This window comes from Allorhizobium pseudoryzae, from assembly GCF_011046245.1.
GTDB classification, from domain to species: Bacteria; Pseudomonadota; Alphaproteobacteria; order Rhizobiales; family Rhizobiaceae; genus Neorhizobium; species Neorhizobium pseudoryzae.
In genome coordinates, this window is sequence record NZ_CP049241.1 from 1,917,047 (window position 1) to 2,031,441 (window position 114,395).

Here is a 114,395-nt window from a genome sequence, read left to right on the forward strand (position 1 = left end):
GGCCGCTGTTCTTGACGCTGTGCGCGCTTTGTTTGCGCCGAACACCTTTACCATTGCCCACGAAACGCCGGCCGATGTGGTCGCGCGTGAGGCACTGCTCGATCGCGCCATGGGCCGCGATCGCCGCAAGAAGTCATCCGAAAAGATCCGCCGCGGCCGTGTGCCGGCGGAAGGGCTGGCGCTGGTTGCGCGCGATCCGGCCGGCCACGTGATCGGCACGGTCCGTCTGTGGAACGTCGAAGCCGGCGTCTCCGCTTCCGGCGTGCCGGTGGATGCGCTGCTGCTCGGACCGCTGGCGGTCGATTCAGCCTATGAAGGCAAGGGAATCGGCTCGGCGCTGATGCGGGCGGCGATTGCCGAAGCGCACCAGCGTGGCCACGGCGCCATCCTGCTCGTCGGTGACGCGCCCTATTACGAGCGCTTCGGCTTCTTCGCCGAAAAGGCGCAGCACCTGGTGATGCCGGGTCCGTTTGCCCGTGACCGCTTCCTCGGCCTCGAACTGAAGCCCGGCTGGCTCTCCGGCGCTGCCGGCATGCTGGTGGCAAGCGGGCGCAAGCTCTCACGCCCGACGCTTCGCCGGGCCGCCTGATACGCTTTCATCGACCTCTCCAGTCGTCGCCCTCCTTCCGCATCCACGCGGGGGAGGGTTTTTATTAAGTCATTGCTGAAGTGTGGCTTTTCTGCACTCTGCCGACGCAAATTGCACGCGGAGCTTGCCCGGGCTGACCAACGTCAAACGGGTTTGATCGAGATCAACTGCCTCTGCCGCCTCGATGGTACTCCTTCGGACATCAATTGCTGACGATGTTTCAAGGAGAGTGACATGATCAAGAACGGGCCAGCTTTCGCCGCCATCCTGGGTGCGGCTTCGGTCCTTCTTTCGGGGGCTGTTCAGGCTGCCGATCTGACGCCGGTTGCACCGGCTCCAGCTGCCGAAGAAGCGGTGGCCGCGGCCAAGAGCCCGTGGCAGATCCGCGTGCGTGCGCTGGGCGTGATCCCGAACGATGAGGGTTCGGTCAACGGCGTTGCGGGTTCCGACCTGCAGTATTCGAACTCCGTGACCCCGGAACTCGATATCTCCTATTACTTCACCGACAACATCGCTGCCGAACTCATCCTCGGCACGACCAGTTCGAAGATTTCCGGCGCCGGCTCTCTGGCAGGCGTCGAGGTGGGCAAGACCTGGATCCTGCCGCCGACGCTGACGCTGCAGTATCACTTCACCGATTTCGGCGCCTTCAAGCCCTATGTCGGCGCGGGCATCAACTACACCTTCTTCTACAACGAATCGGAGAAGGCCGGCTTCAGCAACCTGAAGGTCGACCACCATGTGGGTGCGGCTCTGCAGGTGGGCTTCGATTACATGATCGACCAGCACTGGGGCTTCAACTTCGACGTCAAGAAGCTCTTCCTGGAAACCGACTGGAGCGCCACCCATTCGACGCTCGGCCCGCTCTCCGGCAAGGCCAAGCTTGATCCTTGGCTGGTCGGCGCCGGTGTGACCTACCGCTTCTAAGAGGCTTGCACATACCTCTTCGAGGAATCGTCCGGATGGGGGCATCCGGCACCGTGGCAGGTTTCTTCGAATGAGGAGAAGAGACGGGGATCAGCGCCTCGACCGCGCTGGTCCCCGTTTCCTATTGGCGGCACCATCTGTCACAAGGGCGTGACCTTGCGCTCGAAGGTGTGGTGTCGCGCACAGACGACTCTATCTTGCAGGCATGCTGACACGCCGGACCTTTGCCCTTTGCCTGCCGATCACCCTTGCCGCGCTTTCCGTGCGGGCTCAAGGCGCTGCCGATGCGGCATCACCGAGCGCAGAGGCCGGCGCTCTTCCACCGTCCGGTTCCGCGCCGTCCCTTCCGGAGATCCTGGAGCGCGGCGAACGCCTGCCGCCGCTCAAAGCCGTCATCGTTTCGCAAGACGGCGCGCAACTCGCCGAGCGCGGTTATCATGGCTACGCAGCGACGGACTCCACCAACATCAAGTCGGCGTCGAAATCGATCGTCTCGGCCATGGTCGGGATTGCGATCGACAAGGGGCTGCTCGATGGCGTGGATCAGCCGATCGCACCGCTGTTGATATCCGACCTGCCGGAAAACCCCGATCCGCGGCTCGCCCGCATCACCATTGGCCAGTTGTTGTCGATGCAATCCGGCCTCGGGCCGAGCTACGCGCGGATGATCGCCAGCCGCAACTGGGTGCGCTTCACGCTGGCCGATGATTTCGTCGAGGACCCGGGTGGCGACATGGTCTATTCCACCGCCTCGACCCATCTTCTCTCCGCCATCCTCGCGAAAGTCGGCGGAAAACCGACGCTGGAACTGGCGCAAGACTGGTTCGATCCGCTCGATGGATTTCGCATCGGCTCCTGGTCACGCGACCGGCAGGGCATCCATATCGGCGGCAACCAGATGGCCATGACCACGCGTTCCCTGCATGCCTTCGGAGAACTGTACCGGCGCGGCGGCCGCACGGAAGATGGCGTGCAGGTGGTGCCGGAGGCGTGGGTCAAGACCTCCTGGGAACAGCGGACCACCTCCCGCTATTCCGGCGATGGCTACGGTTACTGCTGGTTCCTGAAAGAGATCGGCGGCGAGGACGTGCGCTTCGCCTGGGGGTATGGCGGACAGATGCTCTACATCGTGCCGCGCCTGGCACTCACCGTCACCATGACCTCCGAATCCGATTCGCCCTCGGCCGCCAACGGCTACCGCGACCGGCTGCACGCGCTGCTGGCGGATATTGTTGGGGCTGTGCGAACGACCTAACGAGAGTGGACAGAACGATGCGCGATCCTATCTCTTTCGACATGAAACATGCGATCATTACAGGCGGTGCCGGCCTCATCGGCACGGGGATCTGCCGGGCCTTGCTGGACGCCGGCTGGCGGGTGGCGTCCTTCGACATGAAGGATACGGATGAGGATCTGCAGGCCGCCGGCGTGCGGCACATCTTCTGCGATGTCGGCGACGAAGCCTCGGTTGCCGGAGCGTTTGCCGAACTCGGCTGGGACAGCCTCGATCTGCTGGTCAACAATGCCGGCGTGGCGGGGCCGGTCAATGGCCCGATCCAGGATCTCTCGCTCGAGGACTGGCGGCGTGTGACCGACAGCCATCTGACCGCCGCCTTCCTGATGACGCGGTCCGCTGTGCCGCTGATGGGGGAGGGGACAAACATCATCAACATGGCCTCCACGCGCGCCTTTATGTCGGAGCCGCAGACGGAGGCCTATGCGGCGTCCAAGGGCGGGCTTGTGGCGCTGACGCATGCGCTGGCCGTCAGCCTTGGGCCGAAGATCCGCGTCAATGCCATTGCGCCCGGCTGGATATCCGGTGACGCGGAGCTTCGGACAGAGGATCACGCGCAGCATCCCGTGGGTCGGGTCGGGCACCCGCAGGATGTTGCCGAGGCGGTGCTGTATCTGACCGGCGCCGGCTTCATGACCGGACAGGTTCTAATGCTGGATGGTGGCATGACAAGGAAGATGATCTACGCGGAATAGGTGCGTCTGAGGGGCTTTGCCCCTCTGGGCGCCGCCATCTCCCCCACAGAGGGGCAGAATGGCAGGACCTTCGCCCGGTCAGCAGTGTTTGGCCCGCAAAAATTTGGATGGTATTCCGTCTTCACCGCCCTGATGGCAACTGTGGCTGCCGCTGTCGAGATGGGGCAGGAAGCAAGCTCCATCGGTCTCCCCCCTTGTGGGGGAGATGGCGGCAGTCAGAGGGGGACGCTCCACCCGCGAAGGCAGCCGGATGGGACTTCCGCCCGTCGGCCGAAATCTGTTACGCCGAAATGTCGATGACGCCGCAATCGCCGGCTTCGGAGCCGAAGGCGACCAGCTTGCCGTTGCCACTCCAGCTCATCGCGGTAATCGCGCCCTTGCCGGGTCGGCGCAGCAGCGCTTCCTTGCCGTCGGCAACGCGCACGCCAAGGATCATGCCGTCGATGAAGCCGATGGCGAGCACCTCTTCCATTGGATGGAAGGCAACGCAGGTGACCATGATATTGGCACGGGTCCCGAGTTCCAGCGGCGCCTTGCCCATCGGGCCATCCTTGGCCGAGAAGGGCCAGACAATGGCGGCGGGTGCACCGGAGGTGGCAAGCCATTTGCCCTTCGGCGACCATGAATAGGACTTCACCTTGGCCGGGTAACCGGTCATGCGCATGTGGCGGGCATCACCCGCCTTGCCATCCAGTTTCCAGCCGTGCAGGGCGTTTTCCTGCATCGTTGTGACCAGAAAGCGTCCATCCGGCGAAAAGGTGACGCCGTTATGCGCGCCCTTCCAGTCCAGATCGGCGACCGGCGAACTGGTATTCACCCAATGCAGGGACACGCCATTATAACGCGCGGCGGCGATCCGGAGACCCTTCGGCGCGAAGGCCAGCGCCTCGACCGTGCGTTCCTCAGTGAATTCCTTCACCGTGCCATCGGCCAGCACCACGAAACTGGTCTTGCCATGCGCATAGGCGACCGCGCCCTGCGGACCGCCGGCGACGACGTTGATCCATTTGCGTGGCGCTTCGGCGATATGTGTCGTGCTGCCATCGGCGGCAATCCGCATCACCTTGCCATCTTCGCCGCCGGTCAGCAGCGAAGTGCTGAAAGGGTCCTTGACGCAGGTCAGCAGGCCGTCATGCGCTTCGGTCACCTTCTCGCCGCCCTCCAGCCGGCGGATCTCGCCGGCGGCGGTGGCGAAGAAGGGAACGTCGCCGAGGAACTGCACGGCGACGACATGACCGTCGAGGTCGAGGGGGGCAACCGTCGGCATCAGGTCTGGTCTGCCTGGCAGGCGAGGAAGCTCTTTTCGATCTTCTCGCGGTCGAGATCGCGGCCGATGAAGACGAGGCGGCTTTCGCGCTTCTCGCCCTCCTTCCACGGACGCTGGTGATCGCCCTCGATGATCATGTGGACACCCTGAACGACATACCGTTCCTCGTCGCCCTTGAAGGCGATAATGCCCTTGAGGCGCAGGATATTCGGCCCGTCCGTCTGTGTCACCTTCTGGATCCAGGGGAAGAAGCGGTCCGGGTTCATCACGCCGCCGCGCAGCGAGATGGATTTGACGGTCACATCATGGATCGCCGACGGCGCGGCATGGTGATGATGATCATGCCCGTGGTCGTGATCATGGTCATGATGATGGTGATCGTGACCATGATGGTGATGATCATGATCGTGGTGGTGATGGTCGCAATCCGGGCCGCAGATATGGTCTTCGTGGCCGTGTTCCAGGAAATGCGGATCGTTTTCCAGCGCGCGCTCCAGGTTGAAGGCGCCCTGATCCAAAACGCGGGCCAGATCGACGCCGGAGCGGGTGGTCTTGTAGATGCGGGCGGCCGGGTTGATGGCGCGCACGATCTCCTCGATCGTGGCGAGTTCTTCCGGCGTCACCAAGTCGGTCTTGTTGACGACGACCACATCGGCAAAGGCGATCTGGTCTTCGGCCTCTCGGCTGTCCTTCAGGCGCAGCGGCAGGTGCTTGGCATCGACGAGGGCCACGACCGCATCGAGTTCGGTCTTGGCGCGGACGTCGTCATCCATGAAGAAGGTCTGGGCCACCGGCACCGGATCGGCAAGGCCGGTGGTTTCCACGATGATGCCATCGAAGCGGCCGGGACGGCGCATCAGGCCTTCCACCACACGGATCAGGTCGCCGCGCACGGTGCAGCAGATGCAGCCATTGTTCATCTCGTAGATTTCTTCGTCCGACTCGACGATCAGATCGTTGTCGATGCCGATCTCGCCGAACTCGTTGACAATGACGGCATATTTCTTGCCGTGGCTTTCGGTCAGGATGCGGTTCAGAAGCGTCGTCTTGCCGGCACCGAGATAACCGGTGAGAACGGTCACGGGAACGGGCTTCTGCGGGGCTGTATCGGCCATGGGAACCTCCGGGAGTGGGCGCGCTCGGCGAATGGAGCGACAGCGGTTGGCGATCATATAAGGCCAAGGCCGCGGCAGTTCAAAGGGCTTTTGTATGTTATAAGATCACGTCTGACCTGCAGGGATGGCGCTGGCGATATCGGTGCGCGCAAAATCCTGGCCGACATACAGAAGCGGACAGCCGAATTCCTTGGCGGTCGCATAGGCGAAACAATCGCCGAAGTTGAGGCTGGCGGGGTGAAAATTCTTCCCGAATTGGCGGTAGGCAGCCGCGGCCAGTGCTGCACGGTCGGCAGTGACGTCGATGACCTGTGGGGAGAAGAGTGAAAGGAGATCTTTCATTTCATCATCAAAGCCTCGTCCTGCCGCGACAATCAGGGCTTCCGTCAGCGTCGCGGCCGAGATCAGGCGATGAGTCGCATGGCGCATTGCCTGCTGACAGTCCGCTGCTCCAGGCTCCGTTTTGAGGATGGCCATGAGTGCGGAGGTGTCGACAACGATCATTTTGGCAGGCCGAGCTCGTCGTAGAGAAAATCCTGGCTTCGGGCGGCGGATGTCTCTTCAAAAGCATCGATCTTGGCACGAACGCGCGCCTGAATTTCCTCAAGCGAGGGCTGACCAGCGTGGCCTCTCGCTGGCAAGGTGTCAGAGCGCATTGACACGATCCTCGCAACGGCGGTGCCATCTCGTGTCAACAGAATGTCTTCGCCGCTTTCGACACGGTCGAGAAGTTGGCTCAGGTTTTCCTGTGCATCCTTGACGGAAATTTGCATGGCCTCATGCCTCCGATGGTTTAAGCAAGATAGGCCTTTGCAGGGCGAGGCGCAAGCTCACGCCAGCGTTGCAACGTCAAACCGATGCACGTCATCCAGCAGGTCCAAGATGCCGCGGACGGCGTGGGCGACCAGTTGCTCGCCTCGCTCGGCGGTGGCCGCGGCGGCATTGCCGGCCACGCCGATAGGGTTGAGGTCGGCCATCTTCCAGCCGAAGGCGTGCGGGCCATAGGCGCGCAAATGCCTGAAGTTGGTGGCAAACTCGGCTTGACGGGAAGAGAAGGCGGCGGCCTTCGTCATGTCCACCCTCTCCGGAGAAAGCGCCAGCATCACGGACGTCTCGATATCGCCGCCATGGATGTCGATCGCCTTCTCCTCGGGCGCGATCCAGCCCTCCGGCTGGCCGAAACGGGTCCAGCTGGTGGCAACAGCCAGCATGTTGAAACGCACGCGGGCTTCCGTTGCGACGATTGTCATCAGTGGGGAGTTGCCGCCATGCGCGTTCAGCATCACGAGCTTGCGGATGCCTTGTTTGGACAGGGTTTCAGCGATCCCCAGCCAGCGAATTATGGCCTCGTCGAAGGCAAGGCTCTGCGTGCCCGCCACATCCAAATGCTCGATGGAGTAGCCGATCCGTTCGACCGGCAGAAAAGTAGCGGGCAGGTCTGCCGGCTTTGTCGCGATCAGGCGCTCCACGAGGCTCTCGGCGATCAGGCTGTCGGTGTCGAAGGGCAGGTGGGGGCCGTGCTGTTCATGGGCGCCGAGCGGCAGGACGGCGATCCAACCGGCGCGCTCCGATGGAGCAAGAGCGGGGTCATTGTCGTTAAACCTAGGGCTTGGGCACTGCATCTGGCGATCATGTCCTGTTTTGGCTATGGATAGCCGAAGCGAAGCGTATAGCGATAAACATAAGGTCGCAAAACCAGGCGGGTGGGGATGAGCAAGAAGAAGGGCGACAAAAAGGACAAGGCCGGGAAGAAAAAGGATCCTGTCTCGCTGTCGGAGCTCTCCCCCGTGCTGACGCAGGCTGCCCGTTCGCTGCGGACCGCGCTGTCGCGGAACCTGGCCGAAGCGGGTCTCTATGCCGGTCAGGACGGAGTGATCCTGCAACTCGATACGGAGCCGGGGCTGACGCCCGGCCAATTGGCGCAGCGCCTGGGCGTCAAGGCACCCACCATGACCCGCACGATCGGGCGGATGGAAAGCCAGGGGTTCCTGGAGCGACGTGCCGACGGAGCGGATGCGCGTCTCACCAAGATCTATCTCTCGGAAACCGGGCGCCTGAGCGTGGCGCGAATCCATCAGGCCATCAGCGATTGCAGTGGTGAGGCGATCCGGGGATTTTCCGACAAGGACCTGCGCAATCTCGTGAAGCTTCTGAAGGCGTTGGACCGAAATCTGCACGGGATCGAAGCGGTTGACGAGGGCGAGGACTAAAACAAGACGGGTGTGTGTCTAAAGATTGCCTGTTCGGATTAAATTGTTTAGATCAGTTTAATCGGAGTTTGTAACTGCGCCTTCGGGGAGGGGACGTGGCACAAAAGGTCAAGCTTTCCACCATTGCCGAAAGTCTCGGGCTTTCCACGGCAACCATTTCCCTCGCGCTGCGCGACAGTCCACTCGTGGCTGTCGATACGCGGGAGAAGATCAAGGAACAGGCCCGCGCGCTGGGGTATATCTATAACCGCCGCGCTGCCAGCCTCAGAACATCCCGCTCGGGCATCATCGGCGTCGTGGTGCACGACATCATGAACCCTTTTTACGGCGAAATCCTGAAGGCGATCGAAAGCGAACTCGACCGCAGCCGCCAGACCTTCATATTGTCCAACCATTACGATTCGGTCGAGAAGCAGCGGACCTTCATCGAAACGCTGCTGCAGCTTGGCGGCGATGGCGTCATCATGTCGCCGGCCATCGGGACCCCGATCGAGGACGTGAAACTGGCCGAGGCCAATGGCATGCCAGCAATCCTGGTTGCCCGTTCCATGGATGGCGTCGATCTGCCGACCTATCGCGGCGATGACAGTTACGGCATCTCGCTCGCCACCAATCACCTGATCGGTCTCGGGCACCGCACGATCGCGATGATCGGCGGAACGGACCAGACCTCCACCGGCCGCGATCGCTACCAGGGTTATGTCAATGCGTTGCGCAAGGCCGGCATTGAGGTGGATCCGAACCTGCGCATTCCGGGGCCGCGCACCAAGCAGGGTGGTTTCGAGGCGGCGGTGCATTTCCTGTCTCTGCCCGAAAAACCGACCGCTGCCGTCTGCTGGAACGATCTCGTCGCCATCGGCCTGATGAACGGGGTTGCCCGTGCGGGCCTGGTGCCGGGCCGCGACATCTCCGTCACCGGTTACGACGACCTGGAGGAGGCCTCCATTGCCACGCCGTCGCTCACGACGGTCTGGAACGGGCAAACGGAAGTCGGGCGTCTTGCCGCGCGTGCACTTCTGGATAGATTGGCAGGTAGCCACGAACCCGATGGCATCCATCTCATCAAGCCGGAAATGCGCATCCGCCAGTCCACCGGCCCCTACCAGCCTCGCGCCTGAGCAAGACAGGAAACCGATCATGACCGAAAGCCAGACCACCGTGCTCGTTCCGGGCCGCATCCACCCCCGTGCCCTGGAGCGTCTGAAGTCCGCCTTCACCGTCATCCAGACGGAACCCGGCGCGGAAATGGCGCTGTCGGAGGACGACAAGGCGAAGATCACCGGGGTGGCGACGACCAATCGCATGCCCGCCCACTGGATCGGCGAACTGCCGAACCTGAAGGTGATCTCCAATTTCGGCGTCGGGTATGATGGCGTCGATGCAGCCTTCGCCGCCAGCCGCGGCATCATCGTCACCCATACGCCGGATGTGCTGAACGACGAGGTGGCGGATACGACAATCGGCCTCCTGATCAACACGGTGCGGCGCCTGCCGGTGGCGGAAACCTATCTGCGGGAAGGGCGCTGGGAGAAGGAGGGGGCGTTTGCGCTCTCGCCGCTCTCGCTCAAGAACCGGCATGTCGGCCTGCTCGGCCTCGGGCGCATCGGGATCGAGATTGCCAGGCGCCTCGAACCCTTCAAGGTGAAGATCAGCTATCACACCCGCAATCCGCGCGAGGGTGTGCCTTATACCTATGTGCCGACGCTGATCGAGCTCGCGCAGTCCGTCGATACGCTGATCTCGATCATTCCGGCCACACCAGAGACGCACAAGATCATCAATGCGGATGTGCTCTCCGCGCTGGGGTCAAACGGCGTCTTCATCAATGTCGGGCGTGGTACAAGCGTCGATGAGGATGCGCTGATGGCGGCGCTGAAGAGTGGCACCATCGCCGCGGCGGGTCTCGACGTCTTCTACGACGAACCGCGCATTCCGGCCGGATTCTTCGACCTGCCGAACCTCTCCATGCTGCCGCATGTCGCCTCTGCCTCGGTGCCGACGCGCAACGACATGGCCGATCTCGTGGTGAACAATCTGATCGGCTGGTTCCGCGACGGCAAGGTCCTGACGCCGGTGCCGGAAACGCCGGTCAAGGGCTGAGCGGCTGGGCCAGAGAATGAGGTCTTAGCGGCTCGCCGCGTAGTCGCGCACCGCTGTGCCAAACGCTTCGAAGAGGGCGCGGGACGGGCTGTCTGTCTCCGCCCAATATTCCGGATGCCATTGGACGCCAACGGCAAAGCCCTTGGCATCGATCACTGAGACGGCCTCGATCGTGCCGTCTGCGGCGGTCGCCTCCACTTGAAGCCGTGGTGCCGTCTCGGCGATCGCCTGGCGGTGCAGCGAGTTCACCTGGATCTCGCCGGCAAGCCCCAGATGCTGTGCGATGCAGGAGCCTTCGCGCACATGCACCGGCTGGCGGATGGCAAACATCTCGTCGCGGCTTTCCACCGGCGGTTTGCGGTGATCCCAGACGCCCGGCTGTTCCTGAATTTCGCTTGCCAGCGTTCCGCCCAGCGCCACGTTGAGTTCCTGGATGCCGCGGCAGATGGCGAGCAGCGGAATGCCGCGCTCCAGCGCCTTGCGGATCAGCGGCAGGGACGTCGCATCACGGGCAGGATCGAACGGGCCATCAGCCTCCGTTGCGGCTTTGCCGTAGAGCCAGGGATGCACGTTGCTCGCCGAACCGGAAACCAGCACGCCATCCACCCGGTCCAGAACCGCATCCAGATCATGGCCGCTCTTCAGCGCCGGCACGATCAGCGGAATGACCTTCGATACCTTGACGGCGGCATTGATGTACTGGGTTTGCGCCGCGTGCCATTCGGTGTTGTCGAGCAGGCGGATATCGGCTGGGATTGCAACGAGGGGCGTCGTCATCATCATCTCCGGAAGGGGCGGGGCGTTCTTGATCCTGCTTGCCGCCCAAGTCAAGGGCAAGGCTGCGCGTCCGGGTCCGGCCTGCGTGCGGGCAAGGCTTCGTCAAGCAAAGCACGCTCTATCCCTTCGCCTGTGCAGTCATATTAGACGAAAGTCTTGTCATCTGCCGCCCCTGTCAGAGGCAGGAATATTATCCGTGCCGCTTGCATGCGGATTGCCGGCATGGTTACTTCGTCTCAAGGCCGGGGAAAGGGGAAATAAGGACTTCCCGCGGCTTTTAACAACGGGAGGTTATTTATGGATCGTCGTTCATTCTTCAAGAAAGCGGCCGTGACGGGTGCCGGTGCTGCCGCCGCCACCACGCTCGCCGCTCCGGCCATCGCCCAGTCGATGCCGAAGATCACCTGGCGCCTGACATCGTCGTTCCCGAAGTCACTCGACACGATTTACGGCGGCGCGGAAGACATTGCCAAGCGCGTGGCGGCTGCCACCGATGGCAACTTCACTATCCAGACCTTTGCCGCCGGTGAAATCGTGCCCGGCCTGCAGGCGGCCGATGCGGTGTCTGCCGGCACCGTCGAAATGTGCCACACCTGCTCCTATTACTACGTGGGCAAGGACCCGACCTTTGCGATCGGTACGGCCATTCCCTTCGGCCTCAACGCCCGCCTCACCAATGGGTGGTTCTACCAGGGCAACGGCAACAAGCTCTTGAACGAGTTCTACGCCACGCACGGTCTTGTCGGTTACATCGCCGGCAATACGGGTGCCCAGATGGGCGGCTGGTTCCGCAAGGAAATCAATACCGTCGATGACTTCAAGGGCGTCAAGATGCGCATCGCGGGTCTTGCCGGTCGCGTCGTCGAAAAGCTCGGCGTCGTGCCGCAGCAGATCGCCGGCGGCGACATCTATCCGTCGCTCGAAAAGGGCACGATCGATGCTGCCGAATGGGTCGGCCCCTATGACGACCAGAAGCTTGGCTTCTACAAGGTCGCCAAGTACTACTACTACCCGGCCTTCTGGGAAGGCGGCCCGGTCATCCATGCCTTCATGAACAAGGCGAAGTTCGAGGCGCTGCCGAAGGCCTATCAGGCCGTGCTGGAAGATGCCTGCGCCTTTGCCAACACCAACATGATGGCGAAATACGACACGAAGAACCCGATTGCGATCAAGGAACTGGTCGCTCAGGGCACGATCCTGCGTCCGTTCAGCCAGGAGATCCTGGATGCCTGCTTCAAGGCCGCGATGGAACTCTATGGTGAGATCACCGCCAAGAACGAATGGTTCAAGAAGATCTACGAAGACCAGGTGGCCTACAAACGCGAGGGTTATCTTTGGACCCAGCTGTCTGAATACACCTACGATACTTTCATGATGATCCAGCAGCGCAACGGCAAGCTCTAAGCTTCGAAGCCTGTCATCCGCTTGATCGAGACCCCCGGCGTTGGCTCCAGCGCCGGGGGTCTTTTTTTGTCTCGCATTCTGCCAAAGGAAAACCCCGCCCGACGGAGTCGGACGGGGCTACGGGTCATCCGCGTTTTCAATCGCCTCAGAATTTGGGCGGCTGGCTGAGGTCCGGCTGGCTTGGTGCCGGGGCAGCGGGTGCTGCCGGCGCCGTCGTTCCGGCCGGCGCCGGGCCACCGAGATTGAGGGGCGGGAGGCCCAGCTGCGGGGCCGCCGGCGCAGCGGCTCCCGATGGCGCAGGGCCGCCGAGGTTCAACGGTGGCAGTCCCATCGACGGGGCGGAGCCGCCGCCGGAGCTTCCGGGATTGAGCGGCGGCAGCCCGAGAGGATTGTTGTTGTTGCCACCGCCCTGCAGCTGGATCTGCACATCGGCCGGCTTCACCGTTGGCTGCTCGTCCTTGTAGTGCATGACGAGACCCGGGAAGGCGATCACCACGATGATCATGATGAACTGGATGATGATGTAGGGGAAAACCCCACGATAGATCTCGGTCGTCTTCACCGGCGGCATCGTCTTGCCGGTCACTTTGTCGACCCAGTTGCTCGTCGGCGCGATCGAGCGCAGGAAGAACAGCGAGAAGCCGAAGGGTGGCGTCAGGAACGAGGTCTGCAGGTTGATGCCGAGAATGATGCCGAACCAGACGAGATCGATGCCGAGCTTGTCTGCCACCGGTGCCAGAAGCGGCACCATGATGAAGGCGATTTCGAAGAAATCGAGGAAGCAGCCGAGAATGAAGACGATGATCGTGACGACGATCAGGAAGCCGTATTCGCCGCCCGGCAGGGCCAGCATCAGGTCCTCGATCCAGACATTGCCGTTGATGCCGTAGAAGGTGAGGCCGAAGACGCGCGCACCGATCAGGATCATCATGACGAAGGCGGAGAGGCGCGTTGTGGAGTCGAGCGCCGTCTTGATCGAGGTGAGTGTCAGGCGGCCCTTGGCGAGCGCCAGGATCAGGGCGCCGGTCGCGCCCATGGCGCCGCCTTCGGTCGGCGTTGCGATGCCGAGGAAGATGGTGCCAAGCACGAGGAAGATCAGCGCCAGCGGCGGGATCAGAACGATGATCACCTGCTCGGCAAGCCGCGAGATGATCTTCTTTTCCATCCGGCTGTTGGCGAGCGCGACGCCGTAGCAGGCCACCACGCTGAAGGCGAGGGCTGCGACGAGGCGCCATTCTTCGCTGGCAATGCCGGTGAACAGGATCTCGATGCCGAGGAAATAAAGACCGACGGAGATGGCGATCATGACGATCAGCGAGGTGACGCCGTTGCCGAGCGTGCGCGCCTCCTGCGGCAGGGCAGGCGCCCATTCCGGCTTCACCAGGGTGACGGCAAAGATATAGAGGCAGTAGGCGGCAATGATTAGCAAGGCGGGGTAGAGCGCGCCGACATACATGTCGCCGACGGACCGGCCGAGCTGGTCGGCCATGACGATGAGGACGAGCGACGGCGGAACGATCTGTGCCAGCGTGCCGGAGGCGGCGATCGTGCCGGAGACCAGCGGGCGATTGTAGCCGTAACGCATCATGATCGGCAGGGATATCAGGCCCATGGCCATGACGGAGGCCGCGACCACGCCGGTCGTCGCCCCCAGCAGCGCGCCAACGAGAATGACGGCATAGGCAAGACCGCCGCGGATCGGGCCGAACAGCTGGCCGATCGTATCGAGCAGGTCTTCGGCCATGCGCGACCGCTCCAGAATGATCCCCATGAAGGTGAAGAATGGGATCGACAGCAGCGTATCGTTATACATGATCCCGTAGATACGTTCGGGATGGGATTGCAGCAGCGGCCAGAACAGCCGGATATCCGGCGAGATATGCGACAGTTCGACGCCGAAGACGAAGAAGATGAGCCCGCCGGCCGCCAGCGTGAAGGCAACGGGGTAACCGAGCAGCAGCATGACCATCACGCTGGTGAACATCACCAGGGGCAGGTTGTGCGCGACGAGATGAATGATTTCCGCCAGCATCTCAGACCTCCGACGCCGCTTTGACTTCCGCCGAAACCTCATCGCGAGGATCGGGGATGCGGCCGATGATGACCGCGAAGCGCTTGATGATTTCGGAGATGGCCTGCGCCAAAAGCAGCGCAAAACCGACCAGGACGACGAGCTTGGCCGGCCAGATGATCAGGCCGCCGGCATTGGAAGAGATTTCGCCGGACTGGTAGGAGAGCCAGAACCAGGGCAGGGCGAGATAGGTCATGAGTGAGGCAAAGGGCAGCAGGAAGAGAATGTGCAGCGTCAAATCGACGATGTCGCGGGTGCGTTTCGACCAGGACGAGGACAGGATGTCGATGCGTACATGTTCGTTCTTCAGAAGTGCATAGGCCGCGGCCAGCATGAAGACGGTGCCGTACAGGTACCATTGAACTTCCAGCCAGGCGTTCGACGAGATGTCGAAGGCCTTGCGCATGACGGCATTGCCGGCACTGATGAGAACGGCAGCGAGAAGCAGCCATGCAACCCAACGCCCGATGAAACCGGTCACCGCGTCGATCGCGCGGCTCACCGCAAGCAGGATGTTCATTGATTATCCCCCAAGCATTTTTATTGTTGTATCTTCTCTATGGCTAAAACGCCCGGCGTGGCAACGCTCCAAAAGTCGCGGGCAGCCGATCGTTTCGACTTTTCTGTCGCCAAACCCTCTAGGCGCGCAAGGAAAGAAAAGCAATCGCCGCCGTGTCGCGCATTTATCAGCGTTTGGTACCACACGAAACTTGCCGCGTTTGGCTTGCGTTTGGTCAAGTGTCGGCACGCCTTGTCGCATTGCGCGAGGCGCCGATTTTGTGTAGCTCTATAGTATAGAGGCAGGCAGGATTTGCGCAGTCACCCACCGGGATGGGATGCTGCGGTTTACGGGAGAGAATGAGCATGGACAATCATCAGGCGGGACCGGTCGAAACGGGCGCATCGATGGATTATCGCGAACATGAAAAGACCTACGACCTGTTCCTGGCCGGAGCCAAGTGGGGAACGATGATGGTCGTGGTCCTGCTGCTCGCCATGGTCGGCGGTTTCTTTGCCGGTGGCGGTCTTTTGGGCGGCCTGCTGCTGTTCGTCATCTTGAATGCCGCCGGGTTTTACCTGCTGCGCTGATGGAGCGCCGCGCCCAGCGCGGTTGACGTCCTTGTAAGACACGAGATCACATGAAAAAGGCGGGTCCGCTTCGGCAGGCCCGCCTTTTTCATGTCGATTTTAACGTCGATGTTTTGTCGATCAGGTGCCGGAATTGCCGCGCGTGCGGGCTGCGCCGTCCTGTGCCGGCTTGTAGTTCGGATCGAGCCGCACCGCGTGGCTGTAGGACTTGTAGGCGCGGGCCATATCGCCCTTGCGCTCGTAGACCAGCGCCTGGTTCGCCCAGGATTCCGCCAGCTTGTCGTTCAACTCGATGGCGTGGTTGAAATCGGCAAAGGCGTTATCGTCGTCGTTCAGTGCGACGTAGGAGACGCCGCGGCCGTTATAGGGTTCCGGCGAGGAGGGTGACAGCGAGATTGCCTTGGAGAAGTCCTCGATGGCCTGGGCATGCTGGCCGCGCAGCTGATAGATCAGGCCGCGATTGTGCCAGGCGCGACCGTCGGTGGTTTCCTGCTGGATCGCCTTGTTGAAGTCGTTGAAGGCTTCGTTGGTGCGACCGGCCTGCCGGTAGATATTGCCGCGCCCGATGAGGGCGACGTCATAATTCGGATTGATTTGCAGTGCCGTATTGTAATCGTTCACGGCTTCCGACGGCTTGCCCATGTTGCGGTAGACCAGCGCGCGGTTGGCATAGGCCTGGTAGAGGCGCGGGTTCAGCTGGATGGCGCGGTTGAAATCGTCAAGCGCCCTGCGGAAGTCGCCCGCGCGGCCATAGGCGGAGCCACGCACGTTGTAGCCTTCCGGATCCTGCGGATTGGCCGCAATGACCGCCGACAGCGAGGCGATGTTCTGCTCGGAACCCTGGGCGCGATCCAGGCGGATCAGGTCCGTGCTCGCCGGTCCGGTCTGGCAACCGGCCAGTGCAAGGCCGGCAAAGAACAAGACGGCGCCCGACAGCTTCATGCCGAAGCGTCGGCCAGTCATGGTGTGCTCGGCAGGCGAAAGGTCATCCAGCGAAGGGACATGGGGCATGCTTGCGGCGGTCTTGGCGGCCATCAGGCGCAGATCCTCGTACTGTGACGAACGGGTGTCGGGCAGGGCAAATCAAAAAAGCGGTGGCGAACATTCGCCCCCGCTTAAAAGCACGCAAAAACGTCCAAAAGACGGCCAATTAACGGGCGGCAGTGCGACCGCCGGGAATGAGGCCTTCGCGCTGTGCACGCTTGCGAGCAAGCTTGCGGACGCGGCGAACGGCTTCTGCCTTTTCGCGAGCGCGCTTCTGCGAGGGCTTCTCGTAGTAGTCACGCATTTTCATTTCCCGGAAAATGCCTTCGCGCTGCATCTTCTTCTTCAGAGCGCGGAGAGCCTGATCGACGTTATTGTCGCGGACAAGTACCTGCACGTGAATCCCGTTCCTTTGGTTTTCGAGTTGACCGTTCCGACTCTGTCCAGGTCGGACGAAACAATAGCTGAAAGCCGGGCGTCTCGTCCGGCAATTGGGGAAGGCACATAACAGAAGGTTTTTGCGAAGTCCAGCGGGCTCCGAAGCGCTCGATTGAAAAATGCGGTAAAAGTGCTGCGTCCCTTGTTTTGCAGGGGCTCCAGCCCGTTTGCGCCGCCCGTATTGTCCCATTTTTGGGCCTTCGGTCGGGGCCTTGCTGGATGCATCGGTCGCGCATCCCAGACTCGCTCGATCTCTCCTTTCGTCATCACGAAATCGCGCGTGTCGATAGAAGGGAGGCAATGCGTCGCAAAGCAGCCATTGCGACGCTCAGCGATTTGCGATTTGTATGGCTCCGCCCACAGGTTTGGGTTCCAGGGAGCATTTGGCACTATGCGCAAGTATTCGGTTTTTGCGCTGGCCCGTGAGGCCATGCGCAGCCACAAGGGATGGGAGCCGCAATGGATCTCTCCCGAACCGCGTCCGTCCTACGATGTCATCATCATCGGCGGCGGCGGCCACGGGCTTGGTGCTGCCTATTATCTGGCCAAGGAACACGGCATCACGAATGTGGCGGTGATCGAAAAGGGGTGGCTCGGCGGCGGCAATACCGGCCGCAATACCACCATCATTCGGTCAAACTACCTCTATGAAGAGAGCATGGACATCTACGAGCATTCCCTGAAGCTGTGGGAAGGCCTGAGCCAGGATCTCAACTACAACGTCATGTATTCGCCGCGCGGCGTGATGATGCTGTCGCACAACACGCATGACCAGCAGAGCTTCAAGCGGCACATCAATGCCAACCGGCTCTACGGCATCGACAATGAATGGCTGACGCCGGAACAGGCGAAGAAATTCTGTCCGCCGCTCGATATCTCGAAGACGGCACGCTATCCCATCAACGGCGCAGCCCTGCAGAAGCGTGGCGGCACCGCCCGCCACGATGCGGTCGCCTGGGGTTATGCCCGCGGCGCGTCCGATCGCGGCGTGCACATTATCCAGAACTGCGAGGTCACCGGCATCCGCCGCGGGCCGAACGGCGAGGTGACCGGCGTCGAGACAAGCCGCGGCTTCATCGGCGCGAAGAAGATCGGTGTGTCCGCTGCCGGCCATTCCTCTGTCGTCATGCAGATGGCCGGGGTTCGCGTGCCGCTGACCAGCAATCCGCTGCAGGCGTTGGTTTCGGAACCGCTGAAGCCCATCTTCCCCTGCGTCGTCATGTCGAACACCGTGCACGCCTACATCTCGCAGTCCGACAAGGGCGAGCTCGTCATCGGCGCCGGCACCGATCAGTACCATTCCTATTCCCAGACCGGCGGGCTGCAGATTATCACCCATACGCTGGACGCGATCTGCGAGCTGTTCCCGATCTTCCGCCGCGTGAAGATGATGCGCCAGTGGGGTGGCATCACCGACAATACGCCGGACCGTTCGGCGATCCAGAGTGTGACGCCGGTCAAGAACCTGTTCGTCAATTGCGGCTGGGGCACCGGCGGCTTCAAGGCGACACCGGGGTCTGCGCACCTCTTTGCCTGGCTGATCGCCAAGGGTGAACCGCACCGCCTGGCGGAAGGCCTGACGCTCGACCGCTTCCGCACCGGCCGCCTGATCGACGAGGCGGCCGCCGCCGCCGTCGCGCATTGACAAGGGGACGACCATGCTTCTGATCCACTGCCCCTATTGCGGCGACGACCGCTCCGAGCTCGAATTCCGCTGGGCGGGCGAGGCGCATATCGCCCGGCCAGAGGTCATCTCGGAGATCTCCGACGAGGATTTCGCCGAATACTTCTTCCTGCGCGACAATACCAAAGGGATTGCCTGGGAACGCTGGCGCCACATCCATGGCTGCGGGCGCTTCTTCAATGCGATCCGCGACACGGTGAGCGACAAGTTTCTCCTGACCTACAAGGCCGGCCTGCCGCGCCAGCCGGTGCCGGGAACCGAGCCGGTCAGTGCCGGCGGCGCTCAAGGAGGTGCCGCATGAGCAACCACCGCATCAAGGGCGCTGGTCGCCTGACGCCGGCCCGCACGGCGCGCTTCACCTTCGATGGCAAGATCTATACGGCGCTGGAAGGCGATACGGTTGCCTCCGCGCTGCTGGCCAACGGCGTCCACCTGATGGGCCGCTCGTTCAAGTATCACCGTCCGCGCGGCATTCTCTCCGCCGGGCCGGAGGAGCCGAACGCGCTCATCGACGTGGCGCGCGATGCCGCCCGCCGCCAGCCGAATGTGCGCGCCAGCGTGCAGGAAGTGTTCGACGGCGCGATCATCCGCTCGCAGAACCGCTGGCCGACGCTCGGTTTCGATATCGGTTCGCTGAATAACCTGCTCTCGCCCTTCTTTGCAGCGGGTTTCTACTACAAGACCTTCATGTGGCCGCGCGAGGCCTGGGCGAAGCTCTACGAACCGATCATCCGCCGTGCCGCCGGCCTCGGTGTTGCACCGACGGAAACCGATCCGGATCATTATGCCAACCGCTTTGCCCATTGCGACGTGCTGGTGGCGGGTGCCGGTGTAGCCGGCCTAACGGCGGCGCTCTCTGCCGCAAAGACCGGCGCCGAGGTCATCCTCGTCGATGAGCGGGCCGACGTCGGTGGCGCGCTCCTCTTCGACACCTCGACCATGATCGACGGCAGACCGGGCTATGACTGGGCTCAGGGCGTGCTGGCCCAGTTGAAGGCCATGCCAAATGTGCGGGTGCTGACGCGCACGACCGTGTTCGGCTACTACAACCACAATTTCCTCGGCCTCGTGGAGCGGGTGACGGATCACCTGCCGAACCCGAACCGGTCGCTGCCGCGCGAACGGCTGTGGCAGGTGCGGGCGAAGAAGGTGGTGCTCGCCACCGGCGCCATCGAACGCCACATGGTGTTTGCCAACAATGACCGCCCCGGCATCATGCTGGCCTCGGCGGCCCGGCTCTACCTCAATCATTACGGCGTCGCCGTCGGCTCGAAGATCGGCGTCTACACCGCGCATGATTCCGCCTATGAGGCGGCCATCGACCTGAAGAAGGCGGGTGTCGAGATCGCGGCAATTGTCGATTGCCGTGCCAAGCCCGGCGAGGCGCTGGTCTCCGCCGCCCGCAATCTTGGCATCGAGGTGCTGACCGGTTATTCCGTCGTGGATACGGCAGGCCGCTTGCGCATCTCCTCGATGACGGTGGCGCGCAACGGCTCCACCAACCACCGCAAGATCCCGGTGGATGCGCTTTTGATGTCCGGCGGCTGGACGCCCTCGGTGCATCTCTTCTCGCAATCGCGCGGCAAGCTGAAGTTCGATGCGCAGAACCAACGGTTCCTGCCGAACATCTATGCGGAAAACTGTGTCTCGGTCGGCGCCTGCAACGGAACCGACGAGCTCGGCGCCCTTCTCGCCGAAGCGGCAGAGGCCGGTGGCGGTTCGCTGTCCGTCTCGAGTGAAGCGGCCTATGGCTGGACCGGCGGCATGATCGGCGCTGCCGAAGGGGCCGGCAAGGAGACGGCGGTCAAGGCCTTCGTCGATTTCCAGCATGACGTGACGGCGAAGGACATCCGCCTCGCCGTGCGCGAGGGCATGCATTCGATCGAGCACATCAAGCGCTTCACCACCAACGGCATGGCCTCCGACCAGGGCAAGCTCTCCAACATGCATGGCCTGGCGATTGCTGCGGAAGTGCTGGGCAAGGAGATCCCGCAGGTCGGCCTCACCACCTTCCGTGCACCCTATACGCCGGTGACCTATGGCACGCTGATTGCCCATTCGCGGGGCGACCTGTTCGACCCGGCGCGCAAGACGCCACTGCATGGCGAACTGGTGAAACAGGGTGCCGAGTTCGAGGATGTCGGCAATTGGAAACGCGCTTGGTATTTCCCCCGCCGCGGCGAGGACATGCATGCCGCCGTCAACCGCGAGTGCAAAACCGCGCGCGAGGTGGCCGGGATTTTCGATGCCTCGACGCTCGGCAAGATCGAGGTGGTCGGCCCGGATGCGGCGAAATTCCTGAACCTCCTCTACACCAATGCCTGGGACACGCTGAAGCCCGGCAAATGCCGCTATGGCATCATGACCCGCGAGGACGGCTTCGTCTATGACGACGGCGTTGTCGGGCGTCTGGCGGAAGATCGGTTCCATGTGACGACGACGACCGGCGGTGCGCCGCGCGTGCTGCATCATATGGAGGACTATCTCCAGACCGAATTTCCGGATTTGAAGGTCTGGCTCACCTCCACCACAGAACAGTGGGCGGTCATTGCCGTGCAGGGACCGAAGGCGCGCGAGATCATCGCGCCGCTGGTGGAGGGGCTCGACCTCTCCAACGAGGCCTTCCCGCATATGAGTGTCGCCGAATGCACGGTGATGGGCGTACCCGCCCGTCTGTTCCGCGTCTCGTTCACCGGTGAAGTGGGCTTCGAGGTCAACGTGCCGGCCGATTACGGTGCGGCTGTCTGGAAAGCCATCTGGGAGCGTGGCCAAGCGCTGGGCGCCTGCCTCTATGGCACCGAGACCATGCACGTGCTGCGCGCTGAAAAGGGCTATATCATCGTCGGCCAGGATACCGACGGCACGGTAACGCCGGACGATGCCGGTTATGGCTGGGCGGTCTCCAAGAAGAAGCCGGACTTTGTCGGCATCCGCGGCCTGAAACGCCCGGACCTGATGCGCGAGGGCCGCAAGCAACTGGTCGGCCTGCTGACCGCCGATCCGACCGAGGTGCTGGAGGAGGGCGGCCAGATCGTCGCCAATCCCAACCAGGCAAAGCCGATGACCATGCTTGGCCATGTGACCTCCGCCTACTGGTCGGAAAATCTCGGCCGGTCGATTGCGATTGCGCTCGTCGCCGGCGGCCGGGCGCGCATGGGCGAAACGGTCTACATTCCGATGAAAGACAAGACGATTGCCGCCACCGTGACCGACATGGTGTTCTTCGACAAGGAAGGAGGCCGTATCCATGGCTGAGCTTGCTACCCGCACCCTGCCGCTGGCCGGCGCCCATGGCGGCACCGCCGGCGTGCGCCTGCAGCCGGCAGAACCGGCCAACCGCATCTCGCTGCGTGCGCGAGCCGAGGATGTCGCGGCCCTGTCGTCGGCACTCAGACTTGCGCTGCCGACCGCGCCGAGAACGTCCGCCACGCAAGGAAGCCGCACAGCGCTCTGGCTCGGCCCGGATGAATGGCTCGTGATCGATGACAGCGAGGGCGGACTGGTCGAGGCGGCGGCCTCATCCGGCGCGCTGCATTCGGCAACCGATGTCTCCCATCGCAACACCGCGATCCTGGTCTCCGGCCCCGGTGCCGTGGCAACCCTGAACGGCGGCTGCCCGCTCGATCTTTCCCTGAAGGCCTTCCCGGTAGGGGCCTGCGCCCGCACCCTGTTCGGCAAGATCGAGGTGGTGCTGCTGCGCACCGGCGAAGACAGTTTCCGGCTGGAATGCTGGCGGTCGTTTTCCGAGTATGCGTTCGGCCTCTTGGCAGAGGCAGCGGAAGACGCTGGCCTCTGACCCGCGGCTGCGACCGTCCTCACTCGCCGGGCTGGTGCTGCCTGTGTTTGCGGTCCAGATCCCGTTCATGCAGGCGCATGCCAATATAGGCGATCAGCACGATCACACCCGGCAGGACAAACGAATAGTAGAACCAGAAATCCATCAGGCCAATCCCCTGAGAACTTGCCTTGGGATGGAATGTAAAAGAATACCGCCGATTAGCCAACCGATGACGCTGCCCACCATCTGTGTGCCTGAAATGGTATCGAAAGCTGCAACGTTGTAGAGGTTGCCCGCCATCAGGATCGCTATTCCAACGGTGAAACAGGCGGTGGATGCCTGGTCAATCGCGTTAGCCAGGTTTGTTCGATTTGGGCTGGATCAGATCTGTCATGATCATCTCAGATTGACAGATCAAGCTGCCGTTCCCGCTCGATATAGGCGCGCTGCTGGTCCGTCACATAGTCGCGCACGATCGGGGCTGCATCGCGGGAGCGCGAGAGCTGCATGTGAAAGACCAACTGGCTGCCGGTGCGGAACATCATCTCGGCGCTGATCAGGTAGAACTCCCACATGCGCGCGAACCGCTCGTCATAGAGGGCTATGACCTGGTCCCGGTTCGCCTCGAAGCGTTCCGTCCAGTGGCGCAGCGTTTCGGCGTAGTGCAGCCGCAGGAATTCCAGGTCGGTGACCCAGAGACTGTTCTGCTCCACGACTTCGAAGACTTCCGACAGCGCCGGCGAGTAGGCGCCGGGGAAGATGTATTTCCTCAGCCACGGGCTTGCCATGCCGGGCGGGCTCATGTGGCCGATGGAGTGGATCACGGCCAGCCCGTCATCCGGCATCAGGGCGTTCAGCTTCTTGAAGAACTCGTCGTAATGGTGGACGCCCACATGTTCGAACATGCCGACCGAGACAATGCGGTCGAACTTGTCCTCGACATCACGGTAGTCTCTCAGTTCGAAGCGGACGCGGTCCGCCACCCCTGCTTTTCTCGCCCGTTCGGAGGCAAGCGCCTGCTGTTCCTTCGACAGCGTGACGCCGGTAACCGTCACGTCCTCGAGCGTCGCGAGGTAGAGTGCGAGGTCGCCCCAGCCGCAGCCGATATCGAGCACCTTCATGCCGGGCTTCAGGCAGAGTTTTGCAGCGAGCAGCCTCAGCTTGTTGCGTTGCGCCTGTTCCAGCGTCTCGTCCGGCGCGCGAAAATAGGCGCAGGAATAGAGCATGTTCTCGTCGAGGAAGAGTTTGTAGAAGTCGTTGCCGAGATCATAGTGATGCGCGACGTTCTGCTGCGCCTGGCCCTTGCGGTTCGACTGCTGGCGTTTACGGAAGCGCATCTTGATGGCGCGCAGCACCTTCTGCAGCGGATAGGAGCCGAGCGACAGGCGGTTGACCGAAAACAGCCGCAGGAAATCCTTGAGCGTCGAGCCGTCCTCGAAGCGCATGGTGCCATCCATATAGGCTTCGCCGGCGGCCAGTTCCGGGTTTAAAACGAGGCTCTTGTAAAGCTTCGGGTCGCTCAGCCGCATGGTGACCGAGATGCCCGTTGTGCCTTCGAAGACGTGCCGCCTCCCGTCTGCATCGATGACCGTCAAACGGCCCTTGCGGATGAAGGATTTCATCATGTGGGAGAGTGGGAACATCAGGCAAACTCCGAAAATCAAACAGTCATGGTGGCATGCTCATTTCAGTCATCTGCAGTCTGCCGGGCCTTGTATCCCGGGTAGTCTTCGGCCGGGTGGCCGTTCGAGAGGCTCAATCCCAGTCGTCCGGCCGATCCTTCGGGTCGAACTGTACGATCGTGGTCCAGGTCGCGACAAGCGCCGGCTTGCGCTCGTTCTCGATATCGACCGTCACCTCATAGGTGGTCATCAACATGCCGGCGCCGCGCAGGCGCGCCTCCGTCAGGGTAAAGCGACCGCGAATGCGCCGGCCGCAGCGCACGGGCGAGCCGAAGCGGATCTTGTCGAATCCATAGTTCAAACCCATGGTCTGCTCGCGGATGTGCGGCAGGGAATTGTAGTTCATCGCCGAGAGCAGCGAGAGCGTCAGGAAGCCGTGGGCGATGGTTCCGCCGAAGGGGCTGTCCGTCGCGGCCTTTTCCGGATCCGTATGGATGAACTGATGGTCGTGGGTGGCATCGGCGAACTGATCGATCATGGTCTGATCCACCACGATCCAGTCGGAGACGCCGATTTCCTGGCCAACCAGATCCTTTACCTCTCGCAGTGCGATTTCACGCGGCATCGAAACTCCTGATTCGCCACCAGAGATTTTGGAAATCTTACAGGCTTTCCGTGACTTTGGTACCGGTTCCGGCACCTTCGACCTGCCAGGAAACGCTGCGTGCGGGCAACCGAAAGCGGCTGGCGCGGCCGCCCGTCAAAAGGTCATGCCAGGGGCCGCCCGGCAGCATGACATGGATCGGTGACGCATGCCGGTTGAAGAGGATAGCAATCCGGGTGTCGCGCTGCGTTTCCCGGTCATGCGTCTTGAGAAGCATGGTCAACTGGCCCCGATCCGGCGTTTCCCATTCGGCGACGGTCATCGGTGCACCGTGTTCGTTCAGCCATTCGACGTCGCCCTGCCGCCCGGTGAAGAAGGCGGTTTCGGAGAAGACGGAGAAGCGGCGGCGAAGCGCAGCCAGCGTTGCCGTGTGCTGGATCAGTTCCTCATCCAGCGCCGACCAGTCGAGCCAGGTGATGCGGTTGTCCTGCGCATAGGCATTGTTATTGCCGCCCTGCGAGCGCCCGCCTTCGTCACCCGCCGTCAGCATGATCGTGCCGCGGGTGGCAAAGAGGGTCGCAAGCAGCGCCTTCACATCCCGCCAACGGGCCGCGACCACCGCCGGCTCGTCGCTCGGGCCTTCGATGCCATTGTTCCAGGAATGGTTCTCGTTGTGGCCGTCGCGGTTCTCCTCGCCATTCGCCTCGTTGTGCTTGTGCGCGTAGGAGACGAGGTCCATCAGGGTGAAACCGTCGTGGGCCGCGAGAAAATTGACGCTGCGGGTTTCGCTCACGCCGTGGCGGGCAAAGCTTTCCGAGGAGCCGGCCAACGCATGGGCAAGCCGCCCCGTCTTCCAGTCATCACCGCGCCAGTAACAACGCAGGTCGTCGCGCGTGCGATCGTTCCATTCGAGGAACGGAGGGGGGAAGTTCCCGAGTTGGTAGCCGCCCGGCCCGATATCCCAGGGCTCGGCGATCATCACCCGGTCGCGGAGCACGTCGTCGGAGAGGATGGCAGCGAGCGTCTCGCTCTCGCGCGAAAACCCGTCGGCGCTGCGGCCGATGACGGGGGCGAGATCGAAGCGGAACCCATCGACGCCGGCCTGGAGGACGAAGTGCCGGAGCGTATCCAGGATCAGCCGGCGCACCACCGGATGATCGCAGGCGACTGTATTGCCGGTGCCGGTATCGTTGACCAGATGGCCGGGCTCACCCGGTACATGGCGAGAATAGGTGAGGTTGTCGAGGCCGCGCAGCGAAAGGGTCGCACCAAACCGGTCGCTTTCGCCGGTATGGTTGAAGACGAGATCGAGGATCACGCCGATGCCGTTGTCCTGCAGCGTCTTCACCGTCTCGGCAAGCTCCGGCACACCGCCCGGCACGAGACGCGGATCGAGCGCCATGAAGGCGACGGGATTATAGCCCCAGCCATTTGTGAGGCCGAGGCCTGGCAGATGCCGCTCATCGATCCAGGCAGTGATCGGCATTAGTTCGACCGCATCGACGCCGAGCCGTTTCAGATGGTCGAGCACAGCCGGATGGGCGAGCGCTGCGGCAGTGCCGCGGATCTCCTCCGGCACGTCCGGATGCAGCATCGTGAAGGGGCGGACCGCGACCTCGTAGATGAAACCGCCCTTTGGCAGCAGCGGTTTCGCAAGCGCCACCGGCCGGTCACGCGTCACGATCGCCTTCGGCACCAGCGAGGCGGTATCCTTGCCCTGCAGCCAGAGGCGGGAATCATGGCGGAAGGGCCGATCGAGCTGCTTTGCGTAAGGATCGACCAGAAGCTTTGAAGGATCGAACCAGAGACCACGGTCGGGATCATAGGCACCATGGGCGCGAAAACCGTAGCGCGCCCCTTCGCCGACGCCCTCGACATCGATCTCGAAGCGGCCCTCCCCAACGTTCTGCATCGCAAGGCGCGCCGTTTCCTGCGCGCCATCCTCATGGAAGAGGCAGAGATCGATGGCCGAAGCATGGGCAGAGGAGACGGAAAAGCGCGCCCCCGTCTCATGAAGCGTCACACCCAACGAATCGTCGTTCATGCTGTGTCCCCGCCCGCTGATCTGTCTCCCAACTCTTAGTTCAGAAATGGGTGGGAGGGCAGAGGAGCATGAGCAATTTCTTGCGACCATAACGGGGAGACGACGGCCTCCCCGTTGAAATGCATCACGTAATCACCGTCGGAGCATTGCGCCCCGTGCGGGCCTTGATCTCGGCAATCGCATCGGCGGCGGCGATCAGGTCGGCGAGCGCTTCCTGGGTCTCGATGCCGTGGCGGCTGGCGTCCGGCTCGTAGCGTTCGACGTAGACGCGCAACGTCGCGCCGGAGGTGCCGGTGCCGGACAGGCGGAAGACGACGCGGCTGCCGCCCTTGAAGAGTACGCGGATGCCCTGGTTCTTCGAGACGGAGCCATCGACCGGATCGTTATAGGCAAAATCATCGGCGCTTTCGACGGTGAGTGCGCCGAAGGACTGGCCGGGCAGGGTGGCGAGCTTGTCGCGCAGGTTGGCAACGAGACCATTGGCGGCGTCGGTATCGACTTCTTCGTAATCGTGGCGCGAATAGTAGTTGCGGCCATACTCCGCCCAATGCGCCTCGACGATCTCCTTCACGCTCTGCTTGCGTGCGGCAACGATGTTCAGCCAGAAGAGCACCGCCCACAGGCCGTCCTTTTCACGCACGTGGTTCGAGCCGGTGCCAAAACTTTCCTCGCCGCAGACGGTGGCCTTGCCGGCATCCAAGAGGTTGCCGAAGAACTTCCAGCCGGTCGGCGTCTCGTACATGCCGATGCCGAGCTTTTCCGCCACGCGGTCGGCGGCGGCACTCGTGGGCATGGAGCGGGCGATCCCGGCGATGCCAGCCTTGTAACCGGGCGCGCAGGTGGCGTTTGCCGCAATCACCGCCAGGCTATCGGAGGGGGTGACGAACATGCCCTTGCCGACGACCATGTTACGGTCTCCGTCGCCATCGGAGGCGGCGCCGAAATCGGGGCCGTCCGGGCTCATCACGTCGTCATAGAGCTCCTTGGCATGCACCAGGTTGGGGTCCGGGTGGTGGTGGCCGAAATCCGGCAGCGGTTCGGCATTGCGCACCGAACCTGCCGGAGCACCAAGCCGCTTTTCGATGATCTCGACCGCATAGGGGCCGGTGACGGCGCTCATGGAGTCGATGGCAACGCGGAAGCCGGAGCCGATCAGGTCGCGGATCGCGCCGAAATCGAACAGGTTTTCCATCAGGTCGGCATAATCCTTGACCGGATCGATGATCTCGACCGCCATCGCACCGAGCTTGACGGTGCCGGTGCTATCCAGATCGACGTCGGCGGCGTCGATGATCTTGTAGCTTTCGATCGCCTTCGACCTGGCATAGATGGCATCGGTGATCTTTTCCGGTGCCGGGCCGCCATTGCCGATATTGTATTTGATGCCGAAATCTTCCGTGGGGCCGCCGGGATTGTGGCTCGCCGACAGAATGATGCCGCCGAAGGCGCCGTATTTGCGGATGACATGCGAAGCGGCGGGCGTCGAGAGAATGCCGCCCTTGCCGACCATGACCTTGCCGAAGCCCGCGGCGGCCGCCATCTTCAGCGCCACCTGGATGACCTCGCGGTTGTAGTAGCGCCCGTCGCCACCGATCACCAGCGTCTTGCCTTCAAACCCGTCCAGGCTGTCGAAGATCGACTGGATGAAGTTCTCGGCATAGTTTTGCTGCTGGAATACCGGCACCTTCTTGCGCAGGCCAGACGTGCCCGGCTTCTGGTCAAGGTAAGGCGTGGTGGAAACGGTCTTGATCATCAATGAGAACCTTTCGGTAGAAGGCTGGAATAGAGTTTTTGATAGAGGGCGGCGCTCTTGTCCCACGAAACGTCGGATTTCATGCCCTGCTTCTGGATCTGGGCCCAGGTTTTTGTGTCGCCATAAAGGCGGACGGTGCGGCGGATGGCGCGCTTCAGACTGTCGAGCGTGATGGGACCGAAGGAAACGCCGGTGGCGACCTTCGCCGCCAGCGCCGCCGGATTGGCGTCGATCACCGTATCGTTGAGCCCGCCGGTACGCGACACGACCGGCACGCAGCCATAACGAAGGCCATAGAGCTGCGTCAGCCCGCAGGGCTCGAAGCGGGATGGGATGAGGATGGCATCGGAGCCTGCCTGCATCAGGTGCGACAGCGGCTCGTTATAGCCGACGGTGATGGCAACGCGGCCCGGATGGCGGGCGGCAGCCGCCTGAAGCGCTCCCACAAGCGCTGCATCGCCCGAGCCCAGAACCGCAAGCTTGCCGCCGAGGGAGACGATTTCATCGACCGCTTCGGCGACCAGATCCATGCCCTTCTGCCAGGTCAGGCGCGAGATCACGCAGAAGAGTGGCCCGTCATCCTCGATGAGGCCGAAATGCGCTTCCACGGCGCGCTTGTTTTCCAGGCGTGCCTTCATGTCGCCGGCACCGTAGGGGCGGGCAATGGAGGCGTCGGTTTCAGGGTTCCAGACGTCGATATCGATGCCGTTGACGATGCCGTGCAGTTCGGAGGCCCGCCGGTTCAACAGGCCTTCGAGGCCCATGCCGAAGTCCGGCGTCAGGATTTCCTCGGCATAGGAGGGGCTGACGGTGCTGACGGCCCAGGCAGTCTGGATGCCGGCCTTCAGGTACCCCACCTGGCCGTAATATTCGACGCCGTCTATGCCGAAGGCGTGGTCCGGAAGGCCGAGATAGGGGAAGATACCGGCAGAAAAATTGCCCTGGAAGGCGATGTTGTGAATGGTCATCACGCTCGGCAGGGCGGGCTTTTCACCGAAACGCATATAGGCGGGCACGAGGCCCGTCTGCCAGTCGTGCACATGCACGAGATCCGGCTGCCAGCCGGAAATCCGGCCGCCGGCAATTTCGGCGCCGGCGAGAGAGAGGGCGGCAAAGCGGCGCCAGTTGTCCGGATGGTCCTTGCCCTGCTGATCGACATAAGGACCGCCCGGGCGGTCGAAGAGCGCCGGCGCGTCGAGGATCAGAAGGTCGAGGCCCGCCACCTTGGCTGCGAGGATGTCTCCCCGCACGCCGAGCAGGTCCTCGAAGCTTGCCACGATCGACATCTCGTCAAGAGCCGCCATGACGGACGGATAGCCGGGGATGAGGCTTCGCGTTTCCACGCCGTGCGCGGCAAGCGCCAAGGGCAGGGCGCCTGCAACATCGGCAAGCCCCCCGGTCTTGATCAGCGGGTAGATTTCGGAGGCGACCGAAAGAACCTTCATGCGTTTCCCTTTATCCCCTCGGCGGGCGCTTGGTTTAAAGATCGAGCTTGTCGATCATCGGCTGGGTGATCAGGCAGATGCCGCTCTCACTGCGCCGGAAGCGCTTGGCGTCCAGTTCCGGATCTTCGCCCACGACCAGGCCTTCCGGAATGGTTACACCGGCATCGATGACGACATTGCGAAGCTGCGCGCGCCGTCCCACCCGGACATTGGGAAGAATGACGGCGCCTTCCAGACGCGAATAGGAATTGGCCCGGACACCGGTGAACAGTAGGCTGTTGTAGAGCGAGGAGCCGGAGATGATGCAATCGCCGGAGACGACGGAGGAGACAGCCGAACCGCGGCGATCTTCGTCGTCATGCACGAACTTGGCGGGCGGGGTGATTTCGGCATAGGTCCAGATCGGCCAGGATTTGTCGTAGATATCGAGCTCCGGCACGATGCCCGTAAGGTCGATATTGGCCTGCCAGTAGGCGTCGATCGTGCCCACGTCGCGCCAGTAGGCCTCCTTCTCGAAGTCGGAGCGGACGCAGGACTGGGTGAAGCGGTGGGCGACGGCTTTTCCGTTCGCCACGATCCACGGAATGATGTCCTTGCCGAAATCGCGGCTGGAATTCGGATCGGCGGCGTCTTTCCGCAGGCACTCCATCAGGAAGCGGGTGTGGAACACATAGATGCCCATGGAGGCGAGCGCAAAATCCGGCTTGCCGGGAATGCCCGGCGGGTCGGCGGGCTTTTCGACGAAATTTATGATCTCGTCCTTTTCATTGACATGCATGACGCCGAAGCCGGTCGCTTCCATGCGCGGCACTTCGAGGCAGCCGACGGTCACGTCCGCGCCGGAATCGACGTGCTGCTGCAGCATCAGCTCGTAGTCCATCTTGTAGATGTGGTCGCCGGCGAGGATGACCATGTATTCCGGATTGTAAGCTTCGATGATGTCGATGTTCTGGTAGACGGCGTCGGCCGTGCCTTCATACCACTGCGTTTCGGAGACGCGCTGGGAGGCGGGCAGGATGTCGAAGCTTTCGTTACGCTCCGGGCGCAGGAAGTTCCAGCCGCGCTGCAGGTGGCGGATCAGCGAATGGGCCTTGTATTGGGTCGCCACGCCAAAGCGGCGGATACCGGAGTTCAACGCGTTGGACAGGGCGAAATCGATGATGCGGGCCTTGCCGCCGAAATAGACGGCCGGCTTGGCACGGCGATCGGTCAGTTCCTTCAGGCGGCTGCCGCGGCCTCCGGCCAGGACATAGGCCATGGCATCACGGGCGAGCGGTTGGCTTCTCTTTATTGTTGTCATGAATGGTCCCTCCCTTTACGCAATCAATGTTCCAGTTGAAGCATGATGGTGGCAAGCGGCGGCAGTGTCACTTCGGCGTGGATGCTTCCCCCGGCGGAAACCGCCTGCACCCTGCCGCCATTGCCCTTGCCGCTGCCGCCGTAGATTTCCGCATCGGTATTCAGGATCTCACGCCAGCGTCCGGCCACCGGCAACGGCACCCGGTAGCTCTCCCGATAGACGGGCGTGAAATTGGTGATGACCGCCACGGGTTTTTCGCCCGGTGCCTTGCGCAGCCAGGCATAAACGGAGGCTTCCGCGTCGTCGGCCAGCAGCCACTCGAAACCCTCCGGCTCGCAATCGCGGGCGTGCAGCGCCGGCTTCGAGCGGTAGGTGAAGTTCAGATCGCGCACCAGGCGGCGCATGCCTTCGTGCGGATGGTAATGCAGCAGGTTCCAGTCGAGCGATCGTTCCTCGCTCCATTCGCTCCACTGGGCGAACTCCTGGCCCATGAACAGCAGCTTCTTGCCGGGATAACCCCACATGAAGGCATAATAGGCGCGCAGGTTGGCAAACTTCTGCCAGTCGTCGCCGGCCATCTTGGCAATCAACGAGCCTTTTCCATGCACCACCTCGTCATGGCTGAGCGGCAGGACGAAATTTTCGGTAAAGGCGTAGAGCAGGCCGAAGGTCAGTTCGTTGTGGTGGAACTTGCGATGCACCGGCTCCCGCTTCAGGTAGCTCAGCGTGTCGTGCATGAAGCCCATGTTCCACTTGAAGCCGAAGCCGAGACCGCCTTCATGCACCGGGTGCGAAACCTTTGGCCAGGAGGTGCTTTCCTCGGCAATGGTCATGACGCCCGGGTGGGTGCCATAGTTGATGGCGTTCAGCTTCTGCAGGAAGCGGACGGCCTCCAGGTTTTCACGCCCACCGTATTCGTTCGGGATCCACTCGCCTTCCTTGCGGGAATAATCGAGGTAGAGCATCGAGGCGACCGCATCGACGCGCAGGCCGTCCAGGTGGAATTTCTCCGACCAGTAGAGGGCGTTGTTGACGAGGTAGGAGAGAACCTCGATGCGGCCGAAATTGTAGATCGCCGTGTTCCAGTCCGGGTGATAGCCCTGGCGCGGATCGGCATGTTCGTAAAGCGCGGTGCCATCGAATTCCCGGAGGCCATGGGCATCGGTCGGAAAATGCGCCGGTACCCAGTCGAGGATGACGCCGATGCCCACCTTGTGGCAGCCGTTGACGAAGCGGGCAAAACCTTCCGGTTCGCCGAAGCGGGCGGTCGGCGCATAAAGCCCGGTCGTCTGGTAACCCCAGGAGGGATCATAGGGGTGTTCGGTGATCGGCAGGAACTCGATATGAGTGAAACCCATATCGACGACGTAGGGGATCAGTTCCGCCGCAAGTTCGTCCCAGCTCAGGAACGTGCCGTCGCTGCGGCGACGCCAGGAGCCGGCATGGACCTCGTAGATGGAAATCGGTTGCCGGCGGTGATCCGCCTTCGCCCAGAACTCCCGGTGAGCGGTGTCATCCCAGGCCTGGTCGAGTTCCGCCGCCGCAATGGAGGCGGTTTGCGGGCGAAGCTCGGCGCGTCGGGCGTAAGGGTCTGCCTTCAGCGGCAGGATGGTCCCTGCTTTGTCGACGATCTCGAACTTGTAGGTCGCACCGGGGCGGACATCCGGGGCAAAGATCTCCCAGATGCCGGTATCCTGGCGCAGCCGCATCACGTGCCGGCGGCCGTCCCAACTGTTGAAATCTCCGACGACGGAGACACGTGCCGCATTGGGTGCCCAGACCGCGAAGTGGAAACCCTCGGCCCCTTCATGTTTGAGCGGATGGGCGCCCATCTTGTCGAAGAGCCTCAGATGCGAGCCTTCGCGCAAAAGATAGTCGTCCATCGGGCCGAGCACGGGACCGAAGCTGTAGGGGTCGGTAAGCGCCCATTCCACATCGCCACGGCGGGCGCGGTATCGCAGCGGGCGCGGCTGTGTGATCGAGACGAGGCCTTCGAAAAAGCCGTCCTCGTGACGGCAGGCGAGTTCGCCCACCGCCTGCCCATCGAGCGTGAGCGCGGTGACCGCCTCGGCGCCGGGAACGAAGCAGCGGGCGATGACGCCGCCGCCGATCTTGTGGGGGCCGAGGACAGCGAAAGGATTGCCGTGCGAACCGCGGGTTATCGCCTCAATCTCGGAAAGTGGAAGTTCACCGCTACTCTTCTGTCCGTCCTTGCCGAGGGTCTTGGGCGTATGGTTCATCAGGCTCTCCAGATCTCCGTCGCATACTGACGGATGGTGCGGTCTGACGAGAACCATCCCATACGTGCGGTGTTGTAGATCGTCTTTTCGAACCATTGCGATGGTTCGCTCCAGATCTGGTCGACGTCACGCTGGGCCTTGGCATAGGCGTCGAAATCGGCCGCCACCATGAACCAGTCGTGATTGTACAGCCCATCGATCAATCCGGAGAAACGCGAGCGATCATCCGGCGAGAACACACCCGAAGCAATGGCCGACAGCGCCTGCGACAGTTCCCGCGAACCCTCGATGATGGCGCGTGGATTGTGACCGTCCGCGCGCGTGCGGGCGACTTCCTCGGCCGTCATGCCGAAGATCACGATGTTATCGGCGCCCACGTGGTCGCGCATCTCGACGTTTGCGCCGTCGAGCGTGCCGATCGTCAATGCGCCGTTCAGCGCAAACTTCATGTTGCCGGTCCCGGATGCTTCCATGCCGGCCGTCGAGATCTGTTCCGAGAGGTCTGCTGCGGGCGCCATGATTTCGGCGAGCGAGACATTGTAGTTCGGCACGAACACGACCTTCAGCAGGCCGCGGACGGCGGGATCGTTGTTGATCACGCGGGCCACGTCGTTCGCCAGTTTGATGATCAGCTTGGCGTTGTGATAGCTCGGCGCCGCCTTGCCGGCGAAGAACTTGACCCGCGGCACCCAGTCGAGTTCCGGATGCGAGCGGATCTGGTCGTAGAGCGCGACTGCTTCGATGATGTTCAAAAGCTGGCGCTTGTATTCGTGGATGCGCTTGATCTGGATGTCGAACATCGCCGACGGATCGAGCCGGATGCCCATGCGGCTGCCGACGAGGTTGGCAAGCTGCACCTTGTTGGCGCGCTTCACCGCGGCAAACTTTTCCTGGAAGGAGGCGTCCTTGGCGAAGGCATCGAGCGCCGTCAGCTTTTCGGTGTCATCCTCGAAGGCATCACCGACCGCTTCGCGCAACAGGTTGGTGAGGCCGGGATTGCACTGCATCAGCCAGCGGCGCGGCGTGATCCCGTTCGTCTTGTTGTTGATGCGGGCGGGGTAGAGCGCATGAAGATCGGCAAACACCGTTTCCTTCATCAGTTCCGTGTGCAGGGCTGAAACGCCGTTGACGGAGTGCGACCCGACAAAGGCGAGATTGCCCATACGCACGCGGCGGTCGCCGTTTTCGTCGATCAGCGAGATGGCGCGGATCTGTGCATCGCCGAATTTCTTTTCCTTGCGGGCCTCGAGCAGGATCTTGGTGTTTACTGCATAGACGATCTGCATGTGGCGCGGCAGAAGGCGCTCGAAGAGCGGCACCGGCCAGCTTTCCAGTGCCTCCGGCAGAAGCGTGTGGTTGGTGTAGGAGAAGGTCTGGCGGGTGATCTCCCAGGCTTCGTCGAAATCCATGCCGTGCACATCGGTCAACAGGCGCATGAGTTCGGCGATTGAGACGGCCGGATGCGTGTCGTTCAGCTGGATCGACACCTTGTCGTGCAGATTGGTGAAGTCCGGATACTGCTGAAGATGGCGGCGCAGGATGTCCTGCAGCGAGGCGGACGAGAAGAAATATTCCTGGCGCAGGCGCAGTTCCTGGCCGGCCGGGTTGGCGTCGGCCGGGTAGAGCACGCGGGTCAGCGCTTCGGCCTTGTTGCTTTCGCGCAGTGCGCCGATGTGATCGCCGGCGTTGAAGGCGTCGAGCAGGATCGGGTCGATCGGCTGGGCCGACCAGAGGCGCAGCGTGTTGACGCGCTTGCCGCGCCAGCCGACGATCGGCGTGTCGTAGGCCATGGCGATGACGCGCTCGGCCGGTTTCCAGACGTAGCGCGGCGCCTCGTCATAACCGCCGACACTTTCGACCGAACCGCCATAGCCGATTTCGTAGGAGCTTTCGCGGCGCTCGAATTCCCAGGGGTTGCCGTGGGCAAGCCAGGTTTCCGGCAGTTCCACCTGCCAGCCATCCGCCATCTGCTGGCGGAAGAGGCCGTGCACATAGCGGATGCCATAACCGTAGGCCGGAATGTCGACGGTCGCCATGCTTTCCATGAAACAGGCGGCCAGGCGGCCGAGACCGCCATTGCCCAGCGCGGCATCCGGCTCGAGCCCGGCGATCACGTCGATATCGACGCCGAGCGACTTCAGCGCGTCGCGCATCTCCGACATCAGACCGAGATTGGTGACGGCATCGCGCATCAGGCGGCCGATCAGAAACTCCAGCGACAGATAATAGACCCGCTTGTCGCCCGTCCGGTACACCTTGCGGGTGGAGTCCATCCACTTGTCGATGATGCGGTCGCGCACCACCAAAATGGAGGCCGTCAGCCAGTCATGCGGCTTGGCAACCTTGGCATCCTTGCCGATGCGGTAGGTCAGGCGTTCAATGATTTCTTCCGCAAGAACCTTGGGATTGGAACTGCGCGGAGCGGGCTGGGGGATGTCTACCGGGGAGAGGGTATTGTTCATTCGGCCGCCAACTTTTCTGTTCTGAACGAGATCGAGCTAGGTTCAAATTATCCGGTACAATGTCTGGCGACAGTTTATGCACCGTTGCGGGACACATGCAATCTTCCTGGTGCGATGTTCTTTGCTGCTATGCGAAATTCATCCGTGAACATGTGACAAGTATTTGGAAAAAAACGCGAAGCGCCCGCACTGGTTCCAGTGCGGGCGCTTGTTGGATCGGAAAAATGGCGGCGTCAGTTGGTCAGGCGGACTGCGGTCTTTGCCGCCTTGCGACCAATGTCCCCGAAGGCTTTGACGAGTTCTGTCATGTCGTTCGACTCGTAGTAGTTTTCCTCGCCGCTCGCACAGGCCTTCAGCAGTGATTTGCCGCGGTCTGGCGCCATGAAGGCGACGGTAAACACCGTGATCTTGTCGTCCTTTGCGGTCTGGCACTGGGCCCGGACCTTGGTGTCCAGCGCCTGGTTCCAGTTTGCGCTGTTGCCGGTCATCTCGCCGTCCGTCATCAATACGATGAAGCGGCCGAAATTGTCGTTACCCTTCGTCTTGTGCTGAGCTGCCTCATTGCCGTTGGCACTCTTGAACGCGGCAAAGGCAATGTCGAGCGCGCCGGTGGCGTCGGTGCCGCCGGTCGGCTGTTCAGGCAGCGCCTGGACATAGTCCGAAGCCTTTGTCGTGCCCCATGCCGGTGGCTCTTCCTTTTGGGTCTGATGCGTATAGGACACCGCGCCCACGCGGATCAGTTTCTTGGCTTCTTCCTGCTGCAGGTTGGCGCTTGCCACATCCGGAGCGGACGCCTTCAGAAGCTCGGTGAACATGACGGAGGCGGCGGCCTTTAGTGCGGCGATCTTGGTCACGTAATTGGTGACCGTTTTTGTCTCCGTGTACCAACCGTAACATGTCGCCGGACGACCTCTCCAGTCCGTGCACGCGTAATATCCGTACGCATCTTGTGTCACTGTCTTCGTCGGCGAGACCGGATCCACCGTCGTCGTGTCCCACGCCATTGAGCCCGACCGGTCAAGAACCAGATACATCGACAGTGCATTTCCCTCACGGGCGCTGTTGGCAACGCTGGCAATGCTCACCGGAACCGTCTTGAAGCCCAGCATCTGCGTCAGCGGATTGAGCTGGATCGCGTAGGTCGAGTTCATCTTCACGACGAAGGCCTTGCTGGAGCCGCCGGTCGAAGTGATCGTTGCCTCGGCCTCGGTCGACTTCAGCAATTCCGCCTTGGCTTCGGCCAGCTGTTCCTTCGTCAGGCCCTGTTGTTCCAGTTCCTGAAGTTTCTGGCCAATCAGATAGTCCTTGGCCATCTCTTCGGCCTGTTCCTCGGTCATGGCGTCGGTCGTCGACAGCTTGGCGGCGGCGGCCAGTGTCGCAGCGTCAGCCATGGATTGCAGATCGGACTTCTGCTGCATGACATTGGTGAGGTCGATCGCCATGCCGCCCACACCGATCGACAGTGGCAACAAAAGCGCGGTCATCATGCCGAAGTTGCCGCCACGATCCTTTATCAGGCGCGGGAGTGAGAAGCTGATCATTGTCGCCATCCGTGTCTGTCCATCAGAACTGACTTATCAATACCGGTGGGCGATGGAGGAAGCGCTAATGGAAATGGTGCAATTTTAGCCAATCGACCGAAAGCGAGGCGACTTTACCGAAATTAACTATTGTTTCAGCGGAATAACATCGACCGCCTGCACCGTCTGGTGGCTTCCGTAGCTCTTCAAGACGCCAATCACGGGCGCAACGTCGGAATAATCGCGGCCGTAGCCGACCACGATGTGGTCCGAGCCAGCGGGAATGTTGTTGGTCGGGTCGAGTTCGATATAGCCGGCGGCCTTGCCGCACCAGACGCGGACCCAGGCATGCATGGCATCCGCGCCTTCGAGGCGTTCCTTGCCGGGTGGCGGAATGGTGCGCAGGAACCCGCTGACATAACCGGCGGGAATGCCGAGACTGCGCAGGCCGACGATCATGACATGCGAGAAATCCTGGCAGACGCCGCGCTTCAGCTTGAAGGCCTCCTCCGGCGTGGTATCGACCGTCGTCGCCTCCGCATCGTATTTGAAGTCCTTGTGGATGCGCTGGCAGAAGGCGGTTGCGATTTCGCGCACGGTCTGTCCGGGCTTCACCACGTCGCGGGCATAGGCGGCGATCTTGCCGTTGGCCGGCAGGCGCGGGCTGGTGCCGATCAGGTGATGCGGTGAGTCGGGATCGACGGAGCGCAGATCCGAGAGTTCGGCCTGCAGTTTCACCAGTTCCGGCGACAGATCGGCCGTCAGCGGCAGCACTTCCACCTGCACGCGCGCCTGCATGCGGATGTCGAGCCTTTCATGCGGGGAGCGGAACGCAACCGATGTGGCCGGCTGGCCGAAGAAATCGGTGAAGCTTCCGCGCTCATCGGCATTCGGAGAGACGGTGAGCGAACCGGCAATCAGGCGCTGGCGGTTGGCAATCGACAGCGGCATGACCCTGAGGATGTGACGCGCCCCCGAAGCAGGGACGTCGTAGATGTAGCCCATGTGCAGCGAGAGATCGTAAAGCATCAGGCTTTCTTATCCAAAATAGGTCTGGCCAATGAGGTCAGAGAGCTTTTCCATCTCCGTCTCCAGCTTCTGGTAGATGTCTGCGGTCATGGTTTCCGGCGTCATCACCGCGAGCCCGGAATGCAGGCGCATGGATTCGCGCTCCAGCGCCGACATCTGGCCGGTTCCATGCGGGTGGGGAAGTTGTTCCACCTCGGTGCGGATCTCGTTCAGCTGGAAGAGGATCGAGCGCGGATTGAGTGGGTCGAGTGCCAGAAGATCGGTCACCGTCAGCCGCGCCGTGTTGACATTGTAGCGGCGGCGGTGGGTCATCACGCTGTCGCCGATCTCGAGCAGCATGTCGAGCGAACCATCCGGCGCGTCGGGGCCGGACATATGGCCGAGCAGCCGGGTCATGTGCAGGCCGCGTTCCAGGTAACGGCCGATGGAGAGGAAACGCCAGCCAGTGAAGCGGTACATGTTTTCATGCACCAGACCGGCAAAGCCCGCGAGCTTGCGCAGGAGCACGGTCATGGCATGCGCCGCATCGTCGCCGTGCTGCACGGCCTCATGGAAGCGCTTGGCGGTTTTGGCCAGATCGTTCAGCGCCAGCCAGCCATCCGGAGAGAACCGATCACGGATATTGCTGGCGGAATAGATGGCGCTGTCGATGTTGCGGATCAGCGGCGCGGGCACGGCTTTCGCCATGTCCATGTCGATGCTCTTCATGTAGCGCGTCACATCGGCCAGCAGCGGCTGTTCGGGATCGGCGCTTTCGGCAAAACGCATGTGCCAGGAGCGCAGGATGCGCAGCGCGCCTTCCGCCCGCTCGATGTAGCGGCCCAGCCAGAACAGGTTGTCTGCGGCGCGGCTCGGCAGGCTTCCCGGCATGTTGCGGGAGAAGATCTCTTCCGGTGGCAGAAGCGTCTGGCGCTCGACCGGCTTGTCGGAGACGATCCAAACATCCGCCGCACTGCCGCCCGCCTGCATGGCAATCGCTGCAACGTCGTCGCCGGAACCGATGCGGGCAAAGCCGCCGGGCATGATCTGCCAGCCGTTTTCCGTGCGGGCGGCAAAGACGCGCAGCGACATCGGCCGCGGCGTCAGCTTGCCGTTGACGAAGGCCGGCGTGGTCGACAGCGTCACCACTTCCTGGCCGACGAGACGGTTGCCTTCCGCGGCAAGCCAGGCCTCGATCTCGGCCTTGGTGCCGGCGCGCTTTTCGCCCAGCACCGACTGGCCGTTGTCGTCGAAGAAGGGGGCGCGGGAATAGGCCGGACCGATGACCATCTTCTTGATGTTTTCCGCCACGTGCTGGCGTTCATCCTTCTGGCCGCACCACCAGGTGGCGATGGAGGGCAGGATGAGTTCCTCGCCCAGCAGGCGGCGACAGATGGTGGGCGTAAAGGCAAGCAGCGCGCGGGTTTCCAGAATGCCGGAGCCGAGCGCGTTGACGATGGTGACGGAGCCGGCGCGCAGGGCCTGCACCATGCCCGCGGTGCCGATATGCGAATTCTGGTTCAGCTCCAGCGGGTCGGCATACGAGGCATCGAGGCGCCGCCACAACACGCCGATCGGCTTCAGGCCGGCAACGGTGCGCACCATGACCCGGTCGTTGACGACCGCCAGATCCTCGCCCTCCAGCAGCATGAAGCCGAGATAGCGGGCGATATAGGCGTGCTCGAAATAGGTCTCGTTGGCCGGCCCCGGCGTCAGAACCGCGATCCTGTCATCCGGATAGCGCTTGTGGGCCTGCAGCGCATCGCGGAAGGCGCCGAAGAAGGAGGCAAGGCGGTGCACATGGGTTTCGCCGTAGATATCGGAGAAGGCGCGGGTGGTGGCGACGCGGTTTTCCAGGGCAAAGCCGGCGCCGGAGGGGGCCTGGGTGCGGTCTGTCAACACCCACCAGTTGCCATCCGGCCCGCGGCCGATCTCGAAGGAGCAGAAGTGCAGGTAATGGCCGCGGGCGGGCTTCACGCCGACCAGCGGCCGCAGGAATTCCGGATTGGATGCCACAAGCGCCGGCGGCAGGATGCCCTCCTTCACCAGCGTATTGTCGCTGTAGATGTCGGCGACGATCTTTTCGAGAAGCTCGGCGCGCTGGACGAGACCGGCGGAGACCTTTTCCCATTCCTTGCCGTCGATCAGCACCGGCACATGCGAGATCGGCCAGCTGCGCTCGGCATTGCCCTGCGCACCGTAGGCGCGGTAAAACACGCCGGCATCGCGCAGGTAACGGTCGGCACGGGCAAAACGCTCGTGCAGTTCGCCCTCCGACATATGGCCCAGCGCATCGATGAGGTTCTGCCAGACGGGACGGATCTGGCCGTCCCGGTCCAGCATTTCGTCGGAAACGCCCGGCAATGCGCGATAGCCGAGGATCGGATCGTCGCCGATCGCCTCGTTCTGCGCGCTGATCTCGCTTGCCGGGTTTATTGCCACGTCAGACTCCTATCGGCCGGCGCAAGTCGAGTGTCAGCGGAAATTCCGGCGACACCTGCTCCGGCATCAATACATACCGGCCAGCCGTATGCCCCCAAGGTTCGAAGCGCGCAAGCCTTCGGGCTTCGGCCTCGTTGCCATTGACGGGGAAAGTCTCGTAGTTGCGTCCACCGGGATGGGCAACGTGATAGACGCAGCCGCCAATCGAGCGTTCGGACCAGCTATCATAGATGTCAAAGGTGAGCGGCGAATTAACCGGCAGCACCGGATGCAGGCCGGAGGCCGGCTGCCAGGCCTTGAAGCGCACGCCGGCGACGGCCGCACCCTGTTCGCCGGTCTTAGCCAGGGGAACGGCGCGCCCGTTGCAGGCCACGCGGTAACGCTCCGGATTGCTCGTCTCCAGCTTCACCTGCAGGCGCTCGACGGAGGAATCGACGTAGCGCACGGTACCGCCGATGGCGCCCTGTTCGCCCATCACGTGCCAGGGTTCCAGTGCCTGGCGCAGTTCGAGCCTCGCTCCCTCGTATTCCACCTCGCCAAAGAAGGGGAAGCGGAATTCCAGCTGTGCCGCAAACCATTCCGGGCGGAAGTCGAAGCCGTTCTGGCGCAGGTCCGAGAGCACATCCATGAAATCGGCCCAGACGAAATGCGGCAGCATGAAGCGGTCGGCGAGCGCCGTTCCCCAGCGCACGAAGGAGCCTTGCACCGGGTTCTTCCAGAAACGGGCGATGAGCGCGCGGACCAGAAGCTGCTGGGCGAGCGACATGCGGGCATTCGGCGGCATCTCGAAACCGCGGAACTCGATGAGACCAAGCCTCCCCGTCGGCCCGTCCGGCGAAAACAGCTTGTCGATGCAGATTTCCGAGCGGTGCGTGTTGCCGGTGACATCGGTCAAAAGGTTGCGGAACAGGCGGTCGACCAACCAGGGCAGGGGGGGAAGACCCTGGCCGGGTGCGGGCACCTGGGCAAGGGCGATCTCCAGTTCGTACAGGCTGTCGTGACGGGCCTCGTCGATGCGCGGCGCCTGGCTTGTCGGGCCGATGAACAGGCCGGAAAAGAGATAGGACAGCGACGGATGCCGCTGCCAGTGCAGGACGATGCTTTTCAGCACGTCCGGGCGGCGCAGGAAGGGGCTGTCGTTCGGGTTTGCCCCGCCGACGACGACGTGGTTGCCGCCGCCGGTGCCGGTGTGGCGGCCGTCGATCATGAACTTGTCGGCGCCGAGGCGGCTTAGGCGGGCTTCTTCGTAGATCGCCGTGGTGATTTCCACGCATTCCTGCCAGTTCGAGGCCGGATGGATGTTCACCTCGATGACGCCCGGATCGGGTGCGACGCGGATGACGTTCAGCCGTTCGTCATGCGGCGGCGTGTAGCCTTCGATATGGACCGGCAGGTTCAGCGCCTTGGCGGCCCGTTCTGCCGACGCGATCAGATCGAGATATTCCTCGAGCGCTGCCGTCGGCGGCATGAAGATGCAGAGGCGTCCGTCTCGCACTTCGATGGAAATCGCGGTGCGCACGCGCCCGCCGATCTCCTCGTAGGACTGACCCATCTGGGTCTGCTGGGCGATGTCCGGACGCAGCGAATGCTCCGGCATCACGCGGCCCTTTTCCGTCGAAAAATCCGGCAGCGGCGGGCGTTCCACGGTCGGATCGACCGGGTTGATGTAGGGATACCAGGAGGGCGAGATGTAGGGCAGCGAGTTCAGCGGCAGGCGGAAGCCGACCGGGCTGTCGCCGGGGATCAGGTAAAGCCGGCCGCGGCGGGTGCGCCATTTTTCGCTGACCCAGGTGCGGCCGGAGGCGCGCGTCTGCCAGGCCTGCACCGGCAGCACATAGCCGGCCGGCGTTGTCAGCCCGTGCGAAAAGACTTTGGCGATGCGGTTGCGCTCTTCCGGGTCCTTCAGCTTGGAATTCGACGGATCGACGTTTTCCGGCAGATTGGCTTCCTTGACGATCCATTCGGCGGGATCCTCATAGGCGGGGGTCACGTTTTCCGGTGTCAGGTCGAGCTCGATCGCAATCGCCTGCAGCAGGCGGGCCGCATCGGTATGATCGACTTCGTGATTGCGGCTTTCGACCGCAATCAGATCCGGGTCGGTCCAGATCGGCCGCCCATCCTTGCGCCAGTAGAGCGAGAAGGTCCAGCGCGGCAGGCTTTCGCCCGGATACCACTTGCCCTGGCCGTAATGCAGGAAGCCGCCAGGCGCGAAGCGTTCGCGCAGCTTGCGGATCAAGACATCGGCGCGGTCGCGTTTGGTCGGGCCGACGGCGGCGGTGTTCCACTCGTCGGACTGGAAGTCGTCGATCGAGACGAAGGTCGGCTCGCCGCCCATGGTGAGGCGCACATCCTGCGCCTTCAGGAGGTCGTCCACCCGTTCGCCGAGCGCGTTCAGCGCCTCCCAGCTCTCGTCGGAAAACGGCTTGGTGATGCGCGGATGTTCGGCAACGCGCGTGACCTTCATGACAAAGTCGAATTCGGTCTCGGCCTCGCCAAAGTAACCGCCGGAAATCGGTGCGGCATTCTTGTAATGCGGGGTGGCGGCGAGCGGAATATGGCTTTCACCGGTCAGGAGACCGGAGGTCGGGTCAAGGCCGATCCAGCCGGCGCCCGGCAGGTAGACCTCCGCCCAGGCATGCAGGTCGGTGAAATCCACCTCCGTGCCCGACGGGCCGTCCAGCGCCTTCAAGTCCGGGGTGAGCTGGATCAGGTAACCGGAGACGAAACGGGCGGCAAGACCGAGGTGCCTGAGGATCTGCACCAGCAGCCAGCTGGTGTCGCGGCAGGAGCCCTTGGCCCGCTCCAGCGTTTCCTCCGGCGTCTGCACGCCGGGCTCCAGGCGGATGACATAACCGATCTCCTGCTGCAGGCGGGCGTTGAGGCCCACCACCATATCGACCGTCGGCTGGCCGCTGCTATGGTCGAGGGTTTTGAGGAAAGCGTCCAGCAGCGGGCCGGTCGGCTCCGGCTTGCGGTAGATCGACAGGTCCTCGTCGAGCGTTTCCGGATAGGCGAAGGGCCATTTGGTCGCCTCCTCCTCGACGAAGAAATCGAACGGATTGTAGACCGTCATGTCGGCGACGAGATCGACCTCGATCTTGAACTCCGTCACCGGGTCGGGAAAGACGAAACGCGCAAGATAGTTTCCGTAGGGATCCTGCTGCAGGTTCACGAAATGATTGGAGGGGGTCACCTTCAGCGCGTGGCTGATCACTCTGGTGCGGGAATGGGCCGCCGGCTTCAACCGTATGATCTGGGGTCCAAGGCGAACCGGCTTGTCATATTTGTAATGGGTCAGGTGATAGATACTGGCCTTGATCGACATGGAACTCCTTGCCGGACCGTTGAAGTGAGCCCGCACTGAAACGAAGGAGGCGAGTTTGTGCAATGCAGGACAATAAAGCAAGGTTGTTTTGCCCATGCTCCACGGTCTCGCAAGCTTGTTCGCAAGATGTTTCTAATAGAAATCAAGGCTCTACGGGGCTGTTCACCGCCCGCGTCTTGGGCGGCGGCGGCCGCTGTCTTCGCGTTCTCAGCGTCTGTCTTGGCGCTGCTCGTTTATGTTTCGAATGCCGTAATCGCAGGCGTTTCGGCGTGGCCGTCATAAAGCCTAAACAAAAAGCCTGCGTGGTGGTGCACACCAAGCAGGCTTTCGCCTAACAATTCACCTTGTCTGCTTATTTTGTATGCAGATCGATCAGCTGGGCTTGCCCGTCGAATCGGGGCCCGCCTGGATCGCATTGTCGTGATACCAGCCGCCTCCGAAGGCGAGATCGCTGTAGCGTCCGGTCTCGACCTCGACTTTCGCCTCCGCGCGATCGCTGCGCACACGCCGTCCGCGGATGCCGCCGACGGGGAACTGGATAATGGTGGCAGTCTGTCTTTCGGTTGCTGCGTTCATGGCCTTATCCTTCGTTCATTCATCCATTTCAGAAGATGACATGATCAATTTTTGTGCATGATGCATTAAATTGCAGCGATTTTACTGCTTTCTTTGTGTGCATTATGCACAATTTCTGGACTTCATGCAACTGCCATCAATGGGGCCTGACTTCGTTCCGGCAGGTGCGTCGCGCCTTGCTCCTACAACGGGCGCAGCGCGGCCCTGTTCCGTCCGGGACTGTCCGGCGGCCCGGAAAACAAGCGGTTCCTCCGGCGCGTCATCGGTCCCCTTTCGTACGTCGATGCCGCCTTGCTTAAACTGGCACGCAAAATGCATTTCACCTGTCAGTCCCGGAGGTGGCGCCATGATCGGTGTCACGGGTCGGGATCTGCTCACACCTCGCAGCGTAGAAACGAGAGAGACCTATGACAAAGTACAAGCTCGAGTATATCTGGCTCGACGGCTACAAGCCGGTGCCGAACCTTCGTGGGAAGACCCAGATCAAGGAATTCGACGAATTCCCGACGCTGGAGCAGCTGCCGCTGTGGGGCTTCGACGGTTCGTCCACGATGCAGGCCGAAGGTCATAGCTCGGATTGCGTTCTGAAGCCGGTTGCGATCTATCCGGATCCGGCCCGCACCAACGGCGCCCTCGTGATGTGCGAAGTCATGATGCCGGACGGTGTCACGCCGCATGCTTCGAACAGCCGCGCCACGATCCTTGACGACGAAGGCGCCTGGTTCGGTTTCGAACAGGAATACTTCTTCTACGAAAACGGCCGTCCGCTCGGCTTCCCGGAACAGGGCTACCCGGCTCCGCAGGGTCCGTACTACACGGGCGTTGGCTTCAAGAACGTCGGTTCGATTGCCCGCGAAATCGTTGAAGAGCACCTCGACCTCTGCCTCGCTGCCGGAATCAACCACGAAGGCATCAACGCCGAAGTGGCCAAGGGCCAGTGGGAATTCCAGGTATTCGGCAAGGGCTCCAAGAAGGCGGCCGACCAGATCTGGATGGCACGCTACCTGCTGCTCCGTCTCTGCGAAAAGTACGGCATCGACGTCGAATTCCATTGCAAGCCGCTCGGCGATACCGACTGGAACGGCTCGGGCATGCACTGCAACTTCTCCACCACCTACATGCGTGAAGTGGGCGGCAAGGAGTACTTCGAAGCACTCATGGCAGCGTTTGCGAAGAACTGGAAGGAGCACATCGACGTTTACGGTCCGGACAACCACCTGCGCCTGACCGGCAAGCACGAAACCGCTCCGTGGAACAAGTTCTCCTACGGCGTTGCCGACCGTGGCGCCTCGGTCCGCGTTCCGCACTCCTTCGTCAACAACGGCTACCGCGGTTACCTCGAAGACCGCCGCCCGAACTCGCAGGGCGACCCCTACGCGATCGCTTCGCGCGTTCTGGCCACGATCGCCGAAGTTCCGACGGCTGCTTCTGCTGCCGCCTGATCGATCGGGTCATTCTAATATCGACGGCACCGGAGCAATCCGGTGCCGTTTTGCGTTAGGGGGTGTCTGCGCTGGGAGGGCAGGCGTGTCCGCCTCCTTGAGCCATCAGATCAGGCGACCTCGCCCACCGCTTCGCGCCGCTGGCGGTCCAGCTCTTCGCTGTAGCGGCGCAGCGTGTGCGCCTCGCTAAGCTGGCCGATCACCTTGCGCTCGATCAAATTGTTGACCACGGCCAGCGCCTCCGCATGGCTCTGGTCGAAGATGGCGGCGGCCTGACGGGCATTCATCTGCGGCAGCAGGAAATCGTTCTGGTGGCTGAGGAAATCGGCAAGCGCGGTGCGTGGCCGGGTCGCCTCAACCTCGTCGGCATAGATGTCCGGCAATGAGATGATGCCGGCATACCGCTCGTCATTGTCGAGCAGGATGACGCGCTTGGCCGAACCAAGGGGGAAGGTCTCGCGGAAGGCCTCCAGTTCCGTGCCGAGCCGTGCGCATTTGACGTCGGCGCGCATCATCTTGTCCACCGTCAGGTTTCGGATCCACCCAACGTCGTGGGCGCTGCGAATGCTCTCGCCGCGCAGATGGAAGCGCCAGGTGGCGAAGGAGTAGCCGAAGGTTGTGCGCACCACCACCGAGGAGGTGATGACGGCGGCGAGCACCAGCGCGGTGATCGGGAAATCGGCGGTGATTTCGAGTGCCAGGAAGGTCATCGTCAGCGGTCCGCCGATGATGGCAACGGCGAGCGCGCTCATGCCGACGACGGCAAGCACCGTCGGTGTGAGCGATCCGGTGGTGATGAGATCCGCCGGGGTTCCGAAGATCTTGCCGATCAGCGAGCCCATGAACAGCGAGGCAAAGAACAGGCCGCCGCGGAAGCCGGAGCCGATCGAGACGGCGGAGGCGAGCGATTTCAACAGGAAGATGCCGATCAGGATCTTCACCGGAGCATCGCTGTCGAGATTGAGGTGCAGAGCGCCATGGCCGGCCGACAGCACCTGTGGGGTAACCATGCCGAGCAGGCCGACGATGATGCCGCCGAGCGCTGGCCGCACATAGGGGGGAACCGAGCTTTTACGCGCCATTTCCTCGATGAAGGCGACACCTTGCATGATCACGATGCCGATCGCGGCGCAGATCGCGCCAAGCAGGATCGCGGGGAGGTAATCAGCCGGCGTGATGGTGCCGATCTCGCCCACTTCGATGACGAAACTGTTGCCGGAGAGGGCGCGCGCCACGAAGGTGGCGATGATGGCGGAGATCACCACGGGCGCGAGCGCCACCATGCTGTAGGTGCCAATGATCAGCTCGAAGGCGTAGAAGGCGCCGGTGAGGGGGGCATTGAAGGCGGCAGCGATGGCGCCCGCAGCGCCGCAGCCGACGAGGATGCGCATGTCCTCGCGGCGCAACTTCAGTTTCGTGCCGATCTTCGAGCCGATGCCGGCCGACAGCTGGGTATAGCCGGCCTCCAGTCCGACCGACGCGCCAAAGCCGTTGGAGATCAGGTTCTGGGCTGCCACGATGAAACTGTCGGTCAGGGAAATGCGACCGCCATAGAGGGCGTTCGCCTCGATGGGGTCGACGATCTGGCGTTTGCGCCGCCGTGCCAGGATATAGAGAAAAAGCCCGAGAAGGGCGCCACCGCACACCGGTGCCACCAGCACGACCGTCTTGTTCTCGATCTCTGATGCGCTCAACCACTCGGACATCTCGATGCCGTAGATCAGGTTGTGCATGGCGCGCGAGATCCAGCTCATGCCGCTGACGGCGGCACCCGCGGCAATGCCGATCGCGACGCTGGATAGAATGAGACCGATTTCGCTGCCACGCGCGAAGGCCTTTTTCTTCACCAGTTTCGCCCGGGCCTGCAGCGCCTTGAGCAGTGATACCGGTGATAGGGTCTGAACCGAACGCATTCTCAATCCGAACATCTGCCATGGCCAAAACCCGGGCCACCCCTTTCACAGGATCAAGCCCGGTCGCCCGTTGCGTTTTCAATGCCACGTTTGGGCCCCGTCTGGAAGCAGACTTGGACGTCTCGTGCAAGGCCGGACATGGGCCAGAACGCACATGTTTCAAGGCGCGGCATCGGGTGGCGATGACCAAGGATAACGCGAGACGCCCTTCTTCTTCATGAACGGCGGATTCAGCCACCGTTCAGGCGCAGCCGCGCAGGATCAGCGCATCAAACACGTTGAGGTCTGACCATGAAGGCTCTTCTGATTGCCGCTGCCGTGCTGGTCACGGGTGCGTTTTCGGCCAACGCCCAGCCCATTCCAGGACGGATGGCTGTTCCGTCCCCCGTACAGGACCGGCTGACACAGCAGGTCGATTGGGCCTGCGGACCCGGCTGGCGAGTGAACCGCTGGGGCGACTGCGTGCCGCGGCGCGGTCCGCCGCCGCGCCATTTCCATCGGGATCGCGACTGGGGCTGGGGTCCGCCTCCGCCGCGTTACCGCCCGCCACCGCCGCCGCCGCGCGGCTGGGGCCCGCCGCCGCGGCACTGGGGCCCGCGGGATCGCTGGTAACATCAAAAGGCTGGGTGGTCCTGAGGGTCACCCAGCCTTGACGTTTTTCTCTATCGGCAGATGCCGGTTGCAAGCGCGCGCTGAATGCCGCGCACATCGCTGCCTTTGCCAAGCGTGCGCTGGATGGGCGTCGAGCTGCCCGAGATCCAGATCTTCAGCTCCGAATCAAGATCGAAGGTCCCCGCCGTTTCCACCGAAAAGCGGGTGATCGCGCGGTAGGGGATCGTCGTGTATTCCACCTTGCTGCCGGTCATGCCCTGGATATCGACGAGGATCAGCCGGTGCTGGGTGAAGACGAAGAAGTCGCGCACGATCCGGAAGGCGAGTTGCGGCGCTTCGCCCTCGATCAGAACGCCGTCGAGGCGCTTTTTCAGATCCGCCGGATCGACGCTCGATCCGTGCCCGAGCAGGCTGTCAAAAAGTCCCATGTGGATTCTCCCGGTTGGCCAGACTGGACCGGAGATAGGAAAGGCCGCGCGATATTCCATCGCCTGGAGACTGATTCGTGTGTGGCTAAGGGGAGGGATGACCGTGCGCCAGACGTGGCGAAGGCCCTAAAACGGAGAAATCCGCCGAAGCGGATTTCTCAACGTTTAGAATGGAATGGTGGGCGTGACAGGGATTGAACCTGTGACCCCTACGATGTCAACGTAGTGCTCTCCCGCTGAGCTACACGCCCTTCCGTGGCGGCGGATAGACCATAAAAGCGGCCGACCCGTCAACCGGTTTTTTCTCTCATGTGACGCTTTTTTTAAAGTCGCATGAGGAAGCCCGGAAAACCGGGCTCAAGCCGCAAGAAGCTTGTTCACTTCATCCACAAGGTCGCGCAGGTGGAAGGGCTTGGAGAGCACCTTTGCGTCCTTCGGAGCCTTCGAATCGGCATTCAATGCCACGGCGGCAAAGCCGGTGATGAACATCACCTTCAGGTCCGGATCGAGTTCGGTGGCGCGGCGCGCGAGTTCGATGCCGTCCATTTCGGGCATCACGATATCGGTCAGCAGCAGGGAGAAGGGCTCCTCGCGCAGGCGGTCATAGGCGCTTGCTCCGTTGTCGAAGGACGTCACCTTGTAACCGGCCTTTTCCAGCGCCTTCACCAGGAAGCGGCGCATATCGTTGTCATCTTCGGCGAGAAGGATTTTTTGCATCATCAGGACCGTTTTTGGGTTTTCATGGTTCCGGAGGCTCTCACACTAGCCATGTCGCAGTAAAAAACAGGTGAATGGCACGCGTGCGGCGTCCTTTGTAGGGCTTGAGATAGTATGGACTTCGAAGCCTGCAACTGGCAACATGGACAATCAATGAGTTCGCGACATGGTAAAGGCCGCATGGATTGGGTGACGGGCGATTTTGATCCCTTTGAGGTGCGGGAGCCTGATACGCAGACCATCCCCTTTGTTTTCAACTCGCCGCATAGCGGCCGATCTTATCCACAGGCCTTCCTCGATTCGTCGCGTCTCGATGCACTCGGCATCCGCCGCTCGGAAGATCATTTCGTCGATGAACTGTTTGGCGATGCGCCGCTCTTTGGCGCGCCGCTGCTTGTCGCCCATTTTCCGCGCGCCTATCTCGACGTCAACCGCGAACCTTACGAACTCGATCCGCGGATGTTCGACAGCGCGCTGCCATCCTATGCCAATATCGGGTCCATGCGGGTCGCCGGCGGGCTCGGCACCGTTCCGCGCATCGTCGCGGAAAACATGGAGATCTATCGACATCGCCTGCCGGTCAGCGAGGCGCTCGACCGGATCGAGACGATCTACAAACCCTATCACGCCTGCCTTCGGCGGCTGATTGCCCGCACCCATGCCCGCTTCGGGCTCGCCATCCTCATCGATTGCCACTCGATGCCCGGTAACATCCGCCTCTCCGGTTCAGATCTCAGGCCCGATTTCATCATCGGTGACCGTTACGGCACCAGTGCTTCGGCGGAGCTTTCGCGCGCGGCGCTGCATTTCCTCGAAGACATGGGCTTCAATGCGGTGCGCAACAAGCCCTATGCCGGCGGCTTCATCACCGAACATTACGGCCGTCCGGTGCGCGGTCTGCATGCGCTGCAGATCGAGGTCAATCGTGGGCTTTATGTGGACGAGATGACGCTGGACAAGAAGCCGGAATTCGATCTGGTGGCGGCAGCGCTCTCCACCTTCATGCGCCAGATGGTGGATTTTGCCGCCGATTTCAGCCTGGACGCGACGCTGGCGGCGGAATAGCCGCTCATTTCTCACCAATGCCCTTTGTGACCGAGGCCTCTTGAGGCGTCGGATCGCCTTGTCTCGGCTGATCTATGGGCAAAAAAAACCGCGCCTATGGCGCGGCTAAGTCTAGGGAGGAAACACCCAAGGAGGGTATTTACAGTCAAAAGACTGTAGGTTGACCCTACGACCGCACTGCACAAATGTCAAGCAGTGAATCGAGTTGATTATTCTTCAGGCATAATCTTCTTGGTGTGCCCGGCTTGCCCATCCATGCCGATCAGCTAGAAAGAGCGAAGCTTGCCAACAGGATGGACCCGATGCTGCCAGATCGCGCCTTTTTCGACCGCCTCGCTGATGCCGCCAAGCGGGAGACGCTGTCGCGGTTTCGAACCGGGACGTCGGTCACCAACAAGCTCGCGTCGGGCTTCGATCCGGTGACGGAAGCGGACCGGGCGGCGGAACTGGCGATTCGCGACCTGGTGACGGCCGCGTTTCCCGATCACGGAATGCTCGGCGAAGAGCACGAGAGTTTCGGTCTCGACAAGCAGCATGTCTGGGTGATCGATCCGATCGACGGGACGCGCGCCTTTATTTCCGGCGTTCCGGTCTGGGGAACGCTGATCGGCTTCTACACGGAGGGCCGCGGACATATGGGCATGATGGACCAGCCCTTCACCGGCGAGCGCTATTTTGCCGATGGGTCCGCCTCCTGGTATGGCGGGCCGGATGGCGAACGGCAGCTTCGGGTGCGCGACTGCGCCTCGCTGTCGGATGCGGTCCTGTTCACCACCTCGCCGCATATCTTCGAGGGCGGGGATCTGGCCCGTTACCGCTCGGTCGAAGAGAAGGTGCGGCTGTTCCGCTATGGCGTCGATTGTTACGCCTATGCGCTGCTTGCCGGCGGACATGTCGATCTGGTGATCGAGAACAACCTGAAGCCCTATGACGTCGGGGCACTGATCCCACTCATCGAACAGGCCGGCGGCATCATCACCACCTGGGACGGCGGGCGCCCGGAGCAGGGCGGCCATATCATCGCCGCCGGCTGCCGTGCCGTTTACGAGGAGGCGAGGGCGCTTCTCGCCTGAACCGGCGTTTGCGCGGTCACGCCGCCGATTCTTCGACGTCCGGCATCGGGTCGGTGCCCGGCATGAAGGCCTCGATCGCGGCCAGCACCTGCGCGCGGTACACATCGCGTTCCTGCAAGAGTTCGTGGCGGGCGCCGGTGATGGTGATCAACTGGCCGGCGCGGAAATTCCGCGACAGCGCCTCCTGGGCGACATAGGGCACCACGCCATCCAGCATGGGGGCCAGAATGAGTGTCGGGATGGTGATCTGCGTCAGATGCGCCTGCTGCGTGATGCGTGTTGCCGCCGTCAGCGTCTCATGGAGCCAGCGGGCTGTCGGCGCACCGATGGTCAGATCAGGACGGGCGGCGATGACCTCGCCATTGCGCTGAAAGCGCGTCAGGTCACTCGTCAGCGGATTACCCTCGAAGGGGCGCAGGCCGCGATCCTCCCCCATGGCTTTTTGTCCAAGGCCGGTGAAGGAGAAGAAGGCCGACAGCTTGCGGATCGAGGCTTCCGACATCGCTTGTTGGGTGAGGCCGACAAAGGGGGCGGCGAGCGCCATGCGATCGATGCGGTTGGCAAGCCGGGGCGCGACCGAGAGCGCGATCAGCGCGCCGGTGGAATGGGCGAGGATGAAGAAGGGCAGGCGCGCATCCGGCAGCACGACCTTTTCGAGAAACAGTTCGAGATCGCGTTCGTAATCGGCAAAACGGCGGACATGACCCTTGCGGCGGTCCTTCAGCAACCGCTCGGAACCGCCCTGGCCGCGCAAATCATATGTCGCGACCCAGAGGCCCATGGCATTCAAGTCGCGGATCGTCTCATAATATTTCTCGATGAACTCGTTGCGGCCCTGCAGCAGCACGATGGTGCCCCGCGCCGGTGAGGTCTCCGACCGGAAAATAGCGTAGCGCAGCTTCGTTTTCCGCGCGCCTTCGAAATACCCTGCCGTGTGGTTTTCCGGTACGGGGTTTCCCGGTGTCGAGAAAAGGATGTCGTCCATGGATCAGCCGCGCTCCCTGAAGGACCCAAGCGATAGGGTCTGGCTCGCACCTCGTCAAAGAAAAAAGCGACGAGGAAAAAAGCCGGCAGGGCGGTTTGCCTCTGCCGGCCAAGGATGGTGAACCGGAGCGAAGGGACCTGCCCCGGCTGCCGGCGGCAGATCCGACCGGCTGGCACGATTCCTACACCGGGTGGCCTGAATGCGGATGGAATTGCCGGTTCAGCCGCGGTTCATGGGGGAAGACAATTGGCAGGCCGCTTCTTCATCAAGGGGTCTTGAACGCGGAATTTCGAACTCCCATCTCACGGTCACGGACGCCGAAAGGGTCCGCATGACAGGAGCCGGTGTCGCCAAACGGGGCACGGGCTTCAGATGACAAAACCGCACACGTCGCTTCAAGGAGGACACCATGCGTCACATCGATTTTTCGCCGCTCTATCGTTCGACCGTCGGCTTCGACCGTCTCTTTTCCATGCTGGACGGCGTCGGCCAGCCGGAGCAGGCGCAGACCTACCCGCCCTACAACATCGAGCGGACCGGCGAGACCACCTACCGCATCACCATGGCGGTGGCCGGTTTCGATGAAAAGGAACTCAGCATCGAGGCACATGCCCATGTGCTGACCGTCAAGGGCGAGAAGTCCGAAGACGAGACCGCAGAAAAGACCGAATTCCTCTATCGCGGCATTGCCAAGCGCGCCTTCGAGCGCCGCTTCCAACTGGCCGACCATGTGGAGGTTCAAGCGGCCTCGCTGAAGAACGGCCTGCTGCATATCGATCTGCTGCGCAACATTCCCGAAACGCTGAAGCCGCGCCGCATCTCGATTGCCGCCGATGTGGTGAGCACGCCGAAGACCATCGAGGCGCAGCCGGATCCGCAGAAGGTCAACTGACCTTTCTCTTGTCGGATGTTCGTATCGAAGGCCTCTCCCGATCGGGAGGGGCCTTTTTCATGCTCCTCAGGCGGCGGCCGGGGCCGGCAGCGGTTCCTTGGCAAGCCGTTTTGCATATTTCTGGGCAATCACGGCGCAGACCATCAACTGGATCTGGTGGAAGAGCATCAGCGGCAGAACGATGGCGCCGATGCTCTGGCCGGCGAAGATCGCGCCGGCCATCGGCACGCCGGAGGCAAGGCTCTTCTTTGAGCCGCAGAAAGTGATGGTGATCTCGTCTTCCTTGTTGAAGCCCAGGAGACGGCTGCCGAACATGGTGATGACCAGGAGCATGGCAAGAAGCAGCGCATCAAGCACGATCACCACGCCGATATCGCGCAGCGAAAAGGTCTGCCACAGGCCTTCATTCACGGATTCCGAAAATGCGAGATAAACCACCATCAGGATCGAACCGCGGTCGACAGGGGTCAGAAGCTTCTTTTTCGAACGGATCCACTTGCCGATCCAGGGTTCCAGGATCTGGCCGAGGATGAAGGGGGCGAGCAGTTGAAGCAGGATGGTTTCCAGCGCATCCAGCGAAAAACCGCTGCTGCCGCTCGTCGTCATCAGCAATCCGACCAGAAGCGGGGTCAGGAACATGCCGAACAGATTGGAGGCGGATGCCGCGCAGATGGCCCCCGGCACATTGCCGCCGGCAATGGATGTGAAGGCGATCGACGACTGGACCGTGGAGGGCAGAACGCAGAGGAACAGGATGCCGACATAGAGTTCCGGCTTCAGGATCGCCTCCGGAATATATCCGAAGCCGAGGCCAAGAAGCGGGAAGATGGCATAGGTGACGGCGAGGATGGTCAGATGCAGGCGCCAGTGCAGCGCACCCGCCACCACCACGTGACGCGACAGCCTTGCCCCGTGCAGGAAGAACAATAAGGCGATGGCGCAATCCGTTGCATCCTCGAAATAGTCCTCGAAAGTGCCGCTGGCGGGCAAAATCGATGCGATCAGAACGGTGCAGAGCAACAGAAGCGTAAAGGTATCGGGCAAAAAGCGGCGCATGGCGGGTCCAGTCCAGAATATCCGCCTTGTTGACTGCCTCATCATGAAGCAGAATGCAAAGACTAACAGTTATCGGGAAGCTTGATGAATGCTGAACCTGACGCATCTTGCGACCTTTCTGCGGCTGCATGATACCGGCAATTTCACGCTGGCGGGGGAGCAGCTCGGTATCGGCCAGTCCACGGTCACGCACCACATCCAGCGGCTGGAGCGCAGTCTCGGCCGACAGCTGATTGACCGCACCACGCATCGCGTCAAGCTGACGACGGAGGGCGAGGCGCTTCTGAGCTATGCGCGGGCCATGCTGGAGATGAACGGCAAGGTGATGTCGCTGTTCGGCGAGACGCGCCTGCGCGGTCGCCTGAGGCTGGGGGTCTCGGAGGATGTGGTGGCCAACCGGCTGACCGGAATTCTCGAGGATTTCATCCGGCTTTACCCGCTGGTCGATCTGGAATTGACCGTGGCGCTGAGTGCCACGCTCTACCAGATGCAGGATGTCGGCGAACTGGATCTGGTGCTTGCCAAGCGCCATCTTGGCGAGACGCATGGCCGGCTTCTCTACCGCGAGCCGCTGGTGTGGCTGGCGCGCGATCCGGATCTCTTCGGCGTCGGTCCGGATACGCCGGTGCCCCTAATCGCGTTTCCGCAGCCGAGCATTACCCGCAAGGTGGCGCAGGATGCGCTGGACCGGGCAAAGCTGCCGTGGCGGATCGTCTGCACCTGCGGCAATCTTGCGGGGCTGACCGCGGCGGCACGTGCCGGCATGGGCGTGCTGGTGCAGCCGCGCAGCATGGCCCCGGAGGGGCTTCGCGAGGTGGCGGGCGAACGGCTGCCGGTGCTGGAGGATGTGGAGTTCGTGCTGGTGTCGCGGCGCGGTGCGGATGCTGCGCTAACCGAGGCGCTGTCCAGCCTGATTGTCCAGCGCATCACCCCGCAGGGCTGACGGTCACGGCAAGACGCGTTGCCCTTGCCGTGACCCGTGCCGTGACCCTCGCACCTGTTAGCCAGCCGCGATCACGTCGAGGAAGGCATCCACATCCTGCGGCTCCGTCGCAAAGCTCGTGACGAGACGGATGAGCATATGGCCTTCGGCCACCGGTTCTGCCATGTCGTGCGGCTCCAGCCAGTCGTAGAACTTCGCACCCTTTTCATACGCGGCCTTCATCGTCTCGACCGGAATGACGGCAAACACCTCGTTCGATGTCGTCGGCCAGGCCTGGCGGGCGCTGTTGGAGGCATCGAGGCCGGCGCGCAGGCGGTCGGCCATGGCATTGGCATGGCGGGCAAGATCGAGCCACAGCCCGTCCTGCAGATAGGCCTCGAACTGGGCGGCAATGAAGCGCGATTTGGAAAACAGTTGCGCCGAGCGCTTGCGGATAAAGGGCAGTTCCTTCGCCATCTCCGGATCGAAGAAGACAATGGCTTCCGCGCACCAGCAGCCGTTCTTCGTGCCGCCGAAGGAGAGAACGTCCACGCCGCGTTTCCAGGTCATCTCCGCCGGTGTGGCGTCCAGATTGACGAGCGCATTGGCAAAACGTGCGCCGTCCATATGCAGCGGCAGGCTGTGTTCGCGGGCAATCGCCGCAATCGTGTCGATCTCGTCGAGGCTGTAGATGGTGCCGGTTTCGGTCGCCTGGGTCATGGTGACCGCGGTCGCCCGGCCGTGATGGACCGCATCCTGCGGATAGCGCGCGATGCGGCTTTTGAGGTGCTTCGGGTCCATCTTGCCGAGCGGCCCTTCGACCGGCGACATGCGCATGCCGCTGAAGAAATCCGGCGCGCCGCATTCGTCCTCGATCACATGCGCTTCGGAATGGGCAAACACCACACCGCCCGGCTTGGCAAGGCTTGCGAGCGCCAGCGAGTTGGCGGCGGTGCCGGTGGCGACGAAGAAGACCGAGACCTCCCGTTCGAAAATCTCATTGAAGCGTTGTTCGATCTGGCGGTCGAGTTCGCTCGTGCCATAGGCGGCGGCGAAGCGGGTGGATTCCTTCAGCAGGCGTTCATTGATGGCCGGGTGGGCGCCGGCCCAGTTGTCCGAGGCAAAAAACATGGGAATTGACTCTCGAGAGGATGGGAGCAGGAGGCTCAGAGCTTAAGCGGATCGGGCGCCTGATCAATAGCCAACCGACAATCGCCGCCGCGGCCCTGGTTCTGCCGCAGCAAAAGTGACAAGTTCTCCGACATTGAGACATTTTGTTTCGCCTTCGCATTCTCTTACGACAGAATGCGTCTCCGGCGCGTTTCTTTTTCCTGTTGCGGACCTTGCGTCCAGCGACGATTTCTGTCATAGAAAACCAGGAACTAGGACAGCCTTCCTGTCCTAATCCGGAGAAAAACACCGCAGAAACCGTTAACCTTCTCCTTGAAGGTAACTGTCGTCTGCGGTTCACTTGCGATGTGTAGAGACGTGGGGTGCCTTGCGCACCCTGTTCTGAAACCCTTTGCCCGCCCCGGCGGCCGATAAGGAGACTGACTGATGACGAAGAGACACCATGGCGCCGAAGGCGAGACCGTGAAAGCCGTCATTCCGGCTCGTCCGTCCTTCCCCGGTCTGCCGATGGCGCAGGGTCTCTATGATCCGCGCAACGAACACGATGCTTGCGGCGTCGGTTTCATTGCCCATATGAAGGGCCAGAAGTCGCACCAGATCGTCAAGGACGGGTTGTTCATCCTGGAAAACCTGACGCATCGTGGTGCCGTCGGCGCCGATCCGCTGATGGGCGATGGCGCGGGCATCCTCGTGCAAATCCCGGACCGCTTCTTCCGTGAGGAAATGGCCAAGCAGGGCGTGACCCTGCCGAAGGCCGGCGAATATGCCGTCGGTCACATCTTCATGCCGCGCGACCCGGAGCAGATCGAACACTTCAAGAAGGTGATGATCGAGGTGATCGCGGAGGAGGGGCAGCAGTTCCTCGGCTTCCGCGATGTGCCGGTCGACAATGCTTCGCTCTCCAAGGCGCCGGATATCGCCGCGACCGAACCTTATCACTGTCAGATCTTCATCGGTGCGGGCCGCGATGCGGCGACCAACCATGATTTCGAGCGCAAGCTGTTCCTGCTGCGCAAGGTGATCTCCAACCGCATCTACGACCAGTTCGGCGGCCAGGAAACCGGCTTCTACCCGGTCTCGCTGTCGTCCTCGACCATCGTCTACAAGGGCATGTTCCTGGCCTACCAGGTCGGCGCCTATTATAAGGACCTGTCGGACCCGCGCTTTGAATCAGCGGTTGCCCTCGTGCACCAGCGTTTCTCCACCAACACCTTCCCGTCCTGGAAGCTGGCGCACCCGTACCGCATGGTCGCCCATAACGGCGAAATCAACACGCTGCGCGGCAACGTCAACTGGATGGCGGCGCGTCAGGCGTCGGTCTCTTCGCCCTTCTTCGGCGATGACATCTCCAAGCTCTGGCCGATCTCCTATGAGGGCCAGTCGGATACCGCCTGCTTCGACAACGCGCTCGAATTCCTCGTGCGTGGCGGCTATTCCATGGCCCATGCGGTGATGATGCTGATCCCGGAAGCCTGGGCCGGCAACCAGTCGATGAGCCCAGAACGCAAGGCATTCTACGAATACCATGCGGCGCTGATGGAGCCGTGGGATGGTCCGGCCGCCGTTGCCTTCACCGATGGCCGCCAAATCGGTGCGACGCTCGACCGCAACGGCTTGCGGCCGGCGCGTTATGTCGTGACCGATGACGACCGCATCATCATGGCCTCCGAAGCCGGCGTTCTGCCGGTGCCGGAAGAGACGATCGTCAAGAAGTGGCGCCTGCAGCCCGGCAAGATGCTTCTGATCGACATGGAGAAGGGCCGCATCATTTCCGACGAGGAAGTGAAGAGCGAGCTTGCCACGAAGCACCCCTACCGCAACTGGCTGGACCGCACGCAGATCATCCTGGAAGACCTGAAGCCGGTGGAGCCGCGCGCGCTGCGCCGCGACGTGTCGCTGCTCGATCGCCAGCAGGCCTTCGGCTACACCTCGGAAGACACCAAGATCCTGATGTCGCCGATGGCGACCACCGGCCAGGAAGCCGTCGGCTCCATGGGCACCGATACGCCGATTTCGGCCATGTCGGCGAAGTCGAAGCTGCTCTATACCTATTTCAAGCAGAACTTCGCCCAGGTGACGAACCCGCCGATCGATCCGATCCGAGAAGAACTCGTCATGAGCCTCGTCTCGTTCATCGGCCCGCGTCCGAACATTCTCGACCATGAGGGCATGGCGAAGGCCAAGCGCATGGAAGTGCGCCAGCCGATCCTGACCAATGGCGATCTCGAAAAGATCCGTTCCATCGGCCACATGGAAGATCATTTCGACACCAAGACGCTCGACTTCACCTACGATGTGGAGCGCGGCGCCGAAGGCATGCCGGAGATGCTCGACCGCCTGTGCGAACGGGCCGAAGCGGCGGTGCGCGGTGGCTACAACATCATCGTGCTCTCCGACCGCCAGATCGGCCCGGACCGCATCGCCATCCCGGCGTTGCTCGCGACCGCTGCCGTGCATCACCACCTGATCCGCAAGGGCCTGCGCACCTCGGTCGGCCTCGTCGTCGAATCCGGCGAACCGCGCGAGATCCATCACTTCTGCTGCCTCGCCGGCTTCGGCGCGGAAGCCATCAACCCCTATCTCGCCTTTGACACGCTGACGGACATGCATGCCCGCGGCGAGTTCCCGAAGGAGGTCGATGCAAGCGAAGTGGTTTACCGCTACATCAAGGCCGTCGGTAAGGGCATCCTGAAGGTCATGTCCAAGATGGGCATCTCGACCTACCAGTCCTATTGCGGCGCGCAGATCTTCGATGCGATTGGTCTCGCTTCGGATCTGGTCAACAAGTATTTCTTCGGCACGGCCACCACCATCGAAGGTGTCGGCCTCAAGGAAATCGCCGAGGAAACCGTTGCCCGCCACATGGCAGCCTTCGGCAAGGACCCGATCCTCGCTTCGACGCTCGATATTGGCGGCGAATATGCCTACCGCATGCGCGGCGAAAGCCATGCCTGGACGCCGGATGCGGTGGCCTCGCTGCAGCACGCGGTGCGTGGCAACAGCCAGGACCGTTACCGCGAGTTCTCCGCCATGATGAACGAGACGGCGCTGCGGATGAACACCATCCGTGGTCTGTTCAAGGTCAAGTCTGCCGAGCAGCTGGGCCGCAAGCCGGTCTCCGTCGATGAGGTCGAGCCGGCGGTCGATATCGTCAAGCGCTTCTCGACGGGCGCCATGTCCTTCGGCTCGATTAGCCGCGAGGCCCACACGACGCTCGCCGTTGCCATGAACCGGATCGGCGGCAAGTCGAACACCGGCGAAGGTGGCGAAGAAAGCGACCGTTACCTGCCGCTGGCAGACGGTTCGCAGAACCCGGAACGCTCGGCCATCAAGCAGATCGCGTCCGGCCGCTTCGGTGTCACGACAGAATATCTCGTCAACGCCGACATGCTGCAGATCAAGGTGGCGCAGGGTGCCAAGCCCGGCGAGGGTGGTCAGTTGCCCGGCCACAAGGTGGACGCGACGGTGGCCAAGACCCGTCACTCGACGCCGGGCGTGGGTCTCATCTCGCCGCCGCCGCACCACGACATCTATTCGATCGAAGACCTGGCGCAGCTGATCTTCGACCTGAAGAACGTCAACCCGACCTCGGACATCTCGGTCAAGCTGGTGTCGGAAGTGGGCGTCGGCACGGTTGCCGCCGGTGTCGCCAAGGCCCGCGCTGACCATATCACCGTTGCCGGCTTCGATGGCGGCACGGGGGCATCCCCGCTCACCTCGCTGAAGCACGCGGGCAGCCCTTGGGAAATTGGCCTTGCCGAAACCCAGCAGACGCTTGTGCTGAACGGCCTGCGTTCGCGCATCGCCCTGCAGGTGGATGGCGGCCTGAAGACCGGCCGCGACGTCATCATCGGGGCGCTGCTCGGCGCCGACGAGTTCGGTTTCGCGACCGCGCCGCTGATCGCCGCCGGCTGCATCATGATGCGCAAGTGCCACCTGAACACCTGCCCGGTCGGCGTTGCCACGCAGGATCCGGTCCTGCGCAAGCGCTTCAAGGGCACGCCGGAGCATGTCATCAACTACTTCTTCTTCGTGGCGGAAGAGGTGCGCGAAATCCTGGCCTCGCTCGGCTTCACCAAGCTCGACCAGATCATCGGCGCCTCGGAACTGCTCGAGAAGGATGAGATGCTGGCGCACTGGAAGGCCAAGGGGCTCGACTTCTCCAAGATCTTCCACAAGGTGGAGGCCCCCAAGGAAGCGACCTACTGGACCGAGCGCCAGAAGCACCCGATCGACGACATTCTTGACCGCAAGCTGATCGAAAAGTCGATGCCGGCGCTGGAAAGCAAGGAATCGGTCGCCTTCGACGTGTCGATCAAGAACGTCGACCGCTCCGCCGGCGCGATGCTCTCCGGGGCGCTTGCCAAGCGCTGGGGCCATAAGGGTCTGAAGGACGACACGATCCATGTCACGCTGCGTGGCACGGCCGGCCAGTCCTTCGGCGCCTTCCTCGCCCGCGGTATCACCTTCGACCTGGTGGGTGACGGCAACGACTATGTCGGCAAGGGGCTCTCGGGTGGCCGCATCATCGTGCGCCCGCCGGAAAACTCAAAGCTTGCTGCCGAGAACGCGATCATCGTCGGCAACACGGTGCTCTACGGTGCGATCACCGGCGAGTGCTATTTCCGCGGCGTGGCCGGCGAACGCTTTGCCGTGCGCAACTCCGGTGCGATTGCCGTTGTCGAGGGCGTGGGTGACCACGGCTGCGAATACATGACGGGCGGCATCGTGGTGGTTCTCGGCGAAACGGGCCGCAACTTCGCAGCCGGCATGTCGGGCGGCGTCGCCTATGTGCTGGACGAGAGCGGCGATTTCGCCAAGCGCTGCAACATGGCGATGGTGGAACTGGAGCCGGTGCCGGAAGAGGATGAACTGCTGGAGAAGCTGCATCACCATGGCGGCGACATCATGCACAAGGGACGTGTGGACGTTTCCGAAGACATGACCCGCCACGATGAGGAGCGCCTCTACCAGCTGATCTCCAACCATCTTCACTACACGGGCTCCAACCGTGCCAAGGAGATCCTCGATCGCTGGAGCGAGTACCGTCCGAAGTTCCGCAAGGTCATGCCGGTCGAATACCGCCGTGCGCTGGAGGAAATGGAACGCATGCGCATGGGTGTTGCGGCGGAATAGTTCGACATGTCCCACCGTTGTGATATGCTGTTAGCATATGCCAACGATGGAGGCGGACATGAACGAGCATGTGAAAGACGCAAGTGTAGATGGCGAGGTTGCAGCCGCCATCTTCAAAAACGGTCGAAGCCGGGCGGTTCGCATACCGAAGGAATTCGAGTTCGATGGTGATCGTGCCGTCTTGGTGCAGCAGCCAGACGGCTCGATACTGATGCGAACCGCTGTGACTGCCGGCCTTATCGAGTATCTGAAACAGGCGGAGGCCTGGAGCGGAGAAGAATTCGTTGGCAATGACGACGAATTGGAACCGCTCCGCGAGGTCGAGATCTGATGCGGTACATGCTTGATACCAACATCGTCTCGGCGATCGTCAGGCATCCGCGTGGACAGATTCTCGAACGACTTCTTGAGATCGGGGAAGAGAATGCCTTCATCAGCATCATCACCCATGGTGAGATCTGGTACGGCGTGCAGAAAAACGGCTCCGAGGAGTTGGCGCGCAAGGTGTCGGCGGTGACGCGGCGGCTCTATGTGGCTCCGCTGCAGCTTCCGAGTGATCAGCGGTATGCCGAGGTCCGGCTGGCGTTGAGGCAAGGAATGAACATCGGTCCAAATGACCTTTGGATCGCGGCACATGCACTGGCACTGGACGCTGTGCTGGTGACGAACAATGAGAGTGAGTTTTCCCGCGTGCCGGGATTGAAGGTTGAAAATTGGCTGCGCTAGCGGCGAAGATTGAGGGATGAAAGATGGGCAAGGTTACGGGTTTCATGGAAATCGACCGGCAGGTGGCGAAGTATCAGCCGGCCTCTGACCGTATTCGCCATTTCCGCGAGTTTCTCATCCCGATGTCGGATGCGGAAGTCACCAAGCAGGCGGCGCGCTGCATGGACTGCGGCATTCCGTATTGCCACGGCCCGACCGGCTGCCCGGTGCATAACCAGATCCCGGACTGGAACGACCTCGTCTACAACAACAAGTGGGAAGAGGCGATCCGCAACCTGCATTCCACCAACAATTTCCCGGAATTCACCGGTCGCGTCTGTCCGGCGCCGTGCGAGGAAGCCTGCACGCTGAACCTCGAAGATGCGCCGGTGGCGATCAAGACGGTCGAGCAGGCAATTGCCGACAAGGCCTATGAGCTCGGCTACATCGTGCCGCAGCCGGCCACGGTAAAGACCGGCAAGAAGGTGGCCGTGATCGGTTCGGGTCCGGCGGGCATGGCAGCCGCGCAGCAGCTCGCGCGTGCCGGTCACGAGGTGCATGTCTACGAGCGCGAGAGCAAGGCCGGCGGCCTGCTGCGCTATGGCATTCCCGACTTCAAGATGGAGAAGAACTTCATTGATCGCCGCGTCGAGCAGATGACCGGCGAAGGCGTGACCTTCCACTACGGCGCCAATATCGGCGTCGATATCAAGATGCAGACGCTGCTCGACGAGCATGATGCCGTGATCTATTGCGGCGGCTCGGAAACCCCGCGCCCGGCCGGCATTCCCGGCGTCGAGCTGCACGGCGTCTATGATGCGATGCCCTATCTGGTGCAGCAAAACCGCCGCGTCGGTCGCGAGAACATCGACAGCGTCGGCTGGCCGGCGGAACCAATCCTTGCCGGTGCCAAGCATGTCGTCGTCGTTGGCGGTGGCGATACCGCGTCCGACTGCGTCGGCACGGCCTTCCGCCAGGGTGCGGTCAAGGTCACCCAGCTCGACATCCGTCCGATGCCGCCGGAGAAGGAAGACAAGCTCGCCGTCTGGCCGTTCTGGGCCACCAAGATGCGCACCTCGTCCTCGCAGGCGGAAGGTGCCGTGCGCGAGTTCCAGGTGGCAACGCTGGAATTCGTCGGTGACGAGGATGGTCAGCTGACCGGCGTGCGCTGCTGCCAGGTGGATGAACGCCGCAAGCCGATCGCCGGCACGGATTTCATCATCAAGGCCGATCTCGCCTTCATCGCCATCGGCTTCTCCGGTCCGGCCCAGGACGGCGTTCTGAAGGATCTGGGCGACAAGCTCCAGCTCAACGTCGACCGCCGTGGCTCCACCAACGTGGTCGCCAACGAGAAGGACTACAAGACCTCGGTCGACAAGCTGTGGACAGCCGGCGACGTGCGCCGTGGCCAGTCGCTGGTCGTCTGGGCGATCCGCGAAGGCCGGCAGGTGGCCCGTGCCGTCGATGAGGCGCTGATGGGAAGCACCGTTCTTCCCGCCTGATGGAAAGACACAGACCTCGGCCCGGGAAACCGGGCCGATCCATTTTCGACAATCGCATTTTACCGGACCAACGGCCCATGACTTTGAAACTCTATCTTGCGGGGCCGGAGGTGTTCTTGCCCAATGCGCGCGTCATCCTGGATGCCAAGGCGGAGCTGACCCGCGCGCACGGTTTCGAGCCGATCTGCCCCGGCGACATCTTCATTGAGCCCGCACCGACCCGCCACGAATTCGGCCTGAAGATCAGCGCCGTGGACGAGGGCATGATGAACCGCGCCGATGGCGTGATCGCCAACCTCACGCCCTTCCGCGGCATCGCGGCGGATGTCGGCACGGCCTTCGAGCTCGGCTACATGTGCGCGCAGGGGAAGCTGGTGGCGGCCTATACGAATGTCACGGCAAATCACTACGCCCGCACCGCAGAGTTCTATGGTGGTGATGTGCGCGAAGGTGCCGATGGCCGCAAGCGCGGGCCGGATGGAATGTCGCTCGAGGATTTCGACATGATCGAGAACCTGATGCTGCACGGTGGCATCGAGCGGCGCGGTGGGTTCATCGCCATTCACGATGCGGCCGCTGCCGAACGTTACACCGATCTCACGGCCTTCAAGACCTGCCTCTCGGCGCTCGCCGAGCGCGCCGCCGCCTGAGGTTTACTTTAGCTCACGGCTGGCTGGCGGTGGTCGCCGGCGTCAGCCTGTAATTGTCGATCCGTCCGGCGGGCGGGTCCGGCAACTGGCCGCGGGTGAGCAGCAGATTTCGCGGCGAATCCGACGCCGTCGTCGGCGGTAAGCTGCCGCCGAGGAGACTGTCGCCCCCATCCAGCTGCGGATCGGACAGGCTGATCGGCTGGCTCGGAACGCTGGCTGCGGCCTCCGGCGGCAGGCTGGTGATGAGCGGCAGATTGCCGGCATCGAGGCGGATGAGTGCCCCGGGATCGAGACCGCCGAGATGCCGCTTGACCACCTTTTCCACGTAGAAGGCGAGCTTGCGCTTGCCGGCATCCGTAAAGCCAATACCGTCCGGACTTCTCAATCGCACCTGCTGGCCGTTGATATCCGAACCGGTGATGATGAACTGGCCGTCTTCGTTGACGAAACCGTCCCAGATGTCGATGAACTCACCGCCGGCCTTTTCGATCGTCGGACGATAGATGCCGTTCAGCGTCACCGCATCCGCCGTCAGCGAAGACGACTGGAAGGCCGGCAGGCCCACCCACAGAAGCGGCAGTTTCCGCTCGGTGACGATCTCTGCAAGCTCGGCCACCCGGCGTTCGTATTCTTCGAACCAGGCCTCGGTCCTGAACTTTTCGCTTCCCTCGCCAACGGCCATGGTCTGTCGGTCATTCGCGCCGATCATCAGGACCACCACGGCCGGTTTTACCTCATCGAGCAGGCCGGGGAGTTTGTCCGGCCAGTTGAAGTAATCCTGGCGCACGAGACCGGACGAGCCGGACCCTTCCTTGACGACGAGAACCGATGGATCCTCCGCAAACGCCATTTCGAGACCGGTGCCGATGCTGACGGCCGTGAAATCGCCGACGACCAGCACCTTGCGGGCGTTTTCCAGTTTCTCGACCGTCGTGGTCTCCGCCGCCGGTGCGGCGGTTCCGGCCGGGCGGGGCGCGCGTGGCGTGGCGGCGGTGGGCTGCCGGCTTCGTGTCCGCTGCGGCTCAATCTGGATGATCGAGCGGTCGGCGCGTTGCGGACGACGCTCTCCGAACATCATGTCGAACAGCGTGCGGCGTTCCTGGGCAAAGGCAGACGCGGCATCCCCAAAGATGACCAAGAGGGCGCAGAGGACTACCGCTACGCTGCGCATTCCCAGCCGTGCGGCCGCCATGGTCTGCCTCTTCCTGTCTTCATCTGCGTGCGACCCATCATGTGTCGCGCATTTCGACATCGTCAATTGCGCAGGGCTCTCAACAGGGTCTTCGACGGTTCACCGGTGTTGTCCATGCCGAGACGCGACTGGATCGCGCTGATCGCCGCCTTCGAGCCGGAGCCGAAATTGCCGTCGATTTCGCCGTCATAGTAGCCGAGCTCCTTGAGACGGCTCTGCAACTCGAACTTCTCGCGGATGTCGAGCGTGCCGTTCGGTCTTGGCCAGGCTTGGGTCATGCCGCCGAAGCCGGCAATCTCGTCCGCCAGAAGGCCAACGGCGAGCGCGTAGGAATCGGCCGCGTTATAACGCTTGATGACGAAGAAATTCTTCAACATCAGGAAGGCGGGGCCATTGCTGCCAGCCATCAGCTTCAACTCCGCCCGGTCGGAGGGACGCGGAAAATCCTTGCCGTTCGGCCGGGTGAAGCCTAGCGCGGCCCATTGCGCCAAGGTCTTGGTCTGGCCAGAATAGCGCGCCGCGCCGGACGGCAGGACGGCCTCGTAGCCCCAGGTCTTTCCACCCTCCCAGCCGTTCTTCGCGAGAAGATTGGCGGAGGTTGCCAGCGCATCCGGGATCGAACTCCAGATGTCGCGCCGGCCATCGCCGTCCGCATCCACGGCATAGAGCAGGTAGCTTGTCGGGATGAACTGGGTGTGGCCCATGGCGCCGGCCCAGGAGCCGGTGAGGTGACTGGGGGTCACGTCGCCGCTTTGCAGGATCTTCAGCGCCGCAATCAGCTGCTTGCGGGCAAAATTGGCGCGCTTGGGATCAGCCCAGGCAAGCGTTGCCAGAGCCTGCGGCACATGATGCAGCCGGTCCCGGTTCTCGAGAACCGCCCCGTAATTCGATTCCATCGACCAGATGGCCAGCAGAATGTGTTTATCGACGCCGAAATGGTTTTCCAGGGCCGCAAGCGTGCGGCCATGGCGGGCCAGCATCTCGCGGCCGATACGCACGGTGTAGGGGTTAACGCGCGAATCGAGGTAATCCCAGATCTGAGATTTGAACTCCGGCTGGTAGCGTGCCTTCTCCAGGACGTCAGAATCCGGACCGGAAATTCCGGCAAAAGCCTTGTTGTAGGTCGAGCGGCTGATGCCGCTTGCCGAGGCTGTGTCATAGAATTTGGCGACCCACGTCTTGAAACCCGTATCCGCGCGGGCATCTATCGGACTGGTCGCAACCATCATGGCGGCGATCGCGGAGAGCGCGAAGCGATGCGAATGGAAAAACTTCATCAGCAGTCGTGTCCCTGGTTCTTTCCGTCTCAACATTGCCAGGATCGCAAACGACATCCCTGGCGTCACGACAGGGTAGACCGGAGTTGTCAACAATCTCTTTACCATAAGGACACGCTTCTGTCATTGTTTGTGAATTGGTAGTGATTTGTCGCTTAGCGACGGTGGTGCAACGCACCACAATGATTGTTTGTGCTTAGGAGGCATGAGTGGGACAGAAGATCCGTAAAGCCGTTTTTCCTGTTGCAGGTTTGGGAACCCGCTTCCTGCCTGCGACCAAGGCAGTTCCGAAGGAAATGCTGACGGTCGTTGACAAGCCCGTGATTCAATATGTTGTCGATGAGGCCGCTGCTGCCGGCATCCAGCATTTCGTTTTCGTGACCGGCCGCGGCAAGGGTGTCATCGAAGACTATTTCGACATTCAGTACGAGCTTGAGCAGATGCTGCGCGAGCGCAACAAGAACGCCGAGCTGACGCTTCTCGCCGATCTTCTGCCGACAGCGGGCACGGCAAGCTTCACGCGCCAGCAGGTTCCGCTCGGCCTCGGCCATGCGGTCTGGTGCGCGCGCGATATCGTCGGCAACGAGCCCTTCGCCGTTCTTCTGCCCGACATGATCATGGCGTCGGAGAAGAGCTGCCTCAAGGGCATGGTCGAACTCTATGAAAAGACCGGCGGCAACGTGCTGGCCGTCGAAGAGTGCGATCCCGCGCTGGCCCACAAATATGGTATCGTCGGCGTCGGCGAGAAAGTCGGATCCGAAGGCTTCAAGATCACCGAAATGGTGGAAAAGCCGGCCAAGGGCACCGCACCGTCCAACTTCTTCATCAACGGCCGCTACATTCTGCAGCCGGAAATCTTCAAGATCCTGGAAACCCAGGAGCGCGGCGCCGGCAACGAAATCCAGCTGACCGACGGCATGCTGGCGCTGGCCAAGAGCCAGGATTTCGCCGGTTACCACTTCAAGGGCGAGACTTTCGACTGTGGTGCAAAGGATGGCTTCATCCTCGCCAACCTCGCTTTTGCGCTGAAGCGCGACGATATCCGTCCGCTGATCGAAGGTCCGCTGAAGGACATCACCTCGAAGCTCTAAGCGCTTTCAGAGCCGAACGACATCAAGCCCCGCGGATTTCCGTGGGGCTTTTTGCCTGCGCCGACGACCTCAGCGGCGCAGCGTCAGACCGATGCCGGCGCGGATGACCTTGCTGTCCTCGCCGCTTGCATTGTCGGTATGTTCGTACCCGACATTGGCGGTCACGTCGAAATAGCGGTTGATGTTCCAGATCAGGCCGGCGCCCAGCTGCCAGTTCAACTCGTTGGTGGTGGTCGGGAAGTCCCGCAACGTTGTCGATCCGGTCAGGCGGCCGGTCAGTTGATCGAGGATCTGCTGCGAGACGCCCGTGGTCAACTGGTACTCCACCCAGCCGTTCGCGCCGGCGGAGGTCGCATCCTGAACCGTCGTGCGCAGGGTCGAATCGATGGTCGTGCCGCGTCTCGGCGACCAGGCGAGGTTGCCGTCCACGGTGAAGGCATCGATAGAAGCGAGGCGGGAATCCTCGTAATCGACGACGGCGTAACCGAGACCCAGTTCGCCGCGCAGCTTTTCGCCGAGATCGAGCTGGATGCCGCCGCGTCCGCCATAGCTGTTGGAGGAACGGGCGTAACCGGACGCATCGCGATCGGAATCGTAGATGGCACGGCCAAGCGTTGCCTCGATGAACGGGATCAGGGCCGGAGAGAGTTCGTAGCCCAGCCGTACCCGTCCCTGGTAGGCGGTGCGGTCGCGGTCGGCGAGACTGAGGGTTCTGCCGTCACTCAGGCGGACATCGCCGTACGTGGTCCGGGTGAGCGCCAGAGCGGCGGTGCCGCGCAGCAGGCCGGCATCCCGTTCGATGGCGGCACCTGCCGTATAGCGATCGACATCCGCCTGGTTCAGCGCATTGGCAATCGCGTTCGGATCATTGGCGTCTTCGCGTTCGAAGGCATAGCCGGCGGTCAGGTTGGCGATCGTGTCGTCGGCGAGATCAAGGCGCAGATCACCGTTGATGTTGGCCTGCGGCTCGGTCACGCCGCTGCCGCTGATGTTTTTCTGCCAGGTGCCTTCGCCGGTGACGGTCAGCGCGTGACGGGCCCAGTCGGAGCGCAGTTCCCAGTTGCCGGTGGTCGCGAGGTAGCTGCGCCGCGTTTCGGTGCCGCCGCGCCGGGTCGTCTCGGTGTTGACGCTCTGGTTGACGCTTGGGCGCAGGGTGAACGAGCCGAAACGAAGCCCAAGACCATCGTCCGTGCGGGTGAGGGCGGCTTCACCGGCATCGATCGGCGCTTCCGCTTCGTTCTGCGGCGCTTCCGTCAGGCGGCCGAGATCATCCGCGTCCAGGCTGTCGGCGTCATTGAGCGGTGTTCCCTGCAGCATGCTTGTGCCGCGCAGGGCGGTGGAGCCTGCCGTGGTCTGGGTGGTGCGGCTGCTCGCCGTGCCATACGGATCGGTGGTCGCATCGGCGCTGTCGTCCGCACCGTAACCCGAAGCCGCGCCACTGGTGGCGGCGCTGCCATAGGTATTGGCGGTGGTCGCGCCATAGGTGGTCGCCGGAGTGGTGCTGGAGCCGGACGTGCGGGTGCTGCCGGTGACCGCGCCGGCCGTGGACGCCGTCGAGGCGGGATAAGGGTTGGCGGTCGAGGTGCCGGAGGACAGGGTCTGGGCCAGCAGCGTTTGCGGCAGCAGGGCTGCGGAGGCCAAAAGCAGGGCGACCGGCCCGAAGTGCCGGGCAGAGCGTCTGCCGGTGATGATCGTCTTGTTCATTCGGTTTGCCTGGCCGCGCGAAAATGCTTACCCAAACGTAAAGCAGGCTGGTTAATGATTGGTTGAAGAGCCTGCGGCGGTTGGTGCGATGGACTTTTGCGCGGTTGCAGGCTATCGCTCCGCGCATGACAAACACGGCCCTTTCAACTGAACCTTTCGACCCGGTCTCGTCTGCGCTCCGCACGCTTGCCATGGAAAAGCGCGGCCTTGAGGCGCTCGAAGCTGCGTTGCAGAACGGACTTGGCGATATCCTGCGCCAGGCTGTCGAGATCATTTCCGGCATCACTGGCCGTGTGATCGTCACCGGCGTCGGCAAAAGCGGTCATATCGGCGTCAAGCTCGCGGCGACCTTTGCCTCGACAGGCACGCCGGCCTCCTTCGTGCATGCGGCAGAAGCCAATCACGGCGATCTCGGCATGATCGCCGGCAACGACCTCGTCATTGCGCTTTCGAAAGGCGGCGAAAGTGCCGAGCTCCGCAGCATCGTCGCCTATACGCGGCGTTTCTCGATCCCGCTCTTGTCACTGACCTGTGCTGCGGATTCAACGCTTGCGCGCGCGTCCGACCTTGTCTTCCTGCTGCCGAACGAGCAGGAGGCCTGTCCGCATGGACTGGCGCCGACCACCTCGACGCTGATGCAGCTTGCCATCGGCGACGCGCTGGCGATAGCGCTTCTGGAAGCCCGCGGGTTTTCTGCCACCGACTTCCACACCTTCCATCCGGGCGGCAAGCTGGGCGCCAGCCTGACGCATGTGAAGGATATCATGCATACCGGTGACCGGCTGCCGATCGTCGCGCGCGGCACGGCGATGCCTGAGGCCGTCTCGACGCTGTCGCACAAGCATTTCGGCTGCGTGCTGGTCCTGGAGGAGGATGGCACACTGGCCGGCATCATCACCGAAGGCGATCTGGCCCGCAACCTGACCCGCAATCTCGGCGAACTGGTTGTGGACGATGTGATGACGAAGACGCCGAAGACGATCGGGCCGGAGACGCTGGCAACGGTGGCGCTGGCCTTCCTGCAGAAGAACAGCATTGGCGCGCTCGTCGTCGTGGATGAGACGAAGCGGCCGCTCGGTCTCGTGCATTTCCACGATCTGCTCAGAATCGGGGTTGCCTGAACCACGTCAGGCGACTGGCTCGACGATGAGTTCGCTGCCGGTCCATTCCGCAACACGGACTTTCATGCCGGCCGGTAGATCCGGCCCGCTGACCGACCACCAGGTATCATCGAGCCTGATGCGGCCGCGGCCATTGCTGATCGGCTCGGCCAGCACGGCGGTGCGCCCGACCAGGCTTTCGCCGCGGCGGTTGAGGAGCGGCTGGTCACTCTCCGCGTCGGGCCTGCCGAAGTAGCGGCGTCCTGCCAGCGTGATGACGACCGACAGGACGGCGAAGACGAGCAGTTGCAACTGCCAGCTCCAGACCGGAAGGTCCCAGATGAGGAGCGAGACGGCGCCGACGACCAGGGCCGCAACGCCGATCCAGATCAGGAACACGCCGGGCGCTGCCAGTTCCGCCGCGAGCAGCAGCAGGCCGACGATCCACCAGCTCCAGGGGCCGAGGTTTCTGGCTAGGTCCGCGATCATCGCTCAGCTTTCGGTGCGGTTCTGGTCGAACGGATTGAGGACCGGTGTCGTTCGCGCCGGCGTGCTGCGAGGAGGGGTGACGCGACGGGTGGAAGGGGCGGCGGCATCGCCGCCATCGCCGAAGACGTCGCGGGCGAGGGCGCCGATGCCGCCGAGCGAGCCGATCAGCGATGAGGCCTCCATCGGCATCAGCACGATCTTCGAATTGCCGGCGGTGCCGATCGCTGCCATGGCTTCGGTATATTTTTGCGCCACGAAGTAGTTGATCGCATTCACGTCGCCGGAGGCGATGGCGTCTGAGACCAACCGTGTTGCATTGGCTTCCGCCTCGGCCAGTCGTTCCCGGGCTTCCGCCTGCCGGAAAGCTGCTTCCCGTTCGCCTTCGGCCTGCAGGACCGCGGCCTGCTTGGCGCCTTCGGCGCGCAGGATGGCGGCGTTGCGTGATCCTTCCGCTTCCAGAACCTGGGCGCGCTTTTCGCGCTCGGCCTTCATCTGGCGGGCCATGGCCTGCACCAGATCGGTCGGCGGCTGGATGTCCTTGATCTCGACGCGGGTGACCTTGATGCCCCAGGGCTGGACGGCCTCGTCCACCACCCGCAGCAGGCGTTCGTTGATCACTTCGCGATTGGAGAGGAGTTCGTCGAGATCCATCGAACCCATCACCGAGCGGATATTCGTCATGGTGAGGTTCTGAATGGCGTTTTCCAGGTTGGCGATCTGATAGGCCGCCTGGGCGGGGTTCAGCACCTGGTAGAAGGCCACCGCATCGGCCGAAACGCTGGCATTGTCCTTGGTGATCACCTCCTGCGTCGGCACGTCCAGAACCTGTTCCATGACATTCATGCGGGAGCCGACCCGTTCAATGAAGGGCACAATGAGGTTGAGACCCGGGTCAAGGGTTCGGGTGTAGCGGCCAAATCGCTCGACCGTGTAGCGGTATCCCTGTGGCACCGTCTTGATCCCGGCAAACAGGACCAGAATGACAAAGGCCACAAGGGCGATGACGACGATATCGAGACCTGCAAGCATGACTTCCTCCGCATCGGGCAAGCCGTTTCGCCTGCCCTTCTTAACATCGGAGGTCAAGGGCTTGATGACAAGGGTCACTCAACGAAGACGGCGCGGGGATGCCGCGCCGTCCGTGTTCTGAGGAAGGAGAGGGGGCTTAGAATTCTTCCCAGTTGTCGCGGGAAACCGCGGCATTGCCGACAGCACGTGCCGGTGCGGCGGGGCGCACGCTGCGCGGCGGGGCCGCCGTCGCATGGGCCGGTGGTGCGGCCATGGCGCGTGCCGTCTGGCGCAGAGCCGAGGCTTGGGCGGTCGCTGTGCCATCGATGCGGAACTGGGAAACCAGTTCGCGCAGCTTGGCGGCTTCGTTGGCAAGCGCTGCGGAGGCCGCGTTCGATTCCTCCACCATCGCCGCATTCTGCTGCGTCGTCTGGTCCATGGCGTTGACGGCCTGGTTGACTTCCGACAGGCCGGTTGCCTGCTCCTTGGCGGAGATGGCGATGGCATCCATGTGGGTGTTCATCTCGATGATGAAGGTGCCGATGGTGCGTAGCGCCGTGCTGGCCTGACGGACGAGATCGACGCCGCCGGCAACTTCCGAGCTGGAGTTCTGGATGAGGGCCTTGATCTCCTTGGCGGCGTTGGCGGAGCGTTGCGCCAGTTCGCGCACTTCCTGGGCGACGACGGCAAAACCCTTGCCGGCTTCACCGGCGCGTGCGGCCTCGACGCCTGCGTTCAGCGCAAGCAGGTTGGTCTGGAAGGCGATTTCGTCGATGACGCCGATGATGTTGGAGATCTGCTGAGAGCTGTTCTCGATCTTCTTCATCGCCTCTTCGGCGCGGCCGACGACCTCGGAGGAAGCATTGGCGGACGAGTTTGCCTGCGAGGCGACGCGGCGGGCTTCTTCGGTCCGTTTGGTGGAGTTCTGCACGTTCGCCGTGATCTCTTCGACCGCGGCGGCGGTTTCCTCAAGGGCTGCGGCCTGCTGTTCGGTGCGTTTCGACAGGTGGTCGGAGCCGTTGGCGATTTCGCGAGTGCCCGTCTCCATCGTCTCGATGCTGTTGTTGATGGCAGACAGCGTCTGGTTCAGCTGGCGGATGGACTGGTTGAAGTCGTGGCGCAGCGGCTCGAAGTCCGGTGCGAACGTGTCCGTCAGCTGGAAGGCGAGGTCACCATCAGCCAGCCGCTTCAGGCCCTGGGCGAGGCCGGAGGTGGCAACCCGCAGGCGATCCGCCGCATCGGCTTCGGCGCGCTGCTGGGCGGCAATCCGGTCGGCTTCCGCCTGGGCCCGGTTTTCTTCGGCTTCCGCCTGCAGACGCTGATTGGCGACGGCCGCTTCGCGGAAGATCTGCATGGCATCGGCCATGCGGCCGATCTCGTCCTTGCCGTGCTTGTCGATGACCACGTTCAGTTCGCCGTTTGCGAGACGGGTCGTTGCGCTGGCCAGGCGGCCGAGCGGACGGGAAACCAGCTGGAAGTTCAGAAGGCCAAGGGCAGCCGCTGCCGCCGCCACGACGAAGGACGCAAACAGGGAGATGAACTCGACGGCGCCCAAAGCGGTCATCTGTTCGCGGTAGGCATTGGATGCGTTGGCCTGGATGTCAGCCTTGACAGCCTGGATGGAGGCATTGAAGTTCTCGAGCAGGCGGGTGCCCGTATCCGTCAGTTCGAGTGCCCGGGCCATATCGACGGTCATCGGGTCACGCATCAGCTCGATCTGTCGTGCGATGACCTGCGTACGCCAGGACGAAATGGCGGCCAGTGCTTCCTTGAGCTTCGGCAGATCGTTCGGCATTTCCTTCGTAACGAGAGGCTCAAGCGCTGCGGCCTGCTGATCGATGGAGGTGCTGACTTTCTGGTACTCGCTGAGGAAGTCACGGTTGCCGGTTAGCAGGAAGCTCTTCACCGCCAGATTGGCTTTCGTGATGGAATCAACAAGCGTCGCAGTTTCACCGACGACCACCGTCAGTCGCTGGTTCTGCTCGACCAGCGCCGTTGCCGCCGTCGACCGCATGTAGATAAAGCCTGAAGCGACGATGGCGATGATCGCCAGAATACCGAAGGCCACAAAACCCTTAGCGCTGACGGACATGTTCTTGAGCATGGTTGGCCCTACCTTGGAAAAATGATGCGCTGGAGACCGGATGCCCCCGATCCGGTGATCCGCTGCAGGTCGTTGTTAGGTACCCGGTGTTGTGCGCCGAGCCAGTTCGGTCAGGTTCATTTCAACGGTGACGGCGCCAATCGACTTCTTCGTCTGCGGATCGACCACCGTAAAGCTGACCTGGCCACGCCAGATCTTGGAGCCCTTGTCCCATTCGGCCTCGTCGATGAAAACGGCGTCCCCCGAGACGTTGTACGTCTTCTGGAACTTGGCCTCGTCACCCTGCCAGAAGTCGCTCGTGACGGAACTCTGGCCAACATTGAGACCATTCTGGTCCATCACGAAGATTTCCGCATAAAGGCCAAGTGAGCGCCCCTGAATGCGCGAAAGGTAGACCGAGAGCGGATTGGACAATGTTGCCGCGATCAGAGGTTTGTCGGCGTTTTCGCGTTCGGCGCGCCACTGCTTGTCCAGTGCGTCGATCTGGCTCTGCTTCAGGTCGGTCAGCCGGGCGTTCTGCGCTTCGATCGACAGCCGCACGATGTCGCTGTCGATGAAGCTGCGGATGTCCTTGATGACGTTCTGAGTAATGAGCGCGGCGGGATCGAGCTTTGCCGGTTCTGCCTGCGCAACAGTCGTACTCAAGCCTGCCACGACAGCAGCCACACATAGTAACCTGTTGTTCATCATTTTTCTCCCTTCGTCAGTTACTTTAGAGTGGCCTGATTAATTTAGCGTGAATGTATAAAATGAGGGGTGTATTTTTGTATTGAAATACAATTGCTTAGGAGAATTTGCCTGCTATTTGGGCAAGGATCTTCAATCCTTGAGAGAAGAGTTGCCATTGCCTTCGGCGTGGCAAGCCTCTGAAAATGCAATTGTTCTCATGTTGCCGCGCTGGTTTTGGTGCGGTGGGCCAAGACACGCCGCCAGACCTCTGCGACTTTTGCGCGAGTTCGTTCACCCGTGGGGATTGGCTTCCTTTATCGCGTCGGATGGGGCGTTCAGGGGGACAGTCGCGTCAGATGGTTGTTGCTTCGATGATGCGTGACATGTTTTCCGTCCGCACCGTGTCCAGTGTTCAACCGCCATCTGGACCAGGTGCTTCCGCTGCTGTTCTTTGTTTGCTTTCGCATCGGTCCTCGGGTTTCTTTTGAGGATCTTTGCTATAAAAGACGGCTGAAGAACCCGGTCGCAGCCTACCCGGTCAAAACAAGGATGCCTGAACGATGAAAACGCTCGTCGTCTGCTCCGGCGGACTGAACTCCGTCTCGCTGGCCTACAAGATTGCCGCGGAGGCGGATCTTGTCGGCCTCATTTCCTTCGACTATGGCCAGCGCCACAAGAAGGAACTGCAGTTTGCGGCACTGGCGGCCGCGCGTCTTTCCGTGCCGCACCACGTCATCGACATCACCACCATCGGCAAGCATCTGACCGGATCTGCGCTGACGGATGATGTCGCGGTGCCGGATGGGCATTATGCGGAGGAGACGATGAAGATCACCGTCGTTCCCAACCGCAACGCCATCATGCTGACCATCGCCTTCGGGCTTGCTGCGGCGCAAGGGGCCGATGCGGTGGCCATTGCGGTGCACGGCGGCGACCACTTCATCTATCCGGATTGCCGACCGGGCTTCATCGACAGCTTCCAGGTCATGCAGAACCATGCGCTGGAGGGGTATGCCAGCGTTCAACTTCTGTCGCCCTTCGTCACCATCTCGAAGGCCGATATCGTTACGGAAGGCGCGCGGCATGCCACGCCCTTTGCCGAGACCTGGTCCTGCTACAAGGGGGGCGAGCGGCATTGCGGGCGGTGCGGAACCTGCGTCGAACGGCGCGAGGCCTTCCATCTGGCCGGTGTCGCCGATCCGACCGAGTACGAGGACGCGGACTTCTGGAAGACGGCGACGGCCACGTTCAAGGCCGAGGCTGTCTGAGCCGTCTGATCGTCACCAACGGGCCACGATCCATTTCGTCTCTTGATTGGACCATCACCGGTCCTTCCGTCAGTCTTTGCCAGTTGCGAAGGCGGTTTAGCGGGTGACGGTGATGGACAAGGCGAGGGACTACCTGAACCGGGACAGGTTGCGGAGCATTTCGCTGCTGAAATATCTGCAGGCCTTCCCCGCGGATACCCGGCTGTTTCATACGCAAGGAGCAGAAGGGGAGGCGGTAATGCTTCTACTCGTCGCCGCCGTCAGCGATTACGACCGCCACGCCTATCCCGGTGTCCGCCACGTCTGCTTCATCGCCAGCGACCATGCCGACCTGACGCTGCGGTTGGTGGCGCAAGTGCCGGCGGACGGCCCCTGCGTCTTCAAGCTGCCGACGCCGGCAGACGAGACGGCCGTTGCTCAGCGCTTTCGTCTTCGCCGCACGACCGCCTTTCATTCGTTCCGGTTGGCGGACGAACCGGGATGGACAGCGGCCACCGCTCTGGTGCGGTGCCAACCGAGCGAGGCCGGCTGGGCGCTCTTTAACGAACGTGGCTATGGGCGGGACTGGCTGCTGCCGCTTCTCGACAGCGGCCGGGCTTTTGTCGTCGAGGCACCGGAAGAGGGGATTGGCCTGTCGGTGTGCTTCGCCTTCGAGAACAGCCCGGGCCTCTGGGAGATCGGCGGGCTTGTAACCCATGCCTCAGCGCGCCGGCAGGGATTGGCGCGCCGTGTTGTCCAGGCCGCGTTTCTGGAGGTGGCGCGGCGCGGCCTTGTTACCCGTTATGTGGTCGAGGAGACCAATACGGCCTCGCTTGCGCTTGCGCGTTCACTGGATCTTTTCGAATTCCAGTGCCTGACGCATTTTCTGTCGTTGGACTGAAGCGGCGCAAAGCCATGGTCCGGAGACGTACGCAAGCTGTGAACATGTCGCGTTTTAACGATTGGCTTAACGTTTCGTTGGTGTCGCGTTCCTAGCTTAAGCGCTGTCTGAAATACTCAGAGGAGAGCTCGGAATGATTCCGACACCGGCGACGTCACTCGGTGCCATGCGGCACTCGCTCCTGGCCAAGATCTTCGGCACCTGCTTTTTTGCCATCCACCTCCCGTTGATCGCCATCATCCTTTATCTCGGCAGCGGGTTTTCCACCCACCATCCCGGTCCGGTGCTGGGTGTTCTGCTTGGCGCAACGCTTGCCGGAACCATTGCCTGCCTGTGGCTGCTCTGGCGCTTCTTTGCGCCGCTGAGACACCTTGCCCGCGCGATCGAGCACTATCAGGCCGAGGGCGCTCCCATCCGCCTCCAGATCAGCCGCAAGGACGAGATCGGCACCGTGACGCGTGCCGTCGTCAGCATGGTGGCGGAGGTCGAAAGCCTGATGAAGTCGCTGCGCCACCAGGCCTCCAGCGACCCCTTGACCGGACTTCACAATCGCCGCTGGCTGGCGGAGCGCATCCCCGTGGAGCAGGCGCGCGCGGCCCGCGAGAAGAGCCCGCTGTCGGCCATCCTGTTCGATCTCGACCACTTCAAGCAGATCAACGACCGGCATGGCCACGATACGGGCGACCACGTGCTGATGGCCGTTTCCGAAGCGGTGCGCGACAGCTTGCGCCGCTACGATATCGCCGCGCGCATCGGGGGCGAGGAGTTCTGCCTGATCCTGCCGCGCACCAGCAAACAGGAAGCCACGGCGATTGCCGAGCGTCTGCGGCAGACCTTCGAGGTTCTGGTGGTGAAGCCTTTACCGCACGGCCGGGTGACTGCCAGCTTCGGCGTCTATGAGGCAGCATCGTCCGACAGCATGCAACAGATCCTGTTGCATGCGGACCAGGCGCTTTATGCGGCCAAGGAGGGTGGGCGCAACCGCGTGTTCGCCCTGGACAGAACGCCGGTGTGAGTGCCACGACGGCGTTGCGTCAGATGGCGCGTGGCGACGGGCGGCCATCGCCACGCGCCTCACGCCAGAGCAGGATGCGTCACACCCAGCCCATCAGTTCCCGGCGGGTGATGTGCTCCAGAACCCGCATGCCGTCCTCGCTGTCGTTGAGGCAGGGAATGTGGGAAAATTTTTCGCCGCCATTATGGAGGAAGTCTTCGCCGGCCTCCTCGGCAATTTCCTCCAGCGTTTCGAGGCAGTCGGAGACGAAGCCTGGATTGAGGATGGCGATGCGCTTGACGCCCTCCTGGGCAAGCTTTTCCACCGTCTTGTCCGTGTAGGGCTGCAGCCATTCCTCCGGCCCGAAGCGGGACTGGAAGGTGACCATCAGCTTCTCCTTCGGCCAGCCCAGGCGGTCGCGCAGCAGGCGTGTCGTCTTGTAGCATTGGCAGTGATAGGGATCGCCCTTCTTGAAATAGGACATCGGGATGCCGTGATAGGAGGTGATCACCAGTTCCGGTTCCCAATCCAGCGTCGCCAGATGCTTTTCGATCGAGCAGGCGAGCGCATCAATATAGACAGGGTCGTCGTGATAGCGCGGCACGGTGCGCAGCGCCGGCTGCCAGCGCATCTTCAGAAGCGCCTTGAAGGCCTCGTCGGCAACGGTTGCCGTCGTCGCCGCGGCATATTGCGGGTAAAGCGGGAAGACGAGGATCTTCTCGCAGCCCGCCTTCTGCATTTCATTCATCTTGGCCTGAATCGCCGGCTGGCCGTAGCGCATCGCCCAATCCACATGCACATGCGGCATGTCCTTGAACCGTTCGGCAAGAATTTCCGCCTGGTTGCGGGTGTAGGTGCGCAGGTAGCTTTCGTCGAGATCCTTGTTCCAGATCGACTCGTAGGCCTTGCCGACCTTCTGTGGCCGCTTGTTCAGCACGATGCCGTAGAGGATCGGGTACCAGAACAGCCGTGACCACTCGATGACGCGTTTATCGGTCAGGAACTCCGCCAGGTAGCGCCGCATCGACCAGTAATCTGTGCCGTCCGGCGTGCCGAGATTGACGAGCAGGACACCGACCTTGCCGAAGCGGACCTCCGGATGATCGGCTGGCAGGTGGATGGCGGGAGCATTCATCATTGCGGTTTCCTGGGACATTGAACGGGGCCAGTTTTCACTACGTGTGCCGGGCACTGCTGGTTCTATGTAGAAACAAAAAACGACCCGGGGAAGCCCCCGGGTCGTACCTCAATCGTGACAAAAGGTCCTGATGGCTCAGTTGGCCGGCAGTTCCAGTTCGGCGCCGATCTCGATCAGGTTCGGGCGGCGCAGTTTGTTGGCGTCGGCAATCTTCTTCCAGTCCTCGCCCTTGCCATAGGTGGCTTCGGCGATCTTCCAGAGCGAGTCGCCCTTCATGACCGTGTACATCTTCGGGCCTGCGGGTGCGGCAGCCGGGGCTGCTGCGGGCGCTGCCGGAGCAACGGGGGCTGCAGCGGGTGCCTGGGCCGTGACGGCCGGAGCAGCAGTCGGAGCCGCCGGGGCAGGGGCAGCAGCCGTTGCCGGAGCGGGTGCTGCCGGAGCAGCCGCTGCTGCGGGTGCCGGAGCCGGGGCCTTCGGCGGCGCGACGTAATCTGCCGGTGTTGCGTCCTTGATGCGACCGTCGGTGTAGGGCTTGTAGGGCGAGTTGGCGCTGATGTAATCGGCCACGGCCTGTTCCAGGTTCGGCCCGAAGTCATAGGCGTTCACGGCATTGGTCGCGAACATCTTGAAGCCGTCGCCGCCGCCACGCACGTAGTTGTTGGTGACGACGCCATAGGTCTTGGCCGGATCGAGCGGAACGAAGGCATCGCCTTCCTTGACCATAACGTCGCTGACGCGCGAGCCGACCGGCTTGGAGCGGTCGAAGGTGTACTTCATGCCGCCAACCTGGGCAAAACGACCGGCGCCGTCCTCGATCTGGCTCACGCCGTTTTCAAGCGCGGCCTTCAGGTCCGCCCCCTTGATCTGGAAGGTGGCAATCGTGTTCTGGAACGGCAGCACCGTCAGCACTTCACCCATGGTCACGTCGCCCTGGTCGATCGAAGCACGCAGGCCACCGCCGTTGACGATGGCGATCGTGATGCCCTGGTCCTTGACGCGGGCGAGCGAGGCATCGGCGACGAGGTTGCCCATCGAGCATTCGACGGCACGGCAGGCCTTGCGGTCGCCGTTGATTTCGCCTTCCGAGGTGCCGACGACCTTCTTCTTCAGGTCTTCGAGCGGAGCGCCCAGTTCCTTCACCTTGGCGGCATAGGCCTCATCGGGCTTCACCGAGGCATCCAGCAGCTTCGGTGCGCCACCGGCCGATTTCACCACGCCGTTATCGTCGAAGGTGACGGTGAGCTCGCCGAGATACTTCGAATAGGCATAGGCGGTGACGACCGGGATCTCGGCGCCCGACGGGTTCTTCACCATGGTCGGGTAGGGACCGGAGGACTTCGCATCGGTCGAGGAGAGGTAGGTATGGCTGTGACCGCCGACCACCACGTCGATGCCATCCACGGCAGCGGCGATTTCCTTGTCCTTGTTGTAGCCGACATGCGTCAGCGCAATGATTTTGTTGACGCCCTGGCCCTGCAGTTCCGCGACCGCCTTCTTCAGGTAGGTGATTTCGTCCTCGAAGGAGATGTCCGGGCCAGGCGACGAGGTTTCGCCGCTGTCGGTGGCCAGAACGGAGACGACGCCGACTTTCTGGCCGCCGATCTCCTTGACGACGTAGCCCTTGTATTTGCCGTCGAGCAGGCTGCCGGCCTTGGCAATGGTGTTGCCGGAAATGATCGGGAACTTCAGCGCGGCGATGAATTTGTTGAGTTCTTCCGGGCCATCGTCAAACTCGTGGTTGCCGATCGCCATGGCGTCGAAACCGATGCCGTTCATGAAGTCCGCCACCGGGGCGCTCTTGAACGTCGAGTAGTAGAGCGAACCCTGGAACTGGTCGCCGGCATCGAGAACCAGCAGATTTGCGTTCGGATTGGCGGCGCGGAAGCCGTCGATGGCGCTCTTGACGCGCGCAATGCCGCCGAAGCACTCATTGGCGTCGGCTTCCTTCTGCGAGCAGGTCGCATCCGACTTGTTGATCGCCTCGATGCGCGAGTGCAGGTCGTTGATGTGCAGGATGTTCAACTGGTAGTCCGCAAGTGCCACCCCTGCGTAGAGCGAAAACATGCTCGCCGCCAGCACGCTAAAACCAAGCCTTTTCATCATCCTAGAATTCTCCTTCAAGGTCGGGCGCGGTGTCTTCCGCCCTGTTCCGCCTCTTGTAATTGATCATTATGACACGCGTTCATCGCACCATGTTTTCATCAGCCCTTATGGACTGCAAGGGAAATATGACAGGGATGCAGAGGAAATTCTTTGCAACTTAAACAGGAAACCCCGCCGAGGGCGGGGTTTCGAAAAAAACACAATCCGGCGGTTGCGTCAGCTGCGTCGCGTCAGCGTGAATTGCGAGCCGCTGTCGGCCGTGCAGTTGAGCTGGGTCGTGGAGACGAGCGCGCAGTTGACGCGTGACTGGGTCTTGCGGACCAGCGAGGTCATGCTGATTTCCACCAGTGTCGGCGACGACTGGGTATAGGTGCCGCTGGCGAGAAGGGCGTTGGTATCCGTTGAGCGGGTGTTGAACGTGCCGGCCTGGAAGGTCGAAACGATACCGTTCGGATCGGCCCAGGTCCCCTCGACGCCCTGAGGCTGGGTCGGCGCCGGCATTTGGCGCGGCGCATTGGACGATACGCAGGCCGTCAGCATGAGGGCTGCGGCGATGAGCGCAAGGCTCCCTTTGATCTTCATTCTTCTTCTCCAGCGATTCGGACGCCTGTCTTGGCGGCAACGATGGCGCGAACCTCTATCTAATGCAAGGCGGATGCATTCACAGTCCGCCTTGCTGTTTTTCCAAGGTGATCAAACGCGGCAGGCGCGCAGATCCTCAGGTCCGCACGAGGATATTCTTGAACTGCCAGGCGTCCTTTTCGTCGAGATCTTCCGGGAAGAGGCCCGGACGGCCGTCGAGCGGGGTCCAATCGGTGTAATGACCTTCGACCGGGCCGAGATAAGGCGACTGCACTTCGAGGCAGCGCTTGTAATCCATCTCGTCGGCTTCCACGATGCCGGCGGTCGGGTTTTCGAGCGCCCAGACCATGCCGGCGAGCACGGCGGAGGTCACCTGCAGGCCGGTGGCGTTCTGGTAAGGCGCGATCTGGCGGGTTTCCTCCAGCGACAGGCGCGAACCGTACCAGTAGGCGTTCTTGTCGTGGCCATAGAGCAGCACGCCGAGCTCATCGACGCCATCGACCAGTTCGTTCTCGTCGAGAACGTGCAGGACCGGCTGGGCGGTGCCGCCATTGCCAAACATTTCATGCAGCGACAGCACGGCATCATTGGCCGGGTGGTAGGCGTAATGGCAGGTGGGGCGGTAGACCGCCTCGCCATCCTTCTCGACCGTGAAATAGTCGGCAATCGAGATCGATTCGTTATGCGTCACCAGGAAGCCGTATTGCGGGCCGGGCGTCGGGCACCAGGTGCGCACGCGGGTATTGGCGCCCGGCTGCTCCAGGTAGATTGCCGCCTTGCAGCCCTTCTTGTGCTTCTTGGCGTTCTTCGGCATCCACTTCTCGTGCGTGCCCCAGCCGAGTTCGGAGGGCTGCAGGCCTTCGGAGATGAAGCCTTCGACCGACCAGGTGTTCCAGAACACGTTGAGCGGCTTCGGGTTCTTGGTGCGCTGGGTGTCGCGTTCTGCAATATGGATGCCCTTGACGCCGACCTTCTTCATCAGCTTCGCCCAGCCGTCGCGATCATCGACGGAGGGTTCGTCGAACTTCACGCCCGTGTCGTTGGCAATGTTGACGAGCGCCTGCTTGACGAACCAGGAGACCATGCCGGGATTGGCGCCGCAGCAGGAGACGGCCGTGGTGCCGCCCGGGTTCTTGCGCTTTTCCGTCCGCACGGTTTCACGCAGCGAATAGTTCGTGCGGTCGGCATTCTTCATGCTCTTGTCGAAATAGAAGCCGAGCCAGGGCTCGACGACCGTATCGATGTAGAGGACGTCCAGCTTGCGGCAGAACTTGATGAGATCGAGCGAGCCGGTATCGACCGACAGGTTGACGCAGAAACCCTGGCCTTTGCCTTCGGTCAGCAGCGGCTTCAGCAGGTCCTTGTAGTTTTCCTTGGTCACATGCGCCTGGATGAACTTCACGCCGTGCTTTTCCAGGATCGCCTTGTCGTCGTCGCGCGGGTCGATCACCACCATCCGGCTCTTGTCGAACTTGAAGTGGCGTTCGATCAGCGGCAGCGTGCCGCGCCCGATCGATCCGAAACCGATCATGACGATCGGGCCGGTGATTTCGCCGTAAACCGGGTAGGTCTGTTCACTCATCTGCTGTCGCTCCTTCGGTCCCTCGGTCGCATGCCTAAAGGGCCGGTGTTTCTGGGCACGGGTCTTGATCCTTGCGCCTCTTGTTGGCGGTCTAGATCACAAATTACGATCACAATAAAGAGCTTGAAGACGACAAGCCTGTGGCAGTGGGTGTGGAATCCGCAAGCTGCGCCGCATCTGCCCTGAGCATAGCAATCATCGGGCCACGCTTGGCGAGCATGCCCTTATAGGCTGCCTGAGCGGGCGTCAGGGCCTCCAGCTGGTCGGCGAGCGCCTGCATCAGCTTACCCGCATGGGCGGCGGTTCCGAGCGCGGTGATCGGGTCGAGGTAGATGCGGATGGTGAAGAGGATATCGCCACTCGCCGGCAGTTTTCTCAGCGTCTGGCGTTCGACCCGCAGATAGCTCGCCGCCGGCGGAAGGTCCGGAACCTTGCGCTCGCTCTTCGGCTTCGGCGTGAAGAGCGCGTCGTTCCAGTTGATCGACCAGTTCAAACGCTTGACCGACCGATCCGGCTGCAGCCGGTCGAACATGCGGTTGATCAGGTCCGCATTGCGGCTGCCGCCCTCGAAATCCGGCACATCGGCATGCACCTCGTCCATCACCCGGCCGAATTTCTCGTCCAGCGACCAGGAGGAGGGGAAGGCAACGAAGGCCGCAGCCACGCGCCAGCCGTTTTCGCCGCGGCGCATGATGACGAGATCGTCCTGCAACAGCAGGCCGGCACGAATGAGCGGCGGCATGCCGTCGTCCTGCAGCGCAACCGGGCTTGCGCCGGCAACATCGATACCGCCTGCCTCCCGCGCATAAAGCTGCGGATACCGCTCGGGCAGATACTCGGCAAGAAGTGCCAGAACCTCCTGCTGCGCCGCCTCCGTGCCCGGTTCGGCCCGAAAGATGTCGTTGCGATGTGTTTGAAGCAGCTGACGCTTTTGCGCCAGATAACCGGCAAGACCCGCGTCCGGCTCGATCCAGTCGGCAAGATCGAGCTGCGACAGGCCGATGGTAAAGGGCGTAGCGGAGCCGTCATAGGGGGTGTAGGTCGGCATAGCCTCTCGTCCCTAATCGACCAGTTCGGCGGCGATCAGGCCCCGCAGCGAATTGCCGACGAAGACCTTGCGGCCCTTGAGGTTGGCTGGGCGGAGAATGTCGGAGCGGGCTTTGCCCTCGCGGATCAGGTCGGCGCGCAGGATGCCGGGCAGCAGGCCGGAGCTTAAGGGCGGCGTGATGAGCACGCCGCCATCGCTTTCGACAAAGAGATTGGTGATCGTGCCCTCGCAGAGCTCGCCGCGTTCGTTCAGAAGCAGAACCTCGTCGGCCTCGCTCTTGTCGAACTCCGCGCGGGCGGCATCATAGGGTTCGCGGCGCGTGGTCTTGTGGCGGTAGAGCGCATCGTCGGATTTCATCCGCTGGTCGGCAATCTTCAGGCGCCAGAGGCATCCTTCCGGTTCCGGCTTGATCACCGTGGTCGTAACCTCGACCTTGCCGCGGAAGTTCATCGTGAGGCGAACCCTCAGGTCTTCCTCGCCGGAGACCGCCGCCTTCAGCAGATCCTTCGCATCCACCGGCTGGCGGAAACCGAGCGCATCCGCCGAGCGGCTGAGCCGCCGAAGATGTTGATCCAGGCGGAGGAAACCGGCTTCCGGCTCCCAGCGCAGGGTCTCGATCAACAGGAAATCGACTGTCTGCTTGGCGGCACGGGCGCTGGACCTCGGCTGCTTAGCTGGCTTACTGCGAACCGCGTTTTGAGTAGGCATTCGTCATATTCCGCCTTGGCCTTCGAATCGAAGACAATTCCGCCGCCGACATTGAAGACCGCCTTGCCCCCGTTGAAAAGGGTAAGTGTTCGGATAGCCACGGAAAATTGCATCGGACCCGCCGGATCGCACCAGCCGATCGCCCCGCAATAGACATCCCGCGGCCCGTCCTCCAGCCGACCGAGGATCTGCATGGCCCACATTTTGGGCGCCCCTGTGACCGAACCGCAGGGAAAGAGAGCGGCGAGGATCTCCGGCAGGCCGACCTCCGGCTTCAGTTTTGCGGTTACATGGCTCACCATCTGATGCACCGTCGGATAGGTCTCGATGGCAAAGAGCTTTGGAACCGAGAGCGTGCGGACCTCCGAGATCATCGAGATGTCGTTGCGCAGCAGATCGACGATCATGCGGTTTTCCGCCTGCGTCTTCTCGTCGGCGAGCATTTTCGCGATGATCCGCGCATCCTCGGCGGTGGTCTTGCCGCGCGGCGCGGTGCCCTTCATCGGATGCGTTTCGATCATCCCATCGTCATCGACCCGGAAGAAGAGTTCCGGCGAGCGCGACAGGATCACCGGCCCGCCGAGATCGATCAGCGCGCCGTAGCGTACCGGCTGCCGCTCCACCAGAGACCAGAAGAGCGCCCGCGGATCGCCCTGCCATTTTGCCTCCACAGGCATGGTGAGGTTCGCCTGGTAACAGTCGCCGCGGCGCAGATGCGCATGCAAGGTCTCGAAGCGCGTCTCGTAGGTCTCGAAATCCCAGGCGGGCCTTGCGTTGTCGAGGGATGGCGGTGAGGTTCCGGCCTCGGCGGTGACCGGTTGCGCCAGCGGATGCCCGCTGCCGGCCGGTGCATCGAAAATGCCCATGGCGATCAGCGGCGTTTCGCGGACTGGGACGATGAGGTGCCGGAGCTTCTCCTCGAAGACGTGCCCCGCCTTATAGGAGAGATAGCCCGCCAGCCAGAACCCGCGCCGCCTGGCGTCCTCGAGCCTTGCCAATGCCGGCAGGACCTCGTCCGCCGTCCGCGCGATGACGATCTCGTGCGGACGCTCGAAGACGCGGCTCGAATGTCGCTGGTCGTCGCGGAAGAGGGCGTAAGGGGCGGCAGGCATGGGAGAGGAGGACATGCCGCTCTCCTGCCACACTCGGGTCGGCTTCTCAATGTGAGCCGGTGGCTCTTTGCGGCTCTGGTAATTTCACCCCGTGTTGTTCAGCGTGTTCGGTGTGCCGAGTTCCCGATGCGACCGGCACTGGTTGCGGCCATCGGATTTGGCGAGGTAGAGAGCACGGTCCGCCTCGGCAATCAGCTCGGTCTGGGAACCGCCTGGCGCAGGGACGATGGTTGCGTGTCCCGCCGAAATCGTGACATGGCCGAACGGCAGGTTGCCGACATGCGGAATGGCGAGCGAGGCGACGCCGCTACGGATCGTCTCCGCGATGGCGCGCACGGCCATGTCGTTCTGGTGGCCCAGAAGCACTGCCAGTTCCTCGCCGCCATAGCGGGCGGCAATGCCGAACGTCCCCTGAAGTCTTGTCTGGATGACCTCTGCGACGGCACGCAGCGCCTTGTCCCCGGCAAGATGGCCGTAGTTGTCGTTGAACAGCTTGAAACGGTCGAGATCGATCAGCACCAGGGAGAGCGGCTGTCTCTTGTCCGCCGCATCAACGAACATCGACGACAGGCAGTTGTTGAAATGCCGCTTGTTGAACAGGCCGGTCAGTTCGTCCGTCATGGCCAGAGAATCGAGTTCCTGAGTGATGGTCTGCTGGCGGGTCACATCGCGTGTGATGACGACAATCTCGTCCAGTGCCTCGCCGTTCGCATTATCGAGACGAGAGAGCGCGCTTTCGAGCCATATCGTCGAACCATCGGGCTCTTGATGCCGATAGAGCACTGACTGAGAGGTGGCGCCCTGGTTCAGTCGCGACAACACGGTCTGCCACTGCGCCTTCGCATCATCCTCCATACCCTCGAAGATGCTGGTTCCCACCAGTTCCTCCGGCGGGCGCTGGAAGAGGTTGCGGGCCGCTGCAGAGACATAAAGACGTATGCCGTCGATGGTGATCTTCTCGATGATGTCGGTCGAAGCATTGGCGATCAGACGGAATTCTAGCTCCTGCGCAGCAATTTTCTGCTCGCCGAGTTCCCGCAGCCGGATCTGCCTGATCCATCGAAGGGACATTATGATGACGCCGATATAGGCCGTGCCGATGCCGAGCCAGGGATAGCCGGACCGGGACATCCAGGCGTGGAAGAGTGCCGATCTGGAACGTGAGGCGACCACCGTAATGCCTGTTTCGGTATTGCGGAAATAACCGCTGAGCCGTGCCGATCCGGACCCTGGCAACTGATAGTCGTGGCGGCCTTTCACGTCCGAAGTGCTCAGGGATCGGATATCCGTGCTGTCGAAGGAGCCTGCCTTCATCGCCTGTCCCCTTGAGGGGTAGCGCATCAGGACCTGTCCGTCGCCGCGGAGCACAAAAATACTGCTGTCGCCGCCGGAGTTGAAGCTTTGCATGAAGCGGGCGATCTCGTCCAGATCCACCATGGCGACCATCACGCCGGCAAATTCTCTGTTGGGACCGTCTATCCGCTTTGAAATCGGCAGGAAGGCGGCGCTGTCTCGATCACCGCGGTTTGCTGAACCGATATGGATTTTGTCGGATATGCTGGCGCGATGGAAGCGGACGGCCTCTTCCAACGATGCATTCAGGCCGACTCCCATGCGATCGAGCGTTGTGCTGACCAGACGGCCATCAACGCCAATATGGGACATGCCGCCCAACACATGCGACGTTCGGACAAGCCGCTGCATCTCATCGGCCAGACGACCGGCTGCGTCATCATTGCCTGCGAAGGTCTGTGCCTGAAGCGTGAGTTCGGCAAGGGCCTGATCGGCCAGCGCGAGGATGGTATCGGCGTGCAGCGAAACCACTTCTGCCGTCTCGATCAGCCTGTTGTTGGAGCTATGGACCAGCCGCCGCCACGTCGTCAGCTCCGACCAGAACCACAGGCAGGCGAAAACAAGTGCGCCGGCAAAAACGGTGAGCCCTCTTTTGCGTGTGCTGGTTCTGATGCTCTGGATCTTCATAGTACAAATGAAAAGTCGCGTTGAAACGACGCGGATTATCCAGTGTTGCCATGAAGAATTCGATAAAATTGGAGATGATTGCGTAGGGTGGAAGGACGTTGCCGACCGCAGAACGGCCGGCAACGTGAAAGACGAATTCGTTTAGGACGCGCGGATGCCGTTCAGGCGTCAAGCGCCTCCAGTTCATCGATCAGGCCTTCGATCATCGACAGGCCCTTGCTCCAGAAGGACGGATCGGTGGCATCGAGGCCGAAGGGGGCGAGAAGTTCCGAATGGTGTTTCGTGCCGCCCGCCTTCAGCAGCGCGAAATACTTTTGCTGAAAACCGTCCTCGGCATTCTGGTAGACCGCATAGAGCGAGTTCACCAGGCAATCCCCGAAGGCATAGGCGTAGACATAGAAGGGCGAGTGGATGAAGTGGGGGATATAGGTCCACCAGGCTTCGTAACCTTCGGAAATGCGGATGGCCGGGCCGAGGCTTTCGGTCTGCACCGACAGCCACAGCTCGCCGATCTGTTCGGAGGTCAGTTCTCCTTCCTTGCGGGCCGTGTGCACCTTGCGCTCGAACTCGTAGAAGGCGATCTGGCGCACGACCGTGTTGATCATGTCCTCCACCTTCTGGGCCAGCATCGCCTTGCGCTCACGCCGGTCAGTCGTCTTGTTCAACAGCGCGCGGAAGGTCAGCATTTCGCCGAAGACGGAGGCGGTTTCGGCAAGCGTCAGGGGTGTCTGGCACATCAGCGCACCCTGGCCGCCGGCCAGCACCTGGTGCACGCCGTGGCCGAGTTCATGCGCAAGCGTCATGACGTCGCGCGGCTTGCCGAGATAGTTGACCAGCACGTAAGGATGGGCGGAGGGCACGGTCGGATGGGCGAAGGCACCCGGCGCCTTGCCGGGGCGGGCGGGCGCATCGATCCAGTTCTCGTCGAAGAAGCGGCGGGCGATGTCGGCCATGTCGCGCGCGAACTGGCCATAGGCCGAGAGCACCGTCTCTCGGGCCGTCTCCCAGGGGATCAGCGCCTTCGGGGTTTCGGGCAGCGGCGCGTTGCGGTCCCAGAAATTCATCTGATCCATGCCGAGCCATTTCGCCTTCATCGCGTAATAGCGATGCGAGAGGCGCGGATAGGCGTCCCGCACGGCGGCCGCCAGTGCATCGACCACCTCGCGTTCGACGCGATTGGCGAGGTGCCGGCTGTCGGCAATGTCCTCGAAACCGCGCCAGCGGTCGGCAATGTCCTTGTCCTTCGCCAGCGTGTTGGTGATCAGCGTGAAGACGCGCAGGTTCGCCTTGAAGGTGGCCGAGAGGGCGGCCGCCGCCTTGGCGCGCATCGCTTCCTCCGGCTCCTGCAAGAGGTTCAGCGTCCGCTCGAGCGGCAGCATCTCGCCGTCGATCTCGAAACGCAGATCGGCCATGGTCTCGTCGAACAGCCGGTTGAAGGCGGCAGCGCTCGTCATGGATTTTTCGAGGAACAGTTGCTCCAGCCGGTCGTCCAGCTGGTGCGGCTTGTCCTTGCGCAGATCAAGGATCCAGGGAGCGTAGTGAGCGGCCTTCTCGTCTGCCGTCAGCGCCGTGTCGATCAGGGCATCGTCCACCCGGTTCAGTTCGAGCGGGAAGAACAACAGGTGCGCGGAGAGATCGGTCAGCTTGGACTGCACATCGCCATAAAGCTTGCCGTTTGCAGGGTTCAGCGTGTCAGAAAAATAGGTGAGGCCGGCAAAGGAGCCGATCTTGCCGACGAGATCGTCGATCGCCTCGTAGGCCTCGACGGCGGCACCGAGGCCATCCGTGCCGGTTTTCGTCGCGGCCTCGGCAAGCCTGCCTTTCCACTGGCTTTCAAAGGCCTTCGCCATCTCCAGCGCCCGGGTAAGATCACCGCGGAAGGCATCGCTGTCGGCGGAGGGATAGAGATCCTCAAGGCGCCAGACGGGCAGGACGCCCAGTGCTGCATCTGCCGATGCGGCGGCGCCTGCGGCATCCGCGACGGCTGCCCGTTTATGGTTTACAAATTTCCGGTGGCCGATGTCAGACACGGTCAAGGTCTGTCTCCTATCCTCGTCTTGGTACAATTTGCAGTCGTCGGGATGTTTCAATGGGCGGCGTTTAAAATGCAAGCATTTCTCAAAACGGGATGTTTAACCCTTTATGACACAACGGACATCAAGGTCCCTTGTGGGACGGTATATTGAGAATTCGGAGCAAGCATGACGGCCCATATCCTTGTTGTCGATGATGATCCGGTCCAGCGCCGCCTGTTGAAGAATGCGGTGGAGCGCTATGGCCATGTTGCCCATGTGGCGGAAAACGGTCGTCTTGCGCTGGAGTTCCTGAAGCGGAACCGTCGCCAGATCAACGTGATCGTCCTCGATCTGATGATGCCGGAGCTCGACGGGCTCGGCTTTCTCCAGGCCGCCGGCGAGATGGCGCTGGAAATTCCCGTCATCGTCCAGACCGGGCAGGGCGGCATCGAAACGGTGGTGCAGGCCATGCGCGCCGGTGCGTTCGATTTTGTCGTGAAGCCGGTCTCACCGGAGCGGATCGCCGCCTCCATCGCCAATGCGCTGAAGGTCGATCACCGCGAAAGCAAGGTGAAGGCGGTCCGCAAGACGAAGGGTGGCAGCGTCAGCTTCGGCGATATCGTTTCGGCAAGCCCGGACATGCTGCGGGTCATCGATCTTGCCCAGCGCGCCTCGCAATCGAATATCCCGGTGGTCCTGGAAGGTGAATCGGGTGTCGGCAAGGAAATGATCGCCCGCGCCATCCAGGCGAGCGGCGAGCGTGCCAACAAGCCGTTCATCACCGTCAACTGTGGTGCGATCCCGGCCAATCTGGTGGAAAGCATCCTGTTCGGCCACGAGAAGGGTGCCTTTACCGGGGCTACCGAACGGCATACCGGCAAGTTCATGGAAGCCGATGGCGGAACACTGTTTCTCGACGAGATCGGCGATCTGCCGCTCGATGTGCAGGTGAAACTGCTGCGGGCCGTGCAGCAGGGAGAAATCGAAACGGTCGGCGCCGCCAAGGTGCAGAAGGTCGATGTGCGCCTGATCTCGGCGACCAACAAGGACCTGATCGAGGAGGTTCGCGCCGGACGGTTCCGCGAGGACCTTTATTACCGCCTCAACGTCTTCCCGATCACCATCCCGGCGCTGCGCCGCCGCAAGGAGGACATCCCGCATCTGGCGCGTGTCTTCACCGAGCGGTTTTCGGCGGAGCAGAAGCTGGATCGCACGCTGCAGGTCGGTGCCGGCGCCATGGCGCTGCTCACCTCCTATGACTGGCCGGGCAACATCCGCCAGCTGGAAAACGCGGTGTTCCGCGCCGTCGTGCTTGCCGAAGGACCGGACCTGACGGAGAAGGATTTCCCGCAGATTGCCGCCCAGGTGCCGGACTACCAGAGCCAGGAACTGCTGGCGACGGCGGTTGTGCCGATCGAAGACATCGAGAGCGAGGACGATGCCGATCAGCGGTCGATGTCGGACATGCTGCGCGCCGCACGGGCCGAAGCCGCCCGTTCGATGCAGATGTTTGGCGGTCCCGAAAATGTGATCGTCAGCACCGATGACAGCGGCGACGTGCGCAAACTGGCGGATGTGGAGGAAGAGCTGATACGCTTCGCGCTCAAGTTCTACCGAGGCCAGATGAGCCAGGTGGCCCGCAAGCTCGGCATTGGAAGATCAACGCTTTACCGCAAACTCAAGGATTATGGGATAGACCCTGACGACCCTTTGAAGGAGGCGGCGTGAGCCCCGCGCCGCCTCGAAACCCCAACCAAAGGTAAACGCCTCGGAGCGGGCGTTCACTTTCAAGCAAGGATGTTCTGATACTGACCGTCAACCATTCGGTAGTGATTTGTTGACTATCAAAGAAATGCTTGTGCATGTGTGGCACATTTGCCATCGTGTAACCGCAATTCACGGTCATGTGAGGCAATACCGTACGTTGCCTGTCAGACGGGGATAGACTTGCCGTATCAGTATGCAGAATCAACGCCTTCGGGTGACAGCGGATGGCGACCTGCGGCTCGCTTGTTCAAGTGTCTCGCAAAGCGTGCCACGGCGGCCTTGGCGTCTCTTGCGCTGGTGGCGTCTCTTGCCAGCTTTCCCAGCCAGACGGCCTCTGCCGCGGGGGAAACCCGCAGCCTGAAGCTTTATTTCGTTCACACCGGCGAACGGGAAGAAATCACCTTCAAGCGCAACGGGCGTTATGATCCGAAGGGCCTGCAGGAGATCAACCGCTTCCTGCGCGACTGGCGTCGAAACGAGCCGACGAAGATGGATCCGCGGCTGTTCGATCTCGTCTGGGAAGTCTACCGGCGCGTCGGTGCCTCCGATTACATTCACGTCGTCTCCGCCTATCGCTCGCCGGCCACCAACGGCATGCTGCGCACGCGCACCAAGGGTGTCGCGAAGAACAGCCAGCACATGCTGGGCAAGGCGATGGATTTTTTCATTCCGGGCGTGAAACTGGCCACGCTGCGCGCCACCGCCATGCAGTTGCAGGTCGGCGGTGTCGGCTATTATCCGACCTCCGGTTCGCCTTTCGTGCATCTCGACGTCGGCAGCGTCCGCGCCTGGCCACGCATGTCGCGCCAGGAACTGGTCAAGCTCTTCCCGAACGGCAATACCATGCACCTGCCGGCCGATGGTCAGCCGCTGCCGGGCTATGAGCAGGCGGTCGCCGATTACAAGCGTCGCGTCGGCGCAAGCTCCATTCAGGTGGCGAGCACCGCCGGCAGCGCGCCCGCCTCGTCTTCCAGCCGCAAGCCGACCAATCTCTTTGCCATGCTGTTTGGCAATAGCGGCGACGAGGATGAAGATGCCGATGCCATTGCGGCGCCGAGCAATGTACCGGAGCGTCCATCGGCGCCGGTGCGCCCGGCAGCGCGAGAGCCGGCTGAGGCACCGGTCTTGGTGGCGGAAGCTGCACCTGTCAAACCCGAAATTGTCGCCATGCCGGAAGTCGGTGCGCCCGTTCCGTTGTCGCGTCCGGCCTTCCGCGCCGATCCGGCAGCCCCTGGCCTGACGGCACTCTATTCGCAGCCGCAGAGCACCGCCCAGGAAGCGATTGCGGCGGTGATGCCGGCCACGCCCGCAACGCCGACCGCACGACCCGATCTGCCGGCACCCGCTGCGGTTGATCTTGCAAGCCTCACCGTTCCGGTGCCGACGCTGCTGGGCCCGCGTGGTCTGAAGGGCGATGCACAAACCTCTCCGGTCCAGACCGCCTCGCTTGCTGCTGCGCCGGTCGAGAATGAACTTCTGGCGGCCGTGCCGCTCCCGGCGCTTCGTCCCGAACCGGCCGCTCCCCGCGGCGGCGAACTCGTGGCTGTCGCTGCGCCTGTTGCGACCCCGTCTGCACCTGTCGTTGAGCAGGCAAAATCGGAAGCGGACAAGCAGGCGCTGACGCCTGAACTTCTGGCCGAGCTGGCCCGCAGTGCCGGTTATACGCCGACCCCGCCGCCCAAACCGGCTCCCCGTGCACCGAGCGCACCGGCGCAGCAGGAGGTCGCGCTGGCGACGCCGAGCACGGTTACGCAAGGCTCGTCGGGCATGGTCTTCAATGACGGTTTCGACATGCCGAAACCGGCAGCCCAGCCGGCTCAGCCGACCAAGGTGGTCAAGGGTGGTGCCGTATCCAAGCTCGGTGGCCGTCCGGCCAATCCCGGCACCAAAGTGCTGACGGGCGATACGCTGGCGCAGTGGGCGCTCGCCAACAAGCGCTCGGATGCGGTGGCCTCCACCAAGGCGCCGCGCATGTTGGTGCGGGCACTGTCGACCGACGTTTCTGCTGGCTATAGCGGTGGTTTCCGCCCCGTGTCGGAGGCGGTGGCGATCGATCCCAATCGTTTCAGCGGCGCAAACCAGCCGAAACCCTGAGACAGTCATTCTCATCCAGAACGAACAAGGCCCGCCGGTGATCACGCCGGCGGGCCTTGTCTGTTCCTTGCCCGCCGCGTTTCTATCCCGCCACGGGTGAGCGCGGTTTGCGCCTTTATTCCATGCCGAGCGCGGCCATGTAGGTCTGGAGGATGGTCTCTTCCTCCATGCGCTCGTTGGCGTCCTTCTTGCGCAGACGGATGATCGTCTTCATCGCCTTGGTGTCGTAGCCGCGGCCCTTGGCTTCACCGAACACGTCCTTGATGTCGTCGGCGATCGTCTGCTTTTCTTCTTCCAGGCGTTCGATCCGCTCGATGAACTGGCGCAGTTCGGCGGCTGCAACGTTGACTTCCCCGGTCGTTGCCACTTCTTCCATGGGTCGTTCCTCTTGCTTGGCCGGGCTGCGGACACAATCCTGTCCCGTGTGGCGCGGCCATATCGGTGGGTTGATGATGAATGGGTTCCGGAGGCTGGCAGTGCCGGTCTCCGAGGGTGGCTTCACCTGCCGCGAAGTCTCGGCAAGGTCAAGGCGTATTCGGACGCGGGCGCGTCATTTGTGCGGGTTGTTGTCCGCAAATGCGGCTTTCTGCGCGTCACTCGCCTCGGCCTGGTGGCGGCTTTTCCACTCCTCGTAGGGCATGCCGTAGACGATCTCGCGCGAGGTTTCCTTGTCCAAGGGAACGCCGGCCTCTTCGGCGGCCTCCCGGTACCAGTTCGACAGGCAGTTGCGGCAGAAGCCGGCAAGGTTCATCAGGTCGATGTTCTGCACGTCGTGCCGGTCCCTGAGATGGGCGACCAGCCGGCGAAAGGCTGCCGCTTCGAAAGCTATGCGCTGCTCGTCAGTCATGTCGGTCGTCTGGGCCATGAGGTGGTCTCCTGTCTTCTCATCCGGCGGGGTAGGGGCCGGTGCGCGAGGCAAATCGCTGGTATTCGTGCAGTGCCGGGTCCGCGTTCAGGGAGGCGAAGATCGGCGCCAGACGCTCCGCCCACGTGCTGATGCCGTTGTCGTCGCCGATCAGGTCCTGGCGCACCTCCAACAATGCATGCGGTATGCCCTTCATCATGCAGTGGCGATACATGGTATCGTTCTTCAGCGCCCCGTCATAGGGCTCATTGTCGCCGATCAGGAGGTCGGTGTCCGCCGCCAGCCTCTCGATCAGCGGCCGGACGGCACGAGGATCGTTGTCCCAGAGGACCGCGGCATGCCAGGGGCGCGGCACGCCCTTCCAGGCGGGCGTATAGGAATGCAGCGACAGCACGAGCGGCGCCCTGCCGCAGGCTTCAGCGACTGCCGTGATTTCGCGCTCGACCGCGTCATGATAAGGCCGGTGGTAGGATTGAAGCCGGTGCTGCCATTGCGCATCCGTGATCGGATGGTTGCCGGGAATGATCGCGCCGTCGGAGATCTTCATGATCAGCGTCGGGTCGTCCTCGCCACGGTTCGGATCGATCAACAGGCGCGAAAAGGTCGACATGACCGCCGGCACGCCGAGGCGGGCTGCGAGTTGCCGCGTCAGCCCCTCCACGCCGATGTCATAGGCGATATGCCGGCTGAAGACGCTCTCCTTAAGCCCCAGCGTTCCATATTCCTGTGGAAGACTGTTCTTCGCATGGTCGGCCAGAAGCACCATGCCGCTGTCACGATTGCCTTGTATCAGTTCGAAGGAAGGGAAAGACTGCATTGCGCCACGCCGGAGAAGACTTGAGACAGAGCCCTGATGACATGGGGATGCGGTTCGGTGCAAGCGTCACTTGCCTTCTGTCAAGCAAGACCTTGGAGAATATAATCGATTTGATTTCATTGACTTTCGCGAGTGAGCGGGCGAAGACAGTGCAGATGAACCCTCATGGAGTCCCAACGGAAGCCGTGTCGAAAAGCCTTTTGTCTCTTCTTTCCCTGCGCCTCGTGCCGTCGCTTGCCTTTGCGATGGTCAGCGTTCCCGTTTTCGGTTTTGCCAGCGTCGCGCACGCCGATTTTCGTGTCTGCAACGGCACGCAGAATCTCGTCGGTGTCGCCATCGGCTACCGGGCCAGCGAAGGCTGGATCTCGGAAGGCTGGTGGCAGGTGCCTGCCTCGAGCTGCGCCACGCTGATCGAAGGCGAACTGCAGTCCCGCTACTACTATCTCTATGCGGAGGATGCGGCCCGGGGCGGCCGTTGGACCGGCGACATCAACATGTGCGTCGCCGAAAACGAGTTCAAGATCGTCGGCGTCGACGATTGTTTCGCCCGCGGCTACCAGCGCATGGGGTTCAAGGAATATGACACCGGCCGTCAGGGCAGCTGGATGGTCCAGCTTTCTGACACGCCGGCCGCGCAAGAAGGCCAGAATTGATGAAGCGAAACCGCAAAGTAAAAATCCTCGCCACCCTCGGCCCGGCCTCTTCCGAAGAGGCGATGATCGAGAAGCTGCACCTGGCAGGCGCCGACCTCTTCCGCATCAACATGAGCCATGCCAGCCATGACCTGATGCGCACCCTGATCGAGCGCATCCGCTCCGTCGAGGCCCGCAACGGCCGCCCGATCGGCATCCTCGCCGACCTGCAGGGCCCGAAACTGCGCGTCGGCAAGTTCGCCGACACCAAGGTGACGCTGGAGCCCGGCCAGACCTTCACGCTCGACAACAAGGACGTGCCCGGCGACAAGACCCGCGTCTTCCTGCCGCATCCGGAAATCCTCGAGGCCGTCAAGGCCGGCGACCGGCTGCTGATCGATGACGGCAAGCTGCACCTGCGCGCTGAGAAGGCCGACGGCAAGAGCATCGTCTGCACGGTCGTTGCCGGCACCTCGATCTCCGACCGCAAGGGCGTCAGCCTGCCGGATACGCTGCTCGGCGTCGGCGTTCTGACCGACAAGGACCGCGCCGATCTCGATGCCGTTCTGGCGACGAACCAGGTGGACTGGGTGGCGCTCTCTTTCGTCCAGCGCCCGGAAGACCTGGCCGAAGTGCGGAAAATTTCCAAGGGCCGCGTCGGCCTGATGTCGAAGATCGAGAAGCCGCAGGCGATCGAGCGCATCGAGGAAATCATCGAGCTGTCGGATGCGCTGATGGTGGCGCGTGGCGATCTCGGTGTCGAAATGCCGCTGGAAGCGGTGCCCGGCCTGCAGAAGCAGCTGACGCGCGCATGTCGCCGCGCCGGCAAGCCGGTCGTCGTCGCGACCCAGATGCTGGAATCGATGATCACCGCCGCGGTGCCGACCCGTGCCGAAGTTTCCGACGTCGCGACCGCAGTTTTTGAAGGTGCGGATGCGGTGATGCTCTCGGCGGAATCGGCGTCCGGCCAGTATCCGGTCGAGGCGGTCTCCACCATGGCCTCCATCGCCACCAAGGTGGAGCAGGATCCGTATTATTCGAACATCATCTATGCGCAGCGCCCGCAGCCGGAAGCGACCGGCGCCGACGCCATTTCGCTTGCCGCCCGCCAGATTGCCGAGACGCTGAAGCTGCAGGCGATCGTCACCTACACCTCGTCCGGCAATACCGGTCTGCGCGCCTCGCGCGAGCGCCCGCAGGTGCCGATCATCGCGCTCTCGCCGATCGTCCAGACGGCGCGCCGCCTGTCGGTCTGCTGGGGCCTGCACTGCGTGGTGGCGCAAGAGCCGACGGATCTCGACGACATGGTCAACAAGGCCTGCCGCATCGTCGCCTCCGAAGGTTTTGGCAAGCCGGGCGACCGCATCATCATCTCCGCCGGTGTTCCCCTCGGCACGCCGGGTGCCACCAACATGCTGCGCATGGCCTATATCGGCCCGGACGGCCAGTCGGGCGTGTGACGGCCGGTTAACGCCCGATATGAAGAGGGGGCTGTGGTCCAGCCCCCTTCGCCGCAATGCGGAACGCCGATCCAGTGCTCAAACTTCGGATGAACGGCGTCCCGTTCAGGGCTTCCACGAACTGCCGATCGCTGCGGGTCGACCATCGCGAGTTCTCCGGCATTCTTCTTGAGTTTGTGCCCAAGCCGCCGCTTCTGCCGCTCGGCCTCACCGATGTCCGTCCGCTCGATCACGAACGGTGGAGAGTTGCCATCGATGAAGTCCTTCACCTCGGCATCTTTCCGGTAGGACAGATCGCTGGTGAGTTCGTCGTAGACAGCGTCAACAATGACAATCCGCATGTCCAGGTCGAGCAGGAGATGCAGCCGGTCTGCGACCCAGAGGCTGTTGATCGGACCTGCGTCAGGCAGGATGATCGTGCACCGCCTCATCCCATCCTCCAAAGCCTTGCAAAGGTGGCTGCCTGATTTTCAATGTCATGGGCCGGGGGAAGCGGCATGGGAAGGTCGGCATCTCCAAGCGCGACGAGCAGGTCGGCATAATCGCGAAGCCCAAGGCGGCGAACAGTTTCCCGCCGGGAGAGCAGTCCTTTGGAGTAGGCGAGAAGCGGGTCCTCCTCGGAGATGTCTCTTTCCGGTTCGGTTATTGCCTCAAAATGCTCGCGCACGATCGCGGTTATGGTGGTCCGGTTCTGCGCCGCGTAGGCCTTCACCTTGGCCACCAGTTCCTCTGGCAGATTCAGGGTCGTGTTCTTCAGCATCGGCAAACCCTTCGTATGCGTCACATATATATGTGAATTGGCGTGCCGCATAAAGCGTGTTGCTGTTGGTGCGTGCGGGAGGCGTCACGGCTGGCAGCAGGGTCCTATCGGGCTGCTGGCATCTCCCCCGCAATCCGCGCCTCTACCTGCCGGGCCAGTGCCTCCAGATCCCGCTCCTTGCCCGACAGCTTTTCGATGGCGGCGATGGCGAGATCGGTCGCGATGTAATCCGGCTTGTGGCCGACGCCCTTCAGCCAGATCAGGTCCGAGTTTTTGATATCCCGACGCAAGCCCACCGAATGGATGTTGGCGAGCACCACCGGGTCACTGTCGCCGGTGATGATGATCGCCGGGCTTTCGATCTCCGTATAGCGCGGTGCAATGCGCGTGACATAGTCGAGGAGGTTCGACACGTCCTCGGCATTGTACTGGAAATTGTTCGGCCGCAGCACCAGCGCTGGTGCGCCTTCGTCCACATAGGCTTCCCGCCGGGCGTTCGGGGCAAAGACGGAGCGGGTGGCGGGATCGAGCAGCACCATGCCGGCGGGCATCACCAGCGTGTGTGTGAACAGCCAGCCGAGACCGGGTGTGGATGCCACGTGATAATGCCAGTCGATACCGCCCGGCCAGGGATGCGTGGCCGGCGAGAGGAACAGCGTGCCGATCACCTTGTCCGGGTGGAAGAGGGCAAAGGTCGCAGCGATCGCCCCGCCGAAGGAATGGCCGACGATGATCGCTCGTTCGATGCCCTTCTTCTCCATCAGTCGGGCAATGGCGGCGGCCTGTCCTTCCGGATTGGCATTCTCCGCGCCGCCACGTTCGGAATAACCGTGGCCGGGGCGGTCGATGAAGAGAAGTTCGGCGCGGCCCTGCAGGGGCTTGAGGAAGGCCGCCTCCTGGTCGCGCAGATTGCCGCTGGCGCCATGGATGAAGACGATCGGCGGCAGATTCGCGTCGGGTCCCGCCGGCACGTGCAGGGCGTTCATGCGGAAGCCGCCGACATTCGTCAGCGTGCCGATATTGGGATAGCGGCGTTCGATCTCCGCCGTGCGCCAGGCGGTGAAACCGAAGGCGCCGGCAAGAAGGGCCGCAACAACGATAAGAAGGATGACCACGGAAGACAGGATCTCAGCCTCAGGTCCGGCTGCCGGCCAGCTTTTCGGAGAGCTTCAGCATGTTCTCCTGAGCCGTCCGTTCGGCGGGATAGATCGCGAGGAACCGTTCCCAGGCCTTCAGCGCCAGTTCGTCCTCGCCATTCTCCGTCAGGATCGAGGCCATGCCGGCGATCGCGGGGAAATAGCGCGGTTCGAGCGACAGAACCCTTTGCACATCCGCCATGGATTTTCGCACGTCGCCCATGGCGTAATAAAGCGTCGCACGGCGGTTGAAGACTTCCGGATAGTCCGGCTGCAGCAGTGTCACGCGATCAAGGAAATCGAGCGCTGCGGCGTTTTTCTTGTCGCTGATGGACTTGTTGGCCCACTCCATCAAAAGATCGACGGTGGCGCTGCCGGATGACGACCAGTTGACGAGGATCTGCTGCGCCAGCTGCTTGGCCTTGTCCGGATCGCGCTCGCGCTTCAGATCCGTCAGCAGTTTCTCCTGGGCGGCCTGCGGCGACTCGACCGACATCGGCGGGGAAGGCGGCGCGGAGGGCCCGGTCGTTGCCGGTGCGTCCTGCGCGGTGGCGTGGCCGGCGAGGGCGGCAGTGAGAATCAGAGCGGACAAACGAAAAAAGCGCATGCGAGAAAGGTAACTCGCATGCGCTCTATCTCAAACCGAAAACTTCTCTTTGTCGAGAACGTGATCCGGTCCCGGACGAACCGGCTTCAATCAGCCCTGACGAGCCTTGAAGCGCGGGTTCTGCTTGTTGATGATGTAAACGCGGCCCTTGCGGCGAACCAGACGGTTTTCGCGATGACGGGCCTTAAGCGCTTTGAGCGAGTTCTTGATCTTCATTTCTTTGATCCGCGTATTCGATGGCGCTTAGGCCACACAATCTTCTTACAATCAAAAGAGCGCACGAGGCGCTCTCTTTAGGATGCACGGCTGATACAGGTTCGCTCCGGGCCTGTCAACCGCAGGCGCCTTGTGGATCAAGCCTTTTCAGCGCAAAAGCTCGGTGACATGCCCCATCTTGCGACCGGGCCGTGCCTCCGCCTTGCCGTAGAGATGCACCAGCACGTTCGGGCGGGCGAGCCAGCCGGCGACGTCGTTCATGTCGTCGCCGATCAGATTGGTCATCACGCAGTCCGAATGGCGGGCAGGGCTGCCGAGGCTGAGGCCGGCGACGGCGCGGATGTGTTGCTCGAACTGCGAAACGACGCAGGCCGCTTCCGTCCAGTGGCCGGAGTTGTGCACGCGCGGCGCAATCTCGTTGGCAATCAGCGTGCCATCCGCCATCACGAAGAATTCCATGCCGATGACGCCGACATAATCGAGCCCCGCCAGCAGCCGCTCTGACGCCGCGCGGGCTGCGACCGTGGTCGCCTCGCTGATGCGGGCCGGCAGCGTCGAGGTGTGGAGGATCCCGTTGCGGTGAACGTTTTCCGCCAGATCATAGGCTTCGATGGTTCCGTCCGTGCCGCGTGCGGCGATGACGGAGACCTCCCGCTCGAAGGGGACGAAGCTTTCGAGAATCAGCGGAACCGATCCCATCGCCTCAAAGACGCCGTCGGTGCTGTCGTCAGGCGTGCGGAACACCCGCTGGCCCTTGCCGTCATAACCAAGCCGGCGGGTTTTCAGCACGCCCTTGCCGCCGAAATCCTCGAGCGCGCGCGCGAGATCCGCCTGCGAATCGACCGCGTGGAATTTCGCCGTTTCGATGCCGCAGTCGTTCAGGAAGCGCTTTTCGGTCAGACGGTCCTGCGCTACCTCCAGCGCCTTCGGCGGCGGGTAGACGGGACGCAAGGCTGCCAGACGCTCAGCGGCGGCCACCGGTACGTTTTCGAATTCGTAGGTCACGACCCTGCACTCGCGGGCCAGTTCGTCGAGTGCTGCCGGATCATCGTAAGCGGCGACGATCTGGCGGTTCGCCACCTGGGCGGCCGGGCAATCGGCCTGCGGCTCCAGGATGATCGTGCGGAAGTTCAGCCGTGCGGCGGCAATGGCGAGCATGCGGCCGAGCTGGCCGCCGCCGATGATGCCAATGGTGTCAAGCGTCATGGCGCCTCGTCAATGGGGTAGTCCGCGACAGACGCCGTCTGGCGCTGGCGGTATTCGTCCAGCCGGTCGGCCAGATCGTCGTCGGAAAGGGCAAGGACGGCGGCTGCCAGCAAAGCGGCGTTCACCGCGCCGGCGCGGCCGATGGCGAGCGTTCCGACCGGAATGCCGGCCGGCATCTGCACGATCGAATAAAGACTGTCCATGCCCGACATGGTTTTCGATTGGACGGGCACGCCGAAGACGGGAAGGGGGGTGAGGGCTGCCACCATGCCAGGCAGATGGGCGGCACCGCCGGCCCCGGCGATGATGATCTGGAAACCTTCCTCCCGCGCGCCCTTGGCGAAGGCGACCATGCGGTCCGGCGTGCGGTGCGCGGAGACGATCCTGGCCTCGTAACCCACATCCAGCGCATCCAGCGTGTCTGCGGCGTTCTTCATGGTTTCCCAGTCGGACTGGCTTCCCATGATGATGGCAACCGGCGGTCTCTCCTGCGGCAAGCTTGCGTCCTCCGTCGTCACGCGATGATGTCGGGAATGATCTGGTCTTCGAGCTGGCTCATCTTGTCCTTGATGGCGAGCTTCTTTTTCTTCATGCGCTGGATGCGCAGGGCTTCGCAGCCGGTGGTGATCATGGCGTTGATCGCGGCGTCGTAGTCTTCATGCTCCTGGCGCAACCTTGCCAGCTGGAGCCTGATATCCGCCTGTTCCTGATCAGCCATGTGTCGTTGTCCCCACTGTTCATTCCGGTCTTTGTGTTGCCGGGGAATTCCGCCAAGCTCCTACCATCAAACCTTTTCAACGACTAGTCTGGCTGTCCGCAATTGTGGCCAAATAACTGACGCGCCGGAAACCCGATGAATCAAGCGCTAACGGCGGGGGTGCCGGCGGGCGGCCGCTTGTCTTGCTGCGGTGCAGCCGCTTGGCGGTGGGACAGTTCTTCATTCGGGCTTAATCACATCCACGGATTTGTCACGATGAAACCACCATTTCGCCTTCGACAAAGGCCGCGGATCGTGTCACAGTTCTGTTGCAAACCTGATGCCATCGGCTCAAGGGGAGCTGGTGGCCGAAGAATAAGGAAGGACGTGCCACATGACCATTCAGGCTCATATCGAATCGCTTGAAAAGAAGCACGGCGCTCTTGAGGAGGAGCTCCAGAATATTCTTGCGTCTCCCTCGTCCGATGATCGTGAAATAGCTGAGTTGAAACGCCGCAAGCTTCGTCTGAAGGACGAAATGGAGCGGCTGCGCAAGACGCGCCATTGATCTTTTCAAAGTCGCTATGAGTTCGATGTCATACGGGTCGCCGCCGAAATCGTCTTCAGTCAGACGGCGGCCTGCCGATATCCCGGATAAGCCGGTCTTTTTTCCCGAAATAGGGTCAGGGAGACACTGTCGGGCCCGTTTACGCCCCATCAGGACCAGAACTGGTCGATCCACAGATTGAGTTTTACGAAGCCCTTGGTGTTGACCGCATAGATCCGGCGCGTGCCTTCGGCGGTGACGGACACGAGATTGGCGTCCAGCAGCGCCTTCAGATGCTGGGAGACCGCCGGGCGGCTGATCGGCAGACCTTCCGCCAGCTCATTGACAGTGCGCGGCGCACGCCTCAACTCCTCCAGCAGATGACGCCGGTTCGGGTCTGCAATGGCTGCAAAAGGATCGATCGTCACCATGCAATAAAAGCTACGCGAAGTTGTGGGCGGCGGCAAGAAGAATTGTGCGACGCAATATCGGTTTTCTAGAACGATACTGATCAGAACGGCAGAGCATCCCAAAGAAGCTTGATGGCGGCAAGAAGACCGAGGCCATAGGCCAGCGGATAAAAGACGTCCGGCTTCAGCCGGCGGACAATCGCAGCACCCGCCACCGTTGCCACAAGGGCCACCGGCAGAAGCGTCAGCGAGATCGCGAAATTCTTCGTGTCGAGCGCGCCGAGTGCCACATAGGGGATGACCTTGATGGCATTGATGAGCGCGAAGAATCGCACACTGGCGCCGGTATAGTTCTTCGGGTCGAGCTTCAGCGGCAGCGCATAGATCTGGAAGGGCGGGCCACCGGCATGGGCGACGAAGCTGCCGTAACCGCAGAGCGTTCCCCACAGGATCGCCGGCGGCCATCGGTGCGGCTTGGGCGCAATCGGCTGACCAGCCAAGGGGCCATAGGTCTTATAAAAATACTGCAGCGCGAAAATGATCATCGACAGGCCGATGACAAATCTGAGGGCATCCGGCGGCACCATGGCCGAGGTCATCCAGCCGAACGCGACGCCAATGAGCCCGCCCGGCAGGAAACGCAGGAAAAGCCTCCTGTCGTTGAAATTCCGCCACGAATACAGCGCGACGATATCCATGACGATGAGAATCGGCAGGAAGATCGCCGCTGCATCGACCGGGCTGACGACGAGTGCCAGGAGCGGCACCCCGATCAGCGCGAAGGCACCGCCAAGTCCGCCCTTCGACAAGCCGACAAGGGCAACGGCCGGGATTGCGGCGGCAAAAAAGATGGGATCGGGAAGGGGAAAACCAAGCATGACGGGATGAGTGTTGATTGCGGGGCTTGTCCGGTCTATCGGGTTTTGTCCACGATGACGACCCGTGAACGGGATCAACTTGCGTTTCAGGTGCTGTCGTGCGCTGATCGTGGGGATATGCGTGCGCAGGCGGCGCCTCTGTCGCCCGTGTGAAGAGAGATAAGCCGGCAGTCTGCTGCCAGATGGGATGAAGAATGACGCTTGCCGAGGATCGTTGCCGACTGGTTCTCATCGTACCGGATCACGAGGATGACCAGCGGCTGGCCGAGATGCTGTCGCATGCGCTGCGGGGCGGCGATGTCGCCTCGGTGATCCTGCCGCAGTACGACCTGTCGGATCAGGCGTTTCAGAAGCGCGCCGAACAGCTGGTGCCGCTCATCCAGGAGGCCGGTGCCGCGGCCCTGATTGCCGGCGACAGCCGCGTTGCCGGGCGTGCCAAGGCCGATGGCCTGCATATGACCGGCTCCATCGAGGAACTGACGGACACGATCGAGAAGTTTTCCCCGAAGCTCATCGTCGGCGCCGGCCAGGCGGCCGACCGCCACACGGCGCTCGAAGTGGGCGAGGCGCGGCCGGATTACATCTTCTTCGGCAAGCTGACCGGCGATATCAAGCCGGAGGCGCATCCGAAAAATCTGGCCCTTGGCGAATGGTGGGCGTCGCTGGTCGAGATCCCCTGCATCGTCATGGGTGGCACGGATCTATCGTCGGCGCTGGCCGTGGCCGAGACGGGTGCCGAGTTCGTCGCGTTGCGCGCCGCCGTCTTTGAGGCGCCTGCCGGTGCTGCTGCCGCGGTCGCCGAAGTCAATGCGATCTTGGACGAAAAAGCGCCACGGTTTGGCGCTTGAAGGGTTCCATGTTTCGAAACGCCCGCCTGATCCTTCTAAGTGCCGTGGCCGCCATGCCTGCGGCCCTGCCGCTTTTGCCTGCCGCTCCCGCCTTCGCGCAGGGCTCGCAGAAGGCGGTGACGCGTCCGCTCGACGGGAATGGCCAGGTTTTGCAACGCGAGGAGGGCGGTGACCCATCCTCGCCGCAGAAGGGAGGACGGCCCGGCGAACAGCCGTCCAGCGGCATCACGCTTCTGGAGCGGATGGGCACGACGCTTCCGCCGCTGCCGCCGGAAAAGCCGTATCATGGGCCAGTTGACGAAGCTTACGGCGCCTATCAGCGCGGGCTCTATGTGACGGCGCTGGCCAAGGCGCTGCCGCGGGCGGAGGCCGGCGATGCGGTGGCCCAGACGCTGGTGGCCGAAATGATGATGCGCGGGCAGGGCATTGCCCACGACGCCAAGGGCGCCGCCTTCTGGTACGGCCAGGCCGCTGAGCGGGGCGATCCGGCGGCGATGTTCCAGTATGCGCTGATCCTGATGCAGGGCCGGTTCGTGACCCGCGACAAGGCGAAGGCGGATGAATATATGCGCCGCGCCGCAGAGGCCGGCAATGCGTCTGCGCAGTTCAACTGGGCGCAAATCCTGGTGGCGGACAATCCGGGCGAGAAGGGCCTGAAACTCGCGCTGCCCTTCTACGAGAAATCCGCCGAACAGGGGATTTCCGATGCGCAATATGCGGTGGCGCAGCTCTATCTTGCCGTCCACGACCTGCCGGAAGAGAAAAAGGCGAAAGCGCGCGAATGGCTGGAGCGGGCGGCCAAGGCCGGTTTCGATACGGCGCAGCTCGACATGGGCCTCTGGTATGTGAACGGCGTGGGGGGCGATCGCGATTACGACAAGGGCTTCGAGTGGATGCGGATTGCCGCCATGCGCGGCAATGTCGTGGCGCAGAACAAGCTGGCCCATCTTTACATCAATGCGCTCGGTACGCGCCCGAACCCCGTCGAAGCGGCCAAATGGTACGTTCTGTCGCGCCGTGCCGGCCTGCCGGACCCGGCGCTCGAGGACTTCTACCTCGGTATCGAGGAAGACCAGCAGAAGCAGGCGATCGAGGCTGCCAACCATTTTCGCCGCAGCTGAGCCTTTGTCACAGACCCGCTGGTTTTCGCCGGCGACTTGAATTGTCGCCGGTTTTGTGATTGTGAACGCGGCTATTCTGAAAAGACTGACACACAAAGGTCCCCGATGATGAGGGACGCCCGCCTTTTATCCCAAGGATCCCCGCAATGGCTCGTTCTGCCCTTCTCAACGTCATGGTTCAGGCTGCGCTGAAAGCCGGCAAGTCTCTCTCGCGCGATTTCGGCGAGGTGCAGAACCTGCAGGTTTCGGTGAAGGGGCCGAGCGACTTCGTCTCCCAGGCGGATCTGAAGGCGGAAAAGATCGTCCATGACGAGCTGATGAAGGCACGCCCCACCTATGGCTTCCTCGGTGAAGAGGGCGGCGAGGAAAAGGGCACCGACGGTTCGCACCGCTGGATCGTCGATCCGCTGGACGGCACGACCAACTTCCTGCACGGCATTCCGCAGTTTGCCGTCTCGATCGCGCTCGAGCGCAATGGCGAGATCGTCGCCGGCGTCATCTTCAACCCGGCGACCGACGAACTGTTCACCGCGGAACGCGGCGGCGGTGCCTTCCTCAACGACCGTCGCCTGCGCGTGGCGGCCCGGCGGGTTCTCTCCGATTGTGTCATCGGCTGCGGCGCACCGCATCTCGGCCGCGGCAATCACGGCAAGTTCCTCGTGGAACTGCGCCACGTCATGGGCGAAGTGGCCGGCATTCGCCGCTTCGGTGCCGCAGCGCTCGATCTCGCCTATGTGGCTGCCGGCCGCATCGACGGTTTCTGGGAAACCGACCTCTCGGCCTGGGACATGGCCGCCGGCCTGATCCTGATCCGCGAAGCGGGCGGTTTTGCCAGCGACATGAAGGGTTCGAACGACATTCTCGACCACGGCAGCGTGGTGGCCGGCAACGAACTGATCCACAAGCAGCTGCTCGAGGTGATCAATCGCCCGATCCCGACGGCCTGAGCCGCGCAGCACGTCGGTTGTTTTGTGTACGCTTTGGAAATCTCTGCCTTTTCCGAGCGGGCGTCACTTCAATTCGTCTCATTTTTGCACTAGCCTCCGGCCACTTGTGGTACGGAGGTTGTGTGCGTCATGGTGAATGATACCCTCGGGGATGTGAACGGTTCCGAATTGGCACCCCGCAATCAAGGGTACAAGCTGTCGAACCCGGTGCCATTTCTGTGGACCATGGTGGTCTTCCTGATCATCGTCGGCTTCATCGTCGCGATCCTGTATCGCCAGGCCCACACCGCCTTCATGACGAATCCGGGCCTTAACGGCCTCATTCTCGGGGTTCTGGCAATCGGCATCATCCTGATTTTCACGCAGGTGATGAGCCTCATTCCGGAGGTGCGCTGGTTCAACTCCTTCCGCGCCGCGGGCAGTGCAGACCGGGTGGGCCGGGATCCGAAGCTGTTGGCCCCTATGCGTGCACTGATCGGGCGAAGCCAGCGGGTGGCGCTCTCGGCCCCCATCCTGCGCTCCATTCTCGATTCGATCGGCACGCGACTGGATGAAACTCGCGACATTTCGCGTTATCTCATCGGGCTCCTCGTCTTTCTCGGCCTGCTCGGCACCTTCTGGGGCCTGATCGGCACGATCGGCTCGATCAGCGAGGTGATCCAGGGCCTCGATCCGAATTCCGGCAATGGCAACGATGTTTTGACGGCGCTGAAGAGTGGCCTCACCGCGCCGCTCGCCGGCATGGGCACGGCCTTCTCCTCCTCGCTTCTCGGTCTTTCCGGTTCGCTGATTCTCGGTTTCCTCGACCTGCAGGCGGGGCGGGCGCAGAACCGCTTCTATACCGAGCTGGAAAACTGGCTGTCTTCGGTGACGGAAGTCGATGGCGGCGAGACGGTGGTTGATCCGGCTGCCGGCAATGTCTCCGACGAGATGCGCCGCATCGTCGAGCAGCTGCGCAAGCTGGTGACCGCCCAGACGAAGGCTGAAGCCGGGCAGACGGAAAAGTCGCTGACCGCGCTCAGCAATCTCGCCGATGGTATCCAGGGCCTGGTCAAGAACATGCGCAACGAACAGCAGATGCTGCGCGACTGGATCGAGGCCCAGCAGGAGGAATCCAAGGCGATGCGCCGCACGCTGGATCGTCTGTCCGACAAGATCGCGGGGAAATAAGCGATGGCGCTTGCCCGAAATCGCCGCCGCGAGCGCGGGGTGGATTATTGGCCGGGGTTCGTCGACGCTCTGTCGACGCTGCTTCTCGCCATCATGTTCCTGCTCACCGTCTTCGTGCTGGCGCAGTTCATCCTGGGCCGGGAGATTACCGGGCGCGACGAGGTGCTGAACCGGCTGAACAGCCAGATCGCCGAGTTGACGGAGCTTCTGGCGCTCGAAAAGAGCGGCAAGCAGGATGTCGAGGACTCGCTTGCCAATCTGCAGGCCTCTCTGGCGCAATCCGAAAGTGAGCGGTCGCGGCTGCAGGCGCTTTTGGAGCGCGGTGCCGGCTCCAGCGAGGCTGCCAATGCCCAGATCGGGGATCTGACGCAGAAGCTTTCGGAAGAACAGGCGGTCAGCGCGCGGGCGATGAGCCAGGTCGAGCTGCTGAACCAGCAGATTGCCGCCCTCCGCGCCCAGATCGCGGCCGTCGAACAGGCGCTGCAGGCGTCTGAAGCGCGCGATCAGTCCTCGCAGGCGAAGATTGCCGATCTCGGGCGCCGTCTCAACGTGGCGCTGGCCCAGCGCGTGCAGGAGTTGAACCGCTACCGCTCCGATTTCTTCGGGCGACTGCGGGAAATCCTGTCGGATCGCGAAAACATCCGAATCGTCGGTGACCGTTTCGTTTTCCAGTCGGAAGTGCTGTTCCCGGTGGGCGGTGCGGATCTGGACGATGCCGGACGGGCGGAGATGGACAAGCTCGCCCAGGCGATCATCGAGCTCGCGCAGGAAATTCCGGCGGAAATCAACTGGGTGCTGCGTGTCGATGGCCACACCGACAATTCGCCGCTCACCGGCACCGGGCGCTACCGCGACAACTGGGAGCTTTCCTCGGCGCGCGCCACCTCCGTCGTCAAATACCTGATCAGCAAGGGCGTTCCGGCCAACCGGCTGGTGGCCGCCGGCTTCGGCGAATACCAGCCGATCGCGTCCGGTGACACGCCCGAGGTTCGCTCGCAGAACCGACGTATCGAACTCAAGCTGACCGAGCGGTAACGAGAAACGCCACCGCTCCGTTTCTGCAGCCTCGCCGTGCCGGTGAGGTTGCCGCCTTCCCGATGGCAGAGTGTGGGGGAAGATCAGCCACCACTTGCTCAGATCTTACGTTTGCGTAAGAGTAAGACAGATTTCGCTCTGGGAGGGGCGCATGGAGGAATTCGATGTCATCATCGTCGGCGGCGGCCTGGCGGGACTGGTCGCGGCGACGGAAGCCTGTGATCGTGGCAGGCGTGTCTGCCTCGTTGATCAGGAAGGGCCGCAGAACCTCGGCGGCCAGGCCTTCTGGTCGCTCGGCGGGCTGTTTCTGGTTGATAGTCCCGAACAGCGGCGCATGCGCATCCGCGACAGCCTGGATCTCGCCCGCCAGGACTGGCTGGGCTCGGCATCCTTCGACCGGTCGGAGGATCACTGGCCGCGGTTATGGGCCGAGGCCTATCTGAATTTCGCTGCCGGCGAAAAGCGCGCCTGGCTGCACCAGATGGGCATGCGCTGGTTTCCGGTCGTCGGCTGGGCGGAACGCGGCGGTGGCCACGCGGACGGGCATGGCAACTCCGTGCCGCGCTTCCATATCACCTGGGGCACCGGCCCCGGCGTGCTGGCGCCTTTCGTTTCCCGCGCCGAGGCGGCGGCAAAAGCCGGGCGCCTGACGCTGCGCTTCCGCCACCAGGTGGACCGGTTGCTGCAGGAGAACGGGCGGGTGATCGGGGTTTCGGGCAGCCGGCTGCCCGACGATCCGGTGCTGCGCGGCCAGAAGAGTTCACGCGACATCATCGGCGAGTTCGAGATGCGCGGCGCTTCGGTGATCGTCGCCTCCGGCGGCATTGGCGGCAATCTCGGCCTCGTGCGGCGCAACTGGCCGCAGGAACGCCTGGGCACGCCCCCCGCGGACATGGTTTGCGGTGTGCCGGCGCATGTCGATGGGCGGATGATCGGCATCTCCGAAGAGGCGGGTGCCTCGATCATCAACCGCGACCGCATGTGGCATTATACGGAGGGCGTCAGGAACTGGGACCCGATCTGGCCGAACCACGGCATCCGCATCCTGCCCGGTCCCTCCTCTTTCTGGTGCGATGCCGATGGCAACCGGCTGCCGTCACCCGCGATGCCGGGCTTCGATACGCTGTCGACGCTGAAGATCCTGCGCGAGCGCAAGTCTGATTACAGCTGGTTCATCCTCACCAGGGCGATCATCAAAAAGGAATTCGCGCTCTCCGGTTCCGAGCAGAACCCGGACCTGACGGGCAAGGACATTCCGCTGCTCTTGAAACGGCTCGGGCGCAACCCGCCGGGCCCTGTGCAGGCCTTCATGGACAAGGGCGAGGATTTCGCGGTCCGCGAGACGCTGGAGGATCTTGTTCAGGCGATGAACGCGATCAGCGGCGAGAACCGGCTGGACGCCCGCCATATCCGCGCCCAGGTGGAGGCGCGCGACCGGCAGATGGACAACCCGTTCGCCAAGGACCAGCAGGTGACGGCAATCCGCGGTGCCCGCGCCTATCTGGGCGACAAGCTGATGCGCACCGCCAAACCGCACCGGCTGCTCGATCCGAAGGCCGGGCCACTGATCGGGGTGCGCCTGCATATCCTGACGCGCAAGACGCTGGGTGGCATCCACACGGATCTTTCGGCCCGCGTGCTGGATGCCGGCGGAGCGCCGGTGCCGGGGCTTTATGCGGTGGGCGAGGCGGCCGGGTTCGGCGGTGGTGGCATGCATGGCTATAGCGCGCTGGAAGGCACGTTCCTCGGCGGCTGCCTGTTTTCTGGCCGCGTGGCCGGGCGCAGCGTCTGACGGCTCTTGGCCGCGCTTTTACTGCGCGGCCATGAAGCCGTGTGCGCCGGCATCGAACTGCAGCCGGGCGAGGCTGGCGTAAAGCCCGTTTTTGGCGACGAGCTGCTTGTGGGTGCCTTCCTCGACGATGCGCCCGTCGTCCATCACCAGAATGCGGTCGGCCTTCAGCACGGTCGCCAGGCGGTGGGCGATCACGATGGTCGTGCGGTCGCGCATCAGGCCGTCGAGCGCCTTCTGCACCAGCGTTTCGCTTTCGGCATCGAGCGCCGAGGTCGCTTCGTCGAGCAGCAGAACGGGCGCGTTCTTCAGGATCGCGCGGGCGATCGCGATGCGCTGGCGCTGGCCGCCGGAAAGCGTCACGCCCCGTTCGCCCGCCAGCGTGTCATAGCCCTTGTCGAGGCGGGAAATGAATTCGTCCGCCTGCGCGGCGATCGCTGCCTGACGCACCGCCTCGCGGCTGGCGTCCGGCAGGCCGAAGGCGATGTTGTCGTGGATCGAGGCGGCAAAGATCGTCACGTCCTGCGGCACGATGGCGAGCCGTGCGCGCAGATCGTGAAGCTTCGCCTCGCGCAGATCGACGCCATCCAGCCGCACGGCGCCGGCGGTCGGATCGTAGAAGCGCATCAAAAGCGAGAGGATCGTGCTTTTTCCCGCACCGGAGGGACCGACGATCGCGACCGTTTCGCCGGATTTGACCGTGAATGACAGGTCGTGCAGCGTTACCGCGCTGACCCGCGTCGGGTAGGAAAAGGAAACGCCGTCGAAGGCGACTTCGCCACGGGCGGGAGAGGGCAGGGCGACCGGGTTTTCCGGATCGCGGATGGCCGGCACTTCGCGCAAGAGTTCCGTCAGCCGTTCAGCAGCGCCGCCTGCCTGCGACAATTCTCCCCAGACTTCCGACAATTGCCCGAGCGAACTTGCGGCAATCACCGAATAGAGCACGAACTGGCTGAGCGTTCCGGCCGTCATCGTGCCGGCGAGCACGCTCTGCGCGCCGTACCACAACACGCCGACAATGCTGCCGAACACCATCAGGATGGCAAAACCGGTCAGGAAGGCGCGGGAGCGGATGGCGGAGCGGGCGGCATCATAGGCCGCCTCCACGGCGCTGCCATAACGCTCTCCGGCGGCCTTTTCCGCGCCGAAGGCCTGCACCGTGCGGTTGGCGGCGACCGTTTCCGAGGCAAAGGCGGAGGTGGCGGCCAGCGTGTCCTGCGCGGCGCGGGCTCGGCCCCGCACCGAACGGCCGAAACCGACCAGCGGGAAGACGATCAGCGGAATGGCGGCCAGTACGAGGCCCGAGAGTTTCGGGCTCGTCAGGATCATCATGATCATCGCGCCGAGACAGAGGATCATGTTGCGCAGCGCCTGCGAGGCGGCGGAGCCGAAGGCGGATTTGATCTGCGTGGTATCGGCCGTCAGCCGCGAGACGATCTCGCCCGACTGGTTGACGTCGAAGAAGGAGGGAGACAGCGCGGTGACGCTGTTGAACACCTCGCGCCGCAGATCCGCTACCACCCGTTCTCCGATGGTGATCACGTAATAATAGCGCAGCGCGCTGGAGACGGCGAGAACCGCGGCAAGCCCCATCAGCATGGCAAAATAGCTGTTGATGAAGGCGCCGTCCGCCGCCACAAAACCGTGGTCGATCATGCGGCGCACGGCCAGCGGCAGGGCGAGCGTCGTGGCCGCGGCCACGGCGAGAAAACAGGCGGCTGCCAGTACCAGCGACCGGTAGCGCAAAACATAGGGCATCAGGCGCAGCAGCGGCTGCGGTGTGCGGCGGGTCTTTTCGGATTTGCTCTGGTTGTCGCTCACGCTGGCCCCGTTTTTTGCCCCGGCAACAGTCGGGTGCGGGTACTTGTGCTTTGGGAGACCTTCCTGTATAGGCTCCGCATCAAATTGGGAAGCCGTCGCCGGTTCCGGTGTACGGCTTCATTTACGAACTAGGGGCCTCCGCTGCAATTGCGACAAATGGACCCCGCACAGCAGGAACAGAGTGTCATGAAGGCCAACATTCATCCGGACTACCACAAGATCAAGGTCGTCATGACCGACGGCACCGAATACGAGACCTTTTCGACCTGGGGCTCGGAAGGCGCGGTCATGAACCTCGAAATCGACTCCAAGTCGCACCCGGCCTGGACCGGCGGCAACCAGCAGCTGATGGACCGCGGTGGCCGCGTGTCCAAGTTCAACAAGCGTTTCGGCGGCCTCGGCCTCTAATCGATCCGTCTTGTTTCCGGGGCTTGCGCCCGGCGACCATGTCGTATCCTATCGCGACCGTCCGAAGCCCGCTTCGGGCGGTTTTTCGTTTCGGGCCGTCTGTCCCGTGCCTCTTTCTGCCGCATTGC

Annotated in this window: 99 protein-coding genes, 1 tRNA gene and 3 pseudogenes (1 of these 103 cut by a window edge); 42 read left to right on the top strand and 61 right to left on the bottom strand. The window is 62.5% G+C overall.

Annotated features, from left to right (window positions below):
• The 4 genes from G6N78_RS09245 to G6N78_RS09260 all read left to right on the top strand — a co-directional run.
• Window positions 1-589: the 3' portion of a GNAT family N-acetyltransferase gene (locus G6N78_RS09245; RefSeq protein WP_165217678.1), read on the top strand. It extends 2 nt beyond the left edge of the window; 589 of the gene's 591 nt are visible here — the last part of the coding sequence; only part of the start codon is in view: it crosses the left edge, with 1 base visible at window position 1; the stop codon is at window positions 587-589.
• Between the two features lie 234 nt (window positions 590-823).
• Window positions 824-1,516, top strand: a complete 693-nt coding sequence (locus tag G6N78_RS09250; RefSeq protein WP_165217679.1) for an OmpW/AlkL family protein — start codon at window positions 824-826, stop codon at window positions 1,514-1,516.
• Window positions 1,517-1,721: 205 nt separating this feature from the next.
• The gene (locus tag G6N78_RS09255) at window positions 1,722-2,771 is read left to right on the top strand and encodes a serine hydrolase domain-containing protein (RefSeq protein WP_165217681.1); all 1,050 of its coding nucleotides are present in this window, start codon (window positions 1,722-1,724) and stop codon (window positions 2,769-2,771) included.
• Between the two features lie 17 nt (window positions 2,772-2,788).
• Window positions 2,789-3,505: an SDR family oxidoreductase gene (locus G6N78_RS09260; RefSeq protein WP_234905765.1), complete on the top strand. Its 717-nt coding sequence runs from the start codon at window positions 2,789-2,791 to the stop codon at window positions 3,503-3,505.
• Between the two features lie 280 nt (window positions 3,506-3,785).
• Here the strand turns inward: G6N78_RS09260 and G6N78_RS09265 are convergent, their stop codons facing one another.
• The 5 genes from G6N78_RS09265 to G6N78_RS09285 form a co-directional block, all read right to left on the bottom strand.
• Window positions 3,786-4,772, bottom strand: coding sequence for a WD40 repeat domain-containing protein (locus G6N78_RS09265; protein ID WP_165217683.1), 987 nt, complete (start codon window positions 4,770-4,772; stop codon window positions 3,786-3,788).
• Complete coding sequence (locus G6N78_RS09270) at window positions 4,772-5,887, bottom strand: CobW family GTP-binding protein (RefSeq protein WP_165217684.1); 1,116 nt, start codon at window positions 5,885-5,887, stop codon at window positions 4,772-4,774. Before G6N78_RS09270 ends, G6N78_RS09265 begins: the two co-directional genes overlap by 1 nt.
• Before the next feature lie 105 nt (window positions 5,888-5,992).
• Window positions 5,993-6,391 (bottom strand): type II toxin-antitoxin system VapC family toxin, encoded by a 399-nt coding sequence (locus G6N78_RS09275; RefSeq protein WP_165217686.1) that lies wholly within the window; start codon window positions 6,389-6,391, stop codon window positions 5,993-5,995.
• Window positions 6,388-6,660: a type II toxin-antitoxin system Phd/YefM family antitoxin gene (locus tag G6N78_RS09280; RefSeq protein WP_165217688.1), complete on the bottom strand. Its 273-nt coding sequence runs from the start codon at window positions 6,658-6,660 to the stop codon at window positions 6,388-6,390. Before G6N78_RS09280 ends, G6N78_RS09275 begins: the two co-directional genes overlap by 4 nt.
• Before the next feature lie 57 nt (window positions 6,661-6,717).
• On the bottom strand, window positions 6,718-7,509 hold the full coding sequence (locus G6N78_RS09285; RefSeq protein ID WP_165217690.1) for a creatininase family protein: 792 nt from the start codon (window positions 7,507-7,509) through the stop codon (window positions 6,718-6,720).
• An 87-nt stretch (window positions 7,510-7,596) separates the two neighbouring features.
• On the opposite strand from G6N78_RS09285, the gene G6N78_RS09290 reads away from it, so the two are divergent.
• From G6N78_RS09290 to G6N78_RS09300, 3 genes are all read left to right on the top strand, one after another.
• Window positions 7,597-8,097 carry a MarR family winged helix-turn-helix transcriptional regulator gene (locus G6N78_RS09290; RefSeq protein WP_165217691.1) on the top strand — a complete coding sequence of 167 codons (501 nt, stop codon included), beginning with the start codon at window positions 7,597-7,599 and terminating at the stop codon, window positions 8,095-8,097.
• Between the two features lie 95 nt (window positions 8,098-8,192).
• Entirely contained in the window at window positions 8,193-9,215 is a 1,023-nt protein-coding gene (locus G6N78_RS09295; RefSeq protein WP_165217693.1) for a LacI family DNA-binding transcriptional regulator, read from the top strand.
• 19 nt (window positions 9,216-9,234) lie between these two features.
• Window positions 9,235-10,197, top strand: coding sequence for a 2-hydroxyacid dehydrogenase (locus G6N78_RS09300; protein ID WP_165217694.1), 963 nt, complete (start codon window positions 9,235-9,237; stop codon window positions 10,195-10,197).
• A gap of 24 nt (window positions 10,198-10,221) precedes the next feature.
• On the opposite strand, the gene G6N78_RS09305 is transcribed toward G6N78_RS09300, so the two are convergent.
• Window positions 10,222-10,974 carry a gamma-glutamyl-gamma-aminobutyrate hydrolase family protein gene (locus G6N78_RS09305; protein ID WP_165217696.1) on the bottom strand — a complete coding sequence of 251 codons (753 nt, stop codon included), beginning with the start codon at window positions 10,972-10,974 and terminating at the stop codon, window positions 10,222-10,224.
• Window positions 10,975-11,271: 297 nt separating this feature from the next.
• On the opposite strand from G6N78_RS09305, the gene G6N78_RS09310 reads away from it, so the two are divergent.
• Window positions 11,272-12,378 (top strand): TRAP transporter substrate-binding protein, encoded by a 1,107-nt coding sequence (locus tag G6N78_RS09310; RefSeq protein WP_165217698.1) that lies wholly within the window; start codon window positions 11,272-11,274, stop codon window positions 12,376-12,378.
• Between the two features lie 145 nt (window positions 12,379-12,523).
• On the opposite strand, the gene G6N78_RS09315 is transcribed toward G6N78_RS09310, so the two are convergent.
• Both G6N78_RS09315 and G6N78_RS09320 read right to left on the bottom strand, forming a co-directional pair.
• Window positions 12,524-14,398, bottom strand: a complete 1,875-nt coding sequence (locus G6N78_RS09315; RefSeq protein ID WP_165221552.1) for a TRAP transporter large permease — start codon at window positions 14,396-14,398, stop codon at window positions 12,524-12,526.
• A 13-nt stretch (window positions 14,399-14,411) separates the two neighbouring features.
• Window positions 14,412-14,969, bottom strand: a complete 558-nt coding sequence (locus G6N78_RS09320; protein WP_165217699.1) for a TRAP transporter small permease subunit — start codon at window positions 14,967-14,969, stop codon at window positions 14,412-14,414.
• Window positions 14,970-15,313: 344 nt separating this feature from the next.
• Between G6N78_RS09320 and G6N78_RS09325 the strand changes: the two genes are divergently transcribed.
• The gene (locus tag G6N78_RS09325) at window positions 15,314-15,538 is read left to right on the top strand and encodes an aa3-type cytochrome c oxidase subunit IV (RefSeq protein WP_165217701.1); all 225 of its coding nucleotides are present in this window, start codon (window positions 15,314-15,316) and stop codon (window positions 15,536-15,538) included.
• A 120-nt stretch (window positions 15,539-15,658) separates the two neighbouring features.
• On the opposite strand, the gene G6N78_RS09330 is transcribed toward G6N78_RS09325, so the two are convergent.
• Window positions 15,659-16,480: a tetratricopeptide repeat protein gene (locus G6N78_RS09330; protein ID WP_234905948.1), complete on the bottom strand. Its 822-nt coding sequence runs from the start codon at window positions 16,478-16,480 to the stop codon at window positions 15,659-15,661.
• A 208-nt stretch (window positions 16,481-16,688) separates the two neighbouring features.
• Window positions 16,689-16,919 carry a 30S ribosomal protein S21 gene (gene rpsU, locus G6N78_RS09335; RefSeq protein ID WP_165217703.1) on the bottom strand — a complete coding sequence of 77 codons (231 nt, stop codon included), beginning with the start codon at window positions 16,917-16,919 and terminating at the stop codon, window positions 16,689-16,691.
• Between the two features lie 432 nt (window positions 16,920-17,351).
• Here rpsU and G6N78_RS09340 point away from each other — a divergent pair, with 432 nt between their 5' ends.
• Genes G6N78_RS09340 through G6N78_RS09355 form a run of 4 tightly spaced genes read left to right on the top strand, consistent with a single transcriptional unit; the run spans window position 17,352 to window position 22,440 of the window.
• Window positions 17,352-18,605, top strand: coding sequence for a sarcosine oxidase subunit beta family protein (locus G6N78_RS09340; RefSeq protein ID WP_165217704.1), 1,254 nt, complete (start codon window positions 17,352-17,354; stop codon window positions 18,603-18,605).
• Between the two features lie 13 nt (window positions 18,606-18,618).
• On the top strand, window positions 18,619-18,945 hold the full coding sequence (locus G6N78_RS09345) for a sarcosine oxidase subunit delta (protein ID WP_165217706.1): 327 nt from the start codon (window positions 18,619-18,621) through the stop codon (window positions 18,943-18,945).
• Window positions 18,942-21,899, top strand: a complete 2,958-nt coding sequence (locus G6N78_RS09350; protein WP_165217708.1) for a sarcosine oxidase subunit alpha — start codon at window positions 18,942-18,944, stop codon at window positions 21,897-21,899. The genes G6N78_RS09345 and G6N78_RS09350 overlap by 4 nt, the downstream gene beginning before the upstream one ends.
• Window positions 21,892-22,440, top strand: a complete 549-nt coding sequence (locus tag G6N78_RS09355; protein WP_165217710.1) for a sarcosine oxidase subunit gamma — start codon at window positions 21,892-21,894, stop codon at window positions 22,438-22,440. The genes G6N78_RS09350 and G6N78_RS09355 overlap by 8 nt, the downstream gene beginning before the upstream one ends.
• Window positions 22,441-22,459: 19 nt before the next feature.
• On the opposite strand, the gene G6N78_RS25935 is transcribed toward G6N78_RS09355, so the two are convergent.
• The 14 genes from G6N78_RS25935 to G6N78_RS09420 form a co-directional block, all read right to left on the bottom strand.
• Entirely contained in the window at window positions 22,460-22,585 is a 126-nt protein-coding gene (locus G6N78_RS25935; RefSeq protein WP_272955606.1) for a hypothetical protein, read from the bottom strand.
• A 238-nt stretch (window positions 22,586-22,823) separates the two neighbouring features.
• On the bottom strand, window positions 22,824-24,065 hold the full coding sequence (locus G6N78_RS09360) for an SAM-dependent methyltransferase (RefSeq protein WP_165217712.1): 1,242 nt from the start codon (window positions 24,063-24,065) through the stop codon (window positions 22,824-22,826).
• A 112-nt stretch (window positions 24,066-24,177) separates the two neighbouring features.
• Window positions 24,178-24,669 carry a MaoC family dehydratase gene (locus G6N78_RS09365; RefSeq protein WP_165217714.1) on the bottom strand — a complete coding sequence of 164 codons (492 nt, stop codon included), beginning with the start codon at window positions 24,667-24,669 and terminating at the stop codon, window positions 24,178-24,180.
• Window positions 24,670-24,706: 37 nt separating this feature from the next.
• Window positions 24,707-26,692, bottom strand: a complete 1,986-nt coding sequence (gene glgX / locus G6N78_RS09370) for a glycogen debranching protein GlgX (RefSeq protein ID WP_165217715.1) — start codon at window positions 26,690-26,692, stop codon at window positions 24,707-24,709.
• Window positions 26,693-26,816: 124 nt separating this feature from the next.
• Complete coding sequence (locus G6N78_RS09375; RefSeq protein ID WP_165217717.1) at window positions 26,817-28,445, bottom strand: alpha-D-glucose phosphate-specific phosphoglucomutase; 1,629 nt, start codon at window positions 28,443-28,445, stop codon at window positions 26,817-26,819.
• On the bottom strand, window positions 28,445-29,890 hold the full coding sequence (gene glgA / locus G6N78_RS09380) for a glycogen synthase GlgA (RefSeq protein WP_165217718.1): 1,446 nt from the start codon (window positions 29,888-29,890) through the stop codon (window positions 28,445-28,447). Before glgA ends, G6N78_RS09375 begins: the two co-directional genes overlap by 1 nt.
• Window positions 29,891-29,924: 34 nt before the next feature.
• Complete coding sequence (gene glgC, locus G6N78_RS09385) at window positions 29,925-31,190, bottom strand: glucose-1-phosphate adenylyltransferase (protein ID WP_165217720.1); 1,266 nt, start codon at window positions 31,188-31,190, stop codon at window positions 29,925-29,927.
• A 23-nt stretch (window positions 31,191-31,213) separates the two neighbouring features.
• Complete coding sequence (gene glgB / locus G6N78_RS09390; RefSeq protein WP_165217722.1) at window positions 31,214-33,430, bottom strand: 1,4-alpha-glucan branching protein GlgB; 2,217 nt, start codon at window positions 33,428-33,430, stop codon at window positions 31,214-31,216.
• The gene (locus G6N78_RS09395; protein WP_165217723.1) at window positions 33,430-35,892 is read right to left on the bottom strand and encodes a glycogen/starch/alpha-glucan phosphorylase; all 2,463 of its coding nucleotides are present in this window, start codon (window positions 35,890-35,892) and stop codon (window positions 33,430-33,432) included. Before G6N78_RS09395 ends, glgB begins: the two co-directional genes overlap by 1 nt.
• Before the next feature lie 233 nt (window positions 35,893-36,125).
• Window positions 36,126-37,433: a vWA domain-containing protein gene (locus tag G6N78_RS09400; RefSeq protein ID WP_165217725.1), complete on the bottom strand. Its 1,308-nt coding sequence runs from the start codon at window positions 37,431-37,433 to the stop codon at window positions 36,126-36,128.
• Between the two features lie 126 nt (window positions 37,434-37,559).
• Window positions 37,560-38,441 (bottom strand): transglutaminase family protein, encoded by an 882-nt coding sequence (locus G6N78_RS09405; RefSeq protein ID WP_165217726.1) that lies wholly within the window; start codon window positions 38,439-38,441, stop codon window positions 37,560-37,562.
• Window positions 38,442-38,450: 9 nt separating this feature from the next.
• Window positions 38,451-40,838, bottom strand: coding sequence for a circularly permuted type 2 ATP-grasp protein (locus G6N78_RS09410; protein WP_234905950.1), 2,388 nt, complete (start codon window positions 40,836-40,838; stop codon window positions 38,451-38,453).
• Between the two features lie 25 nt (window positions 40,839-40,863).
• Window positions 40,864-44,187 carry a transglutaminase family protein gene (locus G6N78_RS09415; protein ID WP_165217728.1) on the bottom strand — a complete coding sequence of 1,108 codons (3,324 nt, stop codon included), beginning with the start codon at window positions 44,185-44,187 and terminating at the stop codon, window positions 40,864-40,866.
• Between the two features lie 372 nt (window positions 44,188-44,559).
• Window positions 44,560-44,763, bottom strand: a complete 204-nt coding sequence (locus G6N78_RS09420; RefSeq protein WP_165217730.1) for a DUF2735 domain-containing protein — start codon at window positions 44,761-44,763, stop codon at window positions 44,560-44,562.
• A gap of 407 nt (window positions 44,764-45,170) precedes the next feature.
• On the opposite strand from G6N78_RS09420, the gene G6N78_RS09425 reads away from it, so the two are divergent.
• Window positions 45,171-46,205 carry a glutamine synthetase beta-grasp domain-containing protein gene (locus G6N78_RS09425; protein WP_165217731.1) on the top strand — a complete coding sequence of 345 codons (1,035 nt, stop codon included), beginning with the start codon at window positions 45,171-45,173 and terminating at the stop codon, window positions 46,203-46,205.
• 110 nt (window positions 46,206-46,315) lie between these two features.
• Here the strand turns inward: G6N78_RS09425 and G6N78_RS09430 are convergent, their stop codons facing one another.
• Window positions 46,316-48,118, bottom strand: coding sequence for a chloride channel protein (locus G6N78_RS09430; RefSeq protein ID WP_165217733.1), 1,803 nt, complete (start codon window positions 48,116-48,118; stop codon window positions 46,316-46,318).
• Window positions 48,119-48,409: 291 nt separating this feature from the next.
• Here G6N78_RS09430 and G6N78_RS09435 point away from each other — a divergent pair, with 291 nt between their 5' ends.
• Window positions 48,410-48,730, top strand: coding sequence for a GCG_CRPN prefix-to-repeats domain-containing protein (locus G6N78_RS09435; RefSeq protein WP_165217735.1), 321 nt, complete (start codon window positions 48,410-48,412; stop codon window positions 48,728-48,730).
• Between the two features lie 50 nt (window positions 48,731-48,780).
• Here the strand turns inward: G6N78_RS09435 and G6N78_RS09440 are convergent, their stop codons facing one another.
• The 3 genes from G6N78_RS09440 to cpdR1 all read right to left on the bottom strand — a co-directional run bounded on the left by G6N78_RS09440 (window position 48,781) and on the right by cpdR1 (window position 49,878).
• On the bottom strand, window positions 48,781-49,158 hold the full coding sequence (locus G6N78_RS09440) for a PH domain-containing protein (RefSeq protein ID WP_165217737.1): 378 nt from the start codon (window positions 49,156-49,158) through the stop codon (window positions 48,781-48,783).
• Between the two features lie 176 nt (window positions 49,159-49,334).
• A tRNA-Val gene (locus G6N78_RS09445) sits at window positions 49,335-49,409 on the bottom strand.
• Between the two features lie 106 nt (window positions 49,410-49,515).
• Complete coding sequence (gene cpdR1, locus G6N78_RS09450; RefSeq protein WP_165217739.1) at window positions 49,516-49,878, bottom strand: response regulator CpdR1; 363 nt, start codon at window positions 49,876-49,878, stop codon at window positions 49,516-49,518.
• 177 nt (window positions 49,879-50,055) lie between these two features.
• On the opposite strand from cpdR1, the gene G6N78_RS09455 reads away from it, so the two are divergent.
• The gene (locus tag G6N78_RS09455) at window positions 50,056-50,940 is read left to right on the top strand and encodes an N-formylglutamate amidohydrolase (RefSeq protein ID WP_165221560.1); all 885 of its coding nucleotides are present in this window, start codon (window positions 50,056-50,058) and stop codon (window positions 50,938-50,940) included.
• A gap of 302 nt (window positions 50,941-51,242) precedes the next feature.
• On the top strand, window positions 51,243-52,013 hold the full coding sequence (gene hisN, locus G6N78_RS09460) for a histidinol-phosphatase (protein WP_165217746.1): 771 nt from the start codon (window positions 51,243-51,245) through the stop codon (window positions 52,011-52,013).
• A gap of 16 nt (window positions 52,014-52,029) precedes the next feature.
• Here hisN and G6N78_RS09465 read toward each other — a convergent pair whose 3' ends face one another.
• On the bottom strand, window positions 52,030-52,998 hold the full coding sequence (locus tag G6N78_RS09465; protein WP_165217748.1) for an alpha/beta fold hydrolase: 969 nt from the start codon (window positions 52,996-52,998) through the stop codon (window positions 52,030-52,032).
• Window positions 52,999-53,407: 409 nt separating this feature from the next.
• Between G6N78_RS09465 and G6N78_RS09470 the strand changes: the two genes are divergently transcribed.
• Window positions 53,408-53,890, top strand: a complete 483-nt coding sequence (locus G6N78_RS09470; protein WP_165217750.1) for an Hsp20 family protein — start codon at window positions 53,408-53,410, stop codon at window positions 53,888-53,890.
• Window positions 53,891-53,956: 66 nt separating this feature from the next.
• Here G6N78_RS09470 and G6N78_RS09475 read toward each other — a convergent pair whose 3' ends face one another.
• Window positions 53,957-54,946, bottom strand: a complete 990-nt coding sequence (locus G6N78_RS09475) for a bile acid:sodium symporter family protein (RefSeq protein ID WP_206531558.1) — start codon at window positions 54,944-54,946, stop codon at window positions 53,957-53,959.
• A gap of 88 nt (window positions 54,947-55,034) precedes the next feature.
• Here G6N78_RS09475 and G6N78_RS09480 point away from each other — a divergent pair, with 88 nt between their 5' ends.
• Window positions 55,035-55,889, top strand: coding sequence for a LysR family transcriptional regulator (locus tag G6N78_RS09480; protein WP_165217752.1), 855 nt, complete (start codon window positions 55,035-55,037; stop codon window positions 55,887-55,889).
• A gap of 57 nt (window positions 55,890-55,946) precedes the next feature.
• On the opposite strand, the gene G6N78_RS09485 is transcribed toward G6N78_RS09480, so the two are convergent.
• Complete coding sequence (locus G6N78_RS09485; protein WP_165217753.1) at window positions 55,947-56,999, bottom strand: threonine aldolase family protein; 1,053 nt, start codon at window positions 56,997-56,999, stop codon at window positions 55,947-55,949.
• A gap of 426 nt (window positions 57,000-57,425) precedes the next feature.
• Between G6N78_RS09485 and gltB the strand changes: the two genes are divergently transcribed.
• The 5 genes from gltB (at window position 57,426) to G6N78_RS09510 (ending at window position 64,992) form a co-directional block, all read left to right on the top strand.
• Window positions 57,426-62,135 (top strand): glutamate synthase large subunit, encoded by a 4,710-nt coding sequence (gene gltB, locus G6N78_RS09490; RefSeq protein ID WP_234905766.1) that lies wholly within the window; start codon window positions 57,426-57,428, stop codon window positions 62,133-62,135.
• Between the two features lie 58 nt (window positions 62,136-62,193).
• Window positions 62,194-62,466, top strand: a complete 273-nt coding sequence (locus tag G6N78_RS09495; protein WP_234905767.1) for an antitoxin — start codon at window positions 62,194-62,196, stop codon at window positions 62,464-62,466.
• Window positions 62,467-62,474: 8 nt separating this feature from the next.
• Window positions 62,475-62,861, top strand: a complete 387-nt coding sequence (locus G6N78_RS09500) for a type II toxin-antitoxin system VapC family toxin (RefSeq protein WP_234905768.1) — start codon at window positions 62,475-62,477, stop codon at window positions 62,859-62,861.
• Between the two features lie 23 nt (window positions 62,862-62,884).
• Complete coding sequence (locus G6N78_RS09505; protein WP_165217757.1) at window positions 62,885-64,342, top strand: glutamate synthase subunit beta; 1,458 nt, start codon at window positions 62,885-62,887, stop codon at window positions 64,340-64,342.
• Between the two features lie 77 nt (window positions 64,343-64,419).
• Window positions 64,420-64,992 (top strand): nucleoside 2-deoxyribosyltransferase, encoded by a 573-nt coding sequence (locus tag G6N78_RS09510; RefSeq protein WP_165217758.1) that lies wholly within the window; start codon window positions 64,420-64,422, stop codon window positions 64,990-64,992.
• Between the two features lie 13 nt (window positions 64,993-65,005).
• Here G6N78_RS09510 and G6N78_RS09515 read toward each other — a convergent pair whose 3' ends face one another.
• Both G6N78_RS09515 and G6N78_RS09520 read right to left on the bottom strand, forming a co-directional pair.
• Window positions 65,006-66,184 carry an SGNH/GDSL hydrolase family protein gene (locus tag G6N78_RS09515; protein ID WP_165217760.1) on the bottom strand — a complete coding sequence of 393 codons (1,179 nt, stop codon included), beginning with the start codon at window positions 66,182-66,184 and terminating at the stop codon, window positions 65,006-65,008.
• Between the two features lie 62 nt (window positions 66,185-66,246).
• A complete protein-coding gene (locus G6N78_RS09520; protein WP_370691517.1) occupies window positions 66,247-67,413 on the bottom strand; it encodes a lytic murein transglycosylase in 1,167 nt (388 codons plus the stop codon).
• 257 nt (window positions 67,414-67,670) lie between these two features.
• Between G6N78_RS09520 and galU the strand changes: the two genes are divergently transcribed.
• A complete protein-coding gene (gene galU / locus G6N78_RS09525) occupies window positions 67,671-68,552 on the top strand; it encodes a UTP--glucose-1-phosphate uridylyltransferase GalU (RefSeq protein ID WP_165217764.1) in 882 nt (293 codons plus the stop codon).
• A 69-nt stretch (window positions 68,553-68,621) separates the two neighbouring features.
• On the opposite strand, the gene G6N78_RS09530 is transcribed toward galU, so the two are convergent.
• Window positions 68,622-70,256 carry an outer membrane beta-barrel protein gene (locus G6N78_RS09530; RefSeq protein ID WP_165217765.1) on the bottom strand — a complete coding sequence of 545 codons (1,635 nt, stop codon included), beginning with the start codon at window positions 70,254-70,256 and terminating at the stop codon, window positions 68,622-68,624.
• Between the two features lie 125 nt (window positions 70,257-70,381).
• Here G6N78_RS09530 and G6N78_RS09535 point away from each other — a divergent pair, with 125 nt between their 5' ends.
• Window positions 70,382-71,377 carry a KpsF/GutQ family sugar-phosphate isomerase gene (locus G6N78_RS09535; RefSeq protein WP_165217767.1) on the top strand — a complete coding sequence of 332 codons (996 nt, stop codon included), beginning with the start codon at window positions 70,382-70,384 and terminating at the stop codon, window positions 71,375-71,377.
• A 6-nt stretch (window positions 71,378-71,383) separates the two neighbouring features.
• Here G6N78_RS09535 and G6N78_RS09540 read toward each other — a convergent pair whose 3' ends face one another.
• The 4 genes from G6N78_RS09540 to G6N78_RS09555 form a co-directional block, all read right to left on the bottom strand.
• Window positions 71,384-71,845, bottom strand: a complete 462-nt coding sequence (locus G6N78_RS09540) for an NfeD family protein (RefSeq protein WP_165217769.1) — start codon at window positions 71,843-71,845, stop codon at window positions 71,384-71,386.
• Window positions 71,846-71,848: 3 nt separating this feature from the next.
• The gene (locus G6N78_RS09545) at window positions 71,849-72,874 is read right to left on the bottom strand and encodes an SPFH domain-containing protein (protein ID WP_165217771.1); all 1,026 of its coding nucleotides are present in this window, start codon (window positions 72,872-72,874) and stop codon (window positions 71,849-71,851) included.
• Between the two features lie 136 nt (window positions 72,875-73,010).
• Window positions 73,011-74,957: a methyl-accepting chemotaxis protein gene (locus G6N78_RS09550; protein WP_165217773.1), complete on the bottom strand. Its 1,947-nt coding sequence runs from the start codon at window positions 74,955-74,957 to the stop codon at window positions 73,011-73,013.
• Between the two features lie 75 nt (window positions 74,958-75,032).
• Window positions 75,033-75,647: a hypothetical protein gene (locus G6N78_RS09555; protein ID WP_234905769.1), complete on the bottom strand. Its 615-nt coding sequence runs from the start codon at window positions 75,645-75,647 to the stop codon at window positions 75,033-75,035.
• Window positions 75,648-76,186: 539 nt separating this feature from the next.
• Here G6N78_RS09555 and queC point away from each other — a divergent pair.
• The 3 genes from queC to G6N78_RS09570 all read left to right on the top strand — a co-directional run bounded on the left by queC (window position 76,187) and on the right by G6N78_RS09570 (window position 78,789).
• Window positions 76,187-76,894 carry a 7-cyano-7-deazaguanine synthase QueC gene (gene queC / locus G6N78_RS09560; protein WP_165217781.1) on the top strand — a complete coding sequence of 236 codons (708 nt, stop codon included), beginning with the start codon at window positions 76,187-76,189 and terminating at the stop codon, window positions 76,892-76,894.
• 238 nt (window positions 76,895-77,132) lie between these two features.
• Window positions 77,133-77,774: a GNAT family N-acetyltransferase gene (locus G6N78_RS09565; protein WP_165217783.1), complete on the top strand. Its 642-nt coding sequence runs from the start codon at window positions 77,133-77,135 to the stop codon at window positions 77,772-77,774.
• A 133-nt stretch (window positions 77,775-77,907) separates the two neighbouring features.
• Window positions 77,908-78,789, top strand: a complete 882-nt coding sequence (locus G6N78_RS09570; protein WP_165217790.1) for a GGDEF domain-containing protein — start codon at window positions 77,908-77,910, stop codon at window positions 78,787-78,789.
• Window positions 78,790-78,868: 79 nt separating this feature from the next.
• On the opposite strand, the gene hemH is transcribed toward G6N78_RS09570, so the two are convergent.
• From hemH to G6N78_RS09615, 9 genes are all read right to left on the bottom strand, one after another.
• Window positions 78,869-79,903, bottom strand: coding sequence for a ferrochelatase (gene hemH, locus G6N78_RS09575; protein ID WP_165221572.1), 1,035 nt, complete (start codon window positions 79,901-79,903; stop codon window positions 78,869-78,871).
• A gap of 138 nt (window positions 79,904-80,041) precedes the next feature.
• A complete protein-coding gene (locus tag G6N78_RS09580) occupies window positions 80,042-82,009 on the bottom strand; it encodes a 5'-nucleotidase C-terminal domain-containing protein (protein WP_165217796.1) in 1,968 nt (655 codons plus the stop codon).
• Window positions 82,010-82,225: 216 nt separating this feature from the next.
• Complete coding sequence (omp10, locus tag G6N78_RS09585; protein ID WP_165217797.1) at window positions 82,226-82,591, bottom strand: outer membrane lipoprotein Omp10; 366 nt, start codon at window positions 82,589-82,591, stop codon at window positions 82,226-82,228.
• A 136-nt stretch (window positions 82,592-82,727) separates the two neighbouring features.
• On the bottom strand, window positions 82,728-84,173 hold the full coding sequence (locus tag G6N78_RS09590; RefSeq protein ID WP_165217799.1) for a homospermidine synthase: 1,446 nt from the start codon (window positions 84,171-84,173) through the stop codon (window positions 82,728-82,730).
• Between the two features lie 109 nt (window positions 84,174-84,282).
• Entirely contained in the window at window positions 84,283-85,221 is a 939-nt protein-coding gene (locus G6N78_RS09595) for a heme-dependent oxidative N-demethylase family protein (RefSeq protein WP_165217801.1), read from the bottom strand.
• 12 nt (window positions 85,222-85,233) lie between these two features.
• Window positions 85,234-85,842 (bottom strand): aminotransferase class IV family protein, encoded by a 609-nt coding sequence (locus G6N78_RS09600; protein WP_234905770.1) that lies wholly within the window; start codon window positions 85,840-85,842, stop codon window positions 85,234-85,236.
• Window positions 85,839-87,056, bottom strand: coding sequence for an aminodeoxychorismate synthase component I (locus G6N78_RS09605; protein WP_234905771.1), 1,218 nt, complete (start codon window positions 87,054-87,056; stop codon window positions 85,839-85,841). Before G6N78_RS09605 ends, G6N78_RS09600 begins: the two co-directional genes overlap by 4 nt.
• Before the next feature lie 69 nt (window positions 87,057-87,125).
• Entirely contained in the window at window positions 87,126-89,144 is a 2,019-nt protein-coding gene (locus tag G6N78_RS09610; protein WP_165217809.1) for a diguanylate cyclase domain-containing protein, read from the bottom strand.
• Between the two features lie 38 nt (window positions 89,145-89,182).
• The gene (locus G6N78_RS09615) at window positions 89,183-91,042 is read right to left on the bottom strand and encodes a M3 family oligoendopeptidase (RefSeq protein WP_165221578.1); all 1,860 of its coding nucleotides are present in this window, start codon (window positions 91,040-91,042) and stop codon (window positions 89,183-89,185) included.
• 180 nt (window positions 91,043-91,222) lie between these two features.
• Between G6N78_RS09615 and G6N78_RS09620 the strand changes: the two are divergent.
• The 3 genes and pseudogenes from G6N78_RS09620 to mepK form a co-directional block, all read left to right on the top strand.
• Window positions 91,223-92,414: pseudogene (locus tag G6N78_RS09620) on the top strand (sigma-54-dependent transcriptional regulator); the annotation flags it as partial.
• A gap of 158 nt (window positions 92,415-92,572) precedes the next feature.
• A pseudogene (locus G6N78_RS26035) lies at window positions 92,573-92,764 on the top strand (helix-turn-helix domain-containing protein); the annotation flags it as partial.
• A 282-nt stretch (window positions 92,765-93,046) separates the two neighbouring features.
• On the top strand, window positions 93,047-94,897 hold the full coding sequence (gene mepK, locus G6N78_RS09625) for a peptidoglycan L,D-endopeptidase MepK (RefSeq protein WP_165217813.1): 1,851 nt from the start codon (window positions 93,047-93,049) through the stop codon (window positions 94,895-94,897).
• A 115-nt stretch (window positions 94,898-95,012) separates the two neighbouring features.
• Here the strand turns inward: mepK and G6N78_RS09630 are convergent, their stop codons facing one another.
• The 3 genes from G6N78_RS09630 to G6N78_RS09640 all read right to left on the bottom strand — a co-directional run bounded on the left by G6N78_RS09630 (window position 95,013) and on the right by G6N78_RS09640 (window position 96,579).
• Window positions 95,013-95,273: a DUF2312 domain-containing protein gene (locus G6N78_RS09630; RefSeq protein WP_165217814.1), complete on the bottom strand. Its 261-nt coding sequence runs from the start codon at window positions 95,271-95,273 to the stop codon at window positions 95,013-95,015.
• Between the two features lie 174 nt (window positions 95,274-95,447).
• Window positions 95,448-95,762: a DUF1244 domain-containing protein gene (locus G6N78_RS09635; protein WP_206531559.1), complete on the bottom strand. Its 315-nt coding sequence runs from the start codon at window positions 95,760-95,762 to the stop codon at window positions 95,448-95,450.
• A 19-nt stretch (window positions 95,763-95,781) separates the two neighbouring features.
• Entirely contained in the window at window positions 95,782-96,579 is a 798-nt protein-coding gene (locus G6N78_RS09640; protein ID WP_165217816.1) for an N-formylglutamate amidohydrolase, read from the bottom strand.
• 278 nt (window positions 96,580-96,857) lie between these two features.
• Between G6N78_RS09640 and G6N78_RS26040 the strand changes: the two are divergent.
• Together G6N78_RS26040 and pyk are read left to right on the top strand one after the other, a co-directional pair.
• Window positions 96,858-97,232 (top strand): annotated as a pseudogene (locus tag G6N78_RS26040) (DUF1036 domain-containing protein); the annotation flags it as partial.
• The gene (gene pyk / locus G6N78_RS09650; protein WP_165217818.1) at window positions 97,232-98,671 is read left to right on the top strand and encodes a pyruvate kinase; all 1,440 of its coding nucleotides are present in this window, start codon (window positions 97,232-97,234) and stop codon (window positions 98,669-98,671) included. The pseudogene G6N78_RS26040 and the gene pyk, both read left to right, overlap by 1 nt.
• Here pyk and G6N78_RS25715 read toward each other — a convergent pair.
• The 8 genes from G6N78_RS25715 to G6N78_RS09690 all read right to left on the bottom strand — a co-directional run bounded on the left by G6N78_RS25715 (window position 98,638) and on the right by G6N78_RS09690 (window position 103,314).
• Window positions 98,638-99,102: a hypothetical protein gene (locus G6N78_RS25715; RefSeq protein WP_206531560.1), complete on the bottom strand. Its 465-nt coding sequence runs from the start codon at window positions 99,100-99,102 to the stop codon at window positions 98,638-98,640. The genes pyk and G6N78_RS25715 overlap by 34 nt on opposite strands.
• Window positions 99,099-99,431, bottom strand: coding sequence for a DUF6364 family protein (locus tag G6N78_RS09660; RefSeq protein ID WP_165217819.1), 333 nt, complete (start codon window positions 99,429-99,431; stop codon window positions 99,099-99,101). Before G6N78_RS09660 ends, G6N78_RS25715 begins: the two co-directional genes overlap by 4 nt.
• A gap of 104 nt (window positions 99,432-99,535) precedes the next feature.
• Entirely contained in the window at window positions 99,536-100,546 is a 1,011-nt protein-coding gene (locus G6N78_RS09665) for an alpha/beta fold hydrolase (protein ID WP_165217821.1), read from the bottom strand.
• 19 nt (window positions 100,547-100,565) lie between these two features.
• Window positions 100,566-101,174 carry a tetratricopeptide repeat protein gene (locus G6N78_RS09670; RefSeq protein ID WP_165217822.1) on the bottom strand — a complete coding sequence of 203 codons (609 nt, stop codon included), beginning with the start codon at window positions 101,172-101,174 and terminating at the stop codon, window positions 100,566-100,568.
• A 90-nt stretch (window positions 101,175-101,264) separates the two neighbouring features.
• Window positions 101,265-101,390 (bottom strand): type B 50S ribosomal protein L36, encoded by a 126-nt coding sequence (ykgO, locus tag G6N78_RS09675; protein WP_165217824.1) that lies wholly within the window; start codon window positions 101,388-101,390, stop codon window positions 101,265-101,267.
• Between the two features lie 147 nt (window positions 101,391-101,537).
• The gene (locus tag G6N78_RS09680; protein WP_165217825.1) at window positions 101,538-102,596 is read right to left on the bottom strand and encodes a 5-(carboxyamino)imidazole ribonucleotide synthase; all 1,059 of its coding nucleotides are present in this window, start codon (window positions 102,594-102,596) and stop codon (window positions 101,538-101,540) included.
• Window positions 102,593-103,060 (bottom strand): 5-(carboxyamino)imidazole ribonucleotide mutase, encoded by a 468-nt coding sequence (purE, locus tag G6N78_RS09685; protein WP_206531646.1) that lies wholly within the window; start codon window positions 103,058-103,060, stop codon window positions 102,593-102,595. Before purE ends, G6N78_RS09680 begins: the two co-directional genes overlap by 4 nt.
• A gap of 50 nt (window positions 103,061-103,110) precedes the next feature.
• A complete protein-coding gene (locus G6N78_RS09690) occupies window positions 103,111-103,314 on the bottom strand; it encodes a YdcH family protein (RefSeq protein ID WP_165217828.1) in 204 nt (67 codons plus the stop codon).
• Window positions 103,315-103,687: 373 nt separating this feature from the next.
• On the opposite strand from G6N78_RS09690, the gene G6N78_RS09695 reads away from it, so the two are divergent.
• Window positions 103,688-103,861 (top strand): YdcH family protein, encoded by a 174-nt coding sequence (locus G6N78_RS09695; RefSeq protein WP_165217830.1) that lies wholly within the window; start codon window positions 103,688-103,690, stop codon window positions 103,859-103,861.
• A 149-nt stretch (window positions 103,862-104,010) separates the two neighbouring features.
• Here G6N78_RS09695 and G6N78_RS09700 read toward each other — a convergent pair whose 3' ends face one another.
• Together G6N78_RS09700 and G6N78_RS09705 are read right to left on the bottom strand one after the other, a co-directional pair.
• Window positions 104,011-104,271 carry an ArsR/SmtB family transcription factor gene (locus G6N78_RS09700; RefSeq protein ID WP_165217831.1) on the bottom strand — a complete coding sequence of 87 codons (261 nt, stop codon included), beginning with the start codon at window positions 104,269-104,271 and terminating at the stop codon, window positions 104,011-104,013.
• An 80-nt stretch (window positions 104,272-104,351) separates the two neighbouring features.
• On the bottom strand, window positions 104,352-105,128 hold the full coding sequence (locus G6N78_RS09705; protein WP_165217833.1) for a sulfite exporter TauE/SafE family protein: 777 nt from the start codon (window positions 105,126-105,128) through the stop codon (window positions 104,352-104,354).
• A gap of 194 nt (window positions 105,129-105,322) precedes the next feature.
• Here G6N78_RS09705 and G6N78_RS09710 point away from each other — a divergent pair, with 194 nt between their 5' ends.
• From G6N78_RS09710 to G6N78_RS09735, 6 genes are all read left to right on the top strand, one after another.
• Window positions 105,323-105,976, top strand: a complete 654-nt coding sequence (locus G6N78_RS09710) for a thiamine phosphate synthase (protein ID WP_165217834.1) — start codon at window positions 105,323-105,325, stop codon at window positions 105,974-105,976.
• A gap of 8 nt (window positions 105,977-105,984) precedes the next feature.
• A complete protein-coding gene (locus G6N78_RS09715; protein WP_165217836.1) occupies window positions 105,985-107,097 on the top strand; it encodes a tetratricopeptide repeat protein in 1,113 nt (370 codons plus the stop codon).
• A gap of 146 nt (window positions 107,098-107,243) precedes the next feature.
• Entirely contained in the window at window positions 107,244-108,044 is an 801-nt protein-coding gene (locus G6N78_RS09720; protein ID WP_165217837.1) for an inositol monophosphatase family protein, read from the top strand.
• A gap of 129 nt (window positions 108,045-108,173) precedes the next feature.
• Entirely contained in the window at window positions 108,174-109,214 is a 1,041-nt protein-coding gene (locus G6N78_RS09725; protein ID WP_165217839.1) for a flagellar motor protein MotA, read from the top strand.
• A gap of 3 nt (window positions 109,215-109,217) precedes the next feature.
• Window positions 109,218-110,249: a peptidoglycan -binding protein gene (locus tag G6N78_RS09730; protein WP_165217841.1), complete on the top strand. Its 1,032-nt coding sequence runs from the start codon at window positions 109,218-109,220 to the stop codon at window positions 110,247-110,249.
• Between the two features lie 151 nt (window positions 110,250-110,400).
• On the top strand, window positions 110,401-112,041 hold the full coding sequence (locus G6N78_RS09735; RefSeq protein WP_165217842.1) for an FAD-binding dehydrogenase: 1,641 nt from the start codon (window positions 110,401-110,403) through the stop codon (window positions 112,039-112,041).
• An 18-nt stretch (window positions 112,042-112,059) separates the two neighbouring features.
• Here the strand turns inward: G6N78_RS09735 and G6N78_RS09740 are convergent, their stop codons facing one another.
• Window positions 112,060-113,796, bottom strand: coding sequence for an ABC transporter transmembrane domain-containing protein (locus G6N78_RS09740; protein ID WP_234905951.1), 1,737 nt, complete (start codon window positions 113,794-113,796; stop codon window positions 112,060-112,062).
• Between the two features lie 249 nt (window positions 113,797-114,045).
• On the opposite strand from G6N78_RS09740, the gene rpmE reads away from it, so the two are divergent.
• Entirely contained in the window at window positions 114,046-114,267 is a 222-nt protein-coding gene (rpmE, locus tag G6N78_RS09745; RefSeq protein ID WP_165217843.1) for a 50S ribosomal protein L31, read from the top strand.
• Window positions 114,268-114,395: the final 128 nt, after the last annotated feature.

Coding starts and splice junctions, on each gene's coding strand:
- G6N78_RS09455 (WP_165221560.1), top strand. CDS start 50,056: ATGGATTGGGTGACGGGCGATTTTGATCCCTTTGAGGTGCGGGAGCCT.
- G6N78_RS09485 (WP_165217753.1), bottom strand. CDS start 56,999: ATGTTTTTTGCCTCGGACAACTGGGCCGGCGCCCACCCGGCCATCAAT.
- G6N78_RS09405 (WP_165217726.1), bottom strand. CDS start 38,441: ATGCTTTACGATCTCTCGCTGCACATGGGCTACATCTACGACGTCCCT.
- G6N78_RS09660 (WP_165217819.1), bottom strand. CDS start 99,431: ATGCTGAAGAACACGACCCTGAATCTGCCAGAGGAACTGGTGGCCAAG.
- G6N78_RS09285 (WP_165217690.1), bottom strand. CDS start 7,509: ATGCAGTGCCCAAGCCCTAGGTTTAACGACAATGACCCCGCTCTTGCT.
- G6N78_RS09360 (WP_165217712.1), bottom strand. CDS start 24,065: ATGTTCCCACTCTCCCACATGATGAAATCCTTCATCCGCAAGGGCCGT.
- G6N78_RS09720 (WP_165217837.1), top strand. CDS start 107,244: ATGGCTCGTTCTGCCCTTCTCAACGTCATGGTTCAGGCTGCGCTGAAA.
- G6N78_RS09350 (WP_165217708.1), top strand. CDS start 18,942: ATGAGCAACCACCGCATCAAGGGCGCTGGTCGCCTGACGCCGGCCCGC.
- G6N78_RS09480 (WP_165217752.1), top strand. CDS start 55,035: ATGCTGAACCTGACGCATCTTGCGACCTTTCTGCGGCTGCATGATACC.
- G6N78_RS09305 (WP_165217696.1), bottom strand. CDS start 10,974: ATGACGACGCCCCTCGTTGCAATCCCAGCCGATATCCGCCTGCTCGAC.
- G6N78_RS09400 (WP_165217725.1), bottom strand. CDS start 37,433: ATGATCAGCTTCTCACTCCCGCGCCTGATAAAGGATCGTGGCGGCAAC.
- G6N78_RS09540 (WP_165217769.1), bottom strand. CDS start 71,845: ATGATCGCGGACCTAGCCAGAAACCTCGGCCCCTGGAGCTGGTGGATC.
- G6N78_RS09330 (WP_234905948.1), bottom strand. CDS start 16,480: ATGAAGCTGTCGGGCGCCGTCTTGTTCTTTGCCGGCCTTGCACTGGCC.
- G6N78_RS09535 (WP_165217767.1), top strand. CDS start 70,382: ATGACAAACACGGCCCTTTCAACTGAACCTTTCGACCCGGTCTCGTCT.
- G6N78_RS09325 (WP_165217701.1), top strand. CDS start 15,314: ATGGACAATCATCAGGCGGGACCGGTCGAAACGGGCGCATCGATGGAT.
- G6N78_RS09275 (WP_165217686.1), bottom strand. CDS start 6,391: ATGATCGTTGTCGACACCTCCGCACTCATGGCCATCCTCAAAACGGAG.
- G6N78_RS09735 (WP_165217842.1), top strand. CDS start 110,401: ATGGAGGAATTCGATGTCATCATCGTCGGCGGCGGCCTGGCGGGACTG.
- G6N78_RS09510 (WP_165217758.1), top strand. CDS start 64,420: ATGACTTTGAAACTCTATCTTGCGGGGCCGGAGGTGTTCTTGCCCAAT.
- G6N78_RS09435 (WP_165217735.1), top strand. CDS start 48,410: ATGAAGGCTCTTCTGATTGCCGCTGCCGTGCTGGTCACGGGTGCGTTT.
- G6N78_RS09375 (WP_165217717.1), bottom strand. CDS start 28,445: ATGATCAAGACCGTTTCCACCACGCCTTACCTTGACCAGAAGCCGGGC.
- G6N78_RS09465 (WP_165217748.1), bottom strand. CDS start 52,998: ATGGACGACATCCTTTTCTCGACACCGGGAAACCCCGTACCGGAAAAC.
- G6N78_RS09715 (WP_165217836.1), top strand. CDS start 105,985: ATGTTTCGAAACGCCCGCCTGATCCTTCTAAGTGCCGTGGCCGCCATG.
- G6N78_RS09595 (WP_165217801.1), bottom strand. CDS start 85,221: ATGCCGACCTACACCCCCTATGACGGCTCCGCTACGCCCTTTACCATC.
- G6N78_RS09605 (WP_234905771.1), bottom strand. CDS start 87,056: ATGTCCTCCTCTCCCATGCCTGCCGCCCCTTACGCCCTCTTCCGCGAC.
- G6N78_RS09430 (WP_165217733.1), bottom strand. CDS start 48,118: ATGCGTTCGGTTCAGACCCTATCACCGGTATCACTGCTCAAGGCGCTG.
- G6N78_RS09310 (WP_165217698.1), top strand. CDS start 11,272: ATGGATCGTCGTTCATTCTTCAAGAAAGCGGCCGTGACGGGTGCCGGT.
- G6N78_RS09260 (WP_234905765.1), top strand. CDS start 2,789: ATGCGCGATCCTATCTCTTTCGACATGAAACATGCGATCATTACAGGC.
- G6N78_RS25715 (WP_206531560.1), bottom strand. CDS start 99,102: ATGAGGCGGTGCACGATCATCCTGCCTGACGCAGGTCCGATCAACAGC.
- G6N78_RS09705 (WP_165217833.1), bottom strand. CDS start 105,128: ATGCTTGGTTTTCCCCTTCCCGATCCCATCTTTTTTGCCGCCGCAATC.
- omp10 (WP_165217797.1), bottom strand. CDS start 82,591: ATGAAGATCAAAGGGAGCCTTGCGCTCATCGCCGCAGCCCTCATGCTG.
- hisN (WP_165217746.1), top strand. CDS start 51,243: ATGCTGCCAGATCGCGCCTTTTTCGACCGCCTCGCTGATGCCGCCAAG.
- G6N78_RS09680 (WP_165217825.1), bottom strand. CDS start 102,596: ATGACGCTTGACACCATTGGCATCATCGGCGGCGGCCAGCTCGGCCGC.
- G6N78_RS09580 (WP_165217796.1), bottom strand. CDS start 82,009: ATGATGAAAAGGCTTGGTTTTAGCGTGCTGGCGGCGAGCATGTTTTCG.
- G6N78_RS09495 (WP_234905767.1), top strand. CDS start 62,194: ATGAACGAGCATGTGAAAGACGCAAGTGTAGATGGCGAGGTTGCAGCC.
- G6N78_RS09730 (WP_165217841.1), top strand. CDS start 109,218: ATGGCGCTTGCCCGAAATCGCCGCCGCGAGCGCGGGGTGGATTATTGG.
- gltB (WP_234905766.1), top strand. CDS start 57,426: ATGACGAAGAGACACCATGGCGCCGAAGGCGAGACCGTGAAAGCCGTC.
- purE (WP_206531646.1), bottom strand. CDS start 103,060: ATGGGAAGCCAGTCCGACTGGGAAACCATGAAGAACGCCGCAGACACG.
- G6N78_RS09355 (WP_165217710.1), top strand. CDS start 21,892: ATGGCTGAGCTTGCTACCCGCACCCTGCCGCTGGCCGGCGCCCATGGC.
- glgB (WP_165217722.1), bottom strand. CDS start 33,430: ATGAACCATACGCCCAAGACCCTCGGCAAGGACGGACAGAAGAGTAGC.
- G6N78_RS09420 (WP_165217730.1), bottom strand. CDS start 44,763: ATGAACGCAGCAACCGAAAGACAGACTGCCACCATTATCCAGTTCCCC.
- G6N78_RS09345 (WP_165217706.1), top strand. CDS start 18,619: ATGCTTCTGATCCACTGCCCCTATTGCGGCGACGACCGCTCCGAGCTC.
- G6N78_RS09545 (WP_165217771.1), bottom strand. CDS start 72,874: ATGCTTGCAGGTCTCGATATCGTCGTCATCGCCCTTGTGGCCTTTGTC.
- pyk (WP_165217818.1), top strand. CDS start 97,232: ATGAAGCGAAACCGCAAAGTAAAAATCCTCGCCACCCTCGGCCCGGCC.
- G6N78_RS09550 (WP_165217773.1), bottom strand. CDS start 74,957: ATGCTCAAGAACATGTCCGTCAGCGCTAAGGGTTTTGTGGCCTTCGGT.
- G6N78_RS09440 (WP_165217737.1), bottom strand. CDS start 49,158: ATGGGACTTTTTGACAGCCTGCTCGGGCACGGATCGAGCGTCGATCCG.
- hemH (WP_165221572.1), bottom strand. CDS start 79,903: ATGAATGCTCCCGCCATCCACCTGCCAGCCGATCATCCGGAGGTCCGC.
- G6N78_RS09255 (WP_165217681.1), top strand. CDS start 1,722: ATGCTGACACGCCGGACCTTTGCCCTTTGCCTGCCGATCACCCTTGCC.
- rpmE (WP_165217843.1), top strand. CDS start 114,046: ATGAAGGCCAACATTCATCCGGACTACCACAAGATCAAGGTCGTCATG.
- G6N78_RS09320 (WP_165217699.1), bottom strand. CDS start 14,969: ATGAACATCCTGCTTGCGGTGAGCCGCGCGATCGACGCGGTGACCGGT.
- G6N78_RS09425 (WP_165217731.1), top strand. CDS start 45,171: ATGACAAAGTACAAGCTCGAGTATATCTGGCTCGACGGCTACAAGCCG.
- G6N78_RS09340 (WP_165217704.1), top strand. CDS start 17,352: ATGCGCAAGTATTCGGTTTTTGCGCTGGCCCGTGAGGCCATGCGCAGC.
- glgA (WP_165217718.1), bottom strand. CDS start 29,890: ATGAAGGTTCTTTCGGTCGCCTCCGAAATCTACCCGCTGATCAAGACC.
- G6N78_RS09365 (WP_165217714.1), bottom strand. CDS start 24,669: ATGCCGCGTGAAATCGCACTGCGAGAGGTAAAGGATCTGGTTGGCCAG.
- G6N78_RS09505 (WP_165217757.1), top strand. CDS start 62,885: ATGGGCAAGGTTACGGGTTTCATGGAAATCGACCGGCAGGTGGCGAAG.
- G6N78_RS09670 (WP_165217822.1), bottom strand. CDS start 101,174: ATGCGCTTTTTTCGTTTGTCCGCTCTGATTCTCACTGCCGCCCTCGCC.
- G6N78_RS09270 (WP_165217684.1), bottom strand. CDS start 5,887: ATGGCCGATACAGCCCCGCAGAAGCCCGTTCCCGTGACCGTTCTCACC.
- G6N78_RS09530 (WP_165217765.1), bottom strand. CDS start 70,256: ATGAACAAGACGATCATCACCGGCAGACGCTCTGCCCGGCACTTCGGG.
- G6N78_RS09250 (WP_165217679.1), top strand. CDS start 824: ATGATCAAGAACGGGCCAGCTTTCGCCGCCATCCTGGGTGCGGCTTCG.
- ykgO (WP_165217824.1), bottom strand. CDS start 101,390: ATGAAGATCAAGAACTCGCTCAAAGCGCTTAAGGCCCGTCATCGCGAA.
- G6N78_RS09710 (WP_165217834.1), top strand. CDS start 105,323: ATGACGCTTGCCGAGGATCGTTGCCGACTGGTTCTCATCGTACCGGAT.
- G6N78_RS09635 (WP_206531559.1), bottom strand. CDS start 95,762: ATGGCCCAGACGACCGACATGACTGACGAGCAGCGCATAGCTTTCGAA.
- G6N78_RS25935 (WP_272955606.1), bottom strand. CDS start 22,585: ATGGATTTCTGGTTCTACTATTCGTTTGTCCTGCCGGGTGTGATCGTG.
- G6N78_RS09570 (WP_165217790.1), top strand. CDS start 77,908: ATGATTCCGACACCGGCGACGTCACTCGGTGCCATGCGGCACTCGCTC.
- G6N78_RS09395 (WP_165217723.1), bottom strand. CDS start 35,892: ATGAACAATACCCTCTCCCCGGTAGACATCCCCCAGCCCGCTCCGCGC.
- queC (WP_165217781.1), top strand. CDS start 76,187: ATGAAAACGCTCGTCGTCTGCTCCGGCGGACTGAACTCCGTCTCGCTG.
- G6N78_RS09520 (WP_370691517.1), bottom strand. CDS start 67,413: ATGATGGTTGCGACCAGTCCGATAGATGCCCGCGCGGATACGGGTTTC.
- G6N78_RS09725 (WP_165217839.1), top strand. CDS start 108,174: ATGGTGAATGATACCCTCGGGGATGTGAACGGTTCCGAATTGGCACCC.
- G6N78_RS09515 (WP_165217760.1), bottom strand. CDS start 66,184: ATGGCGGCCGCACGGCTGGGAATGCGCAGCGTAGCGGTAGTCCTCTGC.
- G6N78_RS09500 (WP_234905768.1), top strand. CDS start 62,475: ATGCTTGATACCAACATCGTCTCGGCGATCGTCAGGCATCCGCGTGGA.
- G6N78_RS09300 (WP_165217694.1), top strand. CDS start 9,235: ATGACCGAAAGCCAGACCACCGTGCTCGTTCCGGGCCGCATCCACCCC.
- cpdR1 (WP_165217739.1), bottom strand. CDS start 49,878: ATGATGCAAAAAATCCTTCTCGCCGAAGATGACAACGATATGCGCCGC.
- G6N78_RS09700 (WP_165217831.1), bottom strand. CDS start 104,271: ATGGTGACGATCGATCCTTTTGCAGCCATTGCAGACCCGAACCGGCGT.
- G6N78_RS09280 (WP_165217688.1), bottom strand. CDS start 6,660: ATGCAAATTTCCGTCAAGGATGCACAGGAAAACCTGAGCCAACTTCTC.
- glgC (WP_165217720.1), bottom strand. CDS start 31,190: ATGACAACAATAAAGAGAAGCCAACCGCTCGCCCGTGATGCCATGGCC.
- G6N78_RS09470 (WP_165217750.1), top strand. CDS start 53,408: ATGCGTCACATCGATTTTTCGCCGCTCTATCGTTCGACCGTCGGCTTC.
- G6N78_RS09290 (WP_165217691.1), top strand. CDS start 7,597: ATGAGCAAGAAGAAGGGCGACAAAAAGGACAAGGCCGGGAAGAAAAAG.
- G6N78_RS09740 (WP_234905951.1), bottom strand. CDS start 113,796: ATGCCCTATGTTTTGCGCTACCGGTCGCTGGTACTGGCAGCCGCCTGT.
- G6N78_RS09590 (WP_165217799.1), bottom strand. CDS start 84,173: ATGAGTGAACAGACCTACCCGGTTTACGGCGAAATCACCGGCCCGATC.
- G6N78_RS09265 (WP_165217683.1), bottom strand. CDS start 4,772: ATGCCGACGGTTGCCCCCCTCGACCTCGACGGTCATGTCGTCGCCGTG.
- G6N78_RS09695 (WP_165217830.1), top strand. CDS start 103,688: ATGACCATTCAGGCTCATATCGAATCGCTTGAAAAGAAGCACGGCGCT.
- G6N78_RS09415 (WP_165217728.1), bottom strand. CDS start 44,187: ATGTCGATCAAGGCCAGTATCTATCACCTGACCCATTACAAATATGAC.
- G6N78_RS09630 (WP_165217814.1), bottom strand. CDS start 95,273: ATGGAAGAAGTGGCAACGACCGGGGAAGTCAACGTTGCAGCCGCCGAA.
- G6N78_RS09690 (WP_165217828.1), bottom strand. CDS start 103,314: ATGGCTGATCAGGAACAGGCGGATATCAGGCTCCAGCTGGCAAGGTTG.
- G6N78_RS09475 (WP_206531558.1), bottom strand. CDS start 54,946: ATGCGCCGCTTTTTGCCCGATACCTTTACGCTTCTGTTGCTCTGCACC.
- G6N78_RS09555 (WP_234905769.1), bottom strand. CDS start 75,647: ATGATGAACAACAGGTTACTATGTGTGGCTGCTGTCGTGGCAGGCTTG.
- glgX (WP_165217715.1), bottom strand. CDS start 26,692: ATGAACGACGATTCGTTGGGTGTGACGCTTCATGAGACGGGGGCGCGC.
- G6N78_RS09640 (WP_165217816.1), bottom strand. CDS start 96,579: ATGCAGTCTTTCCCTTCCTTCGAACTGATACAAGGCAATCGTGACAGC.
- G6N78_RS09565 (WP_165217783.1), top strand. CDS start 77,133: ATGCTTCTACTCGTCGCCGCCGTCAGCGATTACGACCGCCACGCCTAT.